This window comes from Paractinoplanes rishiriensis (assembly GCF_016862375.1).
GTDB classification, from domain to species: Bacteria; Actinomycetota; Actinomycetes; order Mycobacteriales; family Micromonosporaceae; genus Actinoplanes; species Actinoplanes rishiriensis.
Genome location: NZ_BOMV01000054.1, coordinates 1 through 112663 on the forward strand (window position 1 = coordinate 1; position 112663 = coordinate 112663).

Below are 112663 nucleotides of genomic sequence, written 5' to 3' on the forward strand. Positions count from 1 at the left end.
GGCCCCACCCCACGCGCGGCCCCACCCCACGCGCGGCCCCACCCCACGCGCGGCCCCACCCCACGCGCGGCCCCACCCCACGCGCGGCCCTTCCCCACGGCGCGCGGTTCGCGCCCATGGGCGTGCGCCTTCGCGCAGATCGCGCGGTCTCGCGCCCATCGTGCGGCTCACGCTCGCCCGTGGGACGAGCGGTCCTCGCTTCCTGAGGACGAGGTCTGCGCCCTGCTGCGGACGCGTTCGTCAGTGCCCCACGCATGCCGCGCCCTCCGCGATCGCCCCAGCGCGCCCACCGCCCTCTTAGCGCCCGCCGCGTGGTGCCTGCCCACTGCCTGGTGCCCGCCCGGTGCCCGGTGCCCGGTGTCCGGCGCCCGCTGAGCAGTGCCCGAGCCAGCGCCCGCTCCGCGTTGACTGCGCCAGCCCTCGACAGGCGTCGCCTGCACACCGCCGCACCCGGCAATGCCGCGCCACGTGCCCTCCAGCCGTGCCCTCCAGCCGTGCCCTCCAGCCGTGCCCTCCAGCCGTGCCCTCCAGCCGCAGCCTCCAGCCGCAGCCTCCAGCCGCCCTTATAGGGTGTTACCTGGCTTTTGCTTCGGCTGGTGTCCCGGCGGGTGGAATGATCGTCCACATTCCAGGACAAGCCCACGATGTGGCCAGCGGATCCCGGCATGCGGTGGCGGTGCCCGGCGGCAGGAGAAGAGCCGCGCCGTTCGTGGAGCGCGCCCGCAGCGATCACCACGGCATAACCCACGCAACCGGACAATGGCGAAAGTCGAGGCGTGAGCCGGAGGCGCCAATTCGACAAGCTCCCGGAGCACCGCCCCGGATCTTGGAGAACTGCTGCGCGTGGCGGGCATCAAGTCGACGGGCATCGCGCTGGGTGGCTTGGCTCGGCGAGCGTTCACGGTGTTGGCACTGGCGCTCACGGTGCTGGCGCCCGCGTTCATGGTGCTGGTGCCGCGGACTGCGCGTTGGGGCAATGCCGGGTGGGTCCGGGGGCAATGCCGGGTGGGTCCCGGGGCAATGACGTCCGGCCGGCTCGGCGCCACGGGCGGCGGGCGGCGGGCGGCGGGCGGCGGCATGGCGCGAAACGGGCTCTAGCGGGGGCGGTTTTCGTCCGGTGGGGGGTGGTTTGTGAAAGGGCGGGTTGCTGGCGCGGCCGGGGAGGCGTATATCGGGCTTGACGAATTGCGGACAGGCCTGCCGGGGATCGGCATGTTTGCGCGGAGGTGGGATGTGATGGGTCGGCGATATGCCGAGTGGGGAACCCTTTTGGCGGCTCGGTGGGCGGTGTGTCGGCGGTTGCGACACTCTGCAAGGCTGGGCCGATGCTGAGCCAAACGACCGAGCAGCCCGCCGCCACGGTGCTCGCCGGGACGCCGCTCGCGCAGGGACCGCTGGACGCCGCGGAGGCGCGCAAGTTCGCGCCGATGTTCAAGGCGCTCGGTGATCCGGTGCGGTTGCGGTTGCTCTCGATGATCGCCTCGGCCGGCGGCGGCGAAGTGTGTGTCTGTGACCTGACCGGGGCGTTCCACCTGACCGGGCCGACGATTTCGCACCACCTCAAGGTGCTGCGCGAAGCCGGACTGGTCGACAGCGACCGGCGCGGCACGTGGGTCTACTACCGCCTCATCCCGGCGGGCCTCACCGTGCTCGCCGCGCTCCTTGACGCCGGCGCTCTCGGCGCACCCGTCTGACTTGAGACTGGGCCCGCCGGCGAGCGGCGGGCCCAGTTACTACGGGCGGCGGTGCAGGGCCTCGGCCCGGTGGACGGCCTCGCGTCCGGTGCGGTCGCTCTTGACCTTGAACTGTGGCTCCTCGGGTGAGGCGTCCACGGTTCGGCCGGCGGCCTCGACGCGTTCGGTGATCCGGTGCACGACGCGGCCCTCGACGTCCTGACCGTGGCTGCGCCAGGTCACCCTGTCGCCCTTTTTAAGGGCTTTACCGCTATTGGCCATGATCACGGGATACCCCGCGGCGGCCGGCGGAAACGAGGTTCAGCGGGCCGGCAGCTCCGCCACGAAGATCGCCGTTCCGGGGAACAGTTTTCCGCGCAGCGGGCTCCACTGGCCCCACACCTGCTCGTGCCCGGCCGGCCACTCCGGCTCGATCAGGTCGCGCAGCACGAAGCCGGCCGCCACCAGTTCGCGGACCCGGTCGCCCAGGGTGCGGTGCTGCTCGACATAGGTGGGGCGGCCCCGCTCGTCGGTTTCCACGTACGGGGTCCGGTCGAAGTAGGAGTTTCGGGCGACCAGGCCCGACTCGTCCGGCTCGTCCCAGAAGATCCAGCGCATCGGATGGGTGATCGAGAAGACCCAGGTGCCGCCGGGGCGCAGGACCCGGGCGACCTCGCGCATCGCGGCTCCGGAGTCGGCCACGAACGGGATCGCCCCGAAGGCCGTGCACACGACGTCGAATACGCTCTCCGCGAACGGCAGGGCCAGCGCGTCGGCTTGCACCAGTGGTACCCGTACCCCCGAACGCTTTGCCCCGGCACCCGCATGCCGCAGCATGCCCGCCGAGAGATCCATGGCAACCACCTCGGCACCCTGCCGGGTGAGCCACCGGGCGCCGGCCGCGGCACCCGCGCCGAGCTCGAGCACCCGGCGCCCGCGGACTTCGCCGAGCAGCCGGGCATCGGCCTCACGCAGGCCCTCGGGACACCAGACGAAGTCGAGATCGCCCAGGAAGGAGCCGTGTTCGGCCTGGTAGTCGTCGGCGTCGAGATCCCACCAGGCACGGCTCGCGAAGCGGCTCTCGGCGTCGGTGACCGGGCGGCGCAGCACCGACGTCTCGGGCGTGGGGGGCGTTGGGGTTTCGATCACGTGCGCAACGGTACGGCAGGCGGACCCGCCGTCCTGATTCGGCATATTACGGGCACGGTGCGGGGTTTGCACCGAACATTGTGCCGCCGTGGTCAGGAGGCCTTGCAACCTGTGGTAATGCGCACGGTAAGCTAGTCGATGCGCTCGCGGATCGTGTGCCTCGGCAGGGAGCAGGTTCCGTGGTCGTCGGTCTCGACATGATCGATCGCAAGGATCCCGGTCCTCTGGTTCGCCGGTCCTTTTTTGTTCGTTCGTGCCGTGCCCGCCGGCAGTTCCGCGGGACGCGAGACACCACGAAACCATCCGTTCGGAGCAACTGTCCACATGACGAGCAGCATCGAGGCCACCTCGAGCGCCAACCGGGTCACCGTCGACGATCTGGGATCTGAGGAAGCTTTCCTCGCCGCGATCGACGAGACCATCAAGTACTTCAACGACGGCGACATTGTCGAAGGCACCGTCGTCAAGGTCGATCGGGACGAGGTCCTGCTCGACATCGGCTACAAAACCGAGGGCGTCATCCCCTCGCGTGAGTTGTCGATCAAGCATGACGTGGACCCCGCGGACGTGGTGTCGGTCGGTGACCACATCGAGGCACTTGTTCTCACCAAGGAGGACAAGGAAGGCCGCCTGATCCTCTCGAAGAAGCGTGCGCAGTACGAGCGCGCGTGGGGCACGATCGAGAAGATCAAGGAGGACGACGGCGTCGTCCGTGGTTCGGTCATCGAGGTCGTCAAGGGTGGTCTCATCCTGGACATCGGTCTCCGTGGCTTCCTGCCCGCCTCCCTGGTGGAGATGCGCCGCGTGCGCGATCTCCAGCCGTACGTCGGCCGGGAGCTTGAGGCCAAGATCATCGAGCTGGACAAGAACCGCAACAACGTGGTCCTGTCCCGCCGGGCGTGGCTGGAGCAGACGCAGTCCGAGGTGCGCACCGAGTTCCTCAACAAGCTGCAGAAGGGCCAGGTCCGCAAGGGCGTCGTCTCGTCGATCGTCAACTTCGGCGCGTTCGTCGACCTGGGTGGCGTGGACGGCCTCGTGCACGTCTCCGAACTCTCCTGGAAGCACATCGACCACCCGTCCGAGGTGGTCGAGGTCGGCCAGGAGGTCGAGGTCGAGGTGCTCGACGTCGACCTGGACCGCGAGCGCGTCTCGCTGTCGCTGAAGGCGACCCAGGAAGACCCGTGGCGTCAGTTCGCCCGGACCCACGCGATCAACCAGATCGTGCCGGGCAAGGTCACCAAGCTGGTTCCGTTCGGCGCCTTCGTCCGGGTGGACGACGGCATCGAGGGCCTGGTGCACATCTCCGAGCTGGCCGAGCGGCACGTCGAGCTGCCCGAGCAGGTCGTTCAGGTGGGCTCCGACGTCCTGGTCAAGGTCATCGACATCGACCTGGAGCGTCGCCGGATCTCGCTGTCGCTCAAGCAGGCCAACGAGGGCTTCGTCGAGGGCGAGGAGCACTTCGACCCGACCCTCTACGGTATGGCGGCGACCTACGACAACGAGGGCAACTACATCTACCCGGAGGGCTTCGACCCCGAGACGGGTGAATGGCTCGAGGGCTTCGAGAAGCAGCGCGAGACGTGGGAAAAGCAGTACGCCGACGCCCGCGAGCGCTGGGAGGCGCACACCAAGCAGGTGCAGGCGTCCCGCGACGCCGACGCCGAGGCTGCGCTCAACCCGGCGCCGCCCGCGGCCGGTGGCGGTGCTGCCGCTGCCTCCTCGGCCACCTCGTCGAGCTCGCCGGCCCCGGCGCGCGCGGCCGAGGAGCCGTCCGGCACCCTGGCCACCGACGAGGCTCTCGCCGCGCTGCGGGAGAAGCTCGCCGGCGGCAAGAGCTGAACTAGCTGATCAGCGAAAAGGCCGCTCCGACTCAGGTCGGGGCGGCCTTTGCCGTTCCCCGGGCGCCGGGAATACTGGACTGGTGCTGAAGGTGGGGCTGACCGGCGGGATCGGTGCGGGCAAGAGTGCGGTCGCGCAGCGGCTGGCCCACCTGGGAGCGGTGCTCATCGATTCCGATGTGCTGGCCCGCGAGGTGGTGGCGCCCGGCACTCCGGGGCTCGCCGAGATCGTCGCGGAGTTCGGGGCCGGTGTGCTCACCGGCGACGGTGCTCTCGACCGCCCGGCCCTGGGCGCGCGGGTGTTCGGCGACGACGTGGCCCGCCGCCGGCTGGAAAAAATCATTCATCCACGGGTGCGCGAGCGGGCCGCCGAACTGGCCGCCGCCGCCCCGTCCGACGCGGTCGTGGTCAACGACGTACCGCTTCTCGTGGAAACCGGGCTGGCCGCCTCGTACCACCTGGTTTTGATCGTGGAGACCCACCGTGAGCTGCGCATCCACCGGCTCGCCGAGACGCGCGGCATGTCCGCCGACGAGGCGGGCGCGCGCATCGCGGCGCAGGCCACCGACCAGCAGCGCCGAGCCGTCGCCGACGTGCTGATCAGCAACGACGGCACCCTCGATGACCTGCACTCCCACGTCGATTGCCTGTTTCGGGAGAGATTAAAACTTTTCGAGGCAAATGTACGGCTGGGAGCCTGCGCGCGGCCCGGCCAGGAATTACGGATCGTCGAGTCCGACCCGGACTGGCCGGCCCAGGCGGCGCGCCTGATCGCCCGGATCCGGCACGTGCTGGGCGACGAAGCGCAGGTGGCGCACATCGGGTCGACCGCGGTGCCGGGGCTGCCGGCCAAGGACATCATCGACCTCATGCTGGCGGTGCGCACGCTGTCCGACGCCGACGCGGTGGCCGGCCGGCTCGGTGCCGCGGGGCTGCCGAGACGCGCGGGGGAGTGGGCCGACAACGCGCGGGGCATACCGGGCGAGACCTGGCCGAAACGGCTGCACGGGTCGGCCGATCCGGGGCGCCCGGTCAACCTCCACGTGCGGGTCGTGGGCTCGCCGGGCTGGCGGTTCGCCCTGCTGATGCGCGATCACCTGCGGGCGGTGCCGGCGGCCCGCGAGGAGTATGCGGCGGCCAAGGCGCGGTGGCAGCTGGAGCACGCGGATCGATGGTCCTACGGCCTGGCGAAGGAACCGTGGTTCGACACCGAGGCGCGGGCCGCCGACGACTGGGCCGAAGAGGTGGGCTGGGAGCCGGCACCGTAAAGCGCAAAGAAGGGCGCTCGCGGCGGCCGGTCTGCGCTGCGCGCGACCACCGTGGGTGCGCGCGCCGGAAGATCCGGGGCGCATCGACCACGGGCCGGACGAACGGACCGTGTGGTGATCCGTCAACGTGCCGGGCGGCCGCCACGAGCGGCCTACCCGAACAGGTTAGGCGAGCGGTGCAACTGGTAACAACGGTGTTTCGTGGGGCCGAATGTGCACCCTCCGCAAGCCGGTCCGCAGAACTTGTCGTACCCCCGACGTACGGTTGCCCCATGGCGCTCGACATCCCACTGCTCGACGGCCGTTTCGAGGTCGTCAGCGAATTCCAACCGGCCGGTGACCAGCCGGCGGCCATCGACGAGCTGGAACGCCGGGTCCGGCACGGCGATCGGCACACCGTGCTGCTCGGCGCCACCGGCACGGGCAAGAGTGCCACCACGGCCTGGCTGATCGAGCGGCTGCAACGGCCGGCGCTGGTGATGGCCCCCAACAAGACGCTCTGCGCCCAGCTGGCCAAGGAGTTCCGCGAGCTGTTGCCCAACAACGCCGTGGAGTACTTCGTCAGCTACTACGACTACTACCAGCCCGAGGCGTACATCGCGCAGACCGACACGTACATCGAAAAGGACTCCTCGGTCAACGAGGAGGTCGAGCGCCTGCGCCACTCCACCACCATGTCCCTGCTGACCCGGCGCGACGTGATCGTGGTCGCCACCGTGAGCGCCATCTACGGCCTGGGCACCCCGCAGGAATATATCGAGACCGCGGTCCAGCTGCGGGTCGGCGAGGAGGTCGACCGCGACAAGCTGCTGCGCCGCCTGGTCGACATCCAGTACTCCCGCAACGACATGGCCTTCCAGCGGGGCACCTTCCGGGTCCGGGGTGACACGCTCGAGATCATTCCGGCGTACGAGGAACTTGCGATCCGCATCGAGCTGTTCGGCGACGAGATCGAGAAGCTCTACTACCTCCACCCGCTGACCGGTGACGTGGTCCGCGAGGTCGATAAGCTGATCATCTTCCCGGCCACGCACTACGTCGCCGGCCCCGAGCGGATGGAACGCGCGATCCGCGACATCGAGGCCGAGCTGGCCGAGCGGCTGGCCGAGTTGGAGCGGCAGGGCAAGCTGCTCGAGGCGCAGCGGCTGCGCATGCGCACCACGTACGACATCGAAATGATGCGGCAGGTCGGGTTCTGTAACGGCATCGAGAACTACTCGATGCACATGGATGGCCGCCAGCCCGGCGAGCCGGCGTTCACCCTGCTCGACTACTTCCCCGACGACTTCGTCACGGTCATCGACGAGTCGCACGTGACCATCCCGCAGATCGGTGGCATGTATGAGGGCGACGCCTCCCGCAAGCGCATCCTGATCGAGCACGGGTTCCGGCTGCCCAGCGCCGCCGACAACCGGCCGCTGCGGTTCGACGAGTTCCTCGAGCGGGTCGGCCAGATGGTGTTCCTGTCGGCAACCCCCGGACCGTGGGAGATGCAGCAGGCCCAGGGCGAGTTCGTCGAGCAGGTGATCCGGCCCACCGGCCTGGTCGATCCTCAGGTGGTGGTCAAGCAGACCAAGGGCCAGATCGACGACCTCATGCACGAGATCCGGGTCCGCACCGAGCGCGACGAGCGGGTCCTGGTCACCACGCTGACCAAGAAGATGGCCGAGGACCTCACCGACTACCTGCTGGAAAACGGCATCCGGGTGCGTTACCTACACTCCGAGGTGGACACGCTGCGCCGGGTCGAACTGCTCAAGGAACTGCGCAAGGGCGACTACGACGTACTGGTCGGCATCAACCTGCTGCGCGAGGGTCTCGACCTGCCCGAGGTGTCGCTGGTGGCGATCCTCGACGCCGACAAGGAGGGCTTCCTGCGCAGCGGACGCTCGCTGATCCAGACCATCGGCCGCGCGGCGCGAAACGTGTCCGGCGAGGTGCACATGTACGCCGACAAGATGACCCCGTCGATGCGTGACGCGATCGACGAGACCAACCGCCGGCGCGACAAGCAGATCGCCCACAACGAGGCGAACGGCATCACCCCGCAGGCCCTGCGCAAAAAGATCCACGACATTCTCGACGACATCTACCGCGAGGCCGAGGACACCGACGACGTGGTCAGCGGCCCGATGGTCGGCGGCGGCGGCCGGCAGATGTCCCGCGGCAAGGCCCCGGTGCCCGAGACCAGGTCGAAGGCGCGCGCATCGTCCGGCCCGGCGCGCAAGGGCATGGCCCGCGCGGAGCTGGCCCAGCTGATCCAGGACCTCAACGACCAGATGCTGGCGGCCGCCCGCGAGCTGCAGTTCGAGCTGGCCGCCCGGATCCGCGACGAGATGGCCGAACTCAAGAAGGAACTGCGCGGCATGGATATGGCAGGCGTGAAGTGAGGAGGTTTCGCTAGCCTCGCCCGGTGACCTCCACGGACGAGCCCGCCCGGTCCGCGCTGGCCGGCGACATCCCCGACGAACTCGTGCGACTGGCCGGCCGCTGCCTGGCCGCCGACGGCGGGCTTCCGCTGGCCGCCGACCCGGGCTTCCTGCGACGCCGGTGGCAGGCGCCGCCGGGCGAGACGTTCGCACTGCGCGCCGCCGACGGCTCCCTGCTGGCGGCCGGCGCCGTCAGCCCCGGCCCCAACAGCCCGATCCCAACGGGCTCGATCCCGACGGGCCCGATCCCGACCGGCCCGATCGTGACCGGCCTGGTCGATCCGTCGGCGAGGGGCCGCGGCCTGGGCGCGCGAGTGCTCGATCACGCGCTGTCCCTGGCCGAGGCAGGTCAGGCTGGGGCGCCGCTCGCGCTGGCGGAAGGCGGCGCGCCGGCGGCCGTCGTCGTCGAGACCGAGTCGCTGACCGACGCGGCCGACCAGCTTTTCACCGCGCGCGGCCTCCGTCAGTTCTTCGCCGAAGACGTCATGCGCATCGACCCCTCCAGCATCACCGCCCCCACCTGGCCACCCAGCACCACCTGCTCCGAGTGGTCCGCCAAAACCGCGCCCCGCTTCCACGCCGTCTATGCGGCCTCTTTCCGGGACCGCCCCGGCTTCCCCGATCCGCCCGCCGAAGAGTGGATCGCCGACTACGCATCGGACGACGAGTTCCGTCCCGGCTGGTCCCTCCTGGCGTCGACTGCCGATCTGGGCGACGTCGGCTTCGTCGCTGCGGCCGACGGCTGGATCGTCCAGGTGGGCGTCGTGCCGCAGGCCCGCGGCCGGGGGATCGGCGAGGCCCTGATGCGCGAGTCCCTGAGCCGGATGGAGGGCACCGAGGCCTGGCTCACCGTCAACGTCAACAATCCAGGCGCGGCCGCCCTCTACCGCCGCCTCGGCTTCACCGACCAGGGCCGCCGAGCCCGCTACCGCCGCTAACCCACCCACCGCCGCGCTGACCCGCCGGCCGCCTGCCCTCAACCGCAGGCGGCCCCCCGAGTTCGCCACTGCCAGCCCGCAACCACCCCCCAGCAATCAACCAAACTAGCCTCCTAGGATGCCCGACCAATATAAGCGCAGCTCATCGCGTTGATCGGGAACGGAATAGACTTCGGTATGACGATCAGGTGACGTCGAAGGGTTACGCTGGCCTGAGGAACACGCCGGAGTGGCCGAGAGACTGGCCACGTTTCCCGGGGTGCCCTGCCGTTGCGTCGCGTCATGAGACACAATGGCTGCCGTGGGAGGGGAGTATTCCCTCGCATCGGTCTCGTCAACACGGACCGCCCTCATGGGCGACCCGGGGCCGGTGGTCGCCGCAGGCGGCGGAAGAGACCTCCGACAGTCGCACGACGCTGTGTTCGGTCGATTCTGAGCGGGCAAGGCGCCGAACCGTGTCTGCCGGAGGCTCAATTTGAACGTTTCCGCCTGGGTGTGGATTGTCACCCTGGTTGTCCTCGTTGCCATCCTCGCCGTTGATCTGCTGATCATCGGACGACGACCGCACGAACCTTCCATGAAGGAAGCGGGCAGCTGGGTCGCCTTCTACGTCGGCCTCGCAGTCCTGTTCGGCGCCGGTGTGTGGATCACGTCCGGCGGCACCGCCGCGGGCGAGTTCTACACCGGATGGTTGACCGAATACTCGCTGAGCGTCGACAACCTCTTCGTCTTCGTGATCATCATGGCCCGGTTCGCGGTGCCCCGGCATCTCCAGCAGAAGGTGCTGCTCATCGGCATCGTGCTGGCCCTGCTGATGCGCGGCGCGTTCATCGCCGCCGGCGCCGCCCTGATCTCCCAGTTCTCCTGGGTGTTCTACATTTTCGGCGCGTTCCTGGTCTACACCGCGTTCACCCTGATCAAGGAGGGTGAGAACGACGAGGACGACTTCAAGGAGAACATCCTGATCCGCTGGGCGAGGCGCGCCCTGCCGGTCTCCTCCTCGTTCGGCGACGGCCGCTTGACCACCACCGACAGCGTCGGCAAGCGCCTGTTCACCCCGCTCCTGATCGTGATGATCGCGATCGGCACCACCGACCTGTTGTTCGCCCTCGACTCGATCCCGGCGATCTTCGGCATCACCAAGGAGCCCTACCTGGTCTTCACCGCGAACGTCTTCGCGCTGATGGGCCTGCGTCAGCTCTACTTCCTCCTCGGTGGCCTGCTGCAACGCCTCGTCTACCTGAACTACGGCTTGGCCGCGGTGCTGGCTTTCATCGGCGTCAAGCTCGTCCTCGAGGCCCTGCACACCAACAGCGTCCCCTTCATCAACAGCGGCCACCACGTCTCCTGGGCCCCCGAGATCCCGATTTGGCTCTCCCTGGTAGTCATCGTCGGCACCCTGGGCATAGCCACGGTCGCGAGTCTCGTCAAGTCCTCCCGAGACCGCCGCAAGGAACTACTGAACACCCCAACCTGACACCCGACACCGCTGACCATCCCGAGGCCCGCCCCGGGATGGTCAGCGCGTCTCTAAGGCGGAATCTGGGCGTTTTATCCCGCTTAGGGAGCCGGTCGCGGCAGATGCTTTTTTGGAGGTACGCCAGGCGGGGCCGGCCAACCGCATCGTGACGAACTCCGCCTCCGGCGGCTGCCGCCGCGATCCCGCTGCCGGGTTACTGCCCCTGCCGCGACAGCCGGGCTGTCCTGCCACGCAAGCCACCGCCGGCCCGAGTTGAAGACTTCGTGCACCCAGACAGCTCGAGTTTCGCCATTGGTTGATGCGCGGCCGGTGAAGTGCCACAGCGGTGGCCGGGACCTCGGGTTGGGCGGTGGCCGCGGCCTGGGTGGGGTGGGGGCGTGGCTTAGCCATGCAGGACAGCCCGGCGGCCGGGGACGGCCTGGAGCAGCGACTGGCTTGGCGGTCGTCCGGGGAGTGTTGGTCGTCGCGTACGTCTGAAAAAGCGGTAGGGAAGGACGGCCCGGACCCACCGCGGGTGAGCCGGGCCGTTGCCAGGGTTACTGCTGCTGGTGTTTGCGGCGGGCGGCGGCTCGGCCTCGGGTCTGCTGGTCGAGGATCACCTTGCGGATGCGGACCGCGTGGGGGGTTACCTCTACGCACTCGTCCTCGCGGCAGAACTCGAGGGCCTGTTCGAGGGAGAGTTTGCGCGGGGGGATCAGTTTTTCGGTTTCGTCGGCGGTGGAGGAGCGCATGTTCGTCAGCTTCTTTTCCTTGGTGATGTTGACGTCCATGTCGTCCTGGCGGGAGTTTTCGCCGACGATCATGCCCTCGTAGACCTCGATGGTGGGTTCCACGAAGAGTTGGCCGCGCTCCTGGAGGTTGGTCATCGCGAAGGCGGTGACCACGCCGGCGCGGTCGGCCACGAGCGAGCCGTTGCTGCGGGTGCGTAGCTCGCCGAACCACGGCTCGTAGCCCTCGAAGAGGTGGTGCATGATGCCGGTGCCGCGGGTCTCCGTCAGGAACTCGGTGCGGAAGCCGATCAGGCCGCGGGCCGGGACCAGCCACTCCATGCGCAGCCAGCCGGTGCCGTGGTTGGTGAGCTGCTCCATGCGGCCCTTGCGGGAGGACAGCAGGCTGGTGATCGGGCCCATGAACTCGTCGGGGGCGTCGATGGTGAGGCGCTCGACCGGCTCGTGGATCTTGCCGTCGACGGTCTTGGTGACCACCTGGGGCTTGCCGACGGTGAGCTCGTACTGTTCGCGGCGCATCTGCTCGACCAGGATGGCCAGCGCGAGCTCGCCGCGGCCCTGGACCTCCCACGCATCGGGGCGGTCGGTGGGCAGGACGCGGAGCGAGACGTTGCCGACCAGCTCGCGGTCGAGGCGGTCCTTGACCATGCGGGCGGTGACCTTACTGCCCTTGACCCGGCCCACCATGGGGCTGGTGTTGGTGCCGAGGACCATCGAGATGGCCGGCTCGTCGACGGTGATCAGCGGCAGCGGGATCGGGTTTTCGGCGTCGGCCAGGGTCTCGCCGATCATGATCTCGGGGATGCCGGCGACGGCCATGATGTCGCCGGGACCGGCGCTCTCGGCCGGCTTGCGCTCGAGGCCCTCGGTCATCAGCAGTTCGGAGATGCGCACCTTGTCGACCGTGCCGTCGGTGCGGCACCAGGCGACGGTCTGACCCTTGCGGATCGTGCCCTCGCGCACCCGGCACAGGGCGAGCCGGCCGAGGAACGGCGACGCGTCGAGGTTGACCACATGGGCCTGGAGCGGCGCGTCCTCGTGGTAGGTCGGGGAGGGGATGGTGTCGAGGATCGTGGTGAACAGCGGCTCGAGGTTGTCACTGTCCTGCGGGACGGTGCCGTCGGCCGGCTGGGCGAGCGAGGCGATGCCGTCGCGGGCGCAGGCGTAGATGATCGGGAATTCGATCTGCGACTCGTCGGCGTCCAGGTCGAAGAAGAGGGCGTACGTGTCGTCGACGACATCCTTGATCCGGGCGTCGGGGCGGTCCACCTTGTTGATCACCAGGATGATCGGGAGGCGGGCCTGCAACGCCTTGCGGAGCACGAAGCGGGTCTGCGGCAGCGGGCCCTCGGACGCGTCGACCAGGAGCACCACACCGTCGACCATGGTGAGGCCGCGCTCCACCTCACCGCCGAAGTCGGCGTGGCCCGGGGTGTCGATGATGTTGATGACGACCGGGACGCCGTCGGCCGGCTGGTAGCTGATGGCCGTGTTCTTGGCCAGGATGGTGATGCCTTTCTCCCGCTCCAGGTCCATCGAGTCCATCACGCGGTCGCCCATCTCGGCGCGCGCGTGTGACTGTCCGCCCTGTCGGAGCATGGCGTCGACCAGCGTGGTTTTGCCATGGTCGACGTGAGCGATGATGGCGACATTGCGGAGGTCGGTGCGGGTCTGCATGGGTCCATTCTCCCCGGTCTGGGTTGCGGTTGGCGTCCCGGGGTCGTAACGGGGCAGCGTGACGTTGCGTACTGCTGTTAGCGTTCGCCCGATGGTCAACGGGGAGGACTTCGTCGATGGCGCAGCGTGTTCGACTGCTGGTGGCGGCGGTAACGGCTCTGGTAGTGGCGGCCGGATGCGGTCTGGGCGGCGCCTCCGCCGACTCTGATTCCGCCGCCGACGTGCCGGCCGCGGCGCAGTCGGCGGACGAGCCGATCTTCGAGCCGCTGACCGAGTCGCCGACGCCGCCCCCGTCGCCCTCGACCGCGCCCTCATCGGCGTCGACGTCGAAGCCGAAGGCCACCAAGCCGACGCCCACCGCGGACCCGAACAACTTCCAGGCGCCGGCATGTGCCACGTACGAGGGTAAGAAGGTGTCGAAGGGCGCGGCCAAGTCGGCCCTGAACGCGGCCGCGGCCAAGCGCTACTGGCCGACTAGCGCGCCGAGTCTCGCGGTGCCGTCCGACCTGGTACGCAGCATCTCCTGGAACGAGAGCGGCTGGCAGTCCAACATCGTGAACTGCGACGGCGGCCGGGGTTTGATGCAACTGATGCCGGACACCGTCTCGATGATCAACAACCGCTTCGGTCAGACGTACGACGTGCACAACTACAAGCAGAACGCGCTGCTCGGTGCCAACTACCTGGCCTGGCTCACCAAGTACATCGGCGACCTGTACTTCGGCGGCAGCTACAACCTGAGCGCCGCCAAGTGCAAGTCGGTGTCGTCCTGGTGCCTGCTCAACCTGGTGATCGGTGCGTACCACGCGGGCGTCGGAACGGTCGAGGCGAACGCGTCCGGCAAGAAGGTGCCGAGCCCTGATTACGTGTACGTGGTGCGGTCGTTGATGAAGTCGTGCTACTGCGACCGGTACTGACCCGCCCGAGGGCCGCACACCGGGCCGAGCTACACTGAACGGTGGAACCCGGGGCCCGGTTTTGACCCGTCCTTCGACGCGGTAGTAAGGTCCCGGGGTTGTCGTGTGTTGATGATGCTGGCGAGCTGCACTTGATTTATCCCCAAGTCGGCGGCCTCGTGCAGCTCACCCTAAGGAGCCCTACGCAATGCCGCCCAAGAAGAAGACCCATGAGGTAACCCTCGCGCTTGAGGCGGGTAACGCCGCGATGGTCGACCTCGGCAAGATGCTTGGTCCGACCGGGGCCAACATGCGTGCCGTGAAGGTGGAGTACGACGAGGCGACCTCGAAGAACCGGGGCGAGATCATCCCGGTCATCGTCACCGTCTACGAGGACCGCAGCCACACGCTGATCTACAAGACGCCGCCGACCAGCTTCCTGATCCGCAAGGCACTGGGCATCCAGTCCGGCGCGTCGAACCCGCTGACCCAGACCGTCGGCACGCTCAGCGCGACGCAGATCAAGGAGATCGCCGAGCGTAAGCTCCCCGACCTCAACGCGAACGACCTCGACGCGGCCATCAAGGTCGTGGCCGGCACCGCCCGCTCGATGGGCGTCAAGGTCGCGTAACACCCGTGCTCTGAGAACGGCCCCCGGGAACCCGGGGGCCTTTTTTTTCATGCCTTGCCGACGATCTCGTCGATCAGCCCGTACTCGACGGCCTCCTGCGCACTGAGGTTGCGCCCGGCGGAGAGGTCGTCCTCGATCCGGCTGCGTGACTGCCCGGTCACCTCGACGAGCCGCAGCACGACCTCCTCGAGTTCGCGCAGGTGCTGGCCGGCGGCCCGGGTGACCTCGTCGGCCGTGCCGGTCACCCCGGTGGCGTGCGGCTCGGTGAGCCGGAACCGGGCGTGCCGGTACGCCGCGCGTTTCTCGGCGGCGGACAGCACGGCCACCACCGCCCCGCCGGCCAGCGAGGTGACCAGGGCGTGCACCGGTGCGGCCATGGCGTCGACCACGTCGATCACGGCGAGGGCCGCGGCCAACTCGCCGCCGTCGCCGGCCAGATGCATCTGCACCGGTGCCGGGCCGGCTGCGTCGAGGGTGAGCAGCGCGGCCGCGATGCTGCTCGCGGCCTCGTTGGTGAGCGGGCCACGAATCATGACGATGCGCTGGTCGAACAGTCGTTCCTCGAGCCAGCCGGGCAGGCCGGGGCCGCCGCCGGGGTGCGCGGAGGGCCAGGGCTCGGGGGTGTGCGGCTGGGGCTGTCCCCATCGCATCGGGTCGTGCCGCAGGTTCACCGATTCCTCCCGTCGTGCCGCCCTGCCCACAGCGTATCCAGGCGGGGGCCGTAGTGAGGCTTTGCTTTTGGATGGGCGGCGGGGTACGGTCTAGACAGTCTGGACAGCAGATTGATCGGGTAGAGGTTTGATTGCTTATGCGCTGGCAGGTTCAAGAGGCGAAACAGCGTTTCAGTGAGTTGCTCCGGGCCGCGGCATCGGGAGAGCCGCAAATCGTAACCAAGCATGGCGAGGAGATCGCAGTGGTCTTGACCATGTCGGAGTACCGCCGTCTCAAAGGAGAACGCATGAGCTTCACCGATTACCTGTTACAGGAGCCGCAGGTCGGCATCGACTTCGATTTCGAGCGCAGCCGCGAGCTGCCGCGCGAGGTCGACCTGTCGGAGTGACGATGGGCTTCCTTCTCGACACCAACGTCATCTCGGAACCGCGGAAGGCGTCGCCGGATCCCCGGGTGCTCGCCTGGCTGCGCCGGCAGTCCGATGCCGGCGCCGAGATGTATCTGAGCTCCCTCGTGGTGGGGGAGGTGCGTAAGGGCATCGAACAGGTGCGACCGCGGGCGCCCCGGCAGGCAGAGGCCCTCGAGGCGTGGCTGGCCGGCCTCATCGGCGTCTACGGTGACCGGATCCTGCCGGTCAGCGCCGCGGTCGCCGATGAGTGGGGGCGGCTCACCGCAGCGGCGCGGCCGCCGACGATCGACGGCCTGATCGCGGCCACGGCCAAGGTGCATCGGCTGACGTTGGCGACCCGCAACATCGCCGACGTGGCCGGTACGGGGGTGCCGGTGGTAAATCCCTTCGAGAGCTAGCTGGTGGCGCTTCCGGGTGGGTGGAATGGTCCTCGGGGTGGTGCAACGCCGGAGCGGGGATCGGTGTAATCAAAGCGTGCGGGTTACACGGTTTCCGGGGGCCGACTTCGAGGCTTATGTGCGCGAGGTCGGCCCTGGCCTGCTGCGCTTCGGGCATGTGCTCACGCTCGACCGGGGTGAGGCGGAAGATCTCGCCCAGGAGACGTTGATCCGGGTCGGGCTGGCGTGGGGACGGGTCCGGCGGGACGGTAACCCGGTCGGCTATGCGCAGCGGACCATGGTGAATCTCTTCCTCAACGGGCGACGGCGACGGCGCGCGGTTCCGGTCGCCGCGGTTCGCGAGGACGCGCGTGAGGACGCCGCGATCGCTGCCGTGGATGCCACGTCTGAAGTGAAAGACCTGCTCGCCGCGCTGCCGCCCAAGCAGCGGGCCGCGGTGGCGCTGCGCTATCTGCACGACATGCCGGACGAGCAGATCGCCGAGTTGCTCGGGTGCAGCCCGCCGACCGTGCGGTCGCAGGTTTCACGCGGGCTGGCCGCGTTGCGGGCGAATCTGCCGGCCGAGGAGGGGAAGCCGTGATGCTGAGCCAGGACTGGGATATTCCGGTCACCGAGGCGTTCGTGGACCGGGTTCGGCGCGGGGTACGGCGACGGCGACGGGTGCGGGTGCTCGGAGCGGGCGGGGCGGCGGTCGCCGTGCTGGCGGCCGTCTTCCTGCTGTGGCCGGCAATGCGGCAGGCCCCGACGATGGTGGCGACCAACCCGCCGGCCGTCGGCGGGTTGCTGGACGGGGTGAGCATCACCCACCTGCCGGCCGGGGCCGTGCGGGTCAAACGGGACAGCACGTCCAGCCAGACCCTGGCCGACCTGGGCGCCAGCAGCCTGATCGACGTTCCGACGCCGCCTGCGGGCGCGTGGGCGACGACCGCCACCCGCCGGTTCGACCGGGGCGTCGGTGTCGGGCTCTTCGTCACGGTGATGCGGCCGCTCCCGCCGGAGCCACCGGTCACCGCGGCGCAGGTGGGGGAGTGGCTGGCGAGCTGGGCCGCGCTCGGCACCCGGCCGGTGCGGGCGTTCGAGGTCCCCGCCGGGCACGCTCGGACGGTTGCCCACGGCAGCAGCAATTACGAGGTCGTCATCACCACGCCGGATCACGTGGTGATCACGGTCGGTGGCAACGCGGCGTTTTCCGCCGCCGAGATGGAGGAAGTTGCCCGAGGTCTGCGGTGAATGCAACCCCGTCATGGTCGTCAATCGTCAGGGGGCTGTGAAAGTGAAGGAGGGCACGTGACGAACGAGCGTGACGAGCAGTTCCACAGCTTCGTGCTCAGCCACCGCGCCGGACTGGTGCGGACTGCCACGCTGCTGACCGCGGGTGATGCGCACCTCGCCGAGGATCTGGTGCAGTCCACCCTGACGAAGTTGTACGTGGCCTGGCCGGCGTTCCGGCGGGCCGACAACCCGGAGGGATACCTGCGCCGGACCCTGGTGAACGCACTCACCGACGAGAAACGCCGGTGGTGGCGCCGCCACGAACGGCCGGTGGCCGACCTGCCGGACCGGCCGCACGCCGAGCCGGACCCGGACGACCGCAGCGACGGCCTGCGTCTCGCGCTGCGGGAACTGCCGCCGCGGATGCGGGCCGCCCTGGTGTTCCGCTACTTCTACGACCTTGACGTCGCCGACACCGCCGACGCCCTCGGGTGCTCCGAAGGCACGGTGAAAAGCCAGACGGCCCGGGCCCTCGACCGGCTGCGGACCGTCCTGGCGCCGACCGAACTTCCCCTGACTGGAGTCATCCGATGACCAATCTGCACGACCGTCTCGACACCATCGCGGGGCCGGCCGTCGTGCCGTCCCCGGCCCAGATCGACGCCGACCTGGCCCGTGGCAAGCGGGCGCTGCGCCGCCGCCGGGCCGTGCAGCAGGTGGGCGCGTCCGTCTTCGCGGTGGCCGCCATCGCCGCCGCGGTCGCCTACGGCACCAGCGGCGGTGCCAGTCCCCAGCCGAAGCCGGAGGCCGTCGCCCCGGTCGCGCCGCAGACCGTGGCCACCAAGCTCGTCGCCTACAAGGGTGAGCAGCCCAAGGGCTTCACCATCGACAAGGTGCCGGACGGCTGGGAGGTGCAGGGCGTCAGCCCGGGTGCGCTCACCATCGCCCCGATCGGCATCAAGGACCAGCACCCGGACAGCTTCGTCGGCAAGATCGCGGTCATGCTCCAGTCGGCCGACGACAAGTCCACCCCGACCGGCCAGAACGTCACGGTGGGCGGCAAGCCGGGCGTGATCAACGACCCGGACGACCCCGGTCACACCCGCAACCTGTGGGTGAAGCAGCCGAACGGGATCTGGATGCTGGTGCAGATCTGGGACGCGCGCGGCTGGACGGCGGAGAGCATGGTCGAGTTCGCCGACGGCATCACCGTGACCAAGGAGGCCCAGCAGGGCCGCGGCTGACGCCGCCGGGGGCGGGGCCTACCAGCCCCGCTCCCGCCACTCGGCCAGATGCGGCCGCTCGGCGCCGAGCGTCGAGTCTTTGCCGTGGCCCGGGTAGAACCAGGTGTCGTCGCCGAGCTGGCCGAACACCTTGGCCTCCAGGTCGTCCATCAGCGAGATGTGGTCCTCGGGCCGGATCGTCTTGCCGTGCCCGCCGGGGAAGAGCGAGTCGCCGGTCCACAGGTGCGCGGTGCCGGCCGGGTCGCGGTAGAGCAGGGCGATCGAGCCGGGCGTGTGGCCGACCAGGTGGATCACCTCGAGCGTGCAGTCGCCGACCTTGACCGTGTCGCCCTCGGTCAGCGTGTCGGTGACCACCGGGATCTCCACGGCGTCGGCCGCGTGCGCCAGCGACCGGGCGCCGGTGGCCTCGACCACGTCCTCCAGGGCCTGCCAGTGGTCACCGTGCCGGTGCGTGGTCACCACCGTGCTCAGCCCGCCCGAGCCGATCAACGCGATCAGCGTGTCGGCGTCGTTGGCCGCGTCGATCAGGACCTGCTCGTCGCCGCTGCGCAGCAGGTAGGCGTTGTTGTCCATGGGGCCGACCGAGACCTTGCTGATGGTCAGCTGGTCGAGGGTGCGCACCGCGGCCGGGCCGCCCTTGGTCACGTCTCCGGTGTAGGTCATCACTTCCACCTCACTGGTGTCGGGAGCTCGCCGTCCGGCGAGACGGTCAGGTCACCGCCGGCGGCGCGGCCGGCCAGCCACGCCGCGAGCGACTTGGTGGGCCCGCCGACCACCGGCGGTTCGTCCGCCTTGCCGATCGTCAGCGGATGGTCGGTGCCGTACGGGCGCAGCACCATCGCGGGCCACTCGGCGGAGGCACCGGTGACGATCTCGCGGAGCAGGCGCAGCGCGAAGGCGTCCGACCAGTCGCCGAACGTGTAGCCGGCGCCGAGGTCGACGTGGTGCACCTCGACCTCGCGCAGCCGCGCCCACGGCACCGCGGCCGCGGACTGGCCGAGAAAGTCGAGGTGGAACGTCCACGCGGCGGCCGGCATCGCGGCGCCGGCGTCGGCGAACCGCTCGTGCGCGGCCCGGATGTCTTCGATCTGCTCGCGCAGCGGGCGGCCGGACCCCTCCTCGATCGCCGCGTTGCGGGCCTCGGTGGAGGCGTAGGCCGGGGTCTCGACGCCGGTGCGGGCCCAGGTCAACAGATTGGTGTACGCGTCGGCGTTGCGCGCCACATGGGTGAGCACGTGGCCGACCGTCCACCCGGGCAGCAGCGACGGCGTGGCCACGGCGGCCGGGTCCAGGTCGGCGGCCGTACGGCACAGGGCCTCGGTGGCGCGGTCGACGTCGGTTAGCAGGACCAGCGGATCCATCGTCACCACCCAACCCTAGTGGCAGAGAATTCGCTTTCGCTCGGGTAGTGCGGACCGTACCGTCGGTGCCAGACGCGCAGATCGTCTTCGTGAAGGAGGTGGAGAACGTGCCGTTCCTCATTACCGCGTCCCTTCACCAGGAGGCCAGCGCCTGACCCGGCGCCCTCCCCTTCCGCAAAGGGTTCCTATGTCGCACGACCTGTCCCGGCTCGGCTGGGACGACTTCTTCGTATCCGCGTACCGTCCCTTCGACCGTTCCGACGCGTGTCCCGGCCGGGTGCTGCGCGTCGACCGCGGTGTCTGCACCGTGCTGGCCGCGTCCGGCGTCACCCGCGCCAGTCTGGCCGGCAACGTGCTGCTCGCCGCCGCCCAGGACCCGGTCAACCTGCCCGGCACCGGTGACTGGGTGGCGCTGCGGCGGTGGCCCGATCGCCGGATCACGGTCGAGGCGGTGCTGCCGCGGCGCACCGCGCTGATCCGCCGCACGTCCGACAAGGACGCCTCGGGTCAGTTGCTGGCCGCCAACATGGACTCGGTCGCGGTGGTCGAGCCGATGCACCCGGCACCCGACGCGCCCCGGGTCGAGCGCCTGCTCGCGCTGGCCTGGGAGTCGGGCGCCAAACCTGTGGTCGTGCTCACCAAGAGCGACACGGCGGCGGATCCGGAGGCGGTGGCCCGGCAGCTCGCCGAGCTCGCGCCGGGCGTACCGGTGGTTGCGGTGAGCGTGCGGGCCGAGCCCGGCGTCGATCAATTGCGGCCGTACGTGGTACCCGGCCGCACCCTGGCACTGCTGGGCCGCTCCGGAGCCGGCAAGTCGACACTGGTCAACGCGCTGGCCGGCACCGCCGTGATGCCGGTGCAGGCGATCCGGGACGCCGACGGCAAGGGCCGGCACACCACCGCGTACCGCAATCTCGTGCCGTTGCCCGGCGGCGGTGCCGTGGTGGACACCCCGGGCATCCGGGGCGTCGGCCTGCTCGACAACGCCTCCGGACTGGACCGGGCGTTCGCCGACATCGCCGACCTGGCGGCGCTGTGCCGCTTCGGCGACTGCCGGCACCGGGCCGAACCCGGCTGCGCGGTCACCGCGGCCGTGGCCGACGGCACACTGTCGCCGCGCCGCCTGGACAGCTGGCGCAAACTGCAGCGCGAGGTCGAGGTGGAGAGCGCGCGCCAGTCGGCCCGGCTGGCCGGTCTGGCCGGTCACCGCCGACGGCGGCCCTGAGCGCGCCTCTGCAAGAATGCACCGGTGCGTGCGGTGGACGAGGTTGTCGAACAGCCGGCTGTCCCCTCGGCTGCGCCGGCTCCGGTGACCCGCCGCGCCGATCTGTGGTCGCTGCTCAGCTACCTCGCGTTGGCCGTGCTCGCGCTGAGCCGGCTGTGGCGCGACCCGGACGGCCGGGTGCTCTCGCTCAACGAGGACGACCACGGCGTCTTCCTGTTCTTCCTCCAGCACGGCGAGCGGGTGCTGTTCCACGGCGACAACCCGTTCTTCACCGACCGGATCAACGTGCCGGACGGCGTGAACATGATGGCCAACACCTCGGTGCTGGCCGTCGGCGTGCCGCTCGCGCCGGTCACCCACTTCCTCGGCCCGGCCGTGGCGCTGGTGCTGGCGCTCACCCTGGGCCTGGCCGGCACCGCGGCGGCCTGGTACTGGGTGCTGTCGCGGCACCTGGTGACCAGCCGGGTCGCGGCCTGGGTCGGCGGCCTGTGGTGCGGTTTCGCGCCGACCATGATCTCGCACGCCAACGGCCACGTGAACTTCGTGAGCCAGTTCGTGGTGCCGTTCATCGTGTGGCAGGTGCTGCGGCTGCGCGAGCCGGGCCGGGTGTGGCGCGGCGGCGTGATCCTGGGCCTGCTGATCGTGCTCCAGGTGTTCGTGAACGAGGAGATCCTCCTGTTCACCGCGCTCACCCTGGCGGTTTTCGTACTCGCGTACGGGATCATGGCGCGACGGGAGAGCCTGGCGCTGGTGCCGCGCTATCTGGCCGGGCTCGGTGTCGCGGCCGGGGTGGCGGTCGTCCTGCTGGCCTATCCGCTGTACGTGCAGTTCTACGGCCCGCAGCACTACGAGGGCCAGCCGTTCCTGCCCGAGAAGTACGTCACCGACCTGCTCTCGCTGCCGGCGTTCGCCCGTCAGTCGCTGGCCGGCAACGCGGCGCTGGCCGAGAAGCTGAGCGTGAGCGCGACCGAGGAGAACACGTTCTTCGGCCCGGCCGGGCTCGTCATGATCGTGGTCTCGGTGATCATGCTCTGGCGCTCGGTGGCGGCCCGGGCCACCGCGATCGCCGGCCTGGTGCTGCTGGTCGTGTCGATGGGCCCGTGGCTGCGGGTGGCCAACCACCAGACCCCGATCCCGCTGCCGTTCGGCCTGGTCAGTCACCTGCCGATCATCGACCTGGTGAGCGTGACCCGGTTCGCCATGGTGGCCGCCACCGTCGCCGGCGTGCTGCTGGCGCTGGCCACCGACCGGGCCGGGGACCTGCCCGAGCGGCGCCGCCGCTGGTTCCGTGTCGGCCTGGTGCTGGCGCTGGTGCCGCTCGCGCCCAAGCCGCTGCCGGTGGTGCCGGCCGACCCGCTGCCCGCGTTCATCAGCCAGGGCATGTGGCGTGGGTACGTGTCCGAGGACCGCACCCTGGTGCCGGTGCCACTGCCCGAGGTGACCACCGGCCGGGCCGGGGTGCGCTGGTCGGCGCTGACCCGGCTGGACGTGCGCACGCCACGCGGGTACTTCATGGGCCCGGCGAATCCGCCCGGCGACCTGACCGGATCGTGGAACGCGCCCCGCCGGTTCACCACCGACCTGCTGTGGCGGGTGCGCCAGTACGGGCTCCGGCCCGACCTGACCACCACCGACCGGCGGCGGATCGAGGCCGACCTGATTTATTGGCGGGCCGCCGTGGTGGTGCTGGTGCCGGGCAGCCGCAACGGGGACGCGGTGCTGGCCACGCTGACCGACGCGCTGGGCCCGTCGCGCGAGGTGGGCGGCGTCCGGCTGTGGGACGTACGGTATTTAGCGGTCCCCCCGCCCGGGTGACCCATCCAACCGCCCCACCCGCCACCCTAAAGAGGTAAAAAGCCCCCTCCGATCTGCGGGAATGTGCGTCATGTGCCAGGCGCTGGGCTTGAACGGGGCGGCCGGGGGCAAAACTTGTCACACCCCCTGGCTAGAGTGTCCGCGGCTCTGCTCGACTCATACACATGTTCGGAGAGGCTGGCTGGTGGCCGACCGTTTGACTATTCGAGGCGCGCGCGAACACAACCTGCGTGACGTCAACCTTGACCTGCCCCGCGACGCGATGATCGTGTTCACCGGCCTGTCCGGTTCGGGCAAGTCCAGCCTCGCGTTCGACACGATCTTCGCCGAGGGGCAGCGCCGGTACGTCGAGTCGCTGTCGTCGTACGCGCGGCAGTTCCTCGGGCAGATGGACAAGCCCGACGTCGACTTCATCGAGGGCCTGTCGCCGGCCGTGTCGATCGACCAGAAGTCGACGTCGCGCAACCCACGCTCGACCGTGGGCACGATCACCGAGGTCTACGACTACCTGCGTCTGCTGTTCGCGCGCACCGGCATCCCGCACTGCCCGGTCTGCGGCGAGCGGATCAGCCGGCAGACCCCGCAGCAGATCGTCGACCGGGTGTTGGCGATGGACGAGGGCACCCGGTTCATGGTGCTCGCCCCGGTGATCCGCGGCCGCAAAGGCGAGTACGTCGACCTCTTCGCCGAGTTGCAGGCCAAGGGCTACGCCCGGGCCCGGGTCGACGGCGTGGTGCACCCGCTCACCGAGCCGCCCAAGCTCAAGAAGCAGGAGAAGCACACCATCGAGGTGGTGGTCGACCGGCTCAGCGTCAAGGCGGCCAGCAAGCAGCGCCTCACCGACTCGGTCGAGTCCGCGCTCGGCCTGTCCGGCGGCATCGTGCTGCTCGACTTCGTCGACCTGCCGGACGACGACCCGGGCCGCGAGCGCCGCTTCTCCGAGCACCTGGCCTGCCCCAACGACCACCCGCTCGCGATCGAGGACCTCGAACCCCGGGTCTTCTCGTTCAACGCGCCGTACGGCGCCTGCCCCGAGTGCAGCGGCCTGGGCACCAAGAAGGAGGTCGACCCCGAGCTGATCGTCCCGGACGTGGAGCGGTCGATCCGTGAGGGCGCGATCCAGCCCTGGTCCGGCGGGCAGACGATGGAATACTTCATGCGGCTGCTGGAGGCGCTCGCCGAGGCCGAGAAGTTCTCGGTCGACTCGCCGTGGCGGCAACTGCCGGCCCGCGCGCAGAAGACCATCCTGTACGGCGCGGAGGACCAGGTCCACGTCCGCTACCGCAACAAGTACGGCCGCGAGCGCTCCTACTACACCGGCTTCGAGGGCGTGGTGCAGTGGATCGAGCGGCGGCACAACGACACCGACAGTGACTGGTCGAGAGACAAGTACGAAGGCTACATGCGCGACGTGCCCTGCCCGCAGTGCGGCGGGGCCCGGCTCAAGCCCGAGGTGCTGGCCGTGACGATCGCCGGCAAGAGCATCGCCGACGTGTGCAACCTGTCGGTGGGGGAGTGCGCCGAGCTGCTGGCCTCGGTCGAGCTCGACGACCGGCAGAAGATGATCGCCGAGCGGGTGCTCAAGGAGATCAACGCCCGGCTCCGGTTCCTGGTCGACGTCGGCCTCGACTATCTGTCGCTCGACCGCGGCGCCGGCACCCTGTCCGGCGGCGAGGCGCAGCGTATCCGGCTCGCCACCCAGATCGGCTCCGGCCTGGTCGGCGTCCTCTACGTGCTGGACGAGCCGTCGATCGGCCTGCACCAGCGCGACAACCACCGGCTGATCGAGACCCTGGTGCGGCTGCGCAACCTGGGTAACACGCTGATCGTGGTGGAGCACGACGAGGACACCATCCGCACCGCGGACTGGATCGTCGACATCGGCCCGGGCGCCGGCGAGCACGGCGGCCAGATCGTGCACAGCGGTTCGGTCGAGGGCCTGCTGGCCAACGAGCAATCGCCGACCGGCGCCTACCTGTCCGGGCGCAGGGTGATCCCCACCCCGGCCACCCGGCGGCCGCAGACCGCCGGGCGCGAGCTGGTGGTGCAGGGCGCCCGCGAGCACAACCTGCGCAACCTCACGGTCGACTTCCCGCTGGGCCAGTTCATCGCGGTCACCGGGGTGAGCGGCTCGGGCAAGTCCACCCTGGTCAACGACATCCTCTACACGGTGCTCGCCAACCAGGTCAACGGCGCCCGGATGGTGCCCGGCCGGCACACCCGGATCACCGGGCTCGAGCACGTCGACAAGGTGGTGGGCGTCGACCAGTCGCCGATCGGCCGCACCCCGCGGTCCAACCCGGCTACCTACACCGGCGTGTTCGACAACATCCGCAAGCTGTTCGCCGAGACCACCGAGGCCAAGGTGCGCGGGTACGGCCCGGGCCGGTTCTCGTTCAACGTCAAGGGCGGCCGCTGCGAGAACTGCGCCGGCGACGGCACCATCAAGATCGAGATGAACTTCCTGCCGGACGTCTACGTCCCGTGCGAGGTGTGCAAGGGCGCCCGATACAACCGGGAGACGCTCGAGGTGCACTACAAGGGTAAGACCATCTCCGAGGTGCTGGAGATGCCGATCGAGGAGGCGGCCGGCTTCTTCGAGCCGATCCCGGCCATCCACCGGCATCTCAAGACCCTGGTCGACGTCGGCCTCGGGTACGTTCGGCTGGGCCAGCCGGCGCCGACCCTGTCCGGTGGCGAGGCGCAGCGCGTCAAGCTCGCCTCCGAGTTGCAGAAGCGGTCCACCGGCCGCACCGTCTACGTGCTCGACGAGCCGACCACCGGCCTGCACTTCGAGGACATCCGCAAGCTGCTGCTGGTGCTCAACGGCCTGGTCGACAAGGGCAACACGGTGATCACCATCGAGCACAACCTCGACGTGATCAAGACGGCCGACTGGCTGATCGACATGGGTCCCGAGGGCGGCAGCAAGGGCGGGCTGGTGCTGGCCACGGGCCGCCCCGAGGAGGTGGCCGAGGTGGCCGAGAGTCACACCGGCGGATTCCTGCGGCACATGCTGGGCCTCACCGGCGAGCCGGCCGGCGCGGCCGCGGCGGTGGCCCGGGCGGCCAAGGCCAACGGTGCGCCGGCCGCCGGCAGCAAGCCGCGGGCCACCCGCTCGCGGGCTCGGGCGACCGTCTGACACCCGGAGTCCAGCAGAGTCTCAGGTAACTCATAGCTACGACGCCCGGTCGGAATCTTATCCTCGGCCGGGCGGCGTCGTTCCGGTAAAGGTGCCGTTGCGCCGCCGGGCAAAGACCAACAAAGACCTACAAGACGCCGTCCCTGGGACGGATAATTTCGCGATGCGCCTGAACCAGGGCAGCCGCGAGCGCGTATACGACATTGACGCCGTGTGACCACTCATGCGGTCGAGGCACTGGAGGGCTAACCGATGACAGACGTGCAGCCGACGACCGATACTGAGCTCCCCGCCGAGGAGACGGGCCGTCCGGGCACGCGCTCCACGCGCCGGTTCGTGCTGCTGGGCGCGGGCGCAGCGGGCGCCACCGCGGTCCTGGCGGCCTGCGGCACGAGCAACTCGGGCAACACCAACGGCGAGGACTTCAGCGACGAACCCGCCCCGGCCGGCAGCGCGGGCGCCGACGGCAGCGCGAGCGGCGGCGACTCGGGTGGCGGCGACTCGGGCGGTGGCGACTCGGGCGGTGGGGGCGGCGCGCTGGCGCTGGTGGCCGACGTGCCCGAGGGCGGCGGCGTGATCAAGGGCGACCTGGTGATCACCCAGCCCACGGCCGGCACGTTCAAGGCGTTCAGCAAGGTGTGCACGCACGCCGGCTGCGACGTCAGCAAGGTCGACGCCGGGGTGATCACCTGCCCGTGTCACAACAGCAAATTTTCCATCGAGACCGGCGAGCCGACCGCCGGGCCGGCCAACAAGGCCCTGGCCGAGACCAAGGTCGTCGTCGACGGCGACAACATCGTCAAGGCCTGATCCCGCTGACTTCCGGCCGGAGGCCCGACGCCGTGGCGGCGGCAACGGACCTCCGGTCGGACAATCATGTCAGTCCCCCGCACTACTGTTGAGGCCGTGCCAGACCCGACCAGCTACCGGCCGCTCCCCGGGACCATTCCGGAGTCGCCCGGCGTCTATCGTTTCCGCGACCCGACCGGCCGCGTCGTCTACGTCGGCAAGGCCAAAAACCTGCGGAACCGGCTGAATTCCTACTTCGCCGACACCTGGTCGCTGCACGCCCGCACGCAACAGATGGTGACCACCGCGGCCAGTGTGGACTGGGTCACGGTCGGGACCGAGGTGGAGGCGCTCCAGCTCGAGTTCTCCTGGATCAAGGAATTCGATCCGCGCTTCAACGTGAAGTACCGCGACGACAAGTCGTACCCGTTCCTCGCGGTCACCCTCAACGAGGAATACCCCCGGCTCCAGGTGATGCGCGGCGCCAAGCGCAAGGGCGTGCGCTACTTCGGCCCGTACTCGCACGCCTGGGCCATCCGCGAGACGCTCGACCTGCTGCTGCGGGTCTTTCCGGCGCGCACCTGTTCGTCCGGGGTGTTCAAGCGGGCCGGCCAGATCGGCCGTCCGTGCCTGCTGGGATACATCGGCAAGTGCTCGGCGCCGTGCGTCGACCGGGTCTCGGCCGACGAACACCGGCAGATCGTCGACGACTTCTGCGACTTCATGGCCGGCCGCACCGACACGTTCGTCAAGCGGCTCGAGCGCGAGATGCTGGACGCGTCCGCCGAGCTGGAGTTCGAGCGGGCGGCCCGGCTGCGTGACGACATCGCGGCCCTGCGCCGGGCGATGGAAAAGCAGACGGTGGTGCTGGGCGACGGCACCGACGCCGACGTGGTCGCGTTCGCCGAGGACCCGCTGGAGGCGGCCGTCCAGGTCTTCCACGTCCGCGGCGGCCGGGTCCGCGGCCAGCGCGGCTGGGTGGTGGAAAAGGTGGAGGACCTCACCACCGGCGATCTGGTGCACCACTTCTGCAGCCAGATGTACGGCGGCTCCGAAGGGGAGGGTGACGTGCCGCGCGAGCTGCTGGTGCCGGCCCTGCCCGACGACGCCGCGGCGCTGGCCGACTGGCTGACCGACCACCGCGGCAGCCGGGTGCAGTTGCGCATCCCGCAGCGCGGCGACAAGCGCGCTCTGATGGAGACGGTGGCCCGCAACGCCGGCGAGGCCCTGCAACGGCACAAGCTGCGCCGGGCCGGCGACCTGACCACCCGGAGCAAGGCGCTCGACGAGATCGCCGAGGCGCTCGGCATGGACACCGCGCCGCTGCGCATCGAGTGCTTCGACGTGTCGCAGATCCAGGGCACCGACGTGGTGGCGTCCATGGTGGTCTTCGAGGACGGCCTGGCGCGCAAGAGCGAATACCGCCGGTTCGCGGTGCGCGGCAACCCGGACGGCAGCGGCACCGACGACCTGTCCGCGATGAGCGAGGTGATGCGCCGCCGCTTCGCCCGTTACAAGGCCTCGGAGGCGCCGGTGCCGGCCGAGGAGGCACCGGACGCGCCCGGCGAGCTCCCCGGCATCGACCCGCTCACCGGCAAGCCGCGCCGCTTCGCGTACCCGCCGCAACTGGTCGTCGTGGACGGTGGACAGCCGCAGGTCAACGCGGTCGCCGCGGTGCTGTCCGACCTGGGCATCACCGACGTGGCGCTGTGCGGCCTGGCCAAGCGGCTCGAGGAGGTGTGGCTGCCCGGCGACGACTTCCCGGTCATCCTGCCGCGCACCTCCGAGGCGCTCTATCTGCTCCAGCGGGTGCGCGACGAGGCCCACCGGTTCGCCATCACGTTCCACCGGCAGCGCCGCTCCAAGCGGATGACGGCGTCCGCGCTCGACACCGTGCCCGGCCTCGGCGAGACCCGGCGCAAGGCGCTGCTGCGCCACTTCGGGTCGCTGAAAAGGCTGTCCGCGGCCACCCCCGAGGAGATCGCCGAGGTGCCCGGCATCGGCCGCCGCACCGCCGAGGCCCTGCTCGCCGCCCTCAACCCGGCCCTCAACCCGGCCCGTTCCAGCCCGGACGGAGCTGCTGGCACCGAGGATGATAAGTGAATCGGAAAACGGGCATCCGGACCGGCGGACCGGTCGGATGCGGTCGGCCTAGGATGATTGGCTTCAGCCCGCCCGGCGAAGTGCGGGCGAAGCGACGCGGGAGGCGTTCGTGACGGAGTCGATGCCGGAGTTCCCCCAGCCTCAGTTTCCCGAGGACGCGGTGGACCCGGACGAGCTGACCACCGACCTGGTGGTCGTGACCGGCCTGTCCGGCGGCGGGCGCAGCACGGTGGCCCGCGCGCTGGAAAACGTCGGCTTCTACGTGGTCGACAACCTTCCGCAGGCGCTGATGCTCGACATGGCCCAGCTCGCCTTCCAGGCCGGCGGCGCCGCCCGGCGTACGGCCATGGTGCTGGACGTGCGCAGCCGGGCCTTCTCCACCGACCTGGCCGGCGCGGTCCGCGCGCTCAAGGACCGGGGCTTCTCGCCGCGGGTGGTGTTCGTCGACGCCGACGACGAGGTGCTGATCCGCCGGTTCGAGTCGGTGCGCCGGTCGCACCCGCTGCAGGGCGACGGCCGGCTGGCCGACGGCATCGCGGCCGAGCGCAAGCTGCTCGAGGAGGCCCGCGACCAGGCCGATGTGATCATCGACACCAGCCACCTGAACGTGAATCAGCTGCGGCGCCGGGTCGAGGAGCTGTTCGGCGGCGAGGACGTCCGCAAGCTGCGGATCACCGTGCTGTCCTTCGGCTTCAAGTACGGCCTGCCGCCGGACGCCGACTACGTTCTCGACGCCCGGTTCCTGCCCAACCCGTTCTGGGTGCCCGATCTGCGCGACCACACCGGCCTCGAGGAGGGCGTGAGCTCGTACGTCCTGGGCCAGGAGGGTGCGCACGACTTCCTGAGCACGTACGCGGGACTGATCGCGGCGACGGCGCCGGGGTTCGAGCGCGAGGGCAAGCGCTACCTGACCGTGGCCGTCGGCTGCACCGGCGGCAAACACCGCAGCGTCGCGATCACCGAGGAGCTGACCGCCCAGCTGCGCGACATGCGGCTGTCGGCCCACTCCTCGCACCGCGACCTGGGGCGGGAGTGACGGCGCCACCGGCCCGGCCGGTCCGGGTGGTCGCGTTCGGCGGCGGGCACGGTCTCGCCGCCACGCTCCGCGGCCTGCGGCACTGCGCCCGCGACGTCGAGATGGACATCACCGCGATCGTCACGGTCGGCGACGACGGCGGCTCCAGCGGCCGGCTGCGCGCCGAACGCGACGCGCTGCTGCCGCCCGGCGACCTGCGGCAGGCGCTCGCTGCGCTGGCCGCCGACGACCCTACCTGCAAGCGCACCGCGAGCCTGCTGCAATACCGGTTCGCGGCGATGTCCGAGGGCAGCAGCGCCGGCGACGAGTTGCTCGCCGGGCACGCGGTCGGCAACCTGGTGCTGCTCGGTCTCATGGAGATGCTCGGCGATCCGGTGGCCGCGCTCGACCACGCCGCCGCCATGGTCGGCGCCCGGGGCCGGGTGCTGCCGATGGCCCGGCACGCGGTCGGCATCGAGGCCGACGTGATCGGCGCCGACCCGGACCGCCCCGGCGAGGTGGTCACGGTGCGCGGACAACACGCCGTGGCGGTGGCGTTCGGGCACGTCGAAGCGGTCCGGATCGCACCGGCCGACCCGCCCACCTGCCCGCAGGCGGTGGACGCGGTGCACACCGCCGACTGGCTGATCTTCGGGCCGGGCAGCTGGTACACCAGCGTGCTGCCGCACCTGCTGGTGCCCGGCCTGGCGGCGGCCATCCTGGCCAGTCCGGCGCGCCGGCTGGTCACGCTCAACCTGGCCACCGACAACGAGACCCTGGGCCTGTCGGTGGCCGACCACCTGGCCGCGCTGCAGTGGTATCTGCCCGGCATCCGGATCGACACGGTGCTGGCCGACGCCAAGTGGGTGGGCGAGCCGGAGCCGGTGCACCGGGCCGCGGAGACCCTGGGCGCGCGTCTCGTATTGGCACCCCTGGCCGTTGCGGACGGCAGCCCCAGGCATGATCCTGAGTCGTTGGGCGTTGCACTGGTGCCAGTATTGGGCGCCGCTCGTTAAGCACAGGCGTACTGCGGCACACACTGTTCAAGATCCGGCGCATGAGGTGACAACAGGATGGCTATGACGGCAGCGGTCAAGGACGAGCTGAGCCGGGTCGACGTGCCCAAGCCGTGCTGCCGCCGGGCGGAGATGGCCTCGCTGCTGCGTTTCGCCGGCGGCCTGCACATCGTGTCCGGCCGGGTGGTGGTCGAGGCCGAACTGGACACCGGCGCGGTCGCCCGGCGCCTGCGGCGCGAGATCGCGGACGTGTACGGCTACCCCAGCGAGGTGCACGTGCTGGCCTCCGGCGGCCTGCGCAAGGGCAGCCACTACATCGTCCGGATCGTCAAGGACGGTGAGGCGCTGGCCCGCCAGACCGGTCTGCTCGACGTGCGCGGCCGCCCGGTGCGCGGCCTGCCCCCGCACGTGGTCTCGGCCAACGTCTGCTGCGCGGTGGCGGCGTGGCGTGGCGCGTTCATGGCGCACGGCTCGCTGACCGAGCCGGGCCGCTCCAGCGCCCTCGAGATCACCTGCCCCGGCCCGGAGGCGGCCCTGGCCCTGCGCGGCGCCGCCCGCCGGATCGGCATCACCGCCAAGGAGCGCGAGGTGCGCGGCGTCGACCGGGTGGTGATCAAGGACGGTGACGCGATCTCCGCCCTGCTCACCCGGATCGGCGCGCACGCCAGCGTGCTGGCCTGGGAGGAGCGCCGGGTCCGCCGCGAGGTCCGGGCCACCGCCAACCGGCTGGCCAACTTCGACGACGCCAACCTGCGCCGCTCGGCCCGCGCCGCGGTGGCCGCGGCCGCCCGGGTCACCCGCGCTCTGGAGATCCTGGCCGACGAGGCGCCCAACCACCTGACCTCGGCCGGCCAGTTGCGCCTCGAGCATCGCCAGGCGTCCCTTGAGGAACTCGGCGCGCTGGCCGACCCGCCGCTGACCAAGGACGCGATCGCCGGCCGCATCCGCCGGTTGCTCGCCCTGGCCGACAAGCGGGCCCGTGACCTGGGCATCCCGGACACCGAGGCGGCCGTCACCCCGGAGATGATGGCCTGCTAAGCACGATCGGGTGGGGACCAGCGGGGCGGAACCTGACTGGTCCGCCCGGCGGGACGGCCGCATGGCCGCAGCGCGCGCTGCGGCCATGCGTGGCAGGTGGCCGCGCTGTCCACCGGGGGAGTTCAGTTTGCCCGTACTTTCATGGCCTTGAAGTGGGGTTTTGATTAACTCGGGGTGACCGGAGTTGCGCACCGTGAGGTCACCCACCCGGCGCTCGGGGCGGGTGGTGGCTCGGATAGGGTCGTGGTGACGGCGACGGTGCCGGCAGCTCGGCCGACCCGCGCCGTGACGCCGCCAGTCAGGCGCGGCGCCTCCTCAGCCGGGCGCGGCGGCCGGACGCCCTTACGCCGGCCCAGCGACAGGTCGGCGCGCAGACCCTCCGCCGGTCGACTAAACCCGGCGGACCGAAACGAGGAGATCCACCTGTGACCATCCGGGTTGGCATCAACGGCTTCGGCCGTATCGGACGCAACTTCTTCCGGGCGGTACTCGCCTCCGGCGCGGACATCGAGATCGTCGGGGTCAACGACCTCACCGACAACGCGACCCTTGCGCACCTGCTCAAGTACGACTCAATCCTGGGCCGGCTGCCGCACGAGGTGAAGGCCACCGCCGACGAGATCACCGTGGGTGGCAAGACCTTCAAGGCGTTCGCCGACCGTGACCCGGCCAACCTCAAGTGGGCCGACGTCGGCGCCGACGTGGTGATCGAGTCGACCGGCTTCTTCACCGACGCCACCAAGGCCAAGGTGCACGCCGACAACGGGGCCAAGAAGGTCATCATCTCGGCGCCGGCCAAGAACGAGGACATCACGATCGTGATGGGCGTCAACGACAACCTGTACGACGCCGAGAAGCACACGGTCATCTCGAACGCGTCCTGCACCACCAACTGCCTCGCGCCGATGGCCAAGGTGCTCAACGACACGATCGGGATCGACAAGGGTCTGATGACCACGATCCACGCCTACACGCAGGACCAGAACCTGCAGGACGGCCCGCACAAGGACCTGCGCCGGGCCCGCGCCGCCGCGCTCAACATCGTGCCGACCTCGACCGGTGCCGCCAAGGCCGTCAGCCTGGTGCTGCCGGAGCTCAAGGGCAAGCTGGACGGCTTCGCGCTGCGGGTGCCGATCCCGACCGGCTCGGCTACCGACCTGACCTTCACCGCGGCCCGGGACACCTCGGTCGAGGAGGTCAACGCGGCGATCAAGGCGGCGGCGGACGGCCCGCTCAAGGGCATCCTGGTCTACACCGAGGACGAGATCGTCTCGGCCGACATCGTCACCGACCCGGCGTCCTGCATCTTCGACGCCGGCCTCACCAAGGTGATCGGCAACCAGGTCAAGGTCGTCGGCTGGTACGACAACGAGTGGGGCTACTCGAACCGCCTCGTCGACCTGGTCAAGCTGGTCGGCTGACGCGTCGTGAAGACTCTCGACGACCTGCTCGGCGAGGGTGTGTCGGGTCGGCGCGTGCTGGTACGCGCCGACCTGAACGTCCCGTTCGACAAAGCCCACCCTGGCGTGATCAGCGACGACGGCCGCGCCCGAGCGGTGCTGCCGACGCTGGTGGCGCTGCGGGACGCGGGTGCCCGCGTGATCGTCTGCTCGCACCTGGGGCGGCCGAAGGGTGCCCCAGACCCGAAATACACGCTCCAGCCCGTCGCCACCCGCCTGGGCGAGCTGCTCAGCTCGCCGGTGATCTTCGCCTCCGACACGGTCGGCCCGGACGCTGCCGCCAAGGTGGGCGCGCTGGCCGGCGGCGAGGTGCTGCTGCTGGAAAACCTGCGGTTCAACGAGGGCGAGACCTCGAAGGACGACGCGGTTCGGGCGGCATTCGCGGCTCAGCTCGCCGGTTTCGCCGACTTCTACGTGGATGACGCTTTCGGCGCCGTGCACCGCAAGCACGCCTCGGTCTTCGACGTGCCGGCCGTCCTGCCGCACTACGCGGGCCGGCTGGTCCTGCGCGAGGTCGAGGTCCTCAAGAAGGTCTCGGAGAGCCCGGAGCAGCCCTATGTGGTCGTGCTCGGCGGCTCGAAGGTGTCCGACAAGCTGGCGGTGATCCAGGCGCTGCTGCCCAAGGTCGACAAGCTGCTGGTCGGCGGGGGGATGTGCTTCACGTTCCTCAAGGCGCAGGGGCACGAGGTCGGCAAGTCGCTGCTCGAGGCGGAAATGATCTCCACCTGTGCCGATCTCCTCGCGCAGGCTGATGGGCGGATCGTGCTGCCCGTCGACGTCGTGGCCGCGACGGAGTTCGCGGCGGAGGCCTCATCCGATATTACGGACATTTCAGGAATCCCGGCCGATCGGCTGGGGCTCGACATCGGGCCCAAGTCGGTGGCGCTGTTCGCCGAGGCGATCTCGTCGGCGAAGACGGTCTTCTGGAACGGGCCGATGGGCGTCTTCGAGCTGGCGCCGTTCGCGGCCGGCACCCGGGGCGTGGCCGAGGCCATCACCAAGATCGACGGGTTCTCGGTGGTCGGCGGCGGCGACTCGGCGGCGGCGGTGCGCACGCTCGGCCTCGACGAGTCCGCGTTCGGCCACATCTCCACCGGCGGCGGCGCCTCCCTGGAGTACCTCGAGGGCAAGAAGCTGCCCGGCGTCGAAGCCTTGGAGAAGTGATGGCGGAGAACACCCGCCGGCCGATCATCGCCGGCAACTGGAAGATGAACCTCAACCACTTCGAGGCGAACCTGCTGGTGCAGAAGCTGGCCGCGAGCCTCACCGAGCAGCAGCTTGCCGACGTCGAGGTGGCCGTCCTGCCGCCGTTCACCGACCTGCGCACCGTGCAGACCGCGGTGGACGGCGACAAGCTGAGCATCGTCTACGGCGCGCAGGACATCTCGCGGCACAAGGGCGGCGCGTACACCGGTGAGATCGCCGGCTCGATGCTGGAGAAGCTCGGCTGCTCCTACGTGCTGGCCGGGCACTCCGAGCGCCGTGAGTACCACGAGGAGAGCGACGAACTGGTCAACGCGAAGGTGAAGGCCGCCTTCGCGAGCAACCTCACGCCGATCCTGTGCGTGGGCGAGGGCCTGCCGATCCGCGAGGAGGGCACCCACGTCGCGCACTGCACCGCCCAGCTGGACGCCGGCCTGGCCGGGCTCAAGCCCGAGCAGGTCAAGCAGGTCGTGATCGCGTACGAGCCGGTCTGGGCGATCGGCACCGGCAAGACCGCGACCCCGGAGGACGCCCAGGAGGTCTGCGGCGCCATCCGGGCCCGGCTCGCCGAGAAGTACGGTGCCGAGATCGCCGACGCGATCCGGATCCAGTACGGCGGCTCGGTGAAGTCGGCCAACATCGCGTCGATCATGGCTCAGCCAGACATCGACGGTGCTCTTGTCGGCGGTGCGAGTCTGGACGCCGAGGAGTTCGCTTCCATGGTCCGCTACCGCGAGCACATCGCGCGCTGACGCCCGTGTGCCCGGTCGCTGACGTCGACCGGGCACGCGCTATTGTTGTGCGGCTGTCTGTCCTTCGAGAGGAATGAACCGATCATGCCGATGTGGTTCGCGTACACGATGATCGTGTTGCTGGTGATCAGCAGTGTTCTGCTGACCCTGCTGGTCCTGCTGCACCGCGGCAAGGGCGGCGGCATGTCGAGCATGTTCGGCGGTGGCGTCACCTCGAGCCTCGCCGGTTCGTCAGTGGCGGAGAAAAACCTCGACCGCTACACGGTCCTGGTGGGCATTGTCTGGTTCGCCTGCATCGTGGGTCTTGGACTCTGGCTGCGGCTTGCCCTACCTGCTGCTTCCTGACCGACCGCAATAGTCGTAGAATCTGCCGCGCGTCCGGTTCTGCCGGGCGCGTGGCGTTTCTTTTGCCCTTGTTACGGCTATATTTCCGGCCGTCTTTACAGCGCCCCTCGAGACAGGAGTGACGTCCGTGTCCAGTGGCAGTGCGATCCGCGGCAGTCGCGTCGGGTCCAGCCCGATGCGCCCCGACGAGCGCAGCGAACCCGCCCCACGCCGGGAGGTGACCTACTTCTGCGCCGCCGGCCACGCCAGCCAGATTCGCTTCGCGGCTGACGCGCCGGCGCCGGAGACGTGGGACTGCCCGCGCTGTGGTCAGCCGGCCGGCCTGGACGGGGAGAACCCGCCCGGCCGGTTGCGGGCCGAGCCCTACAAGTCGCATCTGGCGTACGTGAAAGAACGCCGCAGCGACGAGGACGCGGCGAAAATTCTCGCTGAGGCACTCGCCAAGGTGCGGCAGCGCCGCGGCGAATAGGCCACCATGGGCCGATGAACTGGACGCTTGAAGTGGTCGTGGTCCCGGTCGCCGACATCGACCGGGCCAAGGCCTTCTACGCCGACAAGCTCGGCTTCGCGGTCGACCACGACACGGTCATCAACGACGACATCCGGATCGTGCAGCTCACCCCGCCGGGCAGCGGCTGCTCGATCGTCATCGGCAAGGGCGCGGTGCCCGACATGGCACCCGGCTCGCTCAAGGGCCTGCAACTGGTCGTCCCGGACATCGAGGCGGCGCGCGCCGAACTGCTGGAGCGCGGCCTCGAGGTGGGTGAAGTCCAGGTGGTGGGCGCCAACCCGCGGCCGGTGCCGCACCCCCTGGACAACGTGGGCTTCCTGTTCTTCGACGACCCGGACGGCAACGGCTGGGCCGTGCAGCAGATCTCGCGGCGTTAGGGAATCTTCGCCGCTGCGGCCTGGTCGAGCAGCCAGTACGTCCTGGTGCGGCCGACGGCATGTGCGGCCGGCAGCGCCTTGTCGCCGTTGAGCGCGGCACCCACCGAGTCGGTCTTGTCCGGTCCCGCGGCGATCAGCCACACCTCGTCGGCGCTCTGGATGGTCGGCATGGTCAGCGTGATGCGAGTGGGCGGCGGCTTGGGGCTGTCGAAGACGGCGGCCGTCGTCCCGCTCGTGTCGTTGAGCACCGGGTGCTCGGGAAACAGGGACGCCACGTGCCCGTCCTCGCCGACGCCGAGCATCAGCACGTCGATCGGCGGCAGGTCGGCCCCGCCGATCTTCAACTCCTCGGCGTAGCGGGCGGCCGCCGCGGTGGCGTCGTCGCCGTCCGGGCCGTCGGTGGCTGGCATCGGGTGCACCCGGGCCCGGTCCAGCGGCAGTTCGTCCAGCAGGGCGGCGCGGGCCTGGGTCTCGTTGCGGTCGGCGTGGCCGGCCGGCAGGAACCGCTCGTCGCCCCACCACAGGTCGACGTGCGACCAGTCGATGGCGGCCGCGGTCGGCAGGTCCTTGACGGTCCGCAGCACCTTGGCGGCGATCCGGCCGCCGGTCAGCACGATGCCGGCCGTGCCGCGTTCCGCCTGGGCGTCCACGATCTTGCTGACCAGCCGGGAAGCCACGGTGGCGGCCAGCACATCCGCGTCGGGCACCACCACGACCAGGGTCTTGCTCACGGGGCTCTCATCTCCTTGAAATGGCGACCGGGCCGTCCACCTCGGCGGCGGACGGCCCGGTCGATCGTCGGGGGTTCAGGCGGCGCTGCCGCCGGGGCCGGCGAAGGCGCCGGCCGCCTCGTCCGCGCGAGCGGCCATGGCCGGGTCCTTCCACACGTGCACCCGGGCGGGCGGCTTCTGGTCCAGGTCGGTCAGGCCGGCCATGGCGCCGAGCGCCTCGGCGTAGATCTGGTCGGCGTCCAGCCGGCGCAGTTCCTCGGCCAGTTCGTCGCCGACCGGCCGCTTGGGCAGCGGCATGTAGCGGTCCTCCTGGCCGGTGCGGCTGAAGAGGGCCGTGTTTTCCTCGCGGGTGACCCGGACGCAGTCGCCGTTGGCGCACTGGAGCTCGACCGAGTGCAGCCGCGGGGAGCGGTCGGTGTGTTCCCACTCCGGCTCGATGCCCAGGCGGGACTTGAGCCAGCCCTTCATGAGCGCCGCGGTCGGGTCGGTCTTGGGCGCCACCACGGTGGCACCGGTGACCCGCTCGTCGGTGGTGTCGAACGCGCCGGCCACCAGCGTGCGCCACAGCGTGATCCGGGTCCAGGTGAGGTCGGTGTCGCCGGGCGCGTAGTCGGTGGCCCGCTGCCGCAGCGCGGCCACCGGGTCGGGGGACTGCGCGCAGTCGGTGATCCGGCGGTCGGCCACCACGCCGAGGAAGTCGTTGGCGATCATGTTGGGCGGCTCCTCGTGCCACCAGGTGACCACCGGGACGTCCGGGGCGAGCAGCGGCATGACCACCGACTCGGCGTGCAGGGCGAGCCGCCCGTACATGCGCATCACGACGGCCTCGGCCGGTCCGAGCCGGCCGCCGACCACGATCTCGGCGTCCAGCCGGCTGCGGCCCTCCATGTCGGAGCGGACCACGATGAGCAGGCGGCAGGGGTGCGCGGCGGCCGCGATGGTGGCGGCGGCCTCGGCCTCCCGGACCTTCTTCTCCTCGACCACGGCGACCAGGGTCAGGGCCAGGCCGGAGGCCACGCCGCCGGCGCTGCGCCGCTCAGCCGCGAGGGCCTTGATGACCTCGTTGCCGTTGGTGTCCCACAAGCCGATCATGCTCGCCTCCAGCTCCGGCCCTCGCGGGCCAGCATTTCGTCCGCGGCGCGCGGGCCCCACTCGCCGGCCCGGTACGGTTCCGGCTTGGTGCCCGCCCAGGCGGCCTCGAGCGGGTCGATGACCCGCCACGACTGCTCCACCTCGGCGGCGTCCGGGAACAGGGTGCGGTCGCCGACCAGCACGTCGAGCACGAGCCGCTCGTACGCCTCCGGGCTGGACTCGGTGAAGGCCTCGCCGTACTGGAAGTCCATCGCAATGTCGCGAACCTCCATCTGGGTGCCGGGCACCTTGGAGCCGAACTTGAGCACCACGCCCTCGTCCGGCTGGACCCGGATGACCAGCTGGTTGTGGCCGAGCATCTCCACGTCGGCGGGGTCGAACGGCAGGTGCGGCGCCCGCTTGAAGAGGATCGCGATCTCGGTGACCCGGCGCGGCATGCGCTTGCCGACCCGGACGAAGAACGGGACCTCGGCCCAGCGGCGGTTCTGGATGCCGAGCCGCACGGCCGCGTACGTCTCCGTGGTGGAGTCGGCCGGGATGTCCTTCTCCTCCAGGTAGCCCATGGCGCGTTCGCCGGCCACCCAGCCGGGCAGGTATTGGCCCCTTACCGAGCCGGTGCTGATGTCCTTGGGCAGGCTGATCGCCTTGAGCACCTTGAGTTTCTCGGCCCGCACCTCCTGCGGGTCGAAGCTCGTAGGCTCCTCCATGCCGACCAGCGCGAGCAGCTGGAGCAGGTGGTTCTGCAGCACGTCGCGGGCCGCGCCGGAGGCGTCGTAGAAGGCGGCCCGGCTGCCGATGCCGACGTCCTCGGCCATGGTGATCTGCACCGAGTCGACGTACTTGGAGTTCCACACCGGCTCGAACAGGCTGTTCGCGAAGCGCAGGGCCAGGATGTTCTGGACCGTCTCCTTGCCCAGGTAGTGGTCGATCCGGTACACGTCCTGCGGCGTGAACACCTCGTCGACCAGCTGGTTGAGCGCGATCGCGGACTCCAGGTCGTGGCCGAACGGCTTTTCCACGACGACCCGGCGCCAGCCGCCGGACTTCGCGTTGTCGGCCATCCCGGTGCGGGCCAGCTGGTTGAGCACCAGCGGGAACGCGGCCGGCGGGATGGAGAAGTAGAAGGCCGCGTTGCCCGGGATGCCGTTGCGCTCGCGCAGGTCGTCCAGGGTGGCGGCCAGATGGTCGAAGGCGGCGTCGTCGTCGAACGAGCCGGGCACGAACTGGAACTGACTGGCCAGACGCTGCCAGACGTCCTCGCGCCACGGGGTCCGGGCGCCCTTCTTCGCCGCCTCGAGCGCCAGCGACTCGAAGTCGCCGTCGCCCCAGTCGCGGCGGGCGAAGCCCAGAACCACGAAACCGGGCGGCAGGAGACCGCGGTTGGCCAGGTCGTAGACGGCCGGGATGAGCTTCTTTCGGGACAGGTCACCGGTGACTCCGAAGATCACCAGAGCGCAGGGCTCGGGGATCCGTGGAAGCCTGCGGTCCTGTGCGGTACGCAGCGGATTGCCCACGTGGTCCATCCTGCCAGGTCGGGCCTGCTGCCGGGGCCGAGTCGCGGCCCCGGCAGCAGGGACTTCGTCAGGCTGCGTCGCTCGGGTTCTTGGCGCCGGACGCGGCCGCCTTCAGCGACTTGTCCACGCCCTCCAGAAGTTCGCCCCAGCTCGCCTCGAACTTCTCGACGCCCTCGTCCTCGAGGACCTTGACCACGTCGTTGAAGTCGATGCCGACGCCGGCCAGGTCGGCCATCACCTGCTTGGCGTGACCGAAGTTGCCGGTGATGGTGTCGCCGCGGGTCTCGCCGTGGTCGGCGAACGCGTGGATCACCGACTCCGGCATGGTGTTGACCGTCCCGGGGGCGATCAGTTCCTCGACGTAGACGGTGTCCGGGAACTCCGGGTTCTTCGTCGAGGTGGAGGCCCACAGCGGACGCTGCGGGTGGGCACCGGCGTCGGCCAGCTTCTGCCAGCGGTCGCTGCCGAAGACCTCGGTGTACGCCTCGTACGCGAGCCGGGCGTTGGCGATCGCGGCCTTGCCCTTGAGCGCCTTGGCCTCGTCGCTGCCGATCTTGTCGAGTCGCTTGTCGACCTCGGAGTCCACACGCGAGACGAAGAACGACGCCACCGAACCGATCTTGGCGAGGTCGTGCCCGTTGGCCTTGGCCTGCTCGAGGCCGGCCAGGAACGCGTCCATCACGGCTCGGTAGCGCTCCAGCGAGAAGATCAGCGTCACGTTCACGCTGATGCCCTCGGCCAGCGTCGCGGTGATCGCGGGCAGGCCGGCCAGGGTCGCCGGGATCTTGATGAACAGGTTTTCCCGGTCGACCAGCCACCACAGCGTCTTGGCCTCGGCGACGGTGCTCGGGGTCTCGTGCGCCTTGCGCGGGTCGACCTCGATCGACACCCGGCCGTCCACGCCGGCCGAGGCGTCGTAGGCGGGCCGCTCGACGTCGCACGCGTCGCGCACGTCGCGGGCGGTCATCAGGCGGACCGCCTCCTCGACCGTGACGCGCTGGGCGGCCAGGTCCTTGAGCTGCTCGTCGTACGCGTCCGCGTCGGACAGCGCCTTCTGGAAGATGCTGGGGTTGGTGGTCACGCCGACCACGTGCTGCTCACGCCGCATCTTGTCGAGTGAGCCGCTGGTCAGGCGGACGCGGGAGAGATCGTCGAGCCACACCGCCACACCAGCGGCGGAGAGCTCGGCAAGCCGGTCGGTCATCGCTTACTCCCTTTCCTAAGTCCTTGCAGTGCGGCGAAGCCGCCTCAGAGGCTCAGTTTCCGGTCTTGTGACCGGTGATCTCGCCGACCTTTGCCAGGGCGGCGTTGGCCTTTGCCACCACGTTGTCCGCGGTGAACCCGAACTGCTCGAAGAGGATCTTCGCGGGCGCGCTGGCACCGTAGTGCTCGATGCTGACCGGCTCGCCGGCCTCGCCGAGGATGCGGTCCCAGCTCATCCGGATGCCGGCCTCGACCGTGACCCGGGCCTTGACCCCGCGCGGCAGCACCTGTTGCTGGTATGCGCCGGGCTGCGCGTAGAACCACTCCTGGCAGGGCATCGAGACGACCCGGGTGGGCGTGCCCTGTGCCTCCAGCCGCTCCTGCGCCGCGAGGCAGTGCTGCACCTCGGAGCCGGTGCCGATCAGGATCACCTTGGGCTCGCCGCCGGACGCCTCGGACAGGATGTAGCCGCCCTTGAGCACGCCCTCGGCCGACGCGTACTTGTTGCGGTCGATGGTCGGCAGATTTTGCCGGGACAGCGCCAGCGCGGTCGGCCGGTCGTTGTGCTCCAGCGCGCCGCGCCAGGCCCAGGTGGTCTCGTTGGCGTCGGCCGGGCGGACCACGTCGAGGCCCACGATGGCGCGCAGCGCAGACAGCGTCTCGATCGGCTGGTGGGTCGGTCCGTCCTCGCCGAGACCGATCGAGTCGTGCGTCCAGACGAAGACGACCGGCAGCCCCATCAGCGCGGACAGCCGGACGGCGCCGCGCATGTAGTCGCTGAAGACCAGGAAGGTGCCGCCGTACACCCGAGTGCCGCCGTGCACCGCGATGCCGTTGAGGATCGAGCCCATGCCGTGCTCGCGGATGCCGAAGTGCAGGGTGCGGCCGTACTCGTTGCCCGGGAACTCCTTGGTGGCGTATGCCGCCGGGATGAACGAGGGCTCACCCTTCATGGTGGTGTTGTTGCTCTCGGCCAGGTCGGCCGAGCCGCCCCACAGCTCGGGCAGCACCGGGGCGAGCGCCTCCAGGATCTTGCCGGAGGCGGCGCGGGTGGCCAGGCCCTTCTCGTCGGCCGGGAACTCGGGCAGCGCCTGGTGCCAGCCCTCCGGCAGCGAGCGCTGGGCCATCCGGTCCCACAGCTTCTTGGCGTCGGGGTTGGCCTTGGCCCAGGCGTCGTACGCCTGCTGCCACTCGGCGCGCTGCGCGCGGCCGCGCTCGACGACCTGCTTGGCGTGATCGAGGACGGCCGGGTCGACCGCGAACGTCTCGTTCGGATCGAAGCCGAGGATCTCCTTGGTGGCCGACACCTCGGCGGCGCCCAGAGCGGAGCCGTGGATCTTGCCGGTGTTCTGCTTGTTCGGCGCGGGCCAGCCGATGATCGTCTTGAGGACGATGAAGGATGGCTTGTCAGTCACCTGCTTGGCCTTGATTATCGCCTGGTAGAGCGCCTCGACGTCCTCGTTGTAGTCGCCCTTGTCCGGGTCGCCCTTGCGCCAGTCGACCTCCTGCACGTGCCAGCCGTACGCGGCGTACCGGGCGCCGGCGTCCTCGCACTTGGCGATGCGGGTGTCGTCCTCGATCGAGATCTCGTTGTCGTCGTAGATCACGGTGAGGTTGCCGAGTTTCTGCACCGCGGCGATGGCGCTCGACTCGTGGCTGACGCCCTCCTCGATGTCGCCGTCCGAACAGATCACGTAGATGTTGTGATCGAACGGCGAGCTGCCCTGGTCGGAGGTCGGGTCGAACAGGCCGCGCTCGCGGCGGGTGGCCATCGCCATGCCGACCGCGTTGCCGATGCCCTGCCCGAGCGGGCCGGTGGTGACCTCGACGCCGGGGGTGTGCCGGTACTCCGGATGGCCGGGGGTCAGCGAGTCCCACTGGCGTAGTGACGCAAGGTCATCCAGCGACAGGCTGTAACCACTGAGGAAGAGCTGAATGTAGAGGGTCAGGCTGGAGTGCCCGGCGGAGAGCACGAACCGGTCCCGCCCTGGCCAGTGCGGGTCGGTCGGGTCGTGGCGCATGACCCGGTTGAACAGCAGGTAGGCGGCGGGCGCGAGGCTCATCGCCGTGCCAGGGTGGCCGTTGCCGGATTTCTCGACGGCGTCCATGGCCAGGACCCGGACCGTATCCACGGCCTTGCGGTCGAGGTCGGACCATTGCAGAGCAGGATCTGTGTGAGCCACGTCGGTTGTGCTCCTCGGGGCATGGTTTAGGAACCCTTTTGAGGTTGACCCTATCCACTTGCCGTAAACCCCCGCCGGGGGAACGCCTCAGGCCCATACGCTGAGAGCGGACACGCCACGTGTGACGGACTGCACCCTCCCCGGACGCCTCACCGGGTCGCCGGAGCAGCGTGAACGGCTGAGCGTAGGCTGTCCGAGCGTGCCGCCGGCTGGCGCCGGCAACGGTCGTAACTTGGCTAGTGCCGATGCCGGAAGGTGGCAGTCCGTGAGCATGATCACCGAGCGTCCCGTCCACGGACGGCCGCCCGGCGTTCGGGAGCGCACCGCGCAGGTTGCCCGTCCCGAAACGCGCCGCGATCCGATCGCTGTGTTCCGCGCCTACCTGGCGCTGACCAAGCCGCAGATCGTGGAGCTGCTCCTGGTCACCACCGTGCCGGCCCTGATGCTGGCCGCGGGTGGATGGCCTGACCTGCGCACTCTCGCGGTGGTCCTGATCGGTGGCGCGCTCGCGGGCGGTGCGGCCAGCGCGCTGAACTGCTACATCGACCGCGACATCGACGAGTTGATGCGGCGCACCAAGCGGCGCCCGCTGCCGGCACACAGCGTCACCCCGCGGGCCGTGCTGATCTTCGGTCTCACACTCGCGGTGATCTCGGTGGCGCTGATGGCCGCGTTCACCAACTGGCTGGCCACGGCGCTGACGGCCGGGGCCATCTTCTACTACGACGTGGTCTACACGCTCTGGCTCAAGCGCCGCACGCCGGCCAACACCTTCTGGGGTGGCGTGTGTGGAGCGGCCCCCGTGATCATCGGGTGGGCCGCGGTGACCGGCTCGGTGGCACCCCTCGGTTGGGCGCTTTTTGCGGTTGTCTTCTTTTGGCAGATGCCGCACTTCTATGCGCTCGCCATCAAGTACAAGGACGACTATGCGCGCGCGGGCGTACCGATGCTTCCCGTCGTTCGTTCAACCGGCCGGGTCAACTTCGAGATCGTCCTCTACACCGTACTGACGGTGGTGGCCTCGCTGGCGGCGTGGCCGCTCGGGCTCGGGCCGATCTACGGCTGCACCGCGATCGTGACCGGTGCCCTGTTCCTCGCCGAGGCGCTCCTTCTTGTACAGCGCACCCGCAAGGGCGGCGCGACCAAGCCGATGCGCTTGTTCCACTGGTCGATCACGTACCTGACGATCCTGTTCATCGCGGTCGCGGTCGACGCTCTGGTGTGACAACCCTGTCCGATATAACCCTATTTTAGGTTACGGTCGATCACTCAATCGATGGAAACCCGTTGATAGGACAATTCGGGCGCAATTGGTGTATACCAATGTGGTCAGACGTTAAACCTGCAGGTAATTGGCATCACAAAATGCCGGTCATGGTGCTTGCTACCCGAGCGGAACTGCTTAGGCTGCCCCCCATGGCTCAAGGTTCCGATACGACACTGACCGCGGGGATCAAGTCCTTCGCCGCCGGCCACGGTGGTGCCAAAGCGGTCATCGAGTACGTCGGCAAGCGTGGTGCCCGCATCGTCCTCGTCGGCCAGGACGGCGAGTGGTCCGACCAGTTCGCCGACGGCACCGACATCGCCCGTCAGGCGTGTGAGAACGCCGGCGTCGAAGTGGAGAACGAGTGGGAGCGCGAGCTCCTGGAGCAGATGCGACCCAGCAACGACCTGTGGCGCTCGATGTCCCGCCGGAGCATGGCCCGCTGACCTTGCACAGTCCCGCCCGCGCGACCCGGGACCGATCGTCCCGGGTCGCCCTCATCACCTGCGACCTGTTTCCCCAGCTCTGGGACGACGACTTCCCGCTACGCGACGCCCTGATCGACCGCGGCGTAGCGGCCGAGGCGGTCCGCTGGGACGATCCCGCCGCCGACTGGTCCGCCTACGACCTCGCGGTGCTGCGTTCCCCATGGGACTACGTCCCCCGCCGCGACGCCTTCGTGGCCTGGGCACACAGTGTCCCGCGCCTGTTCAACCCCGCCGACGTGGTCGCCTGGAACACCGACAAGCGCTACCTGGGCGAGTTGGCCGCCGCCGGCGCCCCCGTCATCCCCACCGCCTTCGTCGGCCCCACCGACACCTGGACCCCGCCCACCTCCGGCGAATGGGTGGTCAAGCCCACGGTGAGTGCCGGCAGCCAGGACACCGGCCGTTACCACCTCCCCGACCAGCAGTCGCTGGCCGTAGCCCACGTCGCACGACTCACCGCAGCCGGCCGCACCGCGATGATCCAGCCCTACCTGACCGCGGTGGACGAGGCCGGCGAGACCGCACTGCTCTACTTCGCCACCCCACGCGGCCCGCTGGAGTTCAGCCACGCCATCCGCAAGGGCCCGATGCTCACCGGCCCCGACGAGGGCACGATCGACCCCGGCAGCGAGGACATCAGCCCCCGGGTCCCGTCACCCGCCGAGCAAGCCGTGGGCGACCGCGTGCTGAGGGCCTATGCGGGCGACCTGTCCCGCCTGCTCTACGCCCGCATCGACCTGATACCCGGCCCTGACGGCGAGCCTTTGCTGATCGAGTTCGAGCTGACCGAGCCGACCCTCTTCCTGCGCCAGTCCGAGGGCGCCGCCGCCCGCCTCGCTGACGCCATCATCACCCGACTTCAAATTCCTTAGAGGTACGCGCCGGCGCCGTCCCCCACCAATCCGGACCGCCCCGCCTCTTCAGCGCGGCCACCTGCCACGCAGGGCCGCAGCGCGCCTTTCGCGCGCCAGCGTCCTTCTGACCTGGACTTCTAAGTTTGCCTCCTGTGGATAACCGGCGTGTCATCCACAGCTCTCAAACAAACTCCCCATTGATCGCCCTCACCGACCACGCTGGCCCCCATGGCACCAACCACAAGCGCCACAAGAGCTCCAACATGCACTCCCGCCCCACCGGGCCCTCGGCACTCCACGCCTCCTGCCGGCCAGCCGGCGGCGCGCCGCGTGGTGCCCGGCGGTGCCGCGGCAATGCCCGCCGCCCGTCCTGCGCCCGGCGTCCGTCCTGCGCCCGGCGTCCGTCCTGCGCCCGCCGTCCGTCCTGCGCCCGCCGTCCGTCCTGCGCCCGCCGTCCGTCCTGCGCCCGGCGTCCGTCCTGCGCCACGCGCCCGGCCTGCGCCCGGCGCGTGGCCGGCTGGGCGGAACCTCGGCGGTCGATCGCCGACCGCTGGACGGGCGCCGGGCTGAGCCCGCCGGCGACCGCGCCGGCCGGTCGCTGACGCAGCCCGCGGCCATCCGCTGCCCGGGCCGGACTCGCACGCACCGCCGCTCGACGGAGCGGCGCCGGGCGGAGCGAGCCGACGGCCCGGCCGGAGCCGAGTCCGTCACCTGTGCGGCCACCCCCGGTCGCTCTCTCTCCGGCGACCGGGGGCCGGCCCAGAAAGGAGGTGCACCACAGAACCGCAGTGACTTCGAGCGGGGCGGCCACCCCAACGTCTCCCGGGGCCGGCCGCCGACCCGCCGGCGCTGTGTTCGGGAACCGTCGCCAACCCGCCAACCGCCGAAGCCCGCCAGCACCTGGCATGCCGCGGGTTGGCGACGGCCCACATTCCCGCCCCACTTCCCGCCCCACGACAACCCGAACGGAGGCGCCAAGCCCGCGCCGGCCCGACGACCGCTTCCAGGCGCTGGTCACGCGGTGCCCACGTGCCGTCGCGGCACGGCAATGACGCCGGCCTCGCCGCCGTGGGCGACAACGTGATCAGCGTCTACTCGATCTCCAGGGCGACCTCCCGACGTAGCCGCCGGCGCCACCAGCCGTTCGCCATCTCTCGCGCGACGTCCCGGCGTAGCCGCCGGGAGCCACCAGCCGGTTCGCCATCTCGCGCGACGTCCCGGCGTAGCCGCCCGGCGCCACGAGCCGGTTCGCCATCTCGGCCCCGGCCGTCCCGATGGCTGGGCAATCCGTTCCACTTCTCGGTCTCCGAATGCCGCAAACCGCCCGAAACGCGCCTTCGGCCTGGATCTTGGAGACTTTGATAGATCGTGGCGAGTTTCCGTTCGACCAGTTCGACCGGAGCACCAACTCTTCAAGATCGCGACCCAGAGCCACCACCGCCAGACGGGGCGGGTGTCGGCTCGCCGTGGCACTTCACCGGCTGCGCATCCACCAAAATGGCGAAACTCGAGGTGTTGGTCTGTGACGCGATCTCCACAACCCCTTGGCCGCGCAGGGCTCCCGGCTGATCTCCGGTGCACCGGGGGCGCTGGGCGCCGGCCCTGCCGCGGTGCGTCGCGCGGCAAGCGGCCCGTAGTTCCGGGTTGCACGGTGGTCCTCCGGCGGCTCGCCCGGCATGGCCTGGTCCGGCCGGCCGGCCCGAGCTGTGTGGCGGAGGTCGGGTTGGGCCGCGGGGTTGTGGGCTGTGCCGGAGGAGCGCTTGGGACTGTCGGGGCGGAACCGCCGGTTGGTCGACGGATGCGTCGGCGAGGTGACCGCTGCGTGGTGGGGGAGGGATGGCCCGCGTTGCAGGCGCGCGAAAGGCGCGCTTCGGCCTGGGTGGGCAGGAGGTCGCGTGGGCAGGCGGGGGCGATCGTTCCCTGGTGGGGGACGGGGAAAACGCGTACCTCTGCGAATTAAGGGTGTTTTGCGGGGATTCGGTCTTGGGCCGGGGGTGCTGGCGCGGCCACGGCGACCGGGAGGTGGGGGCGCTCGCGTAGGGAGATCAGGACGGCGACGGTGCTTGCCCAAACCAGGCTGGCGCCGAGCATGTGGGCGGCTACCAGGGCTACGGGTAGGTGGGTGAAGTACTGGATGAAGCCGATCAAGCCCTGGGACAGCTCGATGAGCAGAAGCATGCCGGTGGCTCGGACGGCTCGGGTGGGGGCGTTGATTGCGCGGAGGGCGAACCACAGGGCTGCGGTCAGGCCTACCAGCAGGAAAACCAGGTCGGCGTGGACCTGGGAGACGGTGGTGGGGTCCAGGCCGTTGCGCTTGGCGCCCTGGTCGCCGGCGTGCGGGCCGCTTCCGGTTACCACCACGCCCAGGACGATTACGGCTGCGCTCACCACGGCAGTTACGACGGCTAGGTGGCGGAGGGGGGCGGGGACAAGCGAAACAGCCTCCCCATCGCCCTCGTCGGCGCGGCGCCACAGCGTGTAGGCGGCGGCTATCAGGGCCATCGACAGCAGGAAGTGGATCCCCACGACCCACGGGTTGAGGTTGGTCAGCACCGTGATGCCGCCGACCACGCCCTGGCCGGGGATGCCCAGCAGGATCGCCAGGCTCAGCCACACCGTCGACCGGCGGCGGGGGCGGGTGCGCAGCGCGCTGACGAAGCACGCCAGGGCGATCAGGCCCAAGGCGATGCCCAGCAGGCGGTTGCCGAACTCGATGGCGCCGTGGATGCCCATCTCGGCGGTCGACACATATGACTCGTCCGTGCACTTGGGCCAGGTGGGGCAGCCCAGGCCGGACTTTGTCAGCCGGACGGCCGCGCCGGTGACGACCAGCGCGATGTTGGCGATCAGGGACGCCAGGGCCATCGAGCGCAGCGCGGGGAGCTTCACCTCTGGCATGGTACGCAGACGCTGATGGGGGCCGGTGGGCCGGATCACCGGGTGCCGGTTTGCAGGCGTCGGCGGAAATACGTAACGTTGGCGTAGTGAAAAACGAGGTGCTGATCCGGAGCGGTGCGGTGGCGGCTGCCAGCGCGTCGGACGGGCGCACCCGGGACCGGGTTGCCCAGCTCCTGCTGGAGCGGGGGGCGGCTACGGCGGCGGAGCTCGGCGCGCTGCTGGGCCTCTCGCCGGCCGCAATTCGTAAGCATCTGGACGCGATGCTGGCCGAGCGCCTGGTCGAGACCCGTGAGGTTCGCCACAACGGTCCGCGCGGGCGGGGGCGGCCCGCCAAGGCTTTCGTGCTGACCGCGGCGGCCAAGGAGACTTTTCCGCACTTCTACGACGGCATCGCCACGGCCGCGCTGCGGTGGATCGCCCAGCATGGCGGGCCGGGGGCGGTCAGCCAGTTCGCAGCCGCGCAGGTTTCCGCGCTGGAGGAGCGGTGCCGCGCCGCGATGTGCAACGCCGGCGACGATCCGCTCGCGCGGGCGGAGGCGCTCGCCGAGGCACTCACCGCCGAGGGCTACGCTGCCAACGCGACCACGATCGCGTCCGGCGGGCAGCTGTGCCAGCACCACTGCCCGGTGGCCCACGTGGCTGCCGAGTTTCCCCAGCTGTGCGACGCCGAGACGGAGGTCATCTCCCGTCTCGTCGGCACGCACGTCCAGCGTCTCGCCACCATCGCGCACGGCGACGGAGTGTGCACCACGCACATCCCGTCCCCAACGCGTGTAACCGCACCAACCACGGTTAGGACAGATACATGACCGACCAAATCGTCACTCAGGAAGAGCACCTCGCCGCCCTGGGCAAGTACGAGTACGGCTGGGCCGACGCCGACATCGCCGGCTCGTCGGCGCAGCGTGGCCTGTCCGAGGCCGTGGTGCGGGACATCTCGGCGAAGAAGAACGAGCCCGAGTGGATGCTCAACCTGCGGCTCAAGGGTCTGCGGCTGTTCGACCGCAAGCCGATGCCGTCCTGGGGGGCCGACCTCACCGGGATCGACTTCCAGAACATCAAGTACTTCGTGCGGTCCACCGAGAAGCAGGCGGCCTCGTGGGAGGACCTGCCCGAGGACATCAAGGCCACGTACGACCGGCTGGGCATCCCGGAGGCGGAGAAGCAGCGCCTCGTCGCCGGTGTCGCCGCGCAGTACGAGTCCGAGGTCGTCTACCACAAGATCCGTGAGGACCTGGAGGAGCAGGGTGTCGTCTTCCTCGACACCGACACCGCTCTCAGGGAGCACGAGGACGTCTTCAAGGAGTACTTCGGCACCGTCATCCCGGTGGGCGACAACAAGTTCGCCGCGCTGAACACGTCGGTGTGGTCGGGCGGGTCCTTCATCTACGTGCCCAAGGGCGTCAACGTGGAGATCCCGCTGCAGGCCTACTTCCGGATCAACACCGAGAACATGGGCCAGTTCGAGCGGACCCTGATCATCGTCGACGAGGGTGCGTACGTGCACTACGTCGAGGGCTGCACGGCGCCGATCTACTCGTCCGACTCGCTGCACTCCGCGGTCGTCGAGATCATCGTGAAGAAGAACGCCCGCTGCCGGTACACGACCATCCAGAACTGGTCGAACAACGTCTACAACCTGGTCACCAAGCGCGCCACCTGCGAGGAGGGCGCGACCATGGAGTGGATCGACGGCAACATCGGCTCCAAGGTCACGATGAAGTACCCGGCCGTGTACATGACCGGCCCGCATGCCAAGGGCGAGGTGCTCAGCGTCGCCATGGCCGGCGAGGGGCAGCACCAGGACGCCGGCGCCAAGATGGTGCACGCCGCGCCGTTCACGTCGTCGACCATCGTGTCGAAGTCGATCGCCCGGGGCGGCGGCCGCACCTCGTACCGGGGTCTCGTGCAGGTGCTGGACGGCTCGCACCACAGCAAGAGCACGGTCAAGTGCGACGCACTTCTGGTCGACACCATCTCGCGGTCGGATACCTACCCTTACAACGACATCCGCGAGGACGACGTGGCGCTGGGTCACGAGGCCACCGTCTCCAAGGTGAGCGAGGACCAGCTGTTCTACCTGATGAGCCGCGGTCTCACCGAGGACGAGGCGATGGCGATGATCGTGCGGGGCTTCATCGAGCCGATCGCCAAGGAGCTCCCGATGGAATACGCCCTCGAACTGAACCGTCTCATCGAGCTTCAGATGGAAGGGGCCGTGGGTTAATCCCGGCCGGAGGAATAGGACAAAATGACTACGATTGCTCCGCCGCCCAGCACCAAGTCGCAGGTGCTGCGCTCCTTCGACGTCGCCGACTTCCCGGCCCTCACCGGCCTGGAGGAGGAGTGGCGTTTCACCCCGCTCAAGCGGCTCGGCGAGCTGGTCACCGCGACCCGGCTGACCGGGCCGGCGCCCGTCGTCGAGCACGGTGACCTGCCGGCCGGCGTGTCGGTGCGGCACGCCGACAGCGCCGACGCGGTGCTCACGCCGTTCGACCGGATCAGCGCGCTCGCCTACGGTTCGGCGGCCGGCGTGACGCTGATCGAGGTGGCGCCCGAGACGTCGCTCGACGAGGCCGTCGTGATCCGGGTGGTCGGCAAGGGCGGCGATGCCGCCGCGGCCCGGACGGTGCTCAAGGTGGGTGCGTTTGCCAAGCTCACCGTCGTTTTGGAGCAGACGGGTACGGCTACCGTCGCGGACAACATCGAGGTCGTTCTCGCGGACAGCGCGCAACTGACCTTCGTGACGCTGGCCGAGTGGGACGCCGGCGCGGTGCAGGCCCAGCACATCAAGTTCCGGGTCGGCAAGGACGCCCGGGCGCAGCACGTGCAGGTGTCCCTCGGCGGCGACCTGGTCCGCCAGTTCACCAGCGTGGAATACGTGGGCCGGGGCGGCGACGCCGAGCTGTGGGGGCTCTACTTCGCGGACGCCGGCCAGCACTTCGAGCACCGCCAGCTGGTCGACCACTCGGTGCCGGACTGCCGCAGCTACGTGGGCTACCGCGGGGCGCTGCAGGGCAAGTCGGCGCAGACCGTGTGGGTGGGCGACGTGCTGATCCGCGCGGCGGCGACCGGCACCGACACGTACGAGATCAATCGGAACTTGATTCTGACCGACGGCGCGATCGCCCACTCAGTGCCGAACCTGGAGATCGAGACCGGTGAGGTGGCCGGCGCGGGGCACGCGAGCGCGACCGGGCGGTTCGACGACGAGCAGCTGTTCTACCTGATGGCGCGGGGCATCCCGGAGGGCGAGGCCCGCAAGCTGGTGGTGCGCGGCTTCTTCATCGACCTGATCAACAAGATCCCCGTCGAGGCGCTCCGGGAGCGGCTGGGCGCGGCGATCGAGGCACGTCTGGCGGAGTCCGGGGCGTGACTTTCGAACTGGTCGGCGCGGCCGGCGACGTCGCGAAGGGCACCGCGATCTCGGTGGAGGTCGGCGGCGTCGACGTGGCGGTCGTGCACGCCGACGACGACACGTTCTATGCGGTACGCGACGAGTGCAGCCATGCCTCGGTCGCCCTCTCCGAGGGTGAGGTGGACGGCTGCACCCTCGAGTGCTGGCTGCACGGCTCCCGCTTCGACCTGCGCACCGGCGAACCGTCCGGGCTGCCCGCTACCGAGCCGGTGGCGACCTTCGCCGTCGAGATCCGCGACGGCGACATCTACGTTTCGACCACACCGAGTAATGGAGTTAATCCGTGAGCACCCTGGAGATCCGCAACCTGCAGGTGTCGGTGAAGCTGCCCGACGGCGAGCTGAAGCCGATCCTCGCCGGGGTCGACCTGACCGTGAAGGCGGGCGAGACCCACGCCATCATGGGTCCGAACGGCTCCGGTAAGTCGACGCTGGCGTACTCCATCGCGGGCCACCCGAAGTACGAGATCACCAGCGGCACGGTCACCCTGGACGGCGACGACGTGCTGGCCATGACCGTGGACGAGCGGGCTCGCGCCGGCCTCTTCCTGGCCATGCAGTACCCCGTCGAGGTGCCGGGTGTGTCGGTGGCGAACTTCCTGCGTACGGCCAAGACCGCTCTTGACGGTGAGGCGCCGAAGCTGCGCACGTGGGCCGGCGAGTTGCGCGCGGCCATGGAGAAGCTGCACATGGACCCCGCGTTCGCCCAGCGCAACGTCAACGAGGGCTTCTCCGGCGGTGAGAAGAAGCGGCACGAGATCATGCAGCTCGAGCTGCTCAAGCCCAAGGTGGCGATCCTCGACGAGACCGACTCGGGCCTCGACATCGACGCCCTGCGGGTGGTCAGCGAGGGCGTGAACCGGGTGCGCGAGAACGGCGAGACCGGCCTGCTGCTGATCACCCACTACACCCGGATCCTGCGCTACATCAAGCCCGACTTCGTACACGTCTTCGTGGCTGGCAAGATCGTTCAGGAGGGTGGGCCGGAGCTGGCCGAGCAGCTCGAAGCCGAGGGCTACGAGCGATACGTGGCCACCCGCGTCTGACCCGACGGGAGAGAAGAACGATGACGTTCGACGTGGCCCGGGTCCGTGCCGACTTCCCGATCCTGGATCGGGAGATCAACGGTCACCCGCTGGTGTACCTGGACAGCGCCAACACCTCGCAGAAACCGGTGCAGGTGCTCGACGCGGTGCGCGAGCACAGCGCGCGGCACAACGGCAACGTGTCCAGGTCGGTGCACACGCTCGGCACCGAGGCCACCACGGCGTACGAGGGTGCCCGTGCGAAGATCGCGGCCTTCCTCAACGCCGGAACCCCCGACGAGATCGTCTTCACCAAGAACTCGACGGAGGCGCTCAACCTCGTCGCGCACTCGGCCGGGCAGTACCTCAAGCTCGGCCCCGGCGACGAGATCGTGATCTCCGAGATGGAGCACCACTCGAACATCGTGCCGTGGCAGTTGCTGTGCGAGCGGACCGGCGCCACGCTGCGCTGGTTCGGGGTGACCGAGGATGGCCGGCTCGACGAGTCGAACCTGGACGAACTGGTCAACGAGCGCACCAGGCTGATCTCCGTGGTGCACATGTCGAACGTGCTCGGCACGATCAACGACGTGTCCCGGATCGTCGCGCGGGCCCGGCACGTGGGCGCGCTGGTGATGCTGGACAGCTCGCAGTCGGTGCCGCACCTGCCGGTCGACGTGCGGGCGCTCGGGGTCGACTTCATCGCGTTCACCGGGCACAAGATGCTCGGGCCGACCGGGATCGGGGTGCTCTGGGGGCGGTACTCGCTGCTCGCCCAGATGCCGCCGTTCCTCGGGGGCGGCTCGATGATCGAGACGGTCTCGATGGGCGGCACCACGTATGCGGCCCCGCCGGCCCGCTTCGAGGCGGGCACGCCGCCGATCACCGAGGCGATCGGACTGGGCGCCGCGGTGGACTATCTCACTGCGCTGGGCATGGCCGAGATCCACGAGCACGAGCAAGACATCACCTCGTACGCGTTGAAGACGCTGACCGACGTGCCGGGTGTCCGGATCTTCGGGCCGGCCACGCCGGAGGGGCGGGGCGGCACGGTGTCGTTCGCGGTCGACGGGGTACACCCGCACGACGTGGGGCAGATCCTGGATGCGCTCGGGGTGGAGGTGCGGGTGGGGCATCATTGCGCCAAGCCGACCTGTGCCCGGTTCGGGGTGCCGGCCATGACGCGGGCCTCGTTCTACCTCTACACGACGACGGAGGAGATCGACGCGCTGGCGCGCGGGCTGGACCAGGTGCGGAAGGTGTTCGGCTGATGCTCGAGGGCCTGTACCAGGAGATCATCCTGGACCATTACAAGAATCCGCACGGGCGGGGTTTGCGGTCGCCGTTCGACGGCGAGGCGCACCACGTGAACCCCACCTGCGGCGATGAGATCACGGTGCGGGTCCGCTCCAATTTTTCCGATATTTCGTACGATGGGCTGGGTTGTTCCATCAGCCAGGCGTCGGCTTCGGTGCTGCATGAGCTGCTGCTGGGGCGTACGGCCGCCGAGATCTCTTTGACTTACGACGCGTTCCTTTCTCTTATGCAGGGGCGCGGCCAGGTGGAGCCGGACGAGGACGTGCTCGGCGACGGAGTAGCCTTCGCCGGGGTCGCGAAGTTCCCGGCCCGGGTGAAATGTGCGCTGCTGCCGTGGATGGCGTTCAAGGACGCCGCGGCGCGCGCCGGTGTGGACGTGGGCGTCAGCCCGGAGGTGAGAGCATGACTGACAAGAGCCTCGACGAGACCCCCGCGTGGTTGGCCGAGGAACGGGCGGCTGCGGCGGAGGCCGGTACGCCGGTGGATACCTCCAAGTTGCCAGAGGTGTCGGCGCCGGCGTCTGTTACTTCAACTGATCCGGCCGAATCGGCCTCGGCCGTTCCGGCCTCCTCCGGGAAGAAGGCGTCGGTTGCCGACGTCGAGGAGGCGATGAAGGATGTCGTCGACCCCGAGCTCGGCATCAACGTGGTCGACCTCGGTCTGGTCTACGGCACCTACGTCGACGACGACAACATCGCCACCCTCGACATGACGCTGACCTCGGCGGCCTGCCCGCTGACCGACGTGATCGAGGACCAGACCCGCTCGGCGCTCACCACCGGCCCGGGCGGCGGTCTGGTCGACGACTTCCGGATCAACTGGGTGTGGCTGCCGCCGTGGGGCCCCGACAAGATCACGGACGACGGGCGCGAGCAGTTGCGGGCGCTCGGCTTTAATGTCTGAATCCTGTCGTACCCCGGTGATACAAACCGGGTATGAGCGATACACCCGACTTTGATCAACTCCTGACCCTGGTCGACGAGCGGTCCGCGGCGTTGCGTGACGCCGCGGCCGTCGCGGCGGATCTCGACGGCCGGGTGCCCGGCTGCCCCGACTGGGACCTGCGCGACCTCGTCGCCCACCTCGGCAAGGTGCAACGGTTCTGGGCGCTGAACGTCGAACGCGCCGATCCGTCCGGCCCGCCGACACCCGAGCAGCGCGGCGACCTCGAGCCGCACGGTGACCTGCTGGAGTGGTCGGCCGAGTCGACCGCCCTGCTGCTGGCCGCGCTGCGTGCGGCCGGTCCCGACCGGCCCGCATGGACCTGGTGGGGTGCTTCCTCGGCCCCGCTGACCGCCGGCGCGATCGCCCGCCACCAGATGCAGGAGGCGGCCGTGCACGCGCGCGACGCCCAGGAGACGATCGGCAAGGCCGAGCCGCTCCCGGCCGCGGTCGCGGTCGACGCAGTGGCCGAGTTCATCACGGTCGGCCTCGGCTCGATGGGCGCCTGGCCGCACCGCCCGGCCCGCATCGTGTTCACCGCGATCGAGGGCCCGGCCTGGACGCTCGACCTGTCACCCGACGGCGCCCGGCTCAACCCCGCGGCCGGCGGCGAGCCGGTGGCGACGGTGCACGGCTCGGCCAGCGATCTGGTGCTGGCGCTCTACAACCGGGTCCCGTTCGACACGCTCCGCGTCGACGGCGACCGCTCGGTGCTGGCCGAGTTGCAGGGGTGGAGCGACACCGAGTGAGTCAGGTCGGCAGGTGGTCGATGGCGTTGTAGCGGACCAGTTCGAGCCTTCCGTCCCGCTCGACGAACTGGGAGATCGACGCGTTGCGGACGGTGCCCTCGGCGCGTTCCATGGCGATGACCTGGTCCCAGGTGAGCTGCTCGATGACGGCCCGCATCATCAACACGACGGCGTCGTGGGCGACCACCACGACCCGTTCGCCGGCGTGCTCCCGGTGCAGGTCGTCCAGGAACGAGCCGAGCCGCACCTCGATGTCCGCGAACGACTCACCGCCCGGCGGCACGTACCGGTATTCGCCGGCCTCGGAGCGCCGGGCGGCCTCATCCGGATACCGTTGCGCGACCGCGGCCAGGGTGAGCAGCTCGAGGTCGCCCATCAGCCGGTCGACCAGCCGGTCGTCCGTGGTGGGCGCGGGCAGGGCGAGCCCCGACGAGGAGGCGGCGATCTGCCAGGTCTCGCGCGCCCGCAGATAGGGCGACGTGATGACGACCTGCGGCAGTTGCTCCGCCGGCAGCGTCGTCAGCCAGGCACCGACCGCCGCGGCCTGCTCCTCACCGAGTTCGGTGAGCGGCACCTCGGCATCCCGCCCGCTGATCGCCGCCTCAAGCAGCCCTTCGGCATTGGCCGCCGGAAACGCCACGTTGGCCAGACTCTGTCCATGCCGGACCAATATCAGCTCGGCCACCACACTCATGATCCGAGCCTATCCGCCCGCCCGCCAAACGCAGCCGCTGCCCGCGCCGCCCGCTGCCCGCGGTGGCCGCTGCCCGCGCCGCCCGCTGCGCCAGGTCGACCGCCGAAATTCGCTGGCCCCCGCCCGCTCCCCGCCGCCATGATGGCGCCGTGACCACGCCGAGCATCTTCCGCGCCGCCCCTGTCGCCGCCCCCGAGCGGGCCACGCGACAGCAGCGCGGCGCCACCGGAACGGCGGTCCGTCAGCAGCCGTCATGAGCCCGGCGTTCCTGGCCGGCGTGGTCGCCGGCTATGGGGTGGCCGTGCCCGTGGGCGCCATCGGAGTCCTGATCGCGGGCCTGAGTGCGCGCACCTCCTTGCGGGTGGGCGCCGCCGCGGGCATGGGCGCCGCGACCGCGGACGGGATCTACGCGCTGATCGCGGTGGCCGGCGGAGCCGCCGTGGCCGGCCTGATCGCCCCGGTGGCCACCCCGCTGCGCTGGCTGGCCGCGGCCGTCCTGCTGGTACTGGCCGCGGTGACCGCTCGGAGCGCCTTCCGAACTCCGGACGCCGCCCGCCCTGAGCGCCCCACCACAGCGCTGCGCGCCTACCTGGGGATTCTGGGCCTGACCCTGCTCAACCCGGCCACCGTGATCTATTTCGCCGCCCTGGTCCTGGGCGGCGCCGGCGAGGGAGGCGGCGCCTGGTTCGTGGCGGGCGCGTTTCTGGCCTCGGCAAGCTGGCAACTGCTGGTGGCGGGTGGCGGCTCCCTGATCGGCCGCCTGTTGACCGGCCCCCGAGGCCGGATGGTCACCGCCCTGGTCTCCAGCGCGGTGATAGCCGTCCTGGCCATCCACATCCTGGCGTGACACCAACGCCGACGACCGCCGGCCCTACCATCCACAGTTGCCGATGCGGAGCACCATCGCAGCCTTGTCGTCCCGTGAGGCGGCAGCCGCCGGGCACGAAGGACAGGTGAGTGGTGGCCACCGGAGAACCTATCCGATAAATAGTGCTTTAGCCGGATGCCGAGGGGTCGCGAGGGCCAGATATTGGCGAACTACGGTCATCGCCGAACTGTCATCGCCGAACAGCAGATCGATAGCATCGCGTCGCGGACAAGCGCCAGCGGTGGACGTGGGCCGGAAGCCGATCGCCACCGCCACGCGGCTAAACGCCCTGGTCTGTTTCGCCGCAGGGATCGCGCAGGCCCGGCCGCCACGGGACGGCGCTGCGAGCGGTCGCGCTCGGCTTGGCCGCCAAGGCCTGGACGAGCACCAGTACTGCCGGGCGGGACTGCCGACCGGTACGAACCGGTCGGCAAGCTTGACATCGCGGCTCCACCGCACCATGCAGAAGACTCACCCGGGGTGAATGCGAAGGTCCGCCCGGCCGCCTCGGGGAGGTCAGCGGGGCTCGGGGCGGATGACTTTCGGAGCGTTGTAGTCCGCATTGTCTAGGACGACGGTGGCTCGGGACTGGGGGCTGCACGCGGCGAAGTACAAGCGCTGGGCCTGCACGTAGCGGCGCAGTGATGGGTCTGACGGGTCGGGGGCGCAGCCGTCTCGGAGGGACATGCGGCGTGCCGTTTCGGTGAAAGGGACCTCCAGGAAGACGGAGAAATCCCAGGCGCCGGCCAACTCGTCTCGGTGCAGGAACAGGCCGTCGACCAGCAGGATGGCCTCCGGTGTTGCGGTCTGCAGCGGTGGGGTCAGGACGGCGTCGGTGGTCAGGTCGTGGGCGGCGGGGCGGTAGTGCCGGGAACCGCCCGGGGCGAACGGCGTCAACACGTCGGTGCGGAAGCGGGCGTAGTTGAAGCTGTCCAGCCAGAAGCCCTCGGGCGAGTCGCGGCCGCGGCGGTAGCGGATTTCGCGCACGTGGTGGAAGTCGTCTAGAGAGATCCGGACCACCACATCGCCGCGGGCGCGCAACGACTCGGCAAGGCGGTCGGCGAACACCGTCTTGCCGGCGCCGTCGGGGCCGTCGATCGCCACCCGGGCTCCCGCGGCTATGTGATCGAGGATGACTTTCACAGGTGTTTGGTGGCCTCTCGGACGGAGAGCGGCGACAACGTCGTGCCGGCTACGAACTCGCGTACCGCCGAGGGGTCGGTGCGGGCGTACTGGCGCAGCGCCCAGCCGATCGCCTTGCGTACGAAGAAATCTTGGTGTTTTGCCTGGTGGGTGCAGTATGCGAAGAGGCGGTCGGTGTCGGTCTGGTCGGCGTAGTGGAGTTGGTGCAGGATCGCGGTGCGGACCAGCCACATGTTGTCGTGGCGGGACCAGGCGTCGATCTCGGGCAAAAGCGAGGGATGGCGGCGCACGAGGTCGCCGACGAATCGGGTGGCCAGCGGGTCGACGGTGTCCCACCAGGATTTGGTGGTGATCAGAGTGCGGGCGTTTTCCAGGAAGCCGGCGCTCGCGACGCGTTGGTGTTTGCGCAGGTAGTCGCAGGCGAAGTAGTGGAATTCGCGCTGCGGGCGGGACCAGCAGGCGTCCGCGATCTGGGCCAGCTCCGGTGCGGTGGGTGCGGGCAGGCCGGCCATCGCGGTGCGGGCCAGGCTGCGCAGCGCCGGCGACGGGACGCCGAAGAACGGGAACTGGCCGCGCATGTAGGCCGCCATGGCCTCGGCTCGCACCGGGTCGCGGGTGGTCGAGAAGCCGCTGTCGAGCCGCGCCAGCAGGAGGGCCGGCAGGTCTGTCACACCCGGCATCCTGCCACCGTAGTCTGACAAGAATGGGTGAGCGCGCGGCGGCGGGCGGCGGGAAATGGGTGGATGTCGCCCCGGAACGGCTGCCTCGGTGGCTGGAAAACTTCGTGACCCGGCACGGGGCGTACCGCGAAGAGGGGTTGACCTTGATCGCGGCGGACGGTGCCTCGGCGGAGTGGCAGACGCCGCCGGGTGGCGAGCCGGCCGGCACGATGGCCGAGTTGATCCGCGTCGCTCAGGAGCCGCGGCGGCTGGGGTTGCTGCTGGCGCGCAAGGGTGCGGTCGCGGTGGGGATCGCGGACGGCGCCGAGCTCGTGGTGTCCAAGGTGGACACGCACTATGTGCAGGGGCGGACGGCGGCGGGTGGCTGGTCCCAGCAGCGCTTCGCGCGCCGCCGGGACAATCAGGCCAAAGCGGCTGCTGCCGATGGTGCCGGCATTGTGGGGCGCCTTCTTCTTTCGGAGGTACGTACGCTCGCCGCCCTCATCACCGGCGGCGACCGTTCCGCGGTCGACGCGATCCTGTCATCGCCCACCCTGGCGCCGCTGGGCCGGCTGCGCTCGGAACGTTTCCTGGACGTGCCCGAGCCCCGGCATGCGGTGCTGGTGTCCGCGGTGGCCGGGGCCCGGGCGGTGTCGGTGCTGGTGCGGGAGCCATGATCAGCCCGCGCCTCGATTAGCCGGCACTGCTGACCGCGCCGGGGGCGAAGGTGTCGCAGGAGTCGGGGCTGCCGGACTTGTAGCCGACGCTGAACCACTTCTGCCGGTCGGCGGCGGTGCCGTGGGTGAACTCCTCGGGGTTGACCGGGTTGCCGCTGCGCTTCTGGAGCACGTCGTCGCCGATCTTGCCGGCGGTGTCGATGCCCTCGTTGATGTCCTGGACGGTCAGGCTCTTGAAGATCTGCTGGCCGTTGTCGGACTTGGTGTCGGTCGCCGCCTTGGCCCAGGTCCCGGCGTAGCAGTCGGCCTGGAGTTCCAGCTTGACCGACAGCAGGTTCTGCTCCGCCTTGCTGGCGCCCTGCTGGGCCTTGCGCATCTTGGCCTCGGTGCCGACCAGGTCCTGCATGCGGTGGCCGTACTCATGGGCGAGCACGTACGGCTGGGCGAACTGGCCCGGCGCGTCGAGCTGCTTGGCGAGGACCTCGTAGAAGGTCAGGTCGATGTACACCTGGTCGTCCGCGGGGCAGTAGAACGGTCCGACCCCGCTGTCCGCGGCGCCGCACGCCGTGCGTACCCCCTGAGAGAAAAAGACGGTCTTGGCCGGGGTGTACTCGCGGCCGAAGTATTGCGGGGTGGCCTTCTCCCAGTAGTCCTGGATCGAGTTGACATACAGCGTGTTGCGGCAGTCCAACTGGTCGAGGGCGGACTCCTTGTTGCTGCATTTCTGCTGAAGGCTGGTGTTGTCGCCGGTCTGTTCACCGCCGTCGCCGCCGAGGGTGTTCACGCCGAAATAACCGCCGGCCACGGCAAGCACCAGGAAAATGATGACGCCGACGATTCCGCCGCCGCCGATGGGGATCGGCAGGCCGCCGATGCCGCCACCGCCGCCGCCCGAGCCGCGCCGATCGTCGATCTGACTGGTGTCGATGTCAGCGTTCTCGTTGAGTTCCATGTCATCCTCACTCAAGGCCACGAGCCCACGTGTCCCGGGCGGATACCCGATGATCTTGATCGTTAATCGATTGGGAGGCAGAGGCGAGTGCCCGGTAGTATGGCGACGTGCTGCTCTGCGAAGGCTGACCTGCCCCGCGCCGACCACTAGTTGGCCGGCGCTTTCGTGTGCCCGGAGTCAGCCCTTCTTCCTCGAGAGCGAGCGAGCAATCATGATCACCGCCACCGGACTCGAACTGCGCGCGGGTTCCCGGATCCTGCTGTCCCCGGTCACGCTGCGGGTGCAGCCGGGCGACCGGATCGGCCTGGTCGGCCGTAACGGTGCCGGCAAGACCACCACCCTCAAGGTTCTGGCCGGCGAAGGTCAGCCGTACGCGGGCGCGGTCGACCGCACCAGTGAGGTGGGTTACCTTCCGCAGGATCCGCGTACCGGCGACCTGAACGTCACCGGACGGGACCGGGTGCTGTCCGCCCGCGGCCTCGACGCCATCCTCGCCGAGATGCAGAAGCTCGAGATCGAGCTGGAGGAGAGCGCTGACGACCGGCTGGTGCGCCGGTACGGCCACCTGGAGGACCAGTTCGCCGCGCTCGGCGGGTATGCGGCCGAGGCCGAGGCCGCCCGGATCTGCGCCAACCTGGGCCTGCCCGACCGGGCGCTGGCCCAGACCATCGGCACCCTGTCCGGCGGTCAGCGCCGCCGGATCGAGCTGGCCCGCATCCTGTTCGCCGACTCCGGGCAGAACGGCAAGGGCATCCTGCTGCTCGACGAGCCCACCAACCACCTCGACCAGGACTCGATCACCTGGCTGCGCGGCTACATGGCGCAGCACAAGGGCGGCCTCGTGGTGATCAGCCACGACGTGGAACTGCTCGACGCCGCGGTCAACAAGGTCTGGTATCTCGACGCCAACCGTTCGGTGGTCGACATCTACAACGTCGGCTGGAAGAAATACCTGGAACAGCGCGAGACCGACGAGCGCCGGCGCCGCCGGGAGCGGGCCAACGCGGAGAAGAAGGCCGGCGCGCTGATGGCGCAGGCCGACAAGATGCGGGCCAAGGCGACCAAGACGGTGGCCGCGCAGAACATGGCCCGGCGCGCGGAAAAGCTGCTGAGCGGCCTGGAAGAGGTACGGGCCTCGGACAAGGTCGCCAAGGTGCGCTTCCCGAACCCGGTGTCGTGCGGCAAGACCCCGCTCACCGCGACCGGGCTCTCCAAGTCGTACGGGAGCCTGGAGATCTTCACGGACGTCGACGTGGCGGTGGACCGCGGCTCGCGGGTTGCCATCCTCGGCCTCAACGGCGCCGGCAAGACCACCCTGCTGCGCATCCTCGGCGGTCTGCTCGACGCGGACACCGGCGAGGTGCGCCCGGGGCACGGCCTGCGGCTGGGTTACTACGCCCAGGAGCACGAGACGCTGGACGTGGACCGGACCGTGCTGGAGCACATGCGCAGCGCCGCATCCGAGCAGACCGACACCGAGTTGCGCAAGATTCTCGGCGCGTTCCTGTTCAGCGGCGACGACGTGGACAAGCCGGCCGGCGTGTTGTCCGGCGGCGAGAAGACCCGGCTGGCCCTGGCCACGCTGGTCTGCTCGGGCGCCAACGTGCTGCTGCTCGACGAGCCCACCAACAACCTCGACCCGATCAGCCGCGAGCAGGTGCTGGACGCGATCGCCAACTACCCGGGCGCGATCGTGCTGGTCACCCACGATGCGGGCGCCGTGCAGGCGCTCAAGCCGGACCGGGCGATCCTGCTGCCGGACGGCGACGAGGACGCCTGGAGCGACGATCTGCTGGAGCTCGTGGAGTTGGCCTGATCGATCGTCAGTTGTCAACTGGTGCCCACACAGACAGTGCGACGTTCGGGCGTTTGCGGTCAGGTCGGACAGCGCTCCGGGCGCCCCGAATCTGGCACGCCAGCGACCGGAGCGGTGCGTGTTGATCGCATCGACGGTGCGTCATATCCCGCGGACGAGTGCCCTCGATCGAGTGTTTCCGCAGGTGATCGATGGTCTTGGGGCGAGGTGCCAGACTACCTACCGGGTGGTCGGAATTGCTGTCGCCCTAACGTCAGTTAACTGTCTGACATTGATGCCCGTGGTCACGGTCAAGTTCCTGACAGTGATAAATGGGCACGCTCGCTAAGCCTGGATACCTAGCGCATGATCGTTGGAGGCGGTCTAATAGGTGGGACCGTATCGAACCGCACAGTCTGGGACGTGAGGATTCAACATGGCAGCCACGGGCACAGCCACCAGCACTGAGAAGGGTCGCCGAATCGTCGGCAGCGAGCGCCAGTCACTAGCGAAGGATCTGGTCAAGCGTTACACCTCTGGCGAGAGCATTAGGGCGCTCGCGGCCTCGACCGGACGCTCCTACGGATTCGTGCACCGCGTGCTCACCGAGTCGGGCGTGCAGCTCCGCCAGCGCGGCGGCGCCCGCCGGCGCAAGAAGGCGTGACGCCGGACAACGCCGAGCCCGACCTCGCCGTTCCTGCCGATGAGGCAGGTGTTCGCTACGACCTGGACGGGCCGGTCGCAACGGTGACGTTGTGCCGGCCCGAGGTTCTCAATGCGCAGACTCCGGCGATGTGGGACGAGCTCAGGAACATTTCCCGGAAATTGCCGGGAGACGTGCGAGTCGTCATTGTCCGTGGCGAGGGACGTGCCTTTTCTGCGGGCCTGGATCTGTCAGTCGCGCGCGGTGCCGGCGATTCTTCGCTGGCCGTACTCGCGCAGTTGTCACCGGCCGAGTGCGCGGATCGGATTGCCAGCTTCCAGTCGGCGTTCACCTGGTTGCGTAACCCCTCCCTGGTCACGATCGCCGCGGTGCAGGGGCACGCGATCGGCGCCGGTTTCCAGCTCGCCCTCAACTGTGACATGCGGATCCTCACCGAGGACGCGAGATTCTCGATGGCCGAAGTGACGCTCGGGCTCGTCCCCGATCTGGGCGGCACCAAACGGCTCACCGAACTGGTCGGCCCGTCCCGCGCCCTGGAGATCTGCGTAACCGGGCGCCGCCTCCACGCCGACGAGGCGGAACGCATCGGGCTGGCCACCGCAGTGGTCGCAGCCGGTGACCTGTCCGGCTCGGTCGCCGACCTGACCGCGGCCGTGCTGGCCGCCGACGCCGGTGCGGTCGCCGAGATCAAGGCCCTGCTCGCCGGTGCACCCCAGCGCACGTACGCCGAACAGGATCGTGCCGAGCGTGAGGCGCAGACCCGCCGGGTCCGTGAGCTGCTCGGACCGGGGGAGTAAAAGCAGCCCGCCCAAAGTTGTCGTACCCCGCAGGCAGACTTCACTGCGGAGGTGACACATGGGCCCGTCGATGCCCTCGTGGAGCGTGCTCCGCTCGATCCAAAACGAGGAACAGGTCACCCGGCACCGGCTCAGCCGCGGCACGACCAGACGCATCGTGCGCTTCGCGCAGCCGTACCGGCGCGACATCGCGGTGTTCCTGCTGACCGTCGTGCTGGCGGCCGGCATCGGGGTGGCCACGCCCCTGCTCGCCGGCGACGTGGTCAACGCCATCATCGGCGGCGGCCCAGACGCCGGCAGCATGGTGGTGCGGCTGGCGCTGGCCATCGCCGGGCTGGCGGTCGCCGACGCGCTGCTCTCGCTGTGCCAGCGGTGGTATTCGGCCCGCATCGGCGAGGGCATCATCCTCGACCTGCGCACCCGGGTGTACGACCACGTCCAACGGATGCCGCTGCAGTTCTTCACCCGCACCCAGACGGGTGCCCTGGTGAGCCGGCTCAACAACGACGTGATGGGTGCGCAGCGGGCGTTCACGTCGACGCTCTCCGGGGTGGTCAGCAACGTCATCCAGCTGGTGCTGACGGCGGCGGTGATGTTCACGCTGTCCTGGCAGATCACCGCGCTGTCGCTGGCCATGCTGCCGGTGTTCATCGTGCCCGCCCGGCGGGTCGGCAAGCGGCTCGCCGAGATCACCCGCGAGTCGTACAACCTCGACGCCAAGATGAACGCGACCATGACCGAGCGCTTCAACGTGTCCGGCGCGCTGCTGGTCAAGCTGTTCGGCCGGCCCGACGCCGAGGCGGCCCGGTTCGGCGAGCGGGCCGAGCGGGTTCGCGACATCGGGGTTCAGCAAGCCATGTATTCGCGCACGTTCTTCGTGGCGATGCTGCTGGTGGCGTCGCTGGCGCAGGCCCTGACCTACGGCCTCGGCGGCTGGCTGGCGGTCACCGGCAGCGTCACCGCGGGCACGGTGGTCACGCTGGCGTTGTTGCTCACCCGGCTGTACGGCCCGCTGACCGCGCTGAGCAACGTGCGGGTCGACGTGATGAGCGCGCTGGTCTCGTTCGACCGGGTCTTCGAGGTGCTCGACCTGTCGCCCGGCATCGAGGAGAAGCCGGACGCGGTCGACATCCCGGCCGGCTCCGGGCGCATCGAGTTCCGCGACGTGCACTTCCGCTATCCGAGCGCGGCCGACGTCTCGCTGGCGACCCTCGAGGACGTGACAGCGCTCGACCGCACCGAGGGCGCGCCGGTGCTCAAGGGCGTCGACTTCACGGTCGAGCCGGGTCAGATGGTCGCGCTGGTGGGCCCGTCCGGCGCCGGCAAGTCGACCACGTCGATGCTGATCTCCCGGGTCTACGACGTCACCGAGGGCGGCGTCCTGGTCGGCGGGGTCGACGTCCGCGACGCCACCCTGTCCTCGCTGCGCGACACGATCGGCGTGGTCACCCAGGACTCACACCTGTTCCACGAGACCATCGCCGACAATCTCCGCTACGCCCAGCCCACCGCCACCGACGACGACATCTGGCAGGCGCTGACCGGTGCCCAGATCGCCGACCTGGTGCGTGCCCTCCCCGACGGCCTCGACACGGTCGTGGGCGAGCGCGGTTACCGTTTCTCCGGCGGCGAGAAACAGCGCCTGGCGATAGCCCGGCTGCTGCTCAAACACCCGTCGATCGTGATCCTGGACGAGGCCACGGCCCACCTGGACAGCGAGTCCGAGGCCGCCGTCCAGCGAGCCCTGACCACCGCCCTGGAGGGCCGCACGGCCCTGGTCATAGCCCACCGCCTGGCCACCGTCCGCGACGCCGACCTGATCCTGGTCCTCGACGGCGGCCGCATCGTCGAGCGAGGCCGCCACCCCGACCTGGTAGCCGCCGGCGGCCTGTACGCCGAGCTGTACCGCACCCAGTTCGCCGTCGAGCCCACCCCGGAGCCGGCCCCTTACCGAGAGGAGGTAGAGATAATCACGGTCCCGTCAAGACCACTCGACCCCTGACGGCAGAGATCCACCACCCGCCCGCCTGGCGGCTCGGTCGCCCTAGCTCGGTCGCGCGGCCGCCCACCCGCCCGGCTGTGCGGTTGCCCGGCCGTCCACCCGCCCGGCTGTGCGGTTGCCCGGCCGTCCACCCGCCCGGCTGTGCGGTTGCCTGGCCACCGACGCGCCCGGCTGCGGGGTTGCGCGGCCGTCCACGCGCCTGGCTGCGCGGTTGCCTGGCTGCGCGGTTGGCTGGCTGCGCGGTTGCCTGGTGCGGCCGCCCGGCTGGTCAATCGCGCTGCCGTTGGAGGGGCCCGGCGGATGCCCTCGCTAGGTGGTGGTTCGCGGAGGGGCGGCGTTCCCCCACCACCAGGGGGTGGCGCCTGGCGGCGGCTTGTGGTGGCGGCGAGGCAATCCCTTGCGTTGCAGGTCGCGTTGGGGCGGGGTCACCCGGTGCGCGATCTTGTGCTCTAACCCCGCCATGGCGAGTCTTCTTGGCGCGGTGGAGTCGGTCAGGTCCCACCCGGTAGTGCGACGCTCGTCCAGGCCTTTTGCCGCAAACGTCCCCGCTGGCGCTCGTCCGCGACGCGATGTTGTTGATCTGCTGTTCGGGGATGACCGTAGATCGCCAAGACCTGGGCGCGGCGGCACATCGGCGTCCGGTTAAAGCGGCAATTGTTGGAAATGTGCCCGGTGGGCTGCCGCATCGCGGGACGGCAGGGTCAAGGGCTGGGATGGTGGTCCGGCGTTGGCGACTGTTCGGGCGCGGCAGTGCCGGGATCTGACATATCGCTCCATCGACGACGGTGTGAGACCGTCACGCGATCGCTGGCGGACATCAGCACGCCTCGATCTGCGTCAAGGTTTGTGGGAGGTCTGCGGTTTATCTGGATCTTGGCGGAGCGGCCACCGTTTCGGGTCGTGACGGCGCCAAGGTCATGCCGGGGGCGCCGCTATGTGGGTGGCGGCTCGCTGGCGGGGTGGGTCAGGGGGTGGGTTCTGGTTTGCGGCCGGTCAGGGAGAGCAGGCGGTCGAAGAGGGTGGCATCGGGGGCGGCGTCGGTGGGGGTGGCGAAGACTCCCATCTGGCGGGCCTGGGGGGCCATTTTCTCGGCCAGTGGGTGCATGGCGGCTACGGCGTCGGGGTCGGGGGTGTAGGGCTGGCCGGTGGCCTGGGCCAGGTCCCAGCCGTGCACGGTCAGGTCCAGCAGGACCAGGCCGGCTACCGCCTCCTGGGGTAGGCCCATGCCGGGGGAGACGCCCGCCAACGTCGCCGGGTCGGACCACGCCTTGGCCAGCGTCTCGGTTTCGGTGGCGAAGCGGGAGCGCCAGTCGCCTACCAGGGCGTCGGGGGTGGTGGCGAAGTCGGCGGGGGTGCGGGTGGCCAGGGCCTGGAAGTTCACGACGACCTGGAAGAGGTGGTTCAGCAGGTCGCGTACCTGGAACTTGTCGCAGGGCGTGGGGTCGCCCAGCTGGGCGTCGTCGATGCCCTGTACCACCGAGATGGTCCGCGCGGCCGCGGCCGTCATCAGCTCGCTGATCCTGGTCGTCGTCATGACCGGACACCGTAGCGGAGTCGCCGGTGCGGGCCGGGATGACTCGCGCGGGCGGGTGGGTGCTGACCACGGCGATCGTGGTGCAGACGCTGGACAGCCCCCGGCTCGTCGAGATCGACGTCATCGCGGCGGCGTGATCCGGGTCAGGAGCGCGGGAACCCAGTGCGGGCCGTAGCGCTCCTGCAGGTCGGGGCGCTGCCAGTCGGTGCCGGTTACGGTCCGGCGGCAGAGCGGGGTGTCGCAGGCGCACGGCAGGACGAATCCGGGCTCGGCGGTGCTGGTGGCGTAGTCGTTGGTCAGTTCCTCGCCGGCGGCGATGTCGCGGCGGGCGGCCAGGTCGTACGGGCCGACCCACCAGAGGTTCGGGTCGCAGCTGTGGTTGCCGTAGCCGTTGGGGCGGCGCGGCGGCAGGACCAGATGCCGGTCGGCATCGACGGTGATGGTGTCGATGTAGGGCGGGTCGGGTCCCGGGCCGCGGGCTCGAACAAGTCGTGCAGTTCTGCGGTGGTGACCAGCCGGCCGCCCAGTCGGGAGACGACGGTGCCGGCGGGTATCGGGCGGCGGGCGAACAGACCCCGGCCGGCGATGGGGGACGGCCGCACCTCGGCGTCGGGGTGCAGCCAGCAGTCGGGTTCCGGCGGCGACGTCGGACCCGGCCGAGGCTGACGGTGGGCGGGCGGTCCCGGGCGATCTTTCATCGGGTGACCTCGTCGACTGCGGCCTCGCGGAGGCGGGCGAACTCCAGGGCCAGGCGGTCCAATTGGTAGGAGGCGTTGAGGCCGCTCGGGTTGGGGAGCACCCACACCGGAGTGTCGCCGATCGGGTCGGGCTGCGGGCCTACCCGGGCCTTCGGGTGGCCGAAGGCGGTGCGGTAGGCGGTCACACCCAGCACGGCCAGGAAGCGCGGGCGCCAACGGTCGACCAGGGCGCGGAGGATGCGGCCGCCGTCGATCAGTTCGGCGGGGGAGAGTTCGTCGGCGCGGGCGGTGGCCCGGGCCACGACGTTGGTGATGCCCAGGCCGGCGGTGGGGAGTACGGCCTGCTCGGAGGGATGCAGCAGGCGGTCGGTGAAGCCGGCGCGGTGCAGTGCGGGCCAGAAACGATTGCCGGGGCGGGCGAAGTGGTGGCCGGTGGCCGCCGAGTAGAGGCTCGGGTTGATGCCGGAGAACAGCACCCGCAGGTCCGGGCCGAGCACGTCGGGGATGGTGCGCCCGGCGGCGGCCGCGACCTCGGCGGGCGTGGGCTTGCGCATCGAACGAGCGTAGCCAGCTCCGCCGATCCCGCCGCTAGCAGTTCGTGCCGGCCAGTGGGAGGTTGGCGCCTACGGCCAGGAACTGCATGCCCTCGGGGGTGGCGCCGGCCGCTCGGTACTTGAGGCCCCGGGGCAGCTGGGGCATCGGCATCGTCTCGGCGGGGGACACGGCCATCGGGACGCGGCCAATCACGGTCTGGGACTGGCCCAGGGCCGGCAGTTCGACCTCGGCCGGCTGGATGGTCAGCAGGTTGCCCTGTACGGAGACGTCGGCGTAGACCGTGGCGGGGGTGGTGCCGGTGGTGGAGACCATGTCGGTGCGCAGGAGCAGGCGGCCGGACTCGTTGCCGCCGATTATCTGCAGGTCTGGTCGGTCTGCGGTGAAACGGCGCAGGTCGGGGTAGGACACCTGGGCGAACAGGGTGACCGAGTCGGCAAGCGGGCGGTCGTCGGAGAGTCGGACCTTCGTGGCTCTCGCCTCGATGTGGGTGACGGTGCCGCCGGCCAGGGGGACCGTGTCGGCTTCGATCTCCACCAGGGTCAGTTCGCCGAAGGCCAGCTGGTCGAGGATGGGGAAGCCGCCCGTGTCGACCTCGATGGGGCCGCTTGCGCCGGTGGCGCAGCGCAGGCGGTCGGCCAGCCGGCGTTCGACTGCGGACGCGGCGGCGCGGTCGGCCAGCACCAGCGCGACGACGATGGCCAGCGCCGCCGAGCCGAGGAGGACGGTACGGATGCGGGTCACTACCTGATGACATCAGGCCAGGCTGCGCACCAGTTGAGAGGAGGTTGAGAGTAAGCCGTAGAAGCGGCTGCACATAGGCTTCGGGGCATGGATGACAAGAGTGTGCTGAGCCGGATCAACGGCCTGGTCGACGAGGAGCATCAGCTGCGGCAGCAACTGAGCCGGGGCGAGATCTCCTCGGCGGAGGAACACGCCCGGCTCAAGGAGCTGGAGGAGGCGCTGGACCAGTGCTGGGACCTGCTGCGCCGGCGCCGGGCGGCCCGTGATGCGGGGCACAACCCGGACGCCGAGCAGGCCCACAGCGTCGGCGAGGTCGAGGGCTACCTGCAGTGATGCCGCACCGGCCGCGGCCGCCGCGTGCTGGGCGGCCGCGGGCCGGGGGCGCCGGCCCGCCGTCTCACTTGAGCCCCGCTTCGTAGAGCAGGCGTTCCAGCAGGTCGTCCGCGTTGACCGGCAGGCCGCGCTGGACAAACCAGGCGGCCACGTTGCGCACGTCGCGGGCGATGAAGTCGGCACCCTGCGGGTTGCCGATCACATCGACCACCTGCGGCAGGTCGATCAGCACCAGCTTGCCGTCCTGCACCAGGGTGTTGTACGGCGACAGGTCGCCGTGCGCCACCTGCGCGCGGGCCAGCACGGACAGCGCATCGGTCATCTGCTGCCACAGGTCGGCCAGGTCGGCGGTGTCCGAGCGGACCTGGGCGAGCCGCGGTGCGGCCTCACCGGTCTCCCAGTCGCCGATGAACTCGAGCATCAGTTCGGTGCCGATGAGCTGCACCGGGTAGGGCACCCGGACCAGCCCGGTCTCGGCGCCGATCTGCCACAGCCGGCCGAGGGCGTCGAACTCGGCCGCCGCCCACTGCCCGGCGATCATCTGCTTGCCGAACGAACTGCGGTTGGCCATGGCCCGGTTTTCCCGGGACCGGCGGACCCGGCGGCCCTCGAGATAGCCGGCGTCGCGGTGGAACAGGCGGTGCTCGCCGTCCCGGTAGCGCTTCGCCGCCAGCAGGCTGTTTTTGCCGGTGTCGGGCACGTGCCGCCGGACCAGGAAGACGTCGGCTTCCTTGCCGGTTTTCAGGATGCCCAGTTCGGTGTCGACCGCGCCGTGCTCGGTGCGCACCCAGTCGGGACGGGGATCGGGGCCCTGCAGGGAGCCGTCCCAGGTCGACCAGTTGTCGCCGATGTCCGGCAGGTCGGGATCCTCGTGCAGGCGCGGCTCGAGCCGGCCCCGCTTCAGGAAGTCTGCGTCGTCGTCATCGAACTTGCGGCGGCCGCGGCGCATGGTTGCCGGGCCGAAAGCGTCGTGCTCTCGCACTGGAGGTGCTCCTCAGAAAATGAAGGGAAGGAAATTCGGACAGCAGCCATCGCAAAGACAGCCATGGAGTCCACCCCCTTCTTTCTCGATGCAGCAAGGCGCGCGGGCGGCGCATTGCTGCGGAACAGTGCGCGATCACTGTGCCCGGCCCCGGCCGGACGGCGCAACCTATTTACTGGGCTGCGGCCATGATGGCGGACAGGCCCTGGATCACGTTGCCCACCGTGCGGGTCGGCGCGAACCGGTTGTCCACCCACTCGCGGCCCCGGTGCAGCCACACACTGGGCAGGCCGAGCGCCGCCGCGCCGCCGATGTCGGCCTCGGGACTGTCGCCGACCACCCAGGCGCCGTTGAGCCGCATCCGCACCCGTTGCGCGGCCAGCGCGAAGATGCGCGGGTTGGGCTTGCTCACCCCGGCCTGCTCGGAGATCACCCAGTCCGCGACGTACCGGTCGAGGCCGGTGCGGCGGATCCGGCTGTCCTGCAGGCGCTCCTGTCCGTTGGTGACCACCACCGGCACCAGGCCGGCGTCGCCGGCAATCTGGAGCGCGCACCCGACCAGCGGATCAAGACGCTCGAACGCGAGCGGGCCCTCGTGCAGTTCCTCGTGGATGTCGATCGAGGGCGCGGACAACTGGTAACGGTCGCGGATCATGTCGGACAAATCCCAGCGGGACGTGAGGCCATCCGCGTCGACGGAGAGTAACCAGTCGAGATCTTCCTGTGGTGCCCCGATTTCGTCGAGGAACCCCTTTGCCCACAGCCTGAAGGCACCGCTGCGATCGAGCAGGGTGTCGTCGAGCGCCATCAGGACTAGGGGCACCCGCGCACTTTACGTGAGGCAGCACGGAAGCGAACAGTCCAGGACTGTTAACAACTTCCGGCCAGGATGGCGGATTTCGCATCATCCGGGCCGGGCCGGTTCGCGCCGTTGACAAGACGTACGTACGGATTGCAAGGGAAAGGCCCTGCGTGACACGATCCAGGGCGTGCCCAGAGTAAGCCAGGACCAGCTCGACGCTCGTCGCCACGAGATACTTGGCGCCGCGCGCGACTGCTTCGCCCGGTTCGGTTACGAGGGTGCCACCGTCCGGCGGCTCGAGGATGCAACCGGGCTGTCCCGGGGCGCAATTTTCCATCATTTTCGCGACAAGGAATCTCTGTTCCTCGCGGTTGCCGAGGACGACGCGGCCGCGATGGTCGAGACGGTGGCCCGCAACGGCCTGGTGCAGGTGATGCGCGACCTGCTGGACCGGGCCGGCGGCAGCGAGGGCGACACGGCCGGCTGGCTCGGCACCCAGCTCGAGGTGTCCCGCCGGCTGCGCACCGATCCGGCCTTCGCCAAGCGCTGGGCCGAGCGGTCCGCGGCCATCGCCGACGCCACCCGGGACCGGCTGGCCCGCCAGCGCGAGGCCGGTGTGCTGCGCGAGGACGTGCCGGTCGAGGTGCTCACCCAGTTCCTCGAACTGGCCTACGACGGCCTCGTCCTCCATCTGGCCACCGGGCGCCCAGCCGGTGAGCTGAGCCGGGTCCTCGATCTGGTCGAAGAAGCCGTTCGCCGCACCTGATCCCGCGGCGTTGCGGACGTCTGCACAATGAGGCCATGCAGGACACCTGGGGGATTCCCGGCCCGACCTTCATCGGCCTCTTCATCGGCGCGCTGGTGACCATCGCGGTGTGCGCCGCGATCCACCGCAGGGTCAGTTTCCGGGGCAACCGTGACGCCCGGGTCACCGACCTCGGGCCGCAGCAGGTCGCCTATCTCAACGGCGGCGACAAGCTGGCCATCTACGCCGCCGTGGGCGGCCTGCGCGCGGCCGAGGCGATCGGCACCGGGCCCGGTCACACGCTTACCCGGACCGGTCACCTGGCGGCGGGTGCGACCTCGCTCGACGCCGCCATCCACAACGCCGCGGGCCGGAACGTGCGGGCCCGCGAGCTCAAGGACGACATGTGGGTTAAGTCGGCCCTCGACGAACTGCGCACCGGCCTGGAACGTCGCGGCCTGGTGAACAGCCGGCAGACCATCAACGCGATCCGGCTCTGGGCGGTTCCGGCCGGCGTCCTGCTGCTGGTCGGCGTCGCCCGGCTGGCGGCCGGTATCGAGATGGACAAGCCGGTCGGCCTGCTCGTCCCGGCGTTGGCCTTCAACGGCGTGCTGGTGCTGGGCCTGCTGCTCACCGACCGGCGGGCCACCCGGGCGGCCCGCCGGGGACTGGCCGACCTGCGCAAGCAGAATGCCCACCTGGCGCCGAGCCAGTCGCCGTCCTACGGGACCTACGGGGTGACCAGCGCGGCGATGGGGGTGGCGCTGTTCGGCGGGGCGGCGCTCTATTCGATGGACCCGGCCTTCGCGGCCGAGGCCGAGATTCAGCGGGCCGCGGCAGCCGGCGGGGGAAGCAGCGGCAGTTCCTGCGGGGGCGGCAGCTCGTGCGGAGGCGGCGGCGGAGGCGGTGGAGGCGGCTGCGGCGGTGGCGGCGGCTGCGGTGGCTGAAAACCACGGCGACGGCGTCGGAGGGCGGCCCGCAAGCCAGGAGCACGGCGCCGGGATCGGGTGGCGGCCCGAAAGCCGGGCGCGCGGAGGTATGGCGGACTACGGCGTCGGGATCGGGTGGCGGCCCGAGATCGCCGGCGTCGTGGCTGGGCTCCCGGGGTTGCGTTTCGCCGAGGTGGTGGCCGAGTCGGTGCACGCGCACGGGGATCTCTCGGCCGGGCTGGCGGAACTGCTCGCCCGGGGGGTCGCGGTGGTGCCGCACGGGGTCCGCCTGTCGCTCGGCGGGGCCGAACCGGTCGAGCCGCATCGGGTCGAGCACCTGGCGGCGGTCGCCGGGAAGCTGGGGGCGCCGCTGGTGAGTGAACACATCGCGTTCGTCCGGGCCGGTGGGGTCGAGGTGGGGCATCTGCTGCCGTTGCCGCGCAGCCGGGAGGCGGTCGACGCGGTGGTCGCCAACGTCAAGCGCACCCAGGCGGAGCTGCCGGTGCCGCTGGCGCTGGAGCCGATCGCCGCGCTGTTCGACTGGCCGGACGACGAGTTGACCGAGGCCGACTTCATCACCGAGATCCTGGACCAGACCGGGGCGCTGCTGCTGCTCGACATCGCCAACGTCTACGCGAACGCCCGGAACCGGGGCGAGGACCCGCTCGCGCTGCTGGACCGGCTGCCGCTGGAGCGGGTCGCGTACGTGCACGTGGCGGGCGGGTCGGAGCATCAGGGGCTCTATCACGACACGCACACCGATGCGGTGCCGGTCGAGGTGCTCGACCTGGTGACGGCGCTGTGCGAGCGGCAGAGGCCGCCGGCGCTGATGCTGGAGCGGGACGGGGACTATCCGCCGGCGGCCGCGTTGCGGGCCGAGCTGGATGCGATCGCGGCGGCCTCCGGATATCCCGCGGTGACCTGAGATGACCGGGAACGACCACCGGGGTGACCCCCCGGGACAGCCCGGCAGCGAGGCGCGGAGCCTGGCCCACCGCCAAGCCGATCTGGTGCAGGCGTTGACGGCTGGAAAACGCGTACCTCCTGGTTTTGATGGTTTTCGGGTTGAGGCGGCGCGAGTGGCGCTGTTGCGCAAGCGAGCCGGTGAGGTCTCGCGGCAGTGGCCGTTGCTTGCCGCCGGGTTCGGTGGTGGGTGGAAGCGCGAGTTTGCGGCGTGGGCTGCGGCGCGCCCGACGCAGGGATCCTTGCGGGACGGCTGGGACTTCGCGCGGGAGCTGGCCGGTCGGGATGCGTTACCGGAGCTGGCGGGTGAGGAGCTCGCGGCGCGTGAGGCTTTGTGGCGATATGACGGTTCAAGCGCGCCCCGGCCGCGTCGTGGTCCGGCTGTGCGGGCGGCCGCCGGCGCCGTCGTGGTGCAGATCTTCGGGCGGGTACGCGTGCTGCGCCGCCCGTAGTATCGCGGGCATGGATCTCGGGCTCGACGGTCGCGTATACGTCCTCACCGGCGCCTCGAAAGGGCTGGGTCATGCCACCGCGGCGGCTCTGGTGGGTGATGGGGCAAAGGTCGTTATTTCCTCGCGGGACGCGGCCGGCGTGGCGGCGGCTGCGGCGGCACTCGGGGACGGCGCGGTCGGGGTGGCGGCCGATCTGAGCTCACCGGAGACGCCCGGGCGGTTGGTCGCGGAGGCGCGGGCGCGGTTCGGGCGGTTCGACGGGGCGCTGATCTCGGTGGGCGGGCCGGCTCCCGGGTCGGCCGGGTCGATGACCGACGAGCAGTGGCGCTCCGCTTTCGAGACGGTTTTTCTGGGTTCCGTGCGGGCGGCGCGCGAGTTTTCGGCCGCGCTGCCGGACGGGGGTGTGATCGCGCTCGTGCTGTCCACCACGGTGAAGACGCCGCTCAAGGGGCTGGGGCTGTCGAACGGGCTGCGGCCCGGGCTGGCGATGGCCACCAAGGACATGGCGGACGAGTGGGGGCCGCGCGGGATCCGGGTGGTCAGCCTGCTGCCGGGGCGGTTCCTGACCGATCGGAACGTGGAACTGTTCGCCTCGTCGGGAGATCCGGAGGCGGCTGCCGCGGCGGCAGCGGAGACGATTCCGCTGCGGCGTATCGGGGAACCGGCCGAATTTGGGCGGGTTGCGGCGTTTGTGCTGTCGCCGGCGGCCAGCTACATCAGCGGTAGTGCGCTGGCGGTGGACGGCGGGGCGATGCGGTCTTTGTAAGGGCTCGGACCGCACTAGATCATACGGCGCCGTACCCGCCACACCACCACACCGATCAGGACCGCCGCGACGGCGACGAACAGGGCCGCCTCGATGAACTGGAACGTCCAGAACCGGTCGGCCGGGTGGTAGACCCCGAACTGCTGGATGCCCTGCGCGTGCAGGAACTGGTTGAGGTTGGTGCCGGCCTGGTTGGCGGCGGCCTCCAGTTCGTAGTACTCGGTTGCGCTCAGCCTGCGCCCGGTGGCGGCTGCGTAGCCGTGTTCGATCACCCAGCTCCCCACCTGGTCTCTCGAGCCGCCGACGGGGACCGGCTCCATGGTGGTGAGCGGCGTGGCGTACGCGGGACGGGCCAACAGCGCCACCGTCATCCGGGCGGCGAGGAACGCCCCGAACGCGACGCCGAACGCGGGCAGGCTGCGCCGCAGGATCGCCCCGGCGGCGGTGGCGACGCCGAACGCGAACAGCGCGTACGCCACCGGAACAAGTCCCTCCAGGTCGAAGGCGTCGTACTGGAACCGCCCTTCCCACGCGTCGAACGGCTGACGGAACCAGGTGAGCACCGCGGTGAACATCCCGGTGAGCACGACGGTGACGCCGGCCAGTGCCGCGAGCTTGGCCGCCAGCCAGCGCATCCGCGGCACGGCCTGCGTCCAGGCGAGCTGCCAGGTGCCGTCTTCCAGTTCGCGCGCGAGCAGTGGCGCACCGAGGAACGCACCGACGACGACGGGGACCAGATAGAAGGCCGCCAGGAGGTTCTCGACGTACCCGTACTCCTCGTCGAGCCGGCGGAAGGACGCCGCGCAGGCCTCGTTGACACCGGCCTCTCCCGCACACCGGGCGGGACCGCCGGGGAACAGGTCGTGGGCCTGCGTGCCGAGCACGAGCAGGGCAATGCCGAACAGGCCGACAAGCAGACCCAGGACGCAGACCTCGGTCCGGTGCTGGCGCCAGATCAACCACGTCATACCGCCACCCCCGGTGTGACCGCGGCGCTCGGCTCGGACGGCCGGCGCAGGTACGCCAGCACCAGGTCCTCCAGCGAGACCGGCTGGGACTGCCACCCCGGCGCGGCCGGGATCGCGCCGTCACGTACCAGCAGGGTCGTGTGCCGGTCGCTGTGGACGGCCTCCACGACCGTGCCGGCCCGGTCGAGGTCGGTGGCCGTGCGCGGGCCGACGAGCAGCCGGTGCTCGGCGAGGAGGGTGTCGATGTCACCGGTGAGCGTGACCCGGCCGTCGTTGAGCACGACCAGGTGGTCGCAGACGCGCTCCAGCTCGTGCACGACGTGGGAGGAGAACAGGACGGTCACCCCGCCCTCGGCCACCGCGCCCATGAGGACCTGCAGGAACTCGTGCCGGGCGAGCGGGTCGAGGCTGGCCACCGGCTCGTCGAGGACAAGCAGGTCCGGCCGCTTCGCCAGGGCCAGAGCCAACGCGACCTGGGCCTGCTGCCCGCCGGAGAGCGTACCGGCCCTGCGGTCGAGCGGGATGCCCAGCTTCGCCAGCCGGCGCTCGGCCAGCCCGTGGTCGAACCGCAGGTTGCAGGCCCGGCCGAAGCGGAGCATCTCGGCGACGGTGAAGCGCTTGTACAGCGGGTGGTCCTGGGCCAGGAACCCGACCCGGGAAAGAGTTTGCGGGGTGCTGGCGGTGACGTCGTGGCCGAGGACCTCGACCGTGCCGGTGCTCGGTGCCAGCAACCCGACGACCAGGCGCAACAGCGTGGTTTTGCCCGCGCCGTTCGGCCCGACCAGGGCGATCACGCCGCCCGCCGGCAGGGCCAGGGTGCAGTCGCGCAGCGCCCAGCCCTTCCGGTACCGCTTGCCCACACCGTCGGTGCGCAGCGCGAACTCGGTCGCTGTCACGCCACGTCCTCATTCCTCGTCTGCTGGTGGACGGAAGTGAAAAGCGCGTTGACCGCCTGCTCGTCGAGGCCGGCCGCGTAGGCGCGGCGCAGCCAGGTCGCCAGGCCGCGGCGCAGCGACGTGTACGTCGATGCCGGCATCACGGCCGCCTGCTGTTCATTGACGAACGTGCCCTGGCCGGGCCGGCCGGTGACCAGGTTCTCCTGCTCCATCTGCCGGTACGCCTTGGCGACGGTGTTCGGATTGATCGCCAGGTCCTCGACCACCTCGCGGATGAGCGGGAGGCGGTCACCGGGTTGGAGAAAGCCCAGCAGCACCGCCTGGCGGACCTGCTGGACGAGTTGCAGGTACGGCGGCACGCCGGAGTGGGTGTCGAGCCGGAAGACGAACACGGTAGCCCCTTACTGCTTTCCTAGTACCATAGTAAAGCAGTAAGGAGCCGGTCAATTTCGAATCTGAGAAAGCGGAACGCCCCGCCCCCGGTCAGCTGCGGGGCGGGGCGTTCGCGGGTGGATCAGCTGTTCAGCATCTTGCGCAGGACGTACTGCAGGATGCCGCCGTGCCGGTAGTAGTCGGCCTCGCCGGGGGTGTCGATGCGCACGTCGGCGTCGAACTCGATGCCGGTGTCCGTGCGGACCTTGACGGTGCTCGGGACCTCGCCGTCGTTGAGAGCCGTCACGCCGGTGATCGTGAAGGTCTCGGTGCCGGTGAGCTCGAGCGAGTCGGCGTTGGTCTTGGGCGGGAACTGGAGCGGGAGCACGCCCATGCCGATCAGGTTGGAGCGGTGGATGCGCTCGTAGCTCTCGGCGATGACGGCGCGGACGCCGAGCAGCATGGTGCCCTTCGCGGCCCAGTCGCGGGACGAGCCGGAGCCATACTCCTTGCCGGCCAGGATGACCAGCGGGATGCCGGCCTCCTGGTAGGCCACCGAGGCGTCGTAGATCGTCGACTGGTCGCCGGTCAGATGGTTGACCGTGAAGCCGCCCTCGACGCCGGGCACCAGCTGGTTGCGCAGCCGGATGTTGGCGAACGTGCCGCGGATCATGACCTCGTGGTTGCCGCGGCGGGAGCCGTAGCTGTTGAACTCGTGGCGCGGGACGCCGTGCTCGGCCAGGTATTTGCCGGCCGGGGAGTCCGGCTTGATCGAGCTGGCCGGGGAGATGTGGTCGGTGGTGACCGAGTCGCCCAGCTTGGCCAGCACGCGAGCGCCGGAGATGTCGCCGACCGCGGTCGGCTCGGCGGCCATGCCCTCGAAGTACGGGGGCTTGCGGACGTAGGTCGACTCCTCGGACCACTCGAAGGTCTTGCCCTCGGGCGTGGGCAGCGACTGCCACTTCTCGTCGCCGGCGAAGACGTCCTGGTACGCGGTGCTGAAGCCGGTCGCGCCGATGGCCACCGCGATGACGTCGTCGATCTCCTTGGCGCTCGGCCAGATGTCGTTGAGGTAGACCGGCTGGCCGTCCGAGCCGGTGCCGAGCGGCTCCGACGTGATGTCCAGGTCCATGGTGCCGGCCAGCGCGTACGCGACCACCAGCGGCGGCGACGCCAGGTAGTTCATCTTGACGTCGGGGTTGATCCGGCCCTCGAAGTTCCGGTTTCCGGACAGCACGCTGACCGCGGTGAGGTCGTGCTCGTTGATCGCCGCGGAGATCGCCTCGGGCAGCGGGCCGGAGTTGCCGATGCAGGTGGTGCAGCCGTAGCCGACCAGGTTGAAGCCGAGCTTGTCGAGGTACGGCGTGAGGCCGGCCCGGTCGTAGTAGTCCATGACGACCTTGGAGCCGGGCGCCAGGGTGGTCTTGACCCAGGGCTTGCGGGTCAGGCCGCGCTCGACGGCGTTGCGGGCCAGCAGGGCCGCACCGATCATGACCTGCGGGTTGGACGTGTTGGTGCAGGACGTGATGGCGGCGATGACGACGGCGCCGTGGTCGAGCTCGAACTCGGTGCCGTCCTCGGCCGTCACCCGGGTGGGCTTGGAGGGGCGGCCGTTGGCGCCGCGGGCCGCGCTTTGCAGCGGTTTATGAGGTTTGTCCGCTTCATCCTCGATGCCGTTGGCCGGTGCGTCGGACGCCGGGAACGACTCCTCACTGGCCTCGTCCGCATGCCCGGTCACGTCCACATAGTTGGTCAGCGCGTCGCGGAACATCGGCTTGGCGGCGTTCAGCGGGACCCGGTCCTGCGGGCGCTTCGGGCCGGCCAGCGACGGGACGATCGTCGACAGGTCGAGCTCGAGCCGCTCCGAGAACGACGGCTCGGCGTCCGGGTCGAGCCAGAGGCCCTGGCGCTTCGCATACGCCTCGACCAGCGCCACCTGCTGCTCGCTGCGGCCGGTGAGCTTGAGGTATTTGATGGTCTCGTCGTCGATCGGGAAGATCGCCACGGTCGAGCCGTACTCCGGCGACATGTTGCCGATGGTGGCCCGGTTGGCCAGCGGAACCGCGCTCACGCCGGGACCGTAGAACTCGACGAACTTGCTGACCACGCCGTGCTCGCGGAGCATCTCGGTGATCGTGAGCACCAGGTCGGTGGCGGTGGTGCCGGCCGGCATCTCGCCGGACAGCTTGAAGCCGACCACCCGCGGGATCAGCATGCTGACCGGCTGGCCCAGCATGGCGGCTTCGGCCTCGATGCCGCCCACGCCCCAGCCCAGCACGCCCAGGCCGTTGACCATGGTGGTGTGCGAGTCGGTGCCGACGACGGTGTCCGGGTATGCCTGGCCGTTGCGTTCCATGATCGTCCGGGCCAGGTATTCGATGTTGACCTGGTGCACGATGCCGGTGCCGGGCGGGACGACCTTGAACTCGTTGAACGCGGTCTGGCCCCAGCGCAGGAACTGGTAGCGCTCGCGGTTGCGCTGGTATTCGAGCTCGACGTTGCGGGCGAAGGCGTCCTCGCGGCCGAACAGGTCGGCGATCACCGAGTGGTCGATGACCAGCTCGGCCGGCGCCAGCGGGTTGACCTTGGTGGGGTCGCCGCCCAGCTCCTTGACCGCCTCGCGCATGGTGGCCAGGTCGACCACGCAGGGCACGCCGGTGAAGTCCTGCATCAGGACCCGGGCCGGGGTGAACTGGATCTCGATGCTGGGGTCGGCGGTCTCGTCCCATCGGCCGAGGGCGCGGATGTGGTCGGCGGTGATGTTGGCGCCGTCCTCCGCGCGGAGCAAATTCTCCAGCAGGATCTTCAAGGAGTAGGGCAGGCGGTCGTGCCCCTCGACCTTGTCGATCGTGAATATCTCGTAGCTCGCGTCTGCGACGCGCAGCTCGCTCTTCGCACCAAAGGTGTCGAGGCTGGCCACGTCATCTCCTTCACACCCAGCGAATGGAACTCAAGTCTTCCGCACCGGTACGGATGCCTCCGGAGTTAGGTAGACCTAACTCTCGGTTCACGTCTTCCGTAAAACCGTACGTCCGTCTTGTAAGCCCGCGCAAGCCGGGTCAGGGTGTCGCGCGGATCTCGAATTCGTTGCTCTCCGTGTACCCGGGTTGGAGCTTTACGTCACCCGTGGCGGCCGACGGAAACAGGAACGCGACCCGCTTGTCGACGATGTCGTCGCGGAATCTGCCCAGGCGAACCGGGTCGGCGGTGGTCGCGTACCGGAGCCAGAGACTCCACGTGCCGGGTGCCAGGCCGGGGATCGTGACCCGGAAGGCGGGGCCGTCGGTGGTCACCGGGAGTTCCCGGACAATGTCGTCGTGCCGTGCCTCAAGCACCGGATTGTCGTAGTGGGCGCCGTGCAGGTGTCCGGTCAGGTGGATACCGTCGGTGTCCGCGTCGACGTCGCCGACCTCGGCGTACACGGGTTGGTCCCAGACCTTGACGCCGAGTTCGCCGGTCGGCGTGCGGTAGGGGAGTTGGATGCGCTGGCCGATCGGGCCGTCAAGCAGGTGGCGGGTGTCCCGGTTACCGGCGAGCAGGGGGTTCTTGTCCCTCTTTAATAGGAAATGTCCTGGCTTGACGTGATGCCATTCGACGTCGGCGGGCAGCGGTGTGGTGCCGTCCCAGTCCAGCGTCGGCTGGGTCACCGATCGCGTGGGGCCCAGAGCGGAGAGCGGCTTTCGGCGAAGCCAGGGCTTGCGCTTGTCCGATAATTCATGAAATAGGGTCTCGTACTGCTCCGCGATGGGGGCCGGGTCGTACCGCTCCGAGTTGGCCAGCGCGGCCGTCGCCATCCGGCGGCGCAGCTCGTCGTCGTTGATCAGCTGGAGCAGCGCGTCGCCCATCGCGTCCGGGTCGCCGACCGGCGTGAGCAGGCCGTCCTCGCCGTGCTTGAGGATCTCGCCCGGTCCGTGCGGCGCGTCCGTGCTGACCACCGGCACACCGCAGCGCATCGCCTCGACCAGCGTCATCCCGAACGGCTCCCGGTCGGAGGCCACCGCGGCGATCGCGCCCTTGGCCCACTCCGGCTCGATCGGCGTGTAGCGGCCCGGCATCCGGACGTGGTTGTGCAGTCCCAGCTCGAGCACCAGCTTGCGGAGTGCGGGGGCCTCCTTGCCGTCGCCGTAGATGCGCAGCTGCCAGTCCGGGCGTTCGGCGACGACCTTTTCAAAAGCCTTGATGAGTACGTCGTAACGCTTGCTGGCGACGAGCCGGCCGGCCGCCACCACGAGTTTGGCCCGGCCGTGCGACGGCGGGATGCCGGGTGCCGGGATGCCGTTCGGGATGTGCAGCAGGCGGGTGCGGCGCAGGCGCAGGTGCTGCCGGTAGTCCTCGGCGTCGCGGGCGGACACCGTGACGAACGCGTCCAGCTCCCTGATGTGCCGCGGCATCAGCTCGCGCAGCGCCTTGCGGTGCTGATCGCGGACCAGGTGCTCCTGACCGATCCGGACCAGGTGCCGGGGCGCGAAGCGGGACACGTACGCGATCAGGCCGGGCCGGGTGGCGATCACCACGTCGGCCTCGGTGCCGCGCAGGTAACGGCGATAGCGTTCCTCGACGTAGCGGTCGTAGTCGGAGGAGCGGAAGTCGGATCTCGGATAGACCCGGGCCGGTTTGCCGCGGCCGGACGCGTCCTGGTCGTACTCCGGATGGGCCGGCCGGCTCTCGGTCAGCGACATGATCCGGATCGCCGGGTCGACCGCCATCTGCGGCACGTCGCGCCGCCGGACCGTGCTGAGCACCTCGATGTCGTGTCCGCGGGCGGCCAGCGCGGCGCCCAGGTTGAACGTCGTCTTGATGGTGCCGCCGACGCCGAACGCATCGTTCAAGAGGAAAAGCACCTTCATGCCGATTCGCGGAGCCTTCCCGGTTCGCTACAGGGCTGAGGCCCGCCAGGTTAGCCGGAACCGGCCACCGGTGTTTACCCCGCTGTCCTCCAGGGCACTCCGCGGACCGTGCAGGCATCCACCTCTCTTGCCGACCTGACCGAGTTCTTCGATCGCTACGGCGCGGCCCTGACCACCGGAGACGTCGCGGCGGTCGCCGGGTGCTACGCCCTGCCGGGAATGGTCGTGGCCGACTCGTACAGCTTCACATTTGCGTCACCCGCAGCGGTGGCGCTGTCCTTCCTGGGCGCCGCGCCGGCCTACCGGGAGCAGCAGATCGTGGCGGCGCACGCGCAACTGCTCGACGTGCAGCAGTTGTCGCCGGCGCTGACCATCGTGGCCGTCGAGTGGGAGTACCTGGACGCGTCCGGGAACGCGCTGACCGGTGACCGGTACCGGTACGTGCTGCGATCGGACGCCGGCGGGCCGCGAATCACGACGGTAATCGCGACGGACTGAAAACCGTCGTACCCAGGTGCGACCATCAGCCGGTGACTCTGGAGATCGCCGCACCGCCCGTCCACTGGCTGATCGTGCACTACGCCCGTCCCGACGGGGCCTACCGATCCTGGGCGGTGCACGCCTGGGGTGACGTCGAGCCCGGCCAGGGCGACGGCTATCCGGGCGGCATGCCGTTCGCGGGCGAGGACCCCGACGGCCGGTTCGCCTGGGTGCGGCTCACCCCGGGCGCCCGCAAGGTGGGTTTCCTGCTGGTCGACCGTGACGGCGTCAAGGACGTGGCCGACGACCGCTACGTCGACCCCACCGAGACCCCCGAGATCTGGCTCCGCCCGGGCGACCCGGAGATCTACACCGCTCCGCCCTCGGCCGCGTCCACCGAGCCCGGCTTCGCCGTGATCCACTACCGGCGCCCGTACGGCGATTACGACGGCTGGGGACTGCACGCCTGGGAGGGCACGCTGACCCGCCCCGACTGGCGCCGGCCCCTCGCGCCCGCCGGGTTCGACGAGTTCGGGGCCGTCTTCCGGGTGCCGGTCCGGCCCGACGCCATCGGCCTGCGCTACGTGCTGCACCACGGCGACCACAAAGACCTGCCCGACGACCAGCGACTCGACCTGACCGCGGCACGCGAGGTCTGGCTGCTGGCCGGCACGGTGGCGCCGGTCCGCCCCGACCTGGGCACCCTGGGGCCCGAGCTCGACCCGGTCCGGGCGCTCGCGGTCTTCGTCGACCGCACCACGATCGCCCTGCCCGAGCCGGTGGCCCGCCGCACGGTCTCGTTCGCGCTGGTCGCGGCGCCGGACGGCGGAGTGGTCCGGGAGGGCAACCTGCTCACCGGCGAGCACACCACGGTGCCGCTCATCCCGCGCCCCGGCGGCCTGTTCCAGGCGCAGGGCCGCCGCTTCCCGCACCTGCGCGACTATCGGGCGCTGTCGGTGCGCGAGTTGGGCGACGCGGCGCTCGGTGACCTGCTGCGCGGTCAGCTGCTGGTGGCCGGGTTCGACGAGGCCGGGCAGATCACGGTCCTGACCGGGGTGCAGCTGGCCGGCGTGCTCGACGACCTCTATGCCGAGGCCGCCGACGCCGAACTCGGGCCGGTGTTCGCCGAGGGTGGGCCGCGGCTGTCGGTGTGGGCGCCGACGGCCCGCACGGTCCGGCTCGAGCTCAGCAAGGCACCCGGCGAGCGGGCACAGTTGCTGCCGATGGAGCGCGACGCGGTCACCGGCGTCTGGTCGGTGACCGGCAAGCGCGCCTGGCTGGGCCGGTACTACCGGTACCGGGTCGAGGTGTGGCACCCGCACGCCCAGCGCGTCGTCACCAGCAGCGTCACGGATCCGTATGCGTCCGCCGTCGGGGTCGACTCCACGCACGGTCTGCTGGCCGACCTGGCCGACCCCCGGCTTGCCCCGGCCGGCTGGGACACGCTGGCCAAGCCGCCGCCGGTGGCACCGGCCCGCATGCAGATCGCCGAGGTGTCGATCCGCGAGTTCTCGATCCGCGACACCTCGCTGCTGCCGGCCGAGCGGGGCACCTACGCGGCCTTCACCCGGCCCGAGGCGGCCAGCATGCGCCACCTGCGGTCGCTCGCCGACGCCGGGCTCACCCACCTGCACCTGCTGCCCGCGTTCGACTTCGCCACCGTGCCCGACCGCCGTGCCGACCAGGCCGTTCCGGCGTGCGACCTGGCCACGCTGCCGCCCGATTCCACGCAACAGCAGGAGGCCGTACGCGAGATCGCGGACCGGGACGGGTTCAACTGGGGTTACGACCCGCTGCACTACACGGTGCCCGAGGGCAGTTTCGCGCTCGACCCGTCCGGGGCGTCCCGCATCCTGGAGTTCCGCCGGATGGTGGCGGCCCTCAACGAGGCCGGGCTGCGGGTGGTCATGGATGTGGTCTACAACCACGCCGTGGAGGACGGCCTCGACCGGCACAGCGTGCTCGACCGGATCGTGCCCGGTTACTACCACCGCCTGCTCGCCGACGGCACCACGGCCCGGTCCACCTGCTGCGCCAACACGGCACCCGAGCACATGATGATGAGCAAGCTGGTGATCGACTCGGTGCTCACCTGGGCCCGGGACTACAAGATCGACGGCTTCCGGTTCGACCTGATGGGGCACCACCCGCGGGCCAACATCCTCGAGGTCCGGGCCGCCCTCGACCGGCTCTCGCCCGAGGGCCGCGACATCTGCCTCTACGGCGAGGGGTGGAACTTCGGCGAGGTGGCCGACGACGCCCGGTTCACCCAGGCCACCCAGACCAACATGGCCGGTACGGGGATCGGCACGTTCAACGACCGGCTGCGCGACGCGGCCCGCGGCGGCAGTTCGTTCGGCGACCCGACGATCCAGGGCTTCGCCAGCGGCCTGGGTGCGGCCACCCCGCTCACGGTCCACGACCACATCAAGGTGGGCCTGGCCGGCGGCCTGGCGGCCTACCGCTTCGTCACCCACATCGGCGACGAACGCAGCGGCAGCGAGATCCACTACCACGGCGGCCCGAGCGGCTACGCCCACGCGCCCGGCGAGACGGTCAACTACGTCGACGCCCACGACAACGAGATCCTGTACGACGCACTGGCCTTCAAGCTTCCGCAGTCCACCACCCCCGCCGACCGCGCACGCATGCAGATCCTGGCCCTGGCCCTGGTCGTCCTGAGCCAGGGCACCGGTTTCATCGCCCTGGGCAGCGAACGCCTGCGCTCCAAGTCCCTCGACCGCAACTCGTTCGACTCGGGCGACTGGTTCAACCAGATCCGCTGGGACCCGGCCGAGGGCAACGGCTTCGGCGTCGGCCTGCCACCCGCCCCCGACAACGAGGACAAGTGGCCGTGGGCCCGCCCGCTGCTGGCCGACCCGGCCCTGGTGCCCACACCCGCATTGATCGACCAGACCGCCGAGCGCTACCGCGAACTACTCCGCATCCGCCGCGCGTCCCCCGTCTTCGGCCTCCCCACCACCGAAGAGGTCCAGCGCCGCGTCGCGTTCCCCCTGGGCGGCCCCCACGAATCCCCCGGCGTGATCGTGATGTGCCTCGACGCCACCGGCATAGACAAGCGCTGGCAACACTTCGCGGTCGTCTTCAACGCCACCGAGCACGCCACCACCCAGACGATCGGCGCGCCCGCCACCCCCTTCCGGCTGCACCCCGACCTGAAGGCCGACCCACTCCTCCGATCAGCCACCGCCGACAACGGCCGCCTGCACGTGCCACCTCGCTCGGTCGCAGTCTTCGTAGCCCCCGCGTAGCCCGGCTTTCGCCATTGTCCGTTTGCGTGGGTTATGCGCGGCGATCGCTGCGGGCGCGCTCCACACACGGCGCGCCTCTTCTCCTGCCGCCGGGCACCGCCACCGCATGCCGGGATCGGCTGGCCGCATTGTGGGCCTGTCCTGGAAGGTGGACGATCGTTCCACTCGCCGAGACACCGGCCGGAACAAAAGCCACGTAACAACCTAAGGCCGCGCCACCGATAGATCGGGGCGAGTTTCTGTTCGACCGGAACACCAATTCTTCAAGATCGCTGCCCGTCGCCACCACCCGCTAGACGGCGGCGGGTGTCGGCTCGCTGTGGCGTTCGCCGGCTGCGCGTCAATCAAATGGCGAAAGACGAGGTGTCGCTAGTGGCAAAGCCGCCCGCGGCCGGGTGGGCGTCGGGGCTGCGCGTGGGTCCACCGCTGGGCTGGGTGGGTGCGGTGCTGCGCTACATTGCGCGGCGTGCGTGGGATGCGGCTTGGTCTGAGCGGAATCGTCGTGGCGGCGCTCGGCGCGGGGTGCACCGCGCCGGCGGAGAAGCCGGCGAGTCCTACCTGGAACGGGCCCTCGGAGGCTGCCTCGGCGCCGCCGTTCGTGGAGCCTGCCGCCTACAGCTACGTCCTGACCCGGGGTTGTGACCCGGCCGCACCGGTGGCGCGCTACCGGGCGACCGTTCGGGACGGCGTGGTGGTCACGTCGGAGCGGCTGGATGCCGCCATCCGCGCATCGCCCAGTGACCCGCCGGTGGATCTCGGGCCGATCGGTGGGGAGGACGGCGAGGAGATCGAGGTGCCGGCCCTGGGCCAGCTCCTGCAGATCGCCGAGACCGCTTCGGAGGACGGTGGCGCGGTGACCACCACGTTCGATGCGAAGGATGGTCACCCCGTCACTGTTGTCGTCGACGTCGAGGAGCCGGAGTGCTTCTCTGTTTCCGAATATCGCCCCGGCTAGCCGGGCAGGCGGGGGCCGGCCTCTCGCTGGGACGCCATCCACGCCTCGACCTCGGCGGCCGAGCGGGGCAGGCCGGCCGACAGGTTGCGGCAGCCGTCGGCGGTGACCAGGACGTCGTCCTCGATGCGGACGCCGACGCCGCGTAGTTCGGCCGGTACGAGTTCGTCTTCGGGCTGGAAGTACAGGCCGGGCTCGACCGTCAGCACGTAACCCTCGGCCAGCTGGCCGTCGCGGTAGTTTTCGTTGCGGGCGTTCGAGCAGTCGTGCACGTCGATGCCGAGCATGTGGCCGAAGCCGTGCAGCGTCCAGCGCCGGTAGACCGTGCTGTCGTCGCTCATCGCCTCGTCGACGCTCACCGGGAGTAGACCCAGGTCGTGCAGGCCCTCGGCGAGCACCCGCATGCAGGTCTTGTGGATGTCGCGGTAGGCCACGCCGGGCCGGATCGCGTCGATGCCGGCCTGCTGCGACGCGTACACGATGTCGTAGACCTGGCGTTGCAGCGGCGTGAACGTGCCGCTCACCGGCACCGTGCGGGTGATGTCGGCGGTGTACAGGTTGTGGCCCTCGACGCCCATGTCCATGAGCAGCAGCTCGCCGGGCTTGGTCACGCCGGTGTTGCGCACCCAGTGCAGGATCGTCGCGTGTGCACCGGCGCCCACGATCGAGCCGTAGCCCACGTCGTTGCCGTCGTGCCGCGCGCGCAGCCCGAACACGCCCTCGAGCAGTCGCTCCTTGACCCCACGGTCGGGCGGCAGCACCCGGGCCACGTCCTCGAATCCGGACACGGTCGCATCGATCGCGGCCTGCAGCTGGGCGATCTCCCACTCGTCCTTGACCAGTTTCAGCTCGGAGAGCACCCATGCCAGCTCGCGGTCGCGGGGCTTGTCGCGGTCGGGCTCGTAGGCCAGGACGGCGCGGTCGACCTTGGCGTCCAGCCCGCGCAGCACCCGGGTGCGCCCCGGCGCCGACCCGGCCAGCGCCGGCCCGAGCTGTCCCAGCGGAGCCGTCTCGACGCCCAGCTCGGTCGACTTTTCGGCGAGCGTGTGCGTGCGCCCCACCCACAGCTCGCCGTTGCGGCTCCGGAAGAACGCGTCGGTCTCCTTGGAGTTGCGCTGATGCGTGTAGAGGATCGCGTCGTGCCCGGAGGCGGTCGGTCGCAGCACCAGCACGCTGTCGGGGTCGCGGTCGCCGGTCAGGTAGAAGAAGTCACTCCCCGGCCGGAACGGATAGTCGGTGTCGTTGGCCCGGACTTTTTCGTTGCCGCTGGGGATGATCAGCGTCTCGCCCGAAAACGCCTCGGACAGCGCGGCCCGCCGCTTGGCGTAGTTGGGCACCTCGGCCAGCGGCGCCACGGCAACCGGCTCGTCGCCCCACCCGCCACGCATGAACTGCAGGAACGCCTCCGGGAAGTCGGGGTCGTGCGACTCCGTCTTGGCGGGGGTCCCGCTCTGCTCAGCCATGGTCTGCCTCCGATCGTGGTTCGGTTCCCGACGTTACCGCCAACCTCCGACAAGATGCAGACGCGCCCATCGCGCGGCTTCCGCGTCGCCCCGCCGCACTCTCACCGATCCTGGTTACTCGACCACCGCTCGCGGTCGCTGCAGCGCCTCAGGTCGACAAGATCGGCGCCGAGAGCGGGCGGGGAGCTGGCCGGCCGGTCGGGGTCAGGCGCCGGGCAGGGTGAGGCAGGCGGCTCGGGAGCCTGCCTTGCCGGCCTCGCCGGGCCCGGTCTGGGTCTGCTCGGCGTGCAGGATCAGGGCGCGGGGCGGGTTCGACGGCGGGAAATCCCAGCCGTGCATGCTCAGTGCGGCGCCCACGCCGGTGCCGTCGGCGGTGAAGTCGAGCCAGACCTCGTTCTTCGGGTTGGCGTAGATCGGGTTGACCGACGGCGGCTTCGGGTCCTGGTGGTGCTGGTAGTGCGGGCCGGCCTCGTCCGGGATTCCGGTGCACGGCTTGGTGTGCAGGTGGGCGCCGTAGGCGCGACTCGGGATCAGGCCTCCCGCCTGCAAGCGCACCTCCGTCCCGTACGGCAGATCGGTGATGGTGAGCGTGGCGGTCGCACCTGGCGGAACCACCGCGGGGTCGTAGGTGATCGCCGGGGCGCCGGGCCGGTAGGGCAGGAACGTGCCGGACGCGACGGTGCTGGGCGGGATCTCCGCCGAGGGGGTGGGTGACGGGCTCGCCGAGCGGTAGATGGTCCACGCGGACGCGTTGGTGACCAGGGCGGACGGCGCTCCGGACTCGATCGCGTTCGTGCAGCCGGCGAGCAGGACCAGGGGCGCGGCCAGCGCCAGTGCACGAATCCTCATGGTCAAATTGTCTCAAATACCGGCGAAGTGGGCGGGTACTGGCGCGAAAAGGGTGCCGGGCGGAAGGCTGAAGGGGTCAGCGGAGCGCGGAAGGGGCGTCGGGTTATGGGCTATGCGGTGGTGCTCGGTGAGGCGCTGGTCGACCTGCTCGAGGCCGACCTGGGCGGAGAACTGATCTATCGGCAGGCGATCGGTGGCGGGCCGCTCAACGTGGCGGTGGGTGCCACCCGGCTGGGCGGCGAGGTGCAGTACGTCGGATCGCTGAGCGACGACGTCCTCGGCGACCGGCTGGCCGCGTTCCTGCGCAAGGCCGGCGTCGGGATCCGTGGTGCCACCCGGGTGCCGGTGCCGACCACGCTCGCGGTCACCACGTTCGAGGGGGCCGAGCCGACCTTCACGTTCTACGGCGAGCCGCCGTCGTACGCGCTCCTGGAATCGGACGACCTGGACGACCGGATGGTCGGGGACGCCTCGGTCCTCTACGCCGGCTCGATCAGCCTGCTGCGGGAGCCGTTCCGGTCCGCGGCCCGCAAGGCCTGGCGGGTCCGCGGCCCGATCCGGGTGTTCGACCCCAACGTGCGTCCCACCCTGCTGCCGGACGGCGGCTCGGTCACCGCCCTGCGCGACCTGGTCGAGGAGTTCTTCGCGACCGCCGACCTGGTCAAGCTCAGCTCCGCGGACGCGGCCGTGCTCTACGGCGGCGCCGACCCGGACCAGGCCGCCGATCAGATCCGCGGCCTGGGCGCCCGCGCGGTCGTGGTGACCTGCGGGGCCCTGGGCGCGTACGTCTCGGCCGCGGACGGCGGCTCGATGCTGCCGGCGCCCTCGGTGGCCGCGGTGGACGCCACCGGCGCCGGCGACTCGGTGATGGCCGCGCTGATCCGCCGGCTGCTGGCCGACGGGTTCCCGGCCGACCTGGCCGGCTGGCACCGGAATGTCCGGTTCGCGCTGGCGGTGGCCGGGCTGGTGTGCGAGCGGCCGGGCGGTGCGACCGCGATGCCGACGAACGACGAGCTCACCGCTCGGTGGGGCGCTCTGCTGTGAACATCTTCTCGATGAAGCGCTGACGGTCGAGGATCACCCGCTCCACCCGCACCTCGGCCACCAGGTCCTCGCCGTCGCGGATCACGACCTCGAAGAGCAGCCTGCGCCCGTCCACTTTGGCGAGCGTGGCGAGTGCCGTGACGCGGCGGCCGAGCGGCGTGGGAGCCCGGTGCTCCACCTCGGCGCGGGTGCCCACGGTGGTGATCCCGCCCGGCATCTGGCGGGCCGTGGCGGCGACGGTGGCGGCCTCGGCGAGCGCGAGCACCCGCGGCGTGCCGAGGACCGGCACGTCGCCCGAGCCGAGGGCCTGGGCGGTGTCGGCGTCGGTGACGGTCAACTCCACCCGGGCGGTCAGGCCGGGTGCGAACTCGGGAAGCTCCATCCCCTGAGCTTAAGACCGCGCGGACGCCGCGTTACGGGCCAGCCGAGCCCGTTCCGCCAATTGTTCGGCCAGCGCCCACGCCTCGGCCAGATCACGGTCGCGGGCCTGGCCGGACCGGCCGCCGGCGGTGTCCGCGTACACCGTCGCCAGTCCCAGCCGCCGTTGCAGCGGGCCCTGCACCACCCGGACGCTCTGCAGCCGCGCGTACGGGACCACGCTCATCTCCCTGGTCAGCAGCCCCCACCGGGAGATGAACACCTCGGGCGTCAACCCCGCGCCGTAGTACCGCAGCGCGAACGGATGCAGCCAGCGGGCCCGGGCCGGCGGCGGTGAGGTCGCCAGCTGGGCGAGGTCGGTGCCGGGCAGCACCTCCCAGACCAGGGTCCGCGCGGTGGCGAAGTCGCCCACCGGGAGCAGCCGGTCGGAGCGCTTGCTGTCCGAGCCGGGTTCGCCCGCGAAGCCGGCCACGTCCAGCCGCAGATGCATCCAGCCGCGCGGGCGCCACAGCAGCGGCCAGGTGATGGTGACCGTCTGCACCCGGTGCAGCGGCACCACCTGGCTGCGCGTCTCGAGCAGCCCGTACCGCACCATGAGCCGGCCCTCGGGGTCGCGGGCCAGCCGGAAGTCCCAGTCCTGCAGCACCCGGCGGATCGGCTGCAGCAGCACGCCGGCCATCGCCGTGAACGTGCTGGCGATGCCGATGAAGGTCCACTCGGCCTCCAGCACGAACTGCATGATCACGAACGCCAGGCCGATCGGCAGGAAGATCGCCTGCGGCGTGAGCAGCTGGCTCACCAGCAGGTCGTGGTTGCTGACCCGGAAGAGCGGGCGTTCCATGGGTGGCGCCGGGACTTCCGGTTCCGCTTCATTCGAAACCGAGGGCAACACCGAGGGGGTACGCCCGGCGAGCGCCAGAAGCCTTTCCCGAAGGGCGGCCGCATCCCGGACCGTCAGATACGCCAGCGGCGCCTCGGTCTTGCCGCCGCCGACCACCTCGAGGCGGAGTTCGGCCAGGCCGGTGAGCTGGGCCAGCAGCGGGCGGCGCAGTTCGACGGCCTGCAGGCGTTCCAGGGGGATGGCCCGGTTGCGGCGCCAGAGCAGGCCGTCCGAGATGCGCAGCTCGCGGCCCACCACGTGGTAGCCGGTGGTGAGCCAGCCGATCAGCGAGAACACCACCACGCCGACCGCCAGCACGAGCACCACGAGGGCGAACTTCTCGAAACCGACCTGGGACAGGGTCTGCCAGGACAGCGCGGCCACCACCACCGCGATGCTTTTCGCGCCGTGCAGGACCGGGCTGAGCGGGTGCAGCCTGCGGCGCGGCTCGTCCTGGACGGGCGGGGCGGCGGTCACAGGCCCTCGGCCCGGTCCTCGCCGAGGGCGGTCAACCGGTCGCGCAGCCGGGCCGCCTCGGCGGGCGGCAGGCCGGGGACCCGCGCGTCGCTGGCCGCCGCAGCGGTGTGCAACTGGACCGTGGCCAGGCCGAACGAGCGCTCCAGCGGGCCGGCCGTGACATCCACGTACTGCATTCGCGCGTACGGGACGATGGACAGCCGCCGGACCAGCAGGCCGTGCCGGACCAGCAGGTCGTGGTCGCGTTCGGCATAACCCCAGGCCCGCACGGCGCGCACGGTGATCACCGACCGCCAGGTCGCGTACGCGACCACCAGCGCCATCCCGGCCGGCCACATCCAGTACGGCTGCAGCGCCCAGCCGATGCCGAGGATCGCCAGCAGAACCGCCACCCAGATGGCCCGGGCGATGAGCTCCACTGTGATCAGCTTGGGCGACACCGGGCGCCACTCGACGGTGTCGGGCCACGGCTCCAGGGGGTCGATCTCGGCAGCGGACGGCTCGCTCACACCAGGAAGCCTAGGAGATCGCACCGAAGGGCGTCACTTCGCGCAGGAAACCACGGAGGTCGAGGAAGCCGCCGAGGGATTCGCGGTGGTCGTCACACGCGAGCCAGGTCTTGCGGTAGTCGGGAGTGTGCAGCTTCGGGTTGTTCCAGCGCAGGGCCCAGACCGCGGGCGCACGACAGCCCTTGGCGGAGCACTGCGGTGAAAGTTCCTCAACCATGCCCAAGAGCGTAGGCGCGGGAGAAGTTAGAGCGCCGGGCGACCACGGGGGAAGTCGCCCGGCGACGCCGTGAATGTTACACGGTTCACGGCGATGCGCATCCACCCGGCGTGGGTGCCCGATCCGGCGCATCGCGCAGAAAGATCGACACGACCGGGCCATGGTGACCGCCGGCGGCAGCGAGTTATGCGCACACTGCAAGCGCGTTTTCAGGTAGGACGTGTAAGTCTTGAGCGTCGGCACTCCGAGCCGGCGCGCCGAACAGGACCCGACGCCGTGGAGGACCGGTGGCTCAGCCGCTCACGCCCGAGACCGATACGACCAGCTCTGGTGGTGGTGCGCCGGTTCCGCCCGCGCAGGACGCCACCCAGCTCGAGCGGGCCATGTTCGAGGTCAAGCGGGTGATCGTCGGCCAGGACCGGATGGTCGAGCGCATGTTCGTGGCGCTGCTGGCCCGCGGGCACTGCCTGCTCGAGGGCGTCCCCGGCGTGGCCAAGACGCTCGCCGTGGAGACCCTGGCCAAGGTGGTCGGCGGCACGTTCTCCCGGGTGCAGTTCACCCCCGACCTGGTGCCCGCCGACATCGTCGGCACCCGGATCTACCGCCAGTCCAGCGAGAAGTTCGACGTCGAACTGGGCCCGGTGTTCGTCAACTTCCTGCTGGCCGACGAGATCAACCGGGCGCCGGCCAAGGTGCAGTCGGCCCTGCTCGAGGTGATGGCCGAGCACCAGGTGTCGATCGGCGGCCAGTCGCACGAGGTGCCCAACCCGTTCCTGGTGATGGCCACGCAGAACCCGATCGAGCAGGAGGGCGTCTACCCCCTGCCCGAGGCGCAGCGCGACCGCTTCCTCATGAAGATCCTGGTCGGCTACCCGACCGACGCCGAGGAACGCGAGATCGTCTACCGGATGGGCGTGAGCGCGCCCGAGCCCAAGCCGGTCTTCACCCCCGAGGACCTGCTCGGCCTCCAGCGCCGCGCCGACCAGGTGTTCGTGCACAACGCCCTGGTCGACTACACGGTCCGGCTGGTGCTGGCCACCCGGGCGCCGGCCCAGCACGGCATGGCCGACGTGGCCCAGCTGATCCAGTACGGCGCCAGCCCGCGCGCCTCGCTCGGCATCGTCCGGGCCACCCGGGCCCTGGCGCTGCTCCGCGGCCGCGACTACGCGCTGCCACAGGACCTGCAGGACATCGCCCCGGACATCCTGCGGCACCGGCTGGTGCTCAGCTACGACGCGCTGGCCGACGACATCCCGGCCGATCACGTGGTGGCCCGCATCATGCAGAGCGTCCCGATGCCGTCGGTGGCGTCCCGGCAGGGCGCCAACGGAAATCAGCCGGTGAGCGCCGCTCCGCAAGCGGGTGGGGCATGGCCGGGCCACCACTGAGCGCGTCGGCCACCGAGGGCGCGGCCCGCGCCGAGGCGGTGCTGGGCCGGCTCCAGCTGCTCGTCACCCGCAAGCTCGACGGGCTGCTCCAGGGCGACTACGTGGGCCTGCTGCCCGGCCCGGGCACCGAGGCGGGCGAGTCCCGCGAATACCGCCCCGGCGACGACGTGCGCCGGATGGACTGGCCGGTGACCGCCCGCACCACCCTGCCGCACGTCCGGCAGACTGTGGCCGACCGCGAGCTGGAGACCTGGCTGGCGATCGACCTGTCGGCCAGCCTCGACTTCGGCACCGCCCGCTGGCTCAAGCGCGACCTGGTGATCGCGGCCGCCACCGCGATGGCCCACCTGACCGTGCGCGGCGGCAACCGGATCGGCGCGGTCGTCGGCACCGGCTCGGGCGTACCCCCCAAATCCCGGAAGAAGACGGCGGGTGAGCCACTCACCCAGCCGATGGTGCGGATGCCGGCCCGGCCGGGCCGCAAGGAGGCCCAGGGTCTGCTGCGCGCGATCGCCCGCACCCAGATCCGCCCGGGCCGCACCGACCTGGGCGCCCTGATCGACGCGCTCAACCGGCCGCCTCGCCGCCGGGGCGTCGCCGTGGTCATCTCGGACTTCATGGCACCGGTCGACGACTGGGCCCGCCCGCTGCGCAAGCTGGGCGTCCGGCACGACGTGCTGGCCGTCGAGGTGGTCGATCCGCGCGAGCTGGAGCTGCCGGACGTGGGCGTGATCGAACTGGCCGACCCCGAGACCGGCATCCTGCACGAGGTACAGACCGCCGATGCCAAGCTGCGCACCCGCTACGCTCAAGCGGCGGCCGAGCAGCGTGGCGCCATCGCCCGTGCCCTGCGGGCGGGCGGCGCCGCCCACCTGCGCCTGCGCACCGACACCGACTGGTTGCTGGACGTGGTCCGCTTCGTGGCCGCCCAGCGACACGCACGCACCCGGGGGACCACCCGATGATTCGTTTCCTAGAACCGGCCTGGCTCTTCACGCTGCTGCCCGTGGCGGTGCTGGGCGGCGTCTACGTCTGGCGGCAGTTCCGGCGCCGCAACTACGCGATGCGCTTCACGAACGTCGACCTGCTGCGCTCGCTCGCGCCCAAGGGCCTGGGCTGGCGCCGGCACGTGTCGGCCGCCGCGCTGCTGCTGAGCCTGTTCATCCTCGGCACCGCGATGGCCCGGCCGTCGATCGACAAGGAAGAACCGCTCGAGCGGGCCACCGTGATGCTGGCCATCGACGTGTCGCTGTCGATGGAGGCCGACGACGTGGCGCCGAACCGGATCGAGGCGGCGCAGGAGGCGGCCAAGGCGTTCGTCAACGAGCTGCCGCCGACCTACAACCTGGGCCTGGTGTCGTTCGCGAAATCGGCCAACGTGCTGGTCTCGCCGACCAAGGACCGGTCCGCGGTGATCGCCGGCATCGACGGGCTCACCCTGGCCGAGGCGACCGCGACCGGCGAGGCGGTCTTCACCTCGCTGGACGCGATCCGCTCGGTGCCGGCCGACGGTGCCGACGGTGCGCCGCCGGCCCGGATCGTGCTGCTCTCCGACGGCTACCGCACGTCCGGCCGGTCGGTCGAGGACGCGGCCACCGCGGCCGGGCAGGCCAACGTGCCGGTGTCGACGATCGCGTTCGGCACCGACACCGGTGTGGTCGACATCCGCGGCCAGCTCCAGCGGGTGCCGGTCGACCGGTTGTCGCTGCAGCAGCTGGCCGAGCAGACCAAGGGCTACTTCTACGAGGCCGCCTCGGTGGGCGAGCTCAAGCAGGTGTACCAGGACATGGGCAGCTCGATCGGCTTCCGGATCGAGCCGCGCGAGGTCACCCAGTACTACGCCGGAGCGGCACTGGTCTGCGGCCTGATCGCGGCGGCCGCGAGTCTGCTGTGGACGTCCCGGATGCCGTAAGGGTGGTTATTGGGTGCTTACCAGCACGAAGAGGACGACCACCCAGGCAAAGGCGATGGTGAAGCTGAGGGGCGCGACGAAGTTCTTCATGACATCGACTCCCGCGAAGTGACTGGTGGGGAAGCGCGCAGGGTCACGTCGTGGCCGGCACCCGCGCATCCCGTCGTCGCGGCGCACACGACCGGGCCGGCCTCACCGTGGGCACGGCGCTGCCGGGGGATGCGGGGCGGGAAGGACGTCAGCGGTCAGACGCGCTGACGAGCGGCCCGGCCACGACTAGGAGGATCGCTATCTCGCACAGCGATCACCTCCTGAAGTCGTTCCGGCGTACGGGCCGACGAGGACTGTACTCCTTAAGACCGAATTAAAAAACGTGGGCGGGCACCGCGTGTCGAGGACCACCCGACAGGACGACGTCGGTGACCGCTCGCAGCGTGGTACTGCCCTCGACCAGATAGTGATCGTGGCCGGCCACACCGTCGGTGGGCAGCGCGGAGGCGCCGAAGGCCGGGGTGGACGGCCGGCGGCCCAGACCCAGCCCGAGCAGCCGCACCTGCGGCACCCGGCGGATCCAGTCGGCCGGGGCCAGCGCCGACCAGACCCGGGCGCCGCCCAGGTCGGCGGCCCGGTCCGCGCCCATCCCGGGCGCGCCGAGGGCGATCACGTCACCCACCTCGGGCAGGTGCGCGGCGGCGATACCGACCACGACGGCGCCGTAGCTGTGTCCGATCAGGGTCACCGCGGCTCCGGGGCGCTGCCGCAGCACGTCCCGGACGAAGGCCACCAGGTGCGCGGCGCCGGTGCGGGCCCGGCCCTCGGTGGCGGCCGTCGGCCCGACGCCGTCCGGCGTGTCGTAGCCCAGCCAGGAGATCACCGCGACCTCGGCCGAGCGCTTGCTGAGCTGCTGATAGACGGTGCGGCCCTGAACGCCGGGCGCGCGCCGGGCCACCCCGCCCAGACCGCGGTCGAAGTCGGCCAGCGAGGTGTCCGCGCCGGGCACCAGCACCACGATCCGGGTGGCGGCGCGCAGGTCGCCGAACACCTCGGCGGCGCGGCCGTCGCCGGCCGGGTCGAAGAACAGGAAGTGCCGGCCCTGCGCGGCCCAGGCCGCGTACGGGCATCCGGTGGCCAGCATCCGCACCGCGGTCTCCCGGTAGGCGTCGGCGAACGCGGGCAGCGGCTTCGCCGCCGCGGGTGTCGCGGCCGGCACCGGGAACAGCAGGGACATGGCGAGCGTGATCGGCAGGATTCGCATGGGCCGCAGCGTCCGGCCGCGACGGCACCCCGGTCGTCACCCCGTGGACCGGTCCGCGACCCGCTACCCGGGTATGACCAGCCCCGTCTCGTACGCGAAAACCACGGCCTGGGCCCGGTCGCGCAGGTTGAGCTTGGCCAGGATGCGTCCGATGTGGGTCTTCACGGTCTGCTCGGCGACCACCAGTTCGGCCGCGATCTCCTGGTTGGACCGGCCGCGGGCGATCAGCCGCAGCACGTCGGTCTCGCGCGGGGTCAACGCGTTCAGGGCGGCCGGCAGTGCCTTGTCGCGCTGCGGGCGGGCCGCGAACTCGGCGATCAGCCGCCGGGTCACCGACGGCGCCAGCAGGGCCTCGCCGCCCGCCACCACCCGGACCGCGTTGATCAGGTCGGCGGCCGGCGCGTCCTTGAGCAGGAATCCGCTGGCACCGGCCCGGAGCGCCTCGTAGACGTAGTCGTCCAGGTCGAACGTCGTCAGGATCAGCACCTTGGGGCCGCCGGCCAGCCGCCGGGTCGCCTCGAGACCGTCCATCACCGGCATCCGGATGTCCATCAGCACCACGTCCGGCGCCAGCGTGCGCGACTTGTGCACGGCCGCGACGCCGTCCGCCGCGTCGCCGACCACCAGCAGGTCGGGCTGGGCGGCCAGCAGCGCGCCGAAGCCCTGGCGGACCATCGCCTGGTCGTCGGCGATCAGCACCTTGATCATGCGCTGCCTCTCCCGTTGTACGGCAGGATCGCCGTCACCACGAAGTCGAACCGGTCCGGCCCCGCGGTCAGTGTGCCGCCGAGCAGCGTGGCGCGCTCCCGCATGCCGATCAGGCCGTGCCCCGCGCCGGTCTCGGCCGATCGGGTGCGCCGGTTGCGCACCACCAGTTCGAGCCGGTCGGCAAGGCCGCGGCCGTCGATGGTCACCGGGCCGCCAGGCGCGTGCCGCGCCGCGTTGGCGAGCGCTTCCTGCATGATGCGGTACGCGGCCAGGCCGACGGTTTCGGGAACGCGGGCCACCCCGTCCAGAGTCATCGTGACGTCCACGCCGGCCGCCCGCGCGGTCGCCACCAGGTCGTCCAGATCGGCCAGGCCCGGCTGGGGTGCGGTCATCGCCTCGTCGGTCTCGGCCCGCAGCGTCCCGAGCAGGCGCCGCATGTCGGTGAGGGCGTCCCGGGCCGCGATGGCGATCATGGCCAGTTCCTCGCGGGCGGACGCGGGCAACTCGTCGGCCAGCCGGTAGGGCGCGGTCTCGGCGCGTACCGCGATCATCGACATGTGGTGGGCGACCACGTCGTGCATCTCGCGGGCGATCCGGGCGCGCTCCTCCAGCACGGCCCGCTTGGCCCGCTCGAGCTCGGTGAGTTCCTCCTGCTCGGCGAGCAGTTCCCGGGTGCGGCGGCGGCGCGACAGGATGTCGCCGAGGGCGGCGATCGCGACCAGCAGGATGGCGGCGCCCCAGGCGTTCGCATCCTTGCCGAAGATGAACACCGGGACGAGGCACAGCGTGGTGGCCCAGGCGGTGAGCGCGCCGTCCTGGGTGACCGCGAGCCGGCCGAGCACGAACAGGAAACCGAAGATCTGCACCGGGTTCCACGGCCAGGACTCCTCGGGCGCCGCATTCATCACCCCCAAAAACATCATGGGGTACGCGAGGCGCCAGGCCAGGACTGGCAGGCGCGCCGAAACCAGGATCGGCAGCACCGAGCCGGCCGCGATGAGCACGACCACGATGTCCGGCAACTCGCGGGTGTCGGCGAGATTCGTGCCGGCCCCCAGCCCCATGCCGATCAGGGCGATGAGCGCCAAAGGCCGCGCGTAGATGCGGAAGCGGTGGCGCCAGCGCGGCCGTGGCCTCTCCCAGTCCCAGAGGAGGCGGCGCAACTGCCCCAAAGCTTCGCGCCGGGTGGCCGGGCCGATAGTCTCCACCCGGGCAGGTTACGGCGCTGTTGCCGTGCCGTCGTGACCCTGAGGTGCCAACCGGCACCCCCTACTTGGGTATGAGGAGTTCGTCGTGGCTCGCACGGTATTGGTGACCGGAGGCAACCGGGGGATCGGCCTGTCGATCGCGCAGGCGTTCGCGAAGCAGGGCGACCGGGTGGCGATCACCCACCGGGGCAGTGGCGCGCCCGAGGGCCTGTTCGGCGTGCAGTGCGACATCACCGACTCGACCGCCGTGGACGCCGCGTTCACCGAGGTCGAAAAGGAACTGGGCCCGGTCGAGGTGCTGGTGGCCAACGCCGGCATCACCGACGACACGCTGCTGCTGCGGATGACCGACGAACAGTTCGACCGGGTGATCGACACCAACCTGGCCGGCGCGTTCCGCTGCGCCAAGCGCGCCAGCGCCAAGATGCTCCGCGCCAGGTGGGGCCGCATGATCTTCATCTCGTCGGTGGTCGGCCTCTACGGCGGACCCGGTCAGGTGAACTACGCCGCGAGCAAGGCCGGCCTGGTGGGCATCGCCCGCAGCATTACCCGTGAGCTGGGCAGCCGCAACATCACCGCGAACGTGGTGGCGCCCGGCTTCATCGAGACCGAGATGACCGCGGTGCTGCCGGAGGCGCGTAAGGCCGAAATCATCAAGGCGGTACCCGCCGGCCGCCTGGCCACCACCGACGAGGTGGCGGCCACGGTGGCCTTCCTGGCCTCGGACGCCGCCGCCTACATCAACGGCGCCGTGATCCCGGTCGACGGCGGCCTCGGCATGGGCCACTGAGGCGGCGCGCCGCCCACCCTCTCTTCACGTACAAACACCGATTTTTCGGATATAGGAGTGTAATTCCGTGTCTGGACTGCTGGCCGGCAAGCGGCTGCTCGTCACCGGCGTGATCACCGACGCCTCGATCGCGTTTTCGGTGGCCAAGGTGGCTCAGGAGAACGGCGCCACGGTGGTGCTGACCGGCTTCGGCCGGCTGTCGCTGGTCGAGCGGATCGCCAAGCGGCTGCCGCAGGAGGCGCCGGTCATCGAGCTGGACGTCACCGACCCCGCGCACCTCGACGCGCTGCCCGGCAAGGTGCGCGAGCACGTCGACGGGCTGGACGGGGTGGTCCACTCGATCGCGTTCGGGCCGCAGAGCGTCCTCGGTGGCGAGTTCCTCAACGCCGGCTGGGAAGACGTGGCCAAGGCGCTGCAGGTCTCCACGTACTCGTACAAGTCCCTGGCCACCGCCTGCCTGCCGCTGCTGACGCCGGGCTCGGGCATCGTGGGCCTCACCTTCGACGCCACCAAGGCCTGGCCGGTGTACGACTGGATGGGCGTGGCCAAGGCCGGGCTCGAGTCGGCGTCCCGCTACCTCGCGCTGCACCTCGGCAAGCAGGGCATCCGCAGCAACCTGGTGTCGGCCGGTCCGCTGCGCACCATGGCGGCCAGGTCGATCCCGGGGTTCGAGCAGTTCGAGGAGGCCTGGTCGGAGCGGGCGCCGCTGGGGTGGAACCTCACCGACGCCGAGCCGGCCGCGCGGGCCGTGTGCGCGCTGCTGTCCGACTGGTTCCCGGCCACCACGGGTGAGGTTGTGCACGTCGACGGGGGCTACCACGCGCTCGGTGCCTGACCCGGGGCAAGATGGACAGCGTGGCGTACGACGCGTTTGTCCTGCTGTCCTTCGGCGGACCCGAGAAGCCCGATGACGTGATGCCGTTCCTGCGCAACGTGGTGCGCGGGCGCGGGGTGCCGGAGGAGCGGCTGGCCGAGGTCGCCGAGCACTACCTGCACTTCGGGGGAGTCTCGCCGATCAACCAGCAGTGCCGGGAACTGCTCGCCGCGGTCCGGGCCGAGTTCGCGGCGCACGGGGTGACGCTTCCGGCGTACTGGGGAAACCGGAACTGGCACCCCATGCTGGAGGACGCGGTCGCGCAGATGCGCGACGACGGCGTCACCCACGCGCTCGGCTTCGCCACCAGCGCCTACGGCGGCTACTCGTCCTGCAAGCAGTACTGGGAGGACATCGCGCGGGCCCGGGCCAAGGTCGGCCCGGGTGCGCCGCGGATCGACAAGCTGCGGCAGTTCCACGACCACCCGGGCTTCGTCGAGCCGCACGCCGACGCGGTCCGGCAGGCGCTGACCACCCTCGACCCGGCCCGGCGCGGCACCACCCGGCTGGTCTTCACGGCCCACTCGATCCCGGCGTCGATGGCCGCCACCGCAGGCCCCGACGGCGGCCGGTACGAGGCACAACTGACCGAGACGGCCACCCTGGTGCACGCCGCGGCCGCCGCCGACCTGCCGTGGGACCTGGTGTGGCAGAGCCGCTCCGGGCCGCCGCAGGTGCCGTGGCTCGAGCCGGACATCAACGACCACCTGACCGCGCTGGCCGACAAGGGCGTCACCGACGTGGTGGTCAGCCCGATCGGCTTCGTATCCGACCACCTCGAGGTGATCTGGGACCTGGACAACGAGGCTGCCGACACGGCCGCCGGGCTCGGTCTGGGCTACGCCCGGGCGGTGACTCCGGGCACCGATCCGCGTTTCGTCACGATGGTCCGCGAGTTGGTCGAGGAGCGCACCGCCGCATGGTCCCGGGACCGGCTGGGTACGCTCCCGGTCTGGGACGAGTGCCCCTCGCCCTGCTGTCCACCCCCACAGCGACCGGCACCCCGAGGAGCATGATGGCTGAGCCACCCCGCGGCGGAAAACCCCAGCACAACCCCCAGCAGCGCAAGGCAATTGAAAGCTGGCTCACCGACATGGACGGGGTGCTCGTCCACGAAGGGGTGCCGGTGCCCGGCGCTCCCGACTTCGTGAACCGGATGAAGGCATCCGGCAAGCCGTTCCTCATCCTGACCAACAACTCCATCTACACGCCACGCGACCTGCAGGCCCGGCTCAACCGGATGGGTTTCGACGTCCCCGAGCAGTCGATCTGGACCGCGGCGCTGGCGACCGCGCAGTTCCTCGCCGATCAACGGCCGGGCGGCACCGCGTACGTGATCGGCGAAGCCGGTTTGACCACCGCGATGCACGCCGCCGGCTACGTGCTGACCGAGTTCGACCCGGACTATGTGGTGCTCGGCGAGACCCGCACCTACAGCTTCGAACAGATCACCAAGGCGATCCGCCTGATCGACAGCGGCGCCAAGTTCATCTGCACCAACCCCGACGCCACCGGCCCGTCCAACGAGGGCGCCCTCCCCGCCGCCGGCTCGGTCGCCGCGATGATCTCCAAGGCCACCGGTGTCGACCCGTACTTCGTCGGCAAGCCCAACCCGATGATGATGCGCTCCGCGCTGAACACCATCGAGGCACACAGCGAGAGCACCGCCATGATCGGTGACCGGATGGACACCGACATCCTGTGCGGGCTGGAGGCCGGCCTCGAGACGATCCTGGTCCTGACCGGCATCAGCACGAGGGCCGAGAGCGACCGCTACCCGTTCCGCCCCTCCCGCATCGTCAACTCGGTAGCCGACCTGATCGCCGAGATCTGACCGCCGGGCGTCCTGGGTGCGCAGCAGTCGCGACACATGCGACGGATACCAGCGACTCCCGCCCGCTGGGGTGGGCACGCCGTCGGCGTTCAGGCCGGCGCAGATCTCGCGCAGCAGGGCGCCCGCCCGCCGGGCTCGCACCACCCGGGCGAGCACATCGTCCGGGCAGCGGCGGGGCCGGCCGAGCCGCAGCCCGCGGCGGCGACGCCCGGCGAGCGCGGCGCAGGTGGCCGCGCTGATCTTCCGGTAGGCGGTCACCGCGGCCGCCAGAATCCGAGCAGCTGCCGCAGAACCGCGGCGGCGTGCCGCCGGTTGCCGGCGTCCGGGTGAAAGAGCGCGACCGCGAGGGCCACGCCGGTGTAGAGGGTGAACATGCCGAGAATGGCGGCGACGAGGTGAGTCACGAGAAGCTCCCGATGATCGTCCAGGCGTGCGGTCGACCGACGGAGCATCGGGGCTGCTCAGGCAGATGCGCCGTCCCACCGCGGCGGTGCCGCGGCCCCCTCTTACGGAGGAAGTGGAAGCTGCATCTCCTTTCGCTGCCCCCAGCGTAGGGGAGGAGGTCACGTTTCCGGTAAAGGGTCCGCCGGGATCCGCTGGCCACATCGTGAGCCCGTCCTGGAATGCGGACGATCATTCCACCGGCCGGGACACCCTCGGAGCTGGACGTGGGGTGGGTGAGTGAGGGTGGGGCGGCGCTGTTGTCGCGCGGGATGACGCGGTGCGCAGGCCCGACGGCTGGCAGCGGGTGAGCGGAGTCGATGCAGGTGTGGGTGGCCGATGAGGGGGTGCCACCCCTTTTGGGGGAAATGTCGGGTAAAGGGGTATGAAGTGGCCTAGGCTGGGGTGATGGCTCGCGGACTTAGCCTTGTTCGCACCCGTCGGGGGCGGTCGGTGGGTGTGTTGGTGCTGGCCTCTTGTCTGTTCGGTGGGCTGGCTGAGGTGATTGATCCGGCGGTACCGCCGGCTTCGGCGCCGGCCCTGGCCGCGCCGCCCGTGTCGGTGCCGGCGCCTGTGGTCAAGCCCAGGACGGTGGTGTTGCGGGCTGCGGCGCCGCCCAAGGATCTGCCGGTGATCAAGTATCGGTATGCGCCGGGCGGGTTTCCGGCTGATCCGGATTCGACGTCTGCCGCGCCGGTCACCGAGGCTCTGCATCCGAGCCGGCGGCTTGCCGTCTATGACAAGCCGGGTGGGACGGCGCGTGCCTACCTGCCGCCGCACATCCGGGGCGTGCCGGTCATCGTGCCGATCGTCGGGCGGCAGCCGGGGTGGGTGGCGGTTCTGTTGCCTTCGGTGAACCGGCGGATCGGGTGGGTGCCGGCGCGCGGGTGGACGAGCCGGCCGCTGCGGGATCAGTTGGTGGTGCGCCGCGGGACGCACGAGTTGGTGTGGCTGCGTGACGGCGTACGGCAAAAAGCTTGGACCGTGGCCATCGGCAGCAAGCGCACCCCGACGCCGCTCGGCCGGACCTTCGTGCTGGGCCGGACCGGCACCCACGGGTCGGTCTACGCGGGGCTGGACGCCCTGGTGCTGGGCGCGGTGCCGGACGATCGCGAATCGGTGGCGCCGGGGTTGCGGGATGCGCACACCGGCATTCACGCCTGGCATCGCGCGTCCGCGTTCGGCCGCAGTGTTTCGAACGGCTGTGTCCGGATGCCGCCGGCCGCTCAGTCTGAACTGCTGCGGGAGATCGCCCCGGGAAGTCTGGTCGTGGTGCTCGACTAGGCTCGCCGGGTGTCCATGGTGATCGCCTCGGCGTGGGTGTGCGTGCGGGACCGGCGAGTGCTGGTCGTGCGCCCGGATGACATCGACGCCTTCTACCTGCCCGGCGGAAAACCCGAGGAGCGGGAGTCGTACGCCGAGGCGGCCGCGCGCGAGGTGCGCGAGGAGGTCGGCATCGCGCTCGACCCGGGTGAGCTCACGCTGTTCACCGAGATCGTGGCGCCGGCGCACAACCGGCCGCCGGGCACCGAGGTTCGGTTGTTCTGCTTCCGGGGCGGCAGAAGCCATGGAGGCGAGCCGGCACCCGCCGCCGAGATCGCCGAGATCGACTGGTTCACGTCGGCGGAGAGTCATCGCTGCGCGCCGGCGATCCAGATGGTGCTCGCCGAGCTGGTCGGAGCCGGGCTGATCGACTAGGAGCAGGTCGGGTGCGCGGCGTGAGCCTTCGGTTGCGAGTGCGATTCCCGAGCGGGCGCGGGCCGACCACTTCCGTGTGAAGCTCAAGCTCGTTGCCGCCATGACCGCCGCCATCGCCAGCCTGTTGACCCCGTCCGCTGCCGTCGCGGCGGAGACCACAGCCGCGCCCGTGGTCGGGATCATCGGGAACTACTCCGACGACGACATGCGGACCATGCGGGCCGGCGGCCGGGCCGGGGACGCCCTGGTCGAGCTCGAGTGGGCGTACGCCGAGCCGGTCCGCGGCCGGTTCGACGAGGCGTACCTGGACCGGATCGCGGCGCGGGTCGCGAACCTCACCGCGATGGGCTACACGATCTCGCTGAACGCCGGCGTGCAGGACGCACCGGCCTGGCTGCTGCGGCTGCCCGGCGCCCGCTACGTCGACCAGCACGGCGAGGCCTACCTGGACACCGACGAGCCCAACCTGGTGTTCGGCACCGGGTACCGCTACCTGGCCGTGCGCTACCTGACCAAGGTCTTCGCCAAGCTGGGCACCGGCTTTTCGATCGTGCGGGCCGGCGGCGGGCACTGGGGCGAGCTGACCTACCCGTTCCGCCTCGACCCGGCGACCGGGCGGCTGCGCAACCTGTACTTCGCGTTCGACGTCAACGCCCGCGCCAAGAACCCGGTGCCGGCGTGGCGTCCCGGCCGGCCGAGCCCGAACGGGCAGGCCGGCAAGTTTCTGAGCTGGTACCTGAACTCGCTGACCGGTTACCAGAACTGGCAGGTCCAGGCGCTGCGCACGGCCGGCTACCCGGGGCGGGTCGCGATGCTCTACCCGTCCTGGGGCATGCGGGCCGGGGACTTCGAGCGGGCGGTCGCGACCGACCTGGGCGGCACGTCCAGCGCGGAGATCAACGGCGAGGTGCAGCGCGGCTACGACGCGAGGCGGCAGATCAACGGTCTGCGCGACCGCAACGTCGTGGTCTACGGCACCTGGGCCGAGAACGCCGACACGGTGAACTACCTGTCCGGGCTGGCCCGGGCCAGGGGCCTCGCCACGATGGGCGAGATCAGCCACGTCTGCCTGCCGTCGCAGCTGCCGTCGGTCTACCGGCAGGCGCAGGAGGGCGGCCTGGACGCGGTTTATGTGGTACGCCTGGCGGCCTCGGACGTGGTGGCGGCCGCCGCCGCGTAGGCGCAGGCCCGGACCAGTCGCCGGGCCACCGCGGCCCAGGTGAACTCGGCCGCCCGCGCGGTGCCGTTCACGACCAGGCGATCCCGCAACTCGTGGTCGGTGCGCAGTCGTTGCAGAGCGGCTGCCCACCGGCCCGGGTCGGTGGGCGGTGCGTAGACCGCCGCGTCCCCGCCCACCTCGCGCAGCACCGGCACGTCGCTGGCCAGCACCGGCGTCCCGGTCACCATGGCCTCCAGCATCGGCAGGCCAAAACCTTCAACCAGGGAGGGGTACGCGAGCAGACTGGCCTGCGAGTACACCGCTCCGAGCAGGTCCTCCGGCACGAACGGCAGCCGCCGGACCCGGTCGCCGACTCCGCACCGCGCGATCGCCGGCCCCACCTCGTCCGGGAACCGCTCGTCCGGCGACCCGACCAGCACCAGCCGGCAGCCCGGCACCCTGGCCACGGCCTCGACCAGCACCGGCACGTTCTTGTGCGGCCGCTGCGCCCCGACGTGCAGCACATACCCGGGTTCCAGCCCGAACTCCGCCCGCAGCCGCCCGGCGTCCCCCGGCGTGCACTGCAGCCCCTGGTCGACCCCGTTCCCGATGACCTGCGCCGCGGAAACTCGCCGGTGATAGAACCGCTCGACCTCCCGCGCCGACGCCCGGCTCACGGTCAGCACGGTCGAGGTCCAGGCCACCGCGGCGGTCATCGCCCGGTAGGCCAGATACATCCGCCGCGACGGCACGAACCGCGGGTCGGTTTCGAAGATGCAGTCGTGCAGCAGCGAAACCCGCGGAGTCCCGGCGATCGGCGAGGCACCGAGGTGGTACGGGAAGAACATCACGTCCACCGGGTGCCGCCGCAGCTGCGACCGCCACCGCCACAGCTGACACAGGTCGACCGGCCGCATCCGGGTGGGGCAGACCGACACCCCGGGCCGCCGCCGCAGCGCCTCCAGGTCGAACCGCCGCGACCGCCGCGTTCCCGTGAAGATCACCAGCTCGACGCCGGGCATGTCGGCCATGGCGGTGGCGAGCTCGAAGGCCACCCGCCCGATGCCGTGATACCGGTCGTCGAGCACCCGCCCGTCAATCCCGATGCGCAACGTCATGAGGGCCGCCGGCTCGGTAGCAGGTCGGGGAACGCGGCGCGCACCACCACGAAGCCGGCCGCCGCCGCGATCAGCAGCCACAGCACCACGTGCTCGGTCAGGGCCAGGGCCAGGACGGCGAGCAGGACCCCGGCCAGTTCACGGCGGGTTCTCCAGGAGCGGAGCAGGTGCGCGGCGCCCCCGCGTACGGCTGGAAAAAGCGTGAGCGCACCCACCGACAGCAACCCACCAGCCGCGGCGCCGGCCGCCAGGCCGCCGACCGCGAAGGCCGCACCGGTCGCCGCCACCACCGCGAGGTAGGCCAGCGTGATCCCGGCCAGTGCGCCCGCCGACCGCCCGCTCGGATCCGCGGCCTGCAGGAAGGTGACGCCCAGATTGAGCGCGCCGATGGCCAGGCCGAGCATCGCGGTCCAGGGCAGCCAGCGGCCCACGTCGTCGAAGCTCGCCGGGAACAGCAGAGCCCGGATCTGATCCGGCAGGGTGCCCAGGGCGCCGGCCATGAGCAGACCGATGAGCAGGTACGAGCGCAGCGCCGCGGCCCGGTGCGCGGCTGCCGGATCGCGGGCGAGGTGCGGGAAGGCGGCCGTGCAGATGGCATTCGAGGCGAACATCGGAACCCGGCCCAGCGCGGACGCCGCCTGGTAGGGCCCGCCGCCGCGGCCACCGAGCCCGAGCAGCGCCACCAGCACCGTGTCGCCGGCGCCGGCCACCGCGACGGTCACCTTGAGCCGGGTCTGGTGCACCGCGGCCCGCCACAGCGCCGACTCGTCCGCGCGCCACACCGGGCGGCGCAGCAGGTGGCGCACGGCCGGCAGCGGCAGCAGCAGCACCAGCCCGCCGGCCACGAAACCGAGCAGCGCCCCGGCGGCGCCCAGCGACGTGCCGAACACGAGCGCCGCGCCCACCCCGAACTTGACGAGGGTCTCCGCGGTGAGCAGCCCGGCGATGGCCGCCATCCGGCCCCGGCCCTGCAGATAGCCGAGCACCGTCGAACCGGCCGCCAGCAGCACGCAGGCCAGCCCCACGACGGCGGCTTCGCGGGCGGTGCCGAGGACGAGTTCGGCGCCGGCCAGCAGGAGCGCGAGGACCGCCCCGACCAGCAGCCCGGCCCACATACCAAAGGTGACGACGACGGCGTGCCGCTCGTGGTCGCCGGGGTTGCGGGCCAGCTCGCGGGCCACCACCCAGGGGATGCCGGCACCGCAGACCGCGCCGGCCACCACGATCAGCGCCTGCCCGGCGGCGAAGGTGGCGTATTGCGCGGGGTCGAGGCCGTGGGTGAGCACGACGGCGTAGGCGTAGTTGACGATCCCGGCCGTGGTGGTGGCGACCAGGAGCCAGCCCGCACGCGCCGGCGCCGGGGCGAGCACGGCGGTCACCGCGGCCGTCCCATGCCCGTGCGGATCTGGCTGAGCACGCTTCGGCGGCTCGGAGCGCCGCCGGCTGCGATGCCGCCCACCGCGACCAGGGCCAGCGCTCCCCCCAGCAACCCCAGGAAGAGGCCGGCCGACGCATTCGGTGCAACAACCGCCGCCGGATTTCCGCAGGGTGCGGTGCGCGCCGGCACCGGGCCGGGCGCCGACCACAGCTCGATCGTCTGGTAGCGCCGGCTCGGGAACTCCCGGATCCGCACGCCGTGCCCGCGCACCCAGGTGTCCAGTTCGGGCGAGCTCACCCCGTACCGCATCGCACTGTCCTTGCGGGACAACAGGAAGAGGTGGGTGCCGGAGGCGAGCGCGGCCGGGCCGTCGGGTTGCGACTCGACGCGGTTGCGCGGCAGCACCGGGATCCACCGCCAGGCGTCACCCGTTGCGTTGACCGGTTCGCAGGCGGCACTGTTGGTGAGGTGTGTGCCCATCCGGAGCGTGGCGTCGTCGCGGGCCAGCGGCACGTTCAAGCACCAGGCCACCACTCCGGTCAGTAACAACGCGGCGATCACGACCCGCGGGGGAGTGTGCCAGCCGAGCACCCCGATCAGCACGGCCGGGACCGCCGAGTAGGCCGTCAGCTGCTCGTTCGCCTGGCCGAACAGCACGCAGTAGCCGAGGAAGCCGAAACTCAGCACGGCAAAGGCCAGCAACGACGCGGGGCGCGACCGGGCCGCCCGCCGGCGCAGCACCCCGGAGGTCCACAGCAGCCGTAGCAGGCCGGCCACCCCGAAGACAAAGATCAAATACCCGCTCAGGTACGTGGCGAAGGTGCTCCCCAAGATGCCGGTGCTCGAGACGCCCGGCCGGTTCATGCCGCTGAGCTGCAAAAACCCGGCCAGGCGGTCGAGGTTCGTGCGGTGCTCGGCCAGCCACCAGCCGCCCGCGCCGCCGAGCACCGCCCACAGCGGAAAGACCGCCCACACCCCGAACCCGACCAGCACCGCGGCGGCGGCCCGGCGGAGGAACTGCCAGTCCTGCTCGAGGGCCGCGGCCAGCACCGGCACCAGCACGGTGAACAGCAGCGGCTCCTTGACCAGCAGCGCGATCCCGGACACCGCACCCACCAGCGGCACGTAGCGGGATCCGGGCGCCCAGCGCAGCCGCAACCCGAGATAGACCACCACCAGGCCGGTCAGCACCGCGGTCGGTTCGATCAGCGCGGTCCGCCCGAACCGCAGCAGGAACCCGTCCACCACGACCAGGCCCAGCACCGCGCCGAGCACCAGGTCGCTGCGCCGGTACAGCCGGGACAGCAGGCCCGACATCAGCACGGTCGCGACGCTGACCAGTGCGCCCAGCACCCGGGCCGCGAAGACCGCGTCGAGGACCGGCGCCTCGGCCGTACCCGTCAGAATTGACCACCCGCCCAGCAGCAGGAAATGCAGCGGCGGATGCACCGCGGTCGGCTCGGCCGACCAGGAGATCGAGCCGTGCCGGGCCACGTTCTGGGCGGCCACCGCATACATGACCTCGTCCAGGTCGAAGTCCACCGCGTGGCGCAGATTCACCAGATAGGCGAGCGCCGCGAGCAGACCGGCTCCGCCGAAGATCAAATACGTCCGATCAGGTACGCGTCCGGAGGCGGGCCTGTCCGGCGGCGGCGACGAGGGCGGCGACCCGCTCGTGGCCGGCTTCGTTGAGGTGAGCGTGGTCATCGAGGAAGTCCTCCCAGCACCGGACCGACCCCGCGGTGGCCACATAGACGGCGTCGTCCCGTTCGGCCGCCACCGCGCGCAGGATGTCGTCGTGGCGCCGCAGCACGGTGTTGGAACGGGGAAACATGCGCTCGTCGACGGGCCAGAGGCCGACCAGCACCTTGGGCACCGGTCCGAGCCGGTTCAGCAGGTCGCGCAGGCCCGCCTCGAAATCCGCGGCGCCGAGCCGGTGAAAACCGCCGGTGACCCCGATCAGCACCCGCTTGACCAGCACCTTCGCCGTGGAGACGAGACGCTGGTGCAGGCGCCGGGCGGGCCGCCGGGAGAAGTACGGCCGGGGCTCGACGCCGTCCGGTCCGCGCCAGCCGGCCGGGGCGAACCGGTCCAGCACGGCCTGCAACACCCGGCTCGGGTGCACGTGCCCCTCGGCCGCGCCGAACGACAGCAGCACGACGCCGGGCCGGAACTCGGCGATCCGCTCGATGGTGTCCGCGCCGACCTGGTCGACCACCTGCGCCGACCGGGACAGCTGCAGGGTCTGCACGGCGCCCAGCAACTCGGCCGCGCGCACCGCGAACGACCGGCCGTGCACGCCGAGCCCGGCCGAATGGCTGGACCCGACGATCGCCACCCGCACCGTCACGACGCTCTCCGGGCGAACCAGTCGCTCAGCTCGCGGGAACGCGGACCGGCGGTGCGCCGCCAGCCGAGCAGGTCGGCCGGCCGTGCGATCCAGGCCCGGACGTCCGCGGTGTCGACGCCGCACCGGCGCATCAGCGCGGTGGCGTCCTCCTCGTCGTAGCCGGCCAGCAGCAGCCGTACCTTGGGGTCGCGGCTGTCCGGCTCGTCCCAGTCGACCTGGTCGACCGTGCGCAGCCGGGCGTAGTCGACCCGGGCCGCCGCGCGCACCGGCAGTTCCACCACGGTCGACAGGTCGCAGGTCGCCCGCCGGTCCGCGGCGGTGCGCCGGGCGTCCTCGTTGGCCAGCAGCCCGGCCATCCGGTCGGCGGCCGCCTCCCAGGTGAAGCGGCCGGCCCAGGCGCGGCACCGGCGGGCGTACGCGGTTGCGACCGCCGGGTCCTCCAGCTCGATCAGCGCCGAGGTGAGCCGGCCGGCCAGGTGCTGCGCGCGGTCGACCACCCAGCCGGTAGCCCGGTCGCGCACCGCATCGCGCAGGCCGGGCGCGGCCAGCACCACGGCCGGCACGCCCAGGCTCATCGCCTCGGTCACCGCCAGGCCCCAGCCCTCCACCTGCGACGTGCACACGGTCACCCAGGCCGAGGCAAGCCGGCGGTTGCGCTCGGCGTCCGGCAGGCGGCCGGGCAGCCGGACGCGTTCGCCCAGGCCGAGGTCGCGGACCAGCCGGC

Annotated in this window: 110 protein-coding genes (1 of these 110 cut by a window edge); 67 read left to right on the forward strand and 43 right to left on the reverse strand. The window is 70.6% G+C overall.

Features of this window, described 5'->3' with window-relative positions:
- Nucleotides 1-843 precede the first annotated feature (843 nt).
- Together Ari01nite_RS22125 and Ari01nite_RS22130 are read left to right on the forward strand one after the other, a co-directional pair.
- Complete coding sequence (locus tag Ari01nite_RS22125) at nucleotides 844-1098, forward strand: hypothetical protein (RefSeq protein WP_203783412.1); 255 nt, start codon at nucleotides 844-846, stop codon at nucleotides 1096-1098.
- Between the two features lie 227 nt (nucleotides 1099-1325).
- A complete protein-coding gene (locus tag Ari01nite_RS22130) occupies nucleotides 1326-1694 on the forward strand; it encodes an ArsR/SmtB family transcription factor (protein WP_239162913.1) in 369 nt (122 codons plus the stop codon).
- Between the two features lie 39 nt (nucleotides 1695-1733).
- On the opposite strand, the gene Ari01nite_RS22135 is transcribed toward Ari01nite_RS22130, so the two are convergent.
- The 3 genes from Ari01nite_RS22135 to Ari01nite_RS22145 form a co-directional block, all read right to left on the reverse strand.
- Nucleotides 1734-1916, reverse strand: coding sequence for a hypervirulence associated TUDOR domain-containing protein (locus Ari01nite_RS22135; RefSeq protein WP_239162914.1), 183 nt, complete (start codon nucleotides 1914-1916; stop codon nucleotides 1734-1736).
- A 78-nt stretch (nucleotides 1917-1994) separates the two neighbouring features.
- Nucleotides 1995-2867, reverse strand: coding sequence for a class I SAM-dependent methyltransferase (locus Ari01nite_RS22140; RefSeq protein WP_239162915.1), 873 nt, complete (start codon nucleotides 2865-2867; stop codon nucleotides 1995-1997).
- An 86-nt stretch (nucleotides 2868-2953) separates the two neighbouring features.
- The gene (locus Ari01nite_RS22145; RefSeq protein WP_203783415.1) at nucleotides 2954-3160 is read right to left on the reverse strand and encodes a hypothetical protein; all 207 of its coding nucleotides are present in this window, start codon (nucleotides 3158-3160) and stop codon (nucleotides 2954-2956) included.
- Between Ari01nite_RS22145 and rpsA the strand changes: the two genes are divergently transcribed.
- The 5 genes from rpsA (at nucleotide 3147) to Ari01nite_RS22170 (ending at nucleotide 10772) form a co-directional block, all read left to right on the forward strand.
- Nucleotides 3147-4661 (forward strand): 30S ribosomal protein S1, encoded by a 1515-nt coding sequence (rpsA, locus tag Ari01nite_RS22150; RefSeq protein WP_203783420.1) that lies wholly within the window; start codon nucleotides 3147-3149, stop codon nucleotides 4659-4661. The genes Ari01nite_RS22145 and rpsA overlap by 14 nt on opposite strands.
- 82 nt (nucleotides 4662-4743) lie before the next feature.
- Nucleotides 4744-5928, forward strand: a complete 1185-nt coding sequence (gene coaE, locus Ari01nite_RS22155; RefSeq protein WP_203783422.1) for a dephospho-CoA kinase — start codon at nucleotides 4744-4746, stop codon at nucleotides 5926-5928.
- Nucleotides 5929-6200: 272 nt separating this feature from the next.
- Entirely contained in the window at nucleotides 6201-8318 is a 2118-nt protein-coding gene (gene uvrB / locus Ari01nite_RS22160) for an excinuclease ABC subunit UvrB (RefSeq protein WP_203783423.1), read from the forward strand.
- A 23-nt stretch (nucleotides 8319-8341) separates the two neighbouring features.
- Nucleotides 8342-9295: a GNAT family N-acetyltransferase gene (locus Ari01nite_RS22165; RefSeq protein WP_203783425.1), complete on the forward strand. Its 954-nt coding sequence runs from the start codon at nucleotides 8342-8344 to the stop codon at nucleotides 9293-9295.
- 475 nt (nucleotides 9296-9770) lie between these two features.
- Nucleotides 9771-10772: a TerC family protein gene (locus Ari01nite_RS22170; RefSeq protein WP_203783426.1), complete on the forward strand. Its 1002-nt coding sequence runs from the start codon at nucleotides 9771-9773 to the stop codon at nucleotides 10770-10772.
- Between the two features lie 539 nt (nucleotides 10773-11311).
- Here Ari01nite_RS22170 and typA read toward each other — a convergent pair.
- Nucleotides 11312-13180 (reverse strand): translational GTPase TypA, encoded by a 1869-nt coding sequence (gene typA / locus Ari01nite_RS22175; RefSeq protein WP_203783430.1) that lies wholly within the window; start codon nucleotides 13178-13180, stop codon nucleotides 11312-11314.
- Nucleotides 13181-13296: 116 nt separating this feature from the next.
- Between typA and Ari01nite_RS22180 the strand changes: the two genes are divergently transcribed.
- Both Ari01nite_RS22180 and Ari01nite_RS22185 read left to right on the forward strand, forming a co-directional pair.
- Nucleotides 13297-14097: a lytic transglycosylase domain-containing protein gene (locus Ari01nite_RS22180; RefSeq protein WP_203783433.1), complete on the forward strand. Its 801-nt coding sequence runs from the start codon at nucleotides 13297-13299 to the stop codon at nucleotides 14095-14097.
- 187 nt (nucleotides 14098-14284) lie between these two features.
- Nucleotides 14285-14707 carry an uL11 family ribosomal protein gene (locus Ari01nite_RS22185; protein WP_203783435.1) on the forward strand — a complete coding sequence of 141 codons (423 nt, stop codon included), beginning with the start codon at nucleotides 14285-14287 and terminating at the stop codon, nucleotides 14705-14707.
- A 47-nt stretch (nucleotides 14708-14754) separates the two neighbouring features.
- Here the strand turns inward: Ari01nite_RS22185 and Ari01nite_RS22190 are convergent, their stop codons facing one another.
- Nucleotides 14755-15378, reverse strand: a complete 624-nt coding sequence (locus Ari01nite_RS22190; RefSeq protein ID WP_203783437.1) for an ATP-dependent Clp protease proteolytic subunit — start codon at nucleotides 15376-15378, stop codon at nucleotides 14755-14757.
- A gap of 137 nt (nucleotides 15379-15515) precedes the next feature.
- Between Ari01nite_RS22190 and Ari01nite_RS22195 the strand changes: the two genes are divergently transcribed.
- The 6 genes from Ari01nite_RS22195 to Ari01nite_RS22220 all read left to right on the forward strand — a co-directional run bounded on the left by Ari01nite_RS22195 (nucleotide 15516) and on the right by Ari01nite_RS22220 (nucleotide 18642).
- Complete coding sequence (locus Ari01nite_RS22195) at nucleotides 15516-15767, forward strand: type II toxin-antitoxin system Phd/YefM family antitoxin (RefSeq protein WP_203783439.1); 252 nt, start codon at nucleotides 15516-15518, stop codon at nucleotides 15765-15767.
- A 2-nt stretch (nucleotides 15768-15769) separates the two neighbouring features.
- Entirely contained in the window at nucleotides 15770-16186 is a 417-nt protein-coding gene (locus Ari01nite_RS22200; protein ID WP_203783441.1) for a type II toxin-antitoxin system VapC family toxin, read from the forward strand.
- 76 nt (nucleotides 16187-16262) lie between these two features.
- Nucleotides 16263-16766, forward strand: coding sequence for a SigE family RNA polymerase sigma factor (locus Ari01nite_RS22205; RefSeq protein ID WP_239162916.1), 504 nt, complete (start codon nucleotides 16263-16265; stop codon nucleotides 16764-16766).
- Nucleotides 16763-17416 (forward strand): hypothetical protein, encoded by a 654-nt coding sequence (locus Ari01nite_RS22210; RefSeq protein ID WP_203783446.1) that lies wholly within the window; start codon nucleotides 16763-16765, stop codon nucleotides 17414-17416. Before Ari01nite_RS22205 ends, Ari01nite_RS22210 begins: the two co-directional genes overlap by 4 nt.
- A 57-nt stretch (nucleotides 17417-17473) precedes the next feature.
- Nucleotides 17474-17992 (forward strand): SigE family RNA polymerase sigma factor, encoded by a 519-nt coding sequence (locus Ari01nite_RS22215; RefSeq protein ID WP_203783448.1) that lies wholly within the window; start codon nucleotides 17474-17476, stop codon nucleotides 17990-17992.
- Nucleotides 17989-18642, forward strand: a complete 654-nt coding sequence (locus Ari01nite_RS22220) for a hypothetical protein (protein WP_203783450.1) — start codon at nucleotides 17989-17991, stop codon at nucleotides 18640-18642. The genes Ari01nite_RS22215 and Ari01nite_RS22220 overlap by 4 nt, the downstream gene beginning before the upstream one ends.
- Before the next feature lie 18 nt (nucleotides 18643-18660).
- On the opposite strand, the gene Ari01nite_RS22225 is transcribed toward Ari01nite_RS22220, so the two are convergent.
- The gene (locus Ari01nite_RS22225) at nucleotides 18661-19305 is read right to left on the reverse strand and encodes an MBL fold metallo-hydrolase (protein ID WP_203783452.1); all 645 of its coding nucleotides are present in this window, start codon (nucleotides 19303-19305) and stop codon (nucleotides 18661-18663) included.
- Nucleotides 19305-20009 carry a maleylpyruvate isomerase family mycothiol-dependent enzyme gene (locus tag Ari01nite_RS22230; protein WP_203783454.1) on the reverse strand — a complete coding sequence of 235 codons (705 nt, stop codon included), beginning with the start codon at nucleotides 20007-20009 and terminating at the stop codon, nucleotides 19305-19307. Before Ari01nite_RS22230 ends, Ari01nite_RS22225 begins: the two co-directional genes overlap by 1 nt.
- Before the next feature lie 181 nt (nucleotides 20010-20190).
- On the opposite strand from Ari01nite_RS22230, the gene rsgA reads away from it, so the two are divergent.
- The 14 genes from rsgA (at nucleotide 20191) to Ari01nite_RS22300 (ending at nucleotide 36794) form a co-directional block, all read left to right on the forward strand.
- Complete coding sequence (gene rsgA, locus Ari01nite_RS22235; RefSeq protein WP_203783463.1) at nucleotides 20191-21228, forward strand: ribosome small subunit-dependent GTPase A; 1038 nt, start codon at nucleotides 20191-20193, stop codon at nucleotides 21226-21228.
- Between the two features lie 24 nt (nucleotides 21229-21252).
- Nucleotides 21253-23043 (forward strand): hypothetical protein, encoded by a 1791-nt coding sequence (locus Ari01nite_RS22240; RefSeq protein WP_203783465.1) that lies wholly within the window; start codon nucleotides 21253-21255, stop codon nucleotides 23041-23043.
- A 184-nt stretch (nucleotides 23044-23227) separates the two neighbouring features.
- Nucleotides 23228-26185, forward strand: a complete 2958-nt coding sequence (gene uvrA / locus Ari01nite_RS22245) for an excinuclease ABC subunit UvrA (protein WP_203783473.1) — start codon at nucleotides 23228-23230, stop codon at nucleotides 26183-26185.
- Nucleotides 26186-26437: 252 nt separating this feature from the next.
- Nucleotides 26438-26995: a Rieske (2Fe-2S) protein gene (locus tag Ari01nite_RS22250; protein ID WP_203783476.1), complete on the forward strand. Its 558-nt coding sequence runs from the start codon at nucleotides 26438-26440 to the stop codon at nucleotides 26993-26995.
- Between the two features lie 96 nt (nucleotides 26996-27091).
- Nucleotides 27092-29077, forward strand: a complete 1986-nt coding sequence (gene uvrC, locus Ari01nite_RS22255) for an excinuclease ABC subunit UvrC (protein ID WP_203783479.1) — start codon at nucleotides 27092-27094, stop codon at nucleotides 29075-29077.
- Between the two features lie 121 nt (nucleotides 29078-29198).
- Entirely contained in the window at nucleotides 29199-30113 is a 915-nt protein-coding gene (rapZ, locus tag Ari01nite_RS22260; protein ID WP_438872217.1) for an RNase adapter RapZ, read from the forward strand.
- A complete protein-coding gene (locus Ari01nite_RS22265; RefSeq protein WP_203783488.1) occupies nucleotides 30110-31108 on the forward strand; it encodes a gluconeogenesis factor YvcK family protein in 999 nt (332 codons plus the stop codon). The genes rapZ and Ari01nite_RS22265 overlap by 4 nt, the downstream gene beginning before the upstream one ends.
- A 57-nt stretch (nucleotides 31109-31165) precedes the next feature.
- A complete protein-coding gene (gene whiA, locus Ari01nite_RS22270; RefSeq protein WP_203783491.1) occupies nucleotides 31166-32146 on the forward strand; it encodes a DNA-binding protein WhiA in 981 nt (326 codons plus the stop codon).
- A gap of 425 nt (nucleotides 32147-32571) precedes the next feature.
- On the forward strand, nucleotides 32572-33567 hold the full coding sequence (gene gap, locus Ari01nite_RS22275; protein ID WP_203783497.1) for a type I glyceraldehyde-3-phosphate dehydrogenase: 996 nt from the start codon (nucleotides 32572-32574) through the stop codon (nucleotides 33565-33567).
- Nucleotides 33568-33573: 6 nt separating this feature from the next.
- Nucleotides 33574-34770 (forward strand): phosphoglycerate kinase, encoded by a 1197-nt coding sequence (locus tag Ari01nite_RS22280; RefSeq protein ID WP_203783498.1) that lies wholly within the window; start codon nucleotides 33574-33576, stop codon nucleotides 34768-34770.
- Nucleotides 34770-35561 (forward strand): triose-phosphate isomerase, encoded by a 792-nt coding sequence (gene tpiA, locus Ari01nite_RS22285; protein ID WP_203783499.1) that lies wholly within the window; start codon nucleotides 34770-34772, stop codon nucleotides 35559-35561. Before Ari01nite_RS22280 ends, tpiA begins: the two co-directional genes overlap by 1 nt.
- Nucleotides 35562-35645: 84 nt before the next feature.
- Nucleotides 35646-35906 (forward strand): preprotein translocase subunit SecG, encoded by a 261-nt coding sequence (secG, locus tag Ari01nite_RS22290; protein ID WP_203783500.1) that lies wholly within the window; start codon nucleotides 35646-35648, stop codon nucleotides 35904-35906.
- 127 nt (nucleotides 35907-36033) lie between these two features.
- Nucleotides 36034-36375 carry an RNA polymerase-binding protein RbpA gene (locus tag Ari01nite_RS22295; RefSeq protein WP_203783501.1) on the forward strand — a complete coding sequence of 114 codons (342 nt, stop codon included), beginning with the start codon at nucleotides 36034-36036 and terminating at the stop codon, nucleotides 36373-36375.
- 14 nt (nucleotides 36376-36389) lie between these two features.
- Nucleotides 36390-36794 carry a VOC family protein gene (locus Ari01nite_RS22300; RefSeq protein WP_203783502.1) on the forward strand — a complete coding sequence of 135 codons (405 nt, stop codon included), beginning with the start codon at nucleotides 36390-36392 and terminating at the stop codon, nucleotides 36792-36794.
- Here Ari01nite_RS22300 and pgl read toward each other — a convergent pair.
- From pgl to tkt, 5 genes are all read right to left on the reverse strand, one after another.
- A complete protein-coding gene (gene pgl, locus Ari01nite_RS22305; RefSeq protein WP_203783503.1) occupies nucleotides 36791-37525 on the reverse strand; it encodes a 6-phosphogluconolactonase in 735 nt (244 codons plus the stop codon). The genes Ari01nite_RS22300 and pgl overlap by 4 nt on opposite strands.
- Before the next feature lie 75 nt (nucleotides 37526-37600).
- A complete protein-coding gene (locus tag Ari01nite_RS22310) occupies nucleotides 37601-38617 on the reverse strand; it encodes a glucose-6-phosphate dehydrogenase assembly protein OpcA (RefSeq protein WP_203783504.1) in 1017 nt (338 codons plus the stop codon).
- Complete coding sequence (zwf, locus tag Ari01nite_RS22315; RefSeq protein ID WP_203783505.1) at nucleotides 38614-40131, reverse strand: glucose-6-phosphate dehydrogenase; 1518 nt, start codon at nucleotides 40129-40131, stop codon at nucleotides 38614-38616. The genes Ari01nite_RS22310 and zwf overlap by 4 nt, the downstream gene beginning before the upstream one ends.
- A 67-nt stretch (nucleotides 40132-40198) precedes the next feature.
- On the reverse strand, nucleotides 40199-41335 hold the full coding sequence (gene tal / locus Ari01nite_RS22320; protein ID WP_203783506.1) for a transaldolase: 1137 nt from the start codon (nucleotides 41333-41335) through the stop codon (nucleotides 40199-40201).
- 52 nt (nucleotides 41336-41387) lie between these two features.
- Complete coding sequence (gene tkt, locus Ari01nite_RS22325) at nucleotides 41388-43442, reverse strand: transketolase (protein ID WP_239162927.1); 2055 nt, start codon at nucleotides 43440-43442, stop codon at nucleotides 41388-41390.
- A gap of 340 nt (nucleotides 43443-43782) precedes the next feature.
- Between tkt and Ari01nite_RS22330 the strand changes: the two genes are divergently transcribed.
- The 3 genes from Ari01nite_RS22330 (at nucleotide 43783) to Ari01nite_RS22340 (ending at nucleotide 46141) form a co-directional block, all read left to right on the forward strand.
- A complete protein-coding gene (locus Ari01nite_RS22330) occupies nucleotides 43783-44742 on the forward strand; it encodes a heme o synthase (RefSeq protein WP_438872214.1) in 960 nt (319 codons plus the stop codon).
- A gap of 191 nt (nucleotides 44743-44933) precedes the next feature.
- Nucleotides 44934-45227 carry a hypothetical protein gene (locus tag Ari01nite_RS22335; protein WP_203783510.1) on the forward strand — a complete coding sequence of 98 codons (294 nt, stop codon included), beginning with the start codon at nucleotides 44934-44936 and terminating at the stop codon, nucleotides 45225-45227.
- Nucleotides 45224-46141: an ATP-grasp domain-containing protein gene (locus Ari01nite_RS22340; protein WP_438872218.1), complete on the forward strand. Its 918-nt coding sequence runs from the start codon at nucleotides 45224-45226 to the stop codon at nucleotides 46139-46141. Before Ari01nite_RS22335 ends, Ari01nite_RS22340 begins: the two co-directional genes overlap by 4 nt.
- Nucleotides 46142-48079: 1938 nt before the next feature.
- Here Ari01nite_RS22340 and Ari01nite_RS22345 read toward each other — a convergent pair.
- A complete protein-coding gene (locus tag Ari01nite_RS22345) occupies nucleotides 48080-49021 on the reverse strand; it encodes a COX15/CtaA family protein (RefSeq protein WP_239162918.1) in 942 nt (313 codons plus the stop codon).
- A gap of 86 nt (nucleotides 49022-49107) precedes the next feature.
- Between Ari01nite_RS22345 and Ari01nite_RS22350 the strand changes: the two genes are divergently transcribed.
- The 9 genes from Ari01nite_RS22350 to Ari01nite_RS22390 are packed head-to-tail and all read left to right on the forward strand — an operon-like array spanning nucleotide 49108 to nucleotide 56471.
- Nucleotides 49108-49830, forward strand: coding sequence for a helix-turn-helix transcriptional regulator (locus Ari01nite_RS22350; protein WP_203783512.1), 723 nt, complete (start codon nucleotides 49108-49110; stop codon nucleotides 49828-49830).
- The gene (gene sufB / locus Ari01nite_RS22355; RefSeq protein ID WP_203783516.1) at nucleotides 49827-51248 is read left to right on the forward strand and encodes a Fe-S cluster assembly protein SufB; all 1422 of its coding nucleotides are present in this window, start codon (nucleotides 49827-49829) and stop codon (nucleotides 51246-51248) included. The genes Ari01nite_RS22350 and sufB overlap by 4 nt, the downstream gene beginning before the upstream one ends.
- A 24-nt stretch (nucleotides 51249-51272) precedes the next feature.
- Nucleotides 51273-52397 (forward strand): Fe-S cluster assembly protein SufD, encoded by a 1125-nt coding sequence (gene sufD / locus Ari01nite_RS22360; RefSeq protein ID WP_203783517.1) that lies wholly within the window; start codon nucleotides 51273-51275, stop codon nucleotides 52395-52397.
- On the forward strand, nucleotides 52394-52726 hold the full coding sequence (locus tag Ari01nite_RS22365; RefSeq protein WP_203783518.1) for a non-heme iron oxygenase ferredoxin subunit: 333 nt from the start codon (nucleotides 52394-52396) through the stop codon (nucleotides 52724-52726). The genes sufD and Ari01nite_RS22365 overlap by 4 nt, the downstream gene beginning before the upstream one ends.
- Nucleotides 52723-53484, forward strand: a complete 762-nt coding sequence (gene sufC, locus Ari01nite_RS22370) for a Fe-S cluster assembly ATPase SufC (protein ID WP_203783519.1) — start codon at nucleotides 52723-52725, stop codon at nucleotides 53482-53484. The genes Ari01nite_RS22365 and sufC overlap by 4 nt, the downstream gene beginning before the upstream one ends.
- Before the next feature lie 20 nt (nucleotides 53485-53504).
- Nucleotides 53505-54734 (forward strand): cysteine desulfurase, encoded by a 1230-nt coding sequence (locus tag Ari01nite_RS22375; protein ID WP_203783521.1) that lies wholly within the window; start codon nucleotides 53505-53507, stop codon nucleotides 54732-54734.
- A complete protein-coding gene (gene sufU / locus Ari01nite_RS22380; RefSeq protein ID WP_203783666.1) occupies nucleotides 54731-55186 on the forward strand; it encodes a Fe-S cluster assembly sulfur transfer protein SufU in 456 nt (151 codons plus the stop codon). The genes Ari01nite_RS22375 and sufU overlap by 4 nt, the downstream gene beginning before the upstream one ends.
- Nucleotides 55183-55683, forward strand: coding sequence for a metal-sulfur cluster assembly factor (locus tag Ari01nite_RS22385; protein ID WP_239162919.1), 501 nt, complete (start codon nucleotides 55183-55185; stop codon nucleotides 55681-55683). Before sufU ends, Ari01nite_RS22385 begins: the two co-directional genes overlap by 4 nt.
- Before the next feature lie 32 nt (nucleotides 55684-55715).
- Nucleotides 55716-56471 (forward strand): maleylpyruvate isomerase family mycothiol-dependent enzyme, encoded by a 756-nt coding sequence (locus Ari01nite_RS22390; protein WP_203783523.1) that lies wholly within the window; start codon nucleotides 55716-55718, stop codon nucleotides 56469-56471.
- A gap of 1 nt (nucleotide 56472) precedes the next feature.
- Here the strand turns inward: Ari01nite_RS22390 and Ari01nite_RS22395 are convergent, their stop codons facing one another.
- A complete protein-coding gene (locus tag Ari01nite_RS22395; RefSeq protein ID WP_203783525.1) occupies nucleotides 56473-57165 on the reverse strand; it encodes a histidine phosphatase family protein in 693 nt (230 codons plus the stop codon).
- A gap of 253 nt (nucleotides 57166-57418) precedes the next feature.
- Between Ari01nite_RS22395 and Ari01nite_RS22400 the strand changes: the two genes are divergently transcribed.
- Entirely contained in the window at nucleotides 57419-58012 is a 594-nt protein-coding gene (locus tag Ari01nite_RS22400) for a LysE family transporter (RefSeq protein WP_203783527.1), read from the forward strand.
- A gap of 537 nt (nucleotides 58013-58549) precedes the next feature.
- On the opposite strand, the gene Ari01nite_RS22405 is transcribed toward Ari01nite_RS22400, so the two are convergent.
- Nucleotides 58550-59176: a nucleoside/nucleotide kinase family protein gene (locus Ari01nite_RS22405; RefSeq protein ID WP_239162920.1), complete on the reverse strand. Its 627-nt coding sequence runs from the start codon at nucleotides 59174-59176 to the stop codon at nucleotides 58550-58552.
- A complete protein-coding gene (locus Ari01nite_RS22410; protein WP_307837782.1) occupies nucleotides 59173-59856 on the reverse strand; it encodes a DNA alkylation repair protein in 684 nt (227 codons plus the stop codon). The genes Ari01nite_RS22405 and Ari01nite_RS22410 overlap by 4 nt, the downstream gene beginning before the upstream one ends.
- A 23-nt stretch (nucleotides 59857-59879) precedes the next feature.
- Here Ari01nite_RS22410 and Ari01nite_RS22415 point away from each other — a divergent pair, with 23 nt between their 5' ends.
- The gene (locus Ari01nite_RS22415) at nucleotides 59880-60512 is read left to right on the forward strand and encodes an acVLRF1 family peptidyl-tRNA hydrolase (RefSeq protein ID WP_203783530.1); all 633 of its coding nucleotides are present in this window, start codon (nucleotides 59880-59882) and stop codon (nucleotides 60510-60512) included.
- Nucleotides 60513-60528: 16 nt separating this feature from the next.
- On the opposite strand, the gene ypfJ is transcribed toward Ari01nite_RS22415, so the two are convergent.
- Nucleotides 60529-61464: a KPN_02809 family neutral zinc metallopeptidase gene (gene ypfJ, locus Ari01nite_RS22420; protein ID WP_203783532.1), complete on the reverse strand. Its 936-nt coding sequence runs from the start codon at nucleotides 61462-61464 to the stop codon at nucleotides 60529-60531.
- A gap of 211 nt (nucleotides 61465-61675) precedes the next feature.
- Between ypfJ and Ari01nite_RS22425 the strand changes: the two genes are divergently transcribed.
- The 4 genes from Ari01nite_RS22425 (at nucleotide 61676) to Ari01nite_RS22440 (ending at nucleotide 66722) form a co-directional block, all read left to right on the forward strand.
- Nucleotides 61676-63280: an ABC-F family ATP-binding cassette domain-containing protein gene (locus Ari01nite_RS22425; RefSeq protein ID WP_203783533.1), complete on the forward strand. Its 1605-nt coding sequence runs from the start codon at nucleotides 61676-61678 to the stop codon at nucleotides 63278-63280.
- Between the two features lie 415 nt (nucleotides 63281-63695).
- Nucleotides 63696-63923 (forward strand): helix-turn-helix domain-containing protein, encoded by a 228-nt coding sequence (locus tag Ari01nite_RS22430; RefSeq protein ID WP_014441759.1) that lies wholly within the window; start codon nucleotides 63696-63698, stop codon nucleotides 63921-63923.
- A complete protein-coding gene (locus Ari01nite_RS22435) occupies nucleotides 63920-64720 on the forward strand; it encodes an enoyl-CoA hydratase/isomerase family protein (RefSeq protein ID WP_203783535.1) in 801 nt (266 codons plus the stop codon). The genes Ari01nite_RS22430 and Ari01nite_RS22435 overlap by 4 nt, the downstream gene beginning before the upstream one ends.
- 58 nt (nucleotides 64721-64778) lie before the next feature.
- A complete protein-coding gene (locus Ari01nite_RS22440) occupies nucleotides 64779-66722 on the forward strand; it encodes an ABC transporter ATP-binding protein (RefSeq protein WP_203783537.1) in 1944 nt (647 codons plus the stop codon).
- Between the two features lie 964 nt (nucleotides 66723-67686).
- On the opposite strand, the gene Ari01nite_RS22445 is transcribed toward Ari01nite_RS22440, so the two are convergent.
- The 4 genes from Ari01nite_RS22445 to Ari01nite_RS22460 all read right to left on the reverse strand — a co-directional run bounded on the left by Ari01nite_RS22445 (nucleotide 67687) and on the right by Ari01nite_RS22460 (nucleotide 70250).
- A complete protein-coding gene (locus tag Ari01nite_RS22445; protein ID WP_239162921.1) occupies nucleotides 67687-68256 on the reverse strand; it encodes a TIGR03086 family metal-binding protein in 570 nt (189 codons plus the stop codon).
- Between the two features lie 120 nt (nucleotides 68257-68376).
- Entirely contained in the window at nucleotides 68377-68883 is a 507-nt protein-coding gene (locus Ari01nite_RS51410) for an SET domain-containing protein-lysine N-methyltransferase (RefSeq protein ID WP_203783676.1), read from the reverse strand.
- Nucleotides 68884-68950: 67 nt separating this feature from the next.
- Nucleotides 68951-69508: a G/U mismatch-specific DNA glycosylase gene (gene mug / locus Ari01nite_RS22455; RefSeq protein ID WP_203783539.1), complete on the reverse strand. Its 558-nt coding sequence runs from the start codon at nucleotides 69506-69508 to the stop codon at nucleotides 68951-68953.
- Between the two features lie 34 nt (nucleotides 69509-69542).
- Nucleotides 69543-70250, reverse strand: a complete 708-nt coding sequence (locus Ari01nite_RS22460; protein WP_203783541.1) for an LmeA family phospholipid-binding protein — start codon at nucleotides 70248-70250, stop codon at nucleotides 69543-69545.
- A gap of 87 nt (nucleotides 70251-70337) precedes the next feature.
- Between Ari01nite_RS22460 and Ari01nite_RS22465 the strand changes: the two genes are divergently transcribed.
- Nucleotides 70338-70583, forward strand: a complete 246-nt coding sequence (locus Ari01nite_RS22465; RefSeq protein WP_203783542.1) for a DUF2630 family protein — start codon at nucleotides 70338-70340, stop codon at nucleotides 70581-70583.
- A gap of 64 nt (nucleotides 70584-70647) precedes the next feature.
- Here Ari01nite_RS22465 and Ari01nite_RS22470 read toward each other — a convergent pair whose 3' ends face one another.
- Together Ari01nite_RS22470 and Ari01nite_RS22475 are read right to left on the reverse strand one after the other, a co-directional pair.
- Nucleotides 70648-71565, reverse strand: a complete 918-nt coding sequence (locus Ari01nite_RS22470) for a serine protein kinase RIO (RefSeq protein ID WP_438872215.1) — start codon at nucleotides 71563-71565, stop codon at nucleotides 70648-70650.
- A gap of 172 nt (nucleotides 71566-71737) precedes the next feature.
- Nucleotides 71738-72388, reverse strand: coding sequence for an HAD family hydrolase (locus tag Ari01nite_RS22475; RefSeq protein ID WP_203783544.1), 651 nt, complete (start codon nucleotides 72386-72388; stop codon nucleotides 71738-71740).
- A gap of 166 nt (nucleotides 72389-72554) precedes the next feature.
- On the opposite strand from Ari01nite_RS22475, the gene Ari01nite_RS22480 reads away from it, so the two are divergent.
- The 5 genes from Ari01nite_RS22480 to Ari01nite_RS22500 all read left to right on the forward strand — a co-directional run bounded on the left by Ari01nite_RS22480 (nucleotide 72555) and on the right by Ari01nite_RS22500 (nucleotide 76222).
- Nucleotides 72555-73133 carry a TetR/AcrR family transcriptional regulator gene (locus Ari01nite_RS22480; protein WP_203783545.1) on the forward strand — a complete coding sequence of 193 codons (579 nt, stop codon included), beginning with the start codon at nucleotides 72555-72557 and terminating at the stop codon, nucleotides 73131-73133.
- A 35-nt stretch (nucleotides 73134-73168) separates the two neighbouring features.
- The gene (locus tag Ari01nite_RS22485) at nucleotides 73169-74059 is read left to right on the forward strand and encodes a TIGR04222 domain-containing membrane protein (RefSeq protein WP_203783546.1); all 891 of its coding nucleotides are present in this window, start codon (nucleotides 73169-73171) and stop codon (nucleotides 74057-74059) included.
- A 91-nt stretch (nucleotides 74060-74150) separates the two neighbouring features.
- Nucleotides 74151-74966 carry an MbnB/TglH/ChrH family RiPP precursor modification enzyme gene (locus tag Ari01nite_RS22490; protein ID WP_203783547.1) on the forward strand — a complete coding sequence of 272 codons (816 nt, stop codon included), beginning with the start codon at nucleotides 74151-74153 and terminating at the stop codon, nucleotides 74964-74966.
- 1 nt (nucleotide 74967) lies between these two features.
- Nucleotides 74968-75456, forward strand: a complete 489-nt coding sequence (locus tag Ari01nite_RS22495; RefSeq protein WP_203783548.1) for an SCO6045 C-terminal-like domain-containing protein — start codon at nucleotides 74968-74970, stop codon at nucleotides 75454-75456.
- Nucleotides 75457-75466: 10 nt separating this feature from the next.
- Nucleotides 75467-76222: an SDR family oxidoreductase gene (locus Ari01nite_RS22500; protein WP_203783549.1), complete on the forward strand. Its 756-nt coding sequence runs from the start codon at nucleotides 75467-75469 to the stop codon at nucleotides 76220-76222.
- Nucleotides 76223-76236: 14 nt separating this feature from the next.
- On the opposite strand, the gene Ari01nite_RS22505 is transcribed toward Ari01nite_RS22500, so the two are convergent.
- From Ari01nite_RS22505 to Ari01nite_RS22525, 5 genes are all read right to left on the reverse strand, one after another.
- A complete protein-coding gene (locus Ari01nite_RS22505) occupies nucleotides 76237-77190 on the reverse strand; it encodes an ABC-2 membrane transporter-related protein (protein WP_203783550.1) in 954 nt (317 codons plus the stop codon).
- A complete protein-coding gene (locus tag Ari01nite_RS22510; RefSeq protein WP_203783552.1) occupies nucleotides 77187-78086 on the reverse strand; it encodes an ABC transporter ATP-binding protein in 900 nt (299 codons plus the stop codon). Before Ari01nite_RS22510 ends, Ari01nite_RS22505 begins: the two co-directional genes overlap by 4 nt.
- A complete protein-coding gene (locus Ari01nite_RS22515; protein WP_203783554.1) occupies nucleotides 78083-78478 on the reverse strand; it encodes a GntR family transcriptional regulator in 396 nt (131 codons plus the stop codon). The genes Ari01nite_RS22510 and Ari01nite_RS22515 overlap by 4 nt, the downstream gene beginning before the upstream one ends.
- Before the next feature lie 122 nt (nucleotides 78479-78600).
- On the reverse strand, nucleotides 78601-81378 hold the full coding sequence (gene acnA / locus Ari01nite_RS22520; RefSeq protein ID WP_203783561.1) for an aconitate hydratase AcnA: 2778 nt from the start codon (nucleotides 81376-81378) through the stop codon (nucleotides 78601-78603).
- 139 nt (nucleotides 81379-81517) lie between these two features.
- Entirely contained in the window at nucleotides 81518-83287 is a 1770-nt protein-coding gene (locus Ari01nite_RS22525) for a glycosyltransferase family 4 protein (RefSeq protein ID WP_203783563.1), read from the reverse strand.
- 126 nt (nucleotides 83288-83413) lie between these two features.
- On the opposite strand from Ari01nite_RS22525, the gene Ari01nite_RS22530 reads away from it, so the two are divergent.
- From Ari01nite_RS22530 to Ari01nite_RS22540, 3 genes are all read left to right on the forward strand, one after another.
- Nucleotides 83414-83803 carry a DUF6841 family protein gene (locus tag Ari01nite_RS22530; protein ID WP_203783564.1) on the forward strand — a complete coding sequence of 130 codons (390 nt, stop codon included), beginning with the start codon at nucleotides 83414-83416 and terminating at the stop codon, nucleotides 83801-83803.
- Nucleotides 83804-83835: 32 nt separating this feature from the next.
- Nucleotides 83836-87057 (forward strand): pullulanase-type alpha-1,6-glucosidase, encoded by a 3222-nt coding sequence (pulA, locus tag Ari01nite_RS22535; RefSeq protein ID WP_203783566.1) that lies wholly within the window; start codon nucleotides 83836-83838, stop codon nucleotides 87055-87057.
- 502 nt (nucleotides 87058-87559) lie between these two features.
- Nucleotides 87560-88012: a hypothetical protein gene (locus Ari01nite_RS22540; protein ID WP_239162922.1), complete on the forward strand. Its 453-nt coding sequence runs from the start codon at nucleotides 87560-87562 to the stop codon at nucleotides 88010-88012.
- Here Ari01nite_RS22540 and Ari01nite_RS22545 read toward each other — a convergent pair.
- Together Ari01nite_RS22545 and Ari01nite_RS22550 are read right to left on the reverse strand one after the other, a co-directional pair.
- Complete coding sequence (locus Ari01nite_RS22545; RefSeq protein ID WP_203783567.1) at nucleotides 88009-89472, reverse strand: aminopeptidase P family protein; 1464 nt, start codon at nucleotides 89470-89472, stop codon at nucleotides 88009-88011. The two genes, Ari01nite_RS22540 and Ari01nite_RS22545, sit on opposite strands and share 4 nt — an antisense overlap.
- Nucleotides 89473-89676: 204 nt before the next feature.
- Complete coding sequence (locus Ari01nite_RS22550) at nucleotides 89677-90321, reverse strand: superoxide dismutase family protein (protein WP_203783568.1); 645 nt, start codon at nucleotides 90319-90321, stop codon at nucleotides 89677-89679.
- A gap of 105 nt (nucleotides 90322-90426) precedes the next feature.
- Here Ari01nite_RS22550 and Ari01nite_RS22555 point away from each other — a divergent pair, with 105 nt between their 5' ends.
- Nucleotides 90427-91365, forward strand: coding sequence for a carbohydrate kinase family protein (locus Ari01nite_RS22555; protein ID WP_203783569.1), 939 nt, complete (start codon nucleotides 90427-90429; stop codon nucleotides 91363-91365).
- Here Ari01nite_RS22555 and Ari01nite_RS22560 read toward each other — a convergent pair.
- Genes Ari01nite_RS22560 through Ari01nite_RS22575 form a run of 4 tightly spaced genes read right to left on the reverse strand, consistent with a single transcriptional unit; the run spans nucleotide 91337 to nucleotide 93826 of the window.
- Nucleotides 91337-91747 carry a thioesterase family protein gene (locus tag Ari01nite_RS22560; protein WP_203783570.1) on the reverse strand — a complete coding sequence of 137 codons (411 nt, stop codon included), beginning with the start codon at nucleotides 91745-91747 and terminating at the stop codon, nucleotides 91337-91339. The two genes, Ari01nite_RS22555 and Ari01nite_RS22560, sit on opposite strands and share 29 nt — an antisense overlap.
- Nucleotides 91748-91756: 9 nt before the next feature.
- The gene (locus tag Ari01nite_RS22565) at nucleotides 91757-93100 is read right to left on the reverse strand and encodes a PH domain-containing protein (RefSeq protein WP_203783582.1); all 1344 of its coding nucleotides are present in this window, start codon (nucleotides 93098-93100) and stop codon (nucleotides 91757-91759) included.
- On the reverse strand, nucleotides 93097-93609 hold the full coding sequence (locus tag Ari01nite_RS22570; protein WP_203783589.1) for a PH domain-containing protein: 513 nt from the start codon (nucleotides 93607-93609) through the stop codon (nucleotides 93097-93099). The genes Ari01nite_RS22565 and Ari01nite_RS22570 overlap by 4 nt, the downstream gene beginning before the upstream one ends.
- Before the next feature lie 10 nt (nucleotides 93610-93619).
- Nucleotides 93620-93826, reverse strand: coding sequence for a hypothetical protein (locus Ari01nite_RS22575; protein ID WP_203783591.1), 207 nt, complete (start codon nucleotides 93824-93826; stop codon nucleotides 93620-93622).
- A gap of 287 nt (nucleotides 93827-94113) precedes the next feature.
- On the opposite strand from Ari01nite_RS22575, the gene Ari01nite_RS22580 reads away from it, so the two are divergent.
- From Ari01nite_RS22580 to Ari01nite_RS22590, 3 genes are read left to right on the forward strand one after another with little or no spacing between them, the layout of a single operon-like run.
- The gene (locus Ari01nite_RS22580) at nucleotides 94114-95214 is read left to right on the forward strand and encodes an AAA family ATPase (RefSeq protein ID WP_203783593.1); all 1101 of its coding nucleotides are present in this window, start codon (nucleotides 94114-94116) and stop codon (nucleotides 95212-95214) included.
- Nucleotides 95196-96179, forward strand: a complete 984-nt coding sequence (locus tag Ari01nite_RS22585; RefSeq protein ID WP_203783595.1) for a DUF58 domain-containing protein — start codon at nucleotides 95196-95198, stop codon at nucleotides 96177-96179. The genes Ari01nite_RS22580 and Ari01nite_RS22585 overlap by 19 nt, the downstream gene beginning before the upstream one ends.
- On the forward strand, nucleotides 96176-97126 hold the full coding sequence (locus Ari01nite_RS22590; protein ID WP_203783597.1) for a 26S proteasome regulatory subunit RPN10: 951 nt from the start codon (nucleotides 96176-96178) through the stop codon (nucleotides 97124-97126). The genes Ari01nite_RS22585 and Ari01nite_RS22590 overlap by 4 nt, the downstream gene beginning before the upstream one ends.
- A 364-nt stretch (nucleotides 97127-97490) precedes the next feature.
- On the opposite strand, the gene Ari01nite_RS22595 is transcribed toward Ari01nite_RS22590, so the two are convergent.
- The 3 genes from Ari01nite_RS22595 to Ari01nite_RS22605 form a co-directional block, all read right to left on the reverse strand.
- Entirely contained in the window at nucleotides 97491-98381 is an 891-nt protein-coding gene (locus Ari01nite_RS22595) for an alpha/beta hydrolase (protein ID WP_203783599.1), read from the reverse strand.
- Between the two features lie 63 nt (nucleotides 98382-98444).
- On the reverse strand, nucleotides 98445-99089 hold the full coding sequence (locus Ari01nite_RS22600; RefSeq protein WP_203783606.1) for a response regulator: 645 nt from the start codon (nucleotides 99087-99089) through the stop codon (nucleotides 98445-98447).
- Nucleotides 99086-100297, reverse strand: a complete 1212-nt coding sequence (locus Ari01nite_RS22605; RefSeq protein WP_239162923.1) for a sensor histidine kinase — start codon at nucleotides 100295-100297, stop codon at nucleotides 99086-99088. The genes Ari01nite_RS22600 and Ari01nite_RS22605 overlap by 4 nt, the downstream gene beginning before the upstream one ends.
- Nucleotides 100298-100382: 85 nt before the next feature.
- Here Ari01nite_RS22605 and fabG point away from each other — a divergent pair, with 85 nt between their 5' ends.
- The 4 genes from fabG (at nucleotide 100383) to Ari01nite_RS22625 (ending at nucleotide 103795) form a co-directional block, all read left to right on the forward strand.
- Complete coding sequence (gene fabG, locus Ari01nite_RS22610) at nucleotides 100383-101087, forward strand: 3-oxoacyl-ACP reductase FabG (RefSeq protein WP_203783608.1); 705 nt, start codon at nucleotides 100383-100385, stop codon at nucleotides 101085-101087.
- Between the two features lie 67 nt (nucleotides 101088-101154).
- Nucleotides 101155-101922, forward strand: coding sequence for an enoyl-ACP reductase FabI (fabI, locus tag Ari01nite_RS22615; RefSeq protein ID WP_203783610.1), 768 nt, complete (start codon nucleotides 101155-101157; stop codon nucleotides 101920-101922).
- 20 nt (nucleotides 101923-101942) lie between these two features.
- Nucleotides 101943-102977, forward strand: a complete 1035-nt coding sequence (locus tag Ari01nite_RS22620; RefSeq protein ID WP_203783614.1) for a ferrochelatase — start codon at nucleotides 101943-101945, stop codon at nucleotides 102975-102977.
- Complete coding sequence (locus Ari01nite_RS22625; protein WP_438872219.1) at nucleotides 102914-103795, forward strand: HAD-IIA family hydrolase; 882 nt, start codon at nucleotides 102914-102916, stop codon at nucleotides 103793-103795. The genes Ari01nite_RS22620 and Ari01nite_RS22625 overlap by 64 nt, the downstream gene beginning before the upstream one ends.
- A gap of 254 nt (nucleotides 103796-104049) precedes the next feature.
- Here the strand turns inward: Ari01nite_RS22625 and Ari01nite_RS22630 are convergent, their stop codons facing one another.
- On the reverse strand, nucleotides 104050-104199 hold the full coding sequence (locus Ari01nite_RS22630; RefSeq protein WP_203783617.1) for a hypothetical protein: 150 nt from the start codon (nucleotides 104197-104199) through the stop codon (nucleotides 104050-104052).
- A gap of 667 nt (nucleotides 104200-104866) precedes the next feature.
- Here Ari01nite_RS22630 and Ari01nite_RS22635 point away from each other — a divergent pair.
- The 3 genes from Ari01nite_RS22635 (at nucleotide 104867) to Ari01nite_RS22645 (ending at nucleotide 107114) form a co-directional block, all read left to right on the forward strand.
- Nucleotides 104867-105520: a L,D-transpeptidase gene (locus tag Ari01nite_RS22635; RefSeq protein WP_239162924.1), complete on the forward strand. Its 654-nt coding sequence runs from the start codon at nucleotides 104867-104869 to the stop codon at nucleotides 105518-105520.
- Between the two features lie 15 nt (nucleotides 105521-105535).
- The gene (locus tag Ari01nite_RS22640; protein WP_203783685.1) at nucleotides 105536-105934 is read left to right on the forward strand and encodes an NUDIX hydrolase; all 399 of its coding nucleotides are present in this window, start codon (nucleotides 105536-105538) and stop codon (nucleotides 105932-105934) included.
- Nucleotides 105935-106010: 76 nt separating this feature from the next.
- A complete protein-coding gene (locus Ari01nite_RS22645) occupies nucleotides 106011-107114 on the forward strand; it encodes a beta-galactosidase (protein WP_203783621.1) in 1104 nt (367 codons plus the stop codon).
- On the opposite strand, the gene Ari01nite_RS22650 is transcribed toward Ari01nite_RS22645, so the two are convergent.
- The 5 genes in view from Ari01nite_RS22650 to Ari01nite_RS22670 are tightly spaced (each overlapping or abutting the next) and all read right to left on the reverse strand, a layout consistent with a single transcriptional unit that may run on beyond the window.
- On the reverse strand, nucleotides 107063-108211 hold the full coding sequence (locus Ari01nite_RS22650) for a glycosyltransferase family 4 protein (protein WP_275410863.1): 1149 nt from the start codon (nucleotides 108209-108211) through the stop codon (nucleotides 107063-107065). The genes Ari01nite_RS22645 and Ari01nite_RS22650 overlap by 52 nt on opposite strands.
- Nucleotides 108208-109590 carry a lipopolysaccharide biosynthesis protein gene (locus Ari01nite_RS22655; protein WP_203783623.1) on the reverse strand — a complete coding sequence of 461 codons (1383 nt, stop codon included), beginning with the start codon at nucleotides 109588-109590 and terminating at the stop codon, nucleotides 108208-108210. Before Ari01nite_RS22655 ends, Ari01nite_RS22650 begins: the two co-directional genes overlap by 4 nt.
- On the reverse strand, nucleotides 109587-111296 hold the full coding sequence (locus Ari01nite_RS22660) for an ArnT family glycosyltransferase (RefSeq protein WP_203783628.1): 1710 nt from the start codon (nucleotides 111294-111296) through the stop codon (nucleotides 109587-109589). The genes Ari01nite_RS22655 and Ari01nite_RS22660 overlap by 4 nt, the downstream gene beginning before the upstream one ends.
- Nucleotides 111205-111939 carry an SGNH/GDSL hydrolase family protein gene (locus Ari01nite_RS22665; protein ID WP_203783629.1) on the reverse strand — a complete coding sequence of 245 codons (735 nt, stop codon included), beginning with the start codon at nucleotides 111937-111939 and terminating at the stop codon, nucleotides 111205-111207. Before Ari01nite_RS22665 ends, Ari01nite_RS22660 begins: the two co-directional genes overlap by 92 nt.
- Nucleotides 111936-112663: the 3' portion of a glycosyltransferase family 4 protein gene (locus Ari01nite_RS22670; RefSeq protein ID WP_203783631.1), read on the reverse strand. It continues 736 nt past the right edge of the window; the window shows 728 of its 1464 coding nt (coding positions 737-1464); the start codon falls outside the window, past its right edge — the gene reads right to left on this strand; it ends in the stop codon at nucleotides 111936-111938. Before Ari01nite_RS22670 ends, Ari01nite_RS22665 begins: the two co-directional genes overlap by 4 nt.

Excerpts from the sequence above, each read along its gene's own strand:
- Ari01nite_RS22595 (WP_203783599.1), bottom strand. The coding sequence starts at position 98,381 with ATGCGAATCCTGCCGATCACGCTCGCCATGTCCCTGCTGTTCCCGGTG.
- Ari01nite_RS22130 (WP_239162913.1), top strand. The coding sequence starts at position 1,326 with ATGCTGAGCCAAACGACCGAGCAGCCCGCCGCCACGGTGCTCGCCGGG.
- Ari01nite_RS22430 (WP_014441759.1), top strand. The coding sequence starts at position 63,696 with ATGGCAGCCACGGGCACAGCCACCAGCACTGAGAAGGGTCGCCGAATC.
- Ari01nite_RS22185 (WP_203783435.1), top strand. The coding sequence starts at position 14,285 with ATGCCGCCCAAGAAGAAGACCCATGAGGTAACCCTCGCGCTTGAGGCG.
- rapZ (WP_438872217.1), top strand. The coding sequence starts at position 29,199 with ATGCCGGAGTTCCCCCAGCCTCAGTTTCCCGAGGACGCGGTGGACCCG.
- Ari01nite_RS22600 (WP_203783606.1), bottom strand. The coding sequence starts at position 99,089 with ATGATCAAGGTGCTGATCGCCGACGACCAGGCGATGGTCCGCCAGGGC.
- Ari01nite_RS22145 (WP_203783415.1), bottom strand. The coding sequence starts at position 3,160 with ATGCTGCTCGTCATGTGGACAGTTGCTCCGAACGGATGGTTTCGTGGT.
- Ari01nite_RS22550 (WP_203783568.1), bottom strand. The coding sequence starts at position 90,321 with ATGAGGATTCGTGCACTGGCGCTGGCCGCGCCCCTGGTCCTGCTCGCC.
- Ari01nite_RS22180 (WP_203783433.1), top strand. The coding sequence starts at position 13,297 with ATGGCGCAGCGTGTTCGACTGCTGGTGGCGGCGGTAACGGCTCTGGTA.
- Ari01nite_RS22650 (WP_275410863.1), bottom strand. The coding sequence starts at position 108,211 with ATGACGTTGCGCATCGGGATTGACGGGCGGGTGCTCGACGACCGGTAT.
- Ari01nite_RS22335 (WP_203783510.1), top strand. The coding sequence starts at position 44,934 with ATGGCTCAAGGTTCCGATACGACACTGACCGCGGGGATCAAGTCCTTC.
- Ari01nite_RS22445 (WP_239162921.1), bottom strand. The coding sequence starts at position 68,256 with ATGACGACGACCAGGATCAGCGAGCTGATGACGGCCGCGGCCGCGCGG.
- Ari01nite_RS22395 (WP_203783525.1), bottom strand. The coding sequence starts at position 57,165 with ATGAGTGTGGTGGCCGAGCTGATATTGGTCCGGCATGGACAGAGTCTG.
- rsgA (WP_203783463.1), top strand. The coding sequence starts at position 20,191 with ATGTCGCACGACCTGTCCCGGCTCGGCTGGGACGACTTCTTCGTATCC.
- Ari01nite_RS22375 (WP_203783521.1), top strand. The coding sequence starts at position 53,505 with ATGACGTTCGACGTGGCCCGGGTCCGTGCCGACTTCCCGATCCTGGAT.
- Ari01nite_RS22440 (WP_203783537.1), top strand. The coding sequence starts at position 64,779 with ATGGGCCCGTCGATGCCCTCGTGGAGCGTGCTCCGCTCGATCCAAAAC.
- Ari01nite_RS22660 (WP_203783628.1), bottom strand. The coding sequence starts at position 111,296 with ATGACCACGCTCACCTCAACGAAGCCGGCCACGAGCGGGTCGCCGCCC.
- Ari01nite_RS22410 (WP_307837782.1), bottom strand. The coding sequence starts at position 59,856 with ATGCCGGGTGTGACAGACCTGCCGGCCCTCCTGCTGGCGCGGCTCGAC.
- Ari01nite_RS22220 (WP_203783450.1), top strand. The coding sequence starts at position 17,989 with ATGACCAATCTGCACGACCGTCTCGACACCATCGCGGGGCCGGCCGTC.
- ypfJ (WP_203783532.1), bottom strand. The coding sequence starts at position 61,464 with ATGGAACTCAACGAGAACGCTGACATCGACACCAGTCAGATCGACGAT.
- sufD (WP_203783517.1), top strand. The coding sequence starts at position 51,273 with ATGACTACGATTGCTCCGCCGCCCAGCACCAAGTCGCAGGTGCTGCGC.
- Ari01nite_RS22590 (WP_203783597.1), top strand. The coding sequence starts at position 96,176 with ATGATTCGTTTCCTAGAACCGGCCTGGCTCTTCACGCTGCTGCCCGTG.
- Ari01nite_RS22640 (WP_203783685.1), top strand. The coding sequence starts at position 105,536 with ATGGTGATCGCCTCGGCGTGGGTGTGCGTGCGGGACCGGCGAGTGCTG.
- Ari01nite_RS22545 (WP_203783567.1), bottom strand. The coding sequence starts at position 89,472 with ATGGCTGAGCAGAGCGGGACCCCCGCCAAGACGGAGTCGCACGACCCC.
- Ari01nite_RS22300 (WP_203783502.1), top strand. The coding sequence starts at position 36,390 with ATGAACTGGACGCTTGAAGTGGTCGTGGTCCCGGTCGCCGACATCGAC.
- tpiA (WP_203783499.1), top strand. The coding sequence starts at position 34,770 with ATGGCGGAGAACACCCGCCGGCCGATCATCGCCGGCAACTGGAAGATG.
- sufB (WP_203783516.1), top strand. The coding sequence starts at position 49,827 with ATGACCGACCAAATCGTCACTCAGGAAGAGCACCTCGCCGCCCTGGGC.
- Ari01nite_RS22200 (WP_203783441.1), top strand. The coding sequence starts at position 15,770 with ATGGGCTTCCTTCTCGACACCAACGTCATCTCGGAACCGCGGAAGGCG.
- Ari01nite_RS22225 (WP_203783452.1), bottom strand. The coding sequence starts at position 19,305 with ATGACCTACACCGGAGACGTGACCAAGGGCGGCCCGGCCGCGGTGCGC.
- Ari01nite_RS22465 (WP_203783542.1), top strand. The coding sequence starts at position 70,338 with ATGGATGACAAGAGTGTGCTGAGCCGGATCAACGGCCTGGTCGACGAG.
- Ari01nite_RS22505 (WP_203783550.1), bottom strand. The coding sequence starts at position 77,190 with ATGACGTGGTTGATCTGGCGCCAGCACCGGACCGAGGTCTGCGTCCTG.
- Ari01nite_RS22390 (WP_203783523.1), top strand. The coding sequence starts at position 55,716 with ATGAGCGATACACCCGACTTTGATCAACTCCTGACCCTGGTCGACGAG.
- Ari01nite_RS22385 (WP_239162919.1), top strand. The coding sequence starts at position 55,183 with ATGACTGACAAGAGCCTCGACGAGACCCCCGCGTGGTTGGCCGAGGAA.
- rpsA (WP_203783420.1), top strand. The coding sequence starts at position 3,147 with ATGACGAGCAGCATCGAGGCCACCTCGAGCGCCAACCGGGTCACCGTC.
- Ari01nite_RS22575 (WP_203783591.1), bottom strand. The coding sequence starts at position 93,826 with ATGGTTGAGGAACTTTCACCGCAGTGCTCCGCCAAGGGCTGTCGTGCG.
- Ari01nite_RS22500 (WP_203783549.1), top strand. The coding sequence starts at position 75,467 with ATGGATCTCGGGCTCGACGGTCGCGTATACGTCCTCACCGGCGCCTCG.
- Ari01nite_RS22555 (WP_203783569.1), top strand. The coding sequence starts at position 90,427 with ATGGGCTATGCGGTGGTGCTCGGTGAGGCGCTGGTCGACCTGCTCGAG.
- Ari01nite_RS22585 (WP_203783595.1), top strand. The coding sequence starts at position 95,196 with ATGGCCGGGCCACCACTGAGCGCGTCGGCCACCGAGGGCGCGGCCCGC.
- Ari01nite_RS22490 (WP_203783547.1), top strand. The coding sequence starts at position 74,151 with ATGGCGGACTACGGCGTCGGGATCGGGTGGCGGCCCGAGATCGCCGGC.
- Ari01nite_RS22400 (WP_203783527.1), top strand. The coding sequence starts at position 57,419 with ATGAGCCCGGCGTTCCTGGCCGGCGTGGTCGCCGGCTATGGGGTGGCC.
- tal (WP_203783506.1), bottom strand. The coding sequence starts at position 41,335 with ATGACCGACCGGCTTGCCGAGCTCTCCGCCGCTGGTGTGGCGGTGTGG.
- whiA (WP_203783491.1), top strand. The coding sequence starts at position 31,166 with ATGGCTATGACGGCAGCGGTCAAGGACGAGCTGAGCCGGGTCGACGTG.
- Ari01nite_RS22415 (WP_203783530.1), top strand. The coding sequence starts at position 59,880 with ATGGGTGAGCGCGCGGCGGCGGGCGGCGGGAAATGGGTGGATGTCGCC.
- mug (WP_203783539.1), bottom strand. The coding sequence starts at position 69,508 with ATGCGCAAGCCCACGCCCGCCGAGGTCGCGGCCGCCGCCGGGCGCACC.
- Ari01nite_RS22495 (WP_203783548.1), top strand. The coding sequence starts at position 74,968 with ATGACCGGGAACGACCACCGGGGTGACCCCCCGGGACAGCCCGGCAGC.
- Ari01nite_RS22345 (WP_239162918.1), bottom strand. The coding sequence starts at position 49,021 with ATGCCAGAGGTGAAGCTCCCCGCGCTGCGCTCGATGGCCCTGGCGTCC.
- Ari01nite_RS22425 (WP_203783533.1), top strand. The coding sequence starts at position 61,676 with ATGATCACCGCCACCGGACTCGAACTGCGCGCGGGTTCCCGGATCCTG.
- tkt (WP_239162927.1), bottom strand. The coding sequence starts at position 43,442 with ATGGACGCCGTCGAGAAATCCGGCAACGGCCACCCTGGCACGGCGATG.
- Ari01nite_RS22310 (WP_203783504.1), bottom strand. The coding sequence starts at position 38,617 with ATGATCGGCTTGTGGGACACCAACGGCAACGAGGTCATCAAGGCCCTC.
- Ari01nite_RS22560 (WP_203783570.1), bottom strand. The coding sequence starts at position 91,747 with ATGGAGCTTCCCGAGTTCGCACCCGGCCTGACCGCCCGGGTGGAGTTG.
- Ari01nite_RS22250 (WP_203783476.1), top strand. The coding sequence starts at position 26,438 with ATGACAGACGTGCAGCCGACGACCGATACTGAGCTCCCCGCCGAGGAG.
- uvrB (WP_203783423.1), top strand. The coding sequence starts at position 6,201 with ATGGCGCTCGACATCCCACTGCTCGACGGCCGTTTCGAGGTCGTCAGC.
- typA (WP_203783430.1), bottom strand. The coding sequence starts at position 13,180 with ATGCAGACCCGCACCGACCTCCGCAATGTCGCCATCATCGCTCACGTC.
- secG (WP_203783500.1), top strand. The coding sequence starts at position 35,646 with ATGCCGATGTGGTTCGCGTACACGATGATCGTGTTGCTGGTGATCAGC.
- Ari01nite_RS22485 (WP_203783546.1), top strand. The coding sequence starts at position 73,169 with ATGCAGGACACCTGGGGGATTCCCGGCCCGACCTTCATCGGCCTCTTC.
- Ari01nite_RS22195 (WP_203783439.1), top strand. The coding sequence starts at position 15,516 with ATGCGCTGGCAGGTTCAAGAGGCGAAACAGCGTTTCAGTGAGTTGCTC.
- Ari01nite_RS22140 (WP_239162915.1), bottom strand. The coding sequence starts at position 2,867 with ATGCCGAATCAGGACGGCGGGTCCGCCTGCCGTACCGTTGCGCACGTG.